Genomic DNA, 112,392 nt, shown 5'->3' with positions numbered 1-112,392 from the left:
CATTACGCCAGCCTGCTGGCGCAAGGCGCCACGGTGCGCCAACAATTGGAGCAGGCCCGGCACGATCCGGCCAGCAGTTCCAGCCTGCTGCCCGGCAGCGATCCCAGCGCCGTGGCCGCCGACTTGATGCAGCGCATCGCCGACCTGATCAAGGCCAAGGCCACCGTCGGTGCCGGCTGCAGCCTGACCCAGCGCATGCCCATCACCCCCGAGCAGGACCGCGCCGAGCCTTATCGCCAGGTAAAAGTCAGCCTGACGCTGGAGTGCGGCATAGAGCCGTTGATGCAGGTGTTGCACACCCTGGAATACAACCGTCCGTACCTGTTCGTCGAAAGCTTGAGCGTGCGCCGTGCCGCGGGCGCGCCGGCCACCGGTGGCGCCGGCAAGCTGGCCGTGCACCTGTTGCTGCGCGGCTACTTGCCCGCAGCCGTGAAGGAGGCTTCATGAGCCCGCGCACCTTGAGCTTGATCGCCGTGGCCGTGGGCCTTGCTGCGGTTTGCGCACTGATCGCGACGCTGGACGCCCGTCCAGACTGGCTGCCGACCCCCGCGCCAAAACCCCAGGCCGCCTCGCAAGGGCCGGCGTTGAAAGCCCCGAACGCAAGCCTGGAGAGCCTGGCGCTGACCTGGCAGCAACCGTTGTTCAGCCCCCAGCGCGCCGCCGACGTGGCGGCGGCAGGTGGCAAGGCCAGCGACCTGGCCGGCTTCACCCTGACCGGGGTAATGCTCAATGGCGACCTGCACGTGGCGCTGTTGCGCGACAGCAGCGGCCATACCGTGCGGGTCCATCAAGGCCAGGGTCTGGCCAATGGCTGGACCCTGCAACAGCTCGACCCCCTGGAGGCGCAGTTCGGCCTTCAGGGCCAAACCCGCAGCCTGCGTTTGCCGGCCCCGCGCCTGCCCCCACCCTCACGCGCGGCCATGCTCACGCTGCCGCCGGTACCCGCACAATGAACCGTTCCCTCCCAGGAGTCAGAAACATCGCTACCTTGCGCACCCCCTTGCTCTGCCTGGCCACCGCCGTCGCCCTTGGCGGTTGTGCCAGTACCCCCAACACGTTCGAGAACGACCCGGCCTTGATGCACGAAGCGCTCAACGGCACCGGCGATCAACGTCAACCCCTGGACCCCAGCGCCGATGCGCCGCCGCCCGCCCTCAACAGCACGGCCATGCCGGCCAAGCGCCAGATCATCAGCGGCAACCAGAAGTTCGTGCGCCCACCCGCCACGGGCAAAGCGGCCGGTGATGCGCCCGGCGGCGACATCGTGTTCAACTTCAACAACCAGCCGATCGAGGCGGTGATCAACAGCGTCATGGGCGACCTGCTGCACGAGAACTACAGCATCGCCCAGGGCGTGACGGGCGACGTGAGCTTCTCCACCTCAAAGCCTGTGAACAAGAAAGAGGCGCTGTCGATCCTGGAAACCCTGTTGTCCTGGACCAACAACGCCATGATCCGACAGGGCAACCGCTACGTGATCCTGCCCTCGGCCCAGGCGGTGGCAGGCAAGCTGGTGCCGGAAATGGCCGTGGCCCAGCCGTCCAACGGGTTGTCGGCGCGTTTGTTCCCGCTGCGCTACATCTCGGCCACCGAGATGCAAAAGCTGCTCAAGCCGTTTGCCCGTGACAACGCCTTTTTGCTGGTGGACCCGGCGCGCAACGTATTGAGCCTGGCCGGCACCCCAGAGGAACTGGCCAACTACCAGGACACCATCGACACCTTCGACGTCGACTGGCTCAAGGGGATGTCCATCGGTGTCTATGGTTTGCAACGCGCCTCGGTGGCCGAGCTGATGCCGCAGTTGCAGAAAATGTTCGGCCCCGACAGCGGCATGCCGTTGGCCGGCATGGTCAAGTTCATGCCCAACGAGCGCACCAATTCGGTGGTTGCCATCTCTTCCCAGCCTCAATACCTGCGCGAAGTGGGCGACTGGATTCACACCATCGACGAAGGCGGCGGCAATGAGCCGCAGATGTACGTGTACGACGTGCGCAACATGAAGGCCACGGACCTGGCCAAATACCTGCGCCAGATCTACGGCAACGGCCAGATCAAGGACGACAGCGCCGCCAAGGTGGCGCCGGGCTTGCGCACCACCACCCTGTCTTCGCTCAATGGCAGCAACGGTACCAACGGTACGGGCACCACCAGCCTGACGTCGGCCACCCAGGGCTTGAGCGGCGGCAATTCCATGAACAACAACACCGCACAAGGTACCGACGAAGACAGTGACGAGGAGCAGCAGGACGATACCGGCGACGCCACGGCAAGCGGTGCCACCCAGCAAAAAAGCCTGGACGACAGCACCCGCATCACTGCGCAAAAAAGCAGCAACCAATTGCTGATCCGCACCCGGCCTGCGCAGTGGAAAGAAATCGAATCGGCGATCAAGCGCCTCGACAACGCCCCGATGCAGGTGCAGATCGAAACACGCATCCTGGAAGTCAAACTCAGCGGCGAACTGGACTTGGGCGTGCAGTGGTACCTGGGCCGCCTGGCCGGTAACTCGTCGAGTACCACGGTGGCCAATACCAGCGGCAGCCAAGGCGCGCTGGGCGGCGGTGGGGCAGGGCTGGGCGCGACTGATTCGCTGTTTTACTCCTTTGTCAGCAGCAATTTGCAAGTGGCCCTGCACGCCCTGGAAACCAACGGTCGCACCCAGGTGCTGTCGGCGCCGTCGCTGGTGGTGATGAACAACCAGCAGGCGCAGATTCAGGTGGGCGACAACATCCCCATCAGCCAGACCACGGTCAACACCACCAACTCCGACACCACCCTGAGCAGCGTCGAATACGTGCAGACCGGGGTGATCCTCGACGTGGTGCCGCGCATCAACCCGGGCGGCCTCGTGTACATGGACATCCAGCAGCAAGTCAGCGACGCCGACGACAGCAGCACCACCACCACCAACAGCAACCCGCGCATTTCCACGCGCTCGGTGTCCACCCAGGTGGCGGTGCAAAGCGGCCAGACGGTGCTGCTGGGCGGGTTGATCAAGCAGGACAATGCCGAAACTTCGTCCAGCGTGCCGTATTTGGGCCGTATTCCCGGCCTGCGTTGGTTGTTCGGCAGCACCACCAAGTCCAAGGACCGCACCGAGCTGATCGTGCTGATTACCCCGCGGGTAGTCACCAGCAACAGCCAGGCACGGCAGGTGACCGACGATTACCGCCAGCAGATGCAGTTGATCAAGCCGGATCAGGCGTCGCGCTAAGGCTGGCGTGGCACTGCAGCTGGGCTTCGATGTGCTGTTGATAGCTGACCCAGCCCCTGCAGGCCTGGCTGAATACCTGGCGCATGGGGCTGCCGCTGGCCAGGGCGATCTGGTTCACCTGGTCGCGCAGTTCGGCCGGCAAACGAAACAGCACGTGTACCTGGTCGTGCTCATCGAACTCCAGTAGTTCGACCCGCCCATTGGCCCCGGCACGTTCGCCGAGTACTTGGCTCAAGAACCTCAGCTTGCGGTGCCCTTCCAGGTAACTGGCCAGGGCCTGGGTGGCTTCGCCATTGAGGCTGCGGCTATTGCGCCGGGCCTGGTGGTCGAGGGCAATGCGCAGCGCCGTGGGGATGCGCGTGAAAAACCGTTCCAACGGGCGCGATGCCGCCGTTGTGTCCTGGGTCATGGTGGTGTCTTGGCCTTATAACGAAGAGCGACCCGTGGCAAAACCCAGGGCAACCCCGAATGCTAGTCTGTAACTCGCCGAGGCGTCAATCTCAAGGGTTTCAGCGAGTCTGCAGGGGTTGGGCGGGTTCAGGCCGCGAGGCGTTGTTCCACCGCCCGCAAGGCCTCGCATCCAGTCTCCAGCAGCAGGAAGGCGCCCGTGGCAAAGTGCGCCAGTTCCGTTTCGTTCATCGTGCCGACAGGCTGTTTGGACAGGCACTTGAGCAGGTTGCAGACGGCACGAAAACGCAGGTTGGCGTAGCCAAGCAACTGCTCGGTCGGGGCATTGGCATCGAACTGCAGTTGGGGCGTGGCGGGGTGGGTTGGTAGCGGGGTCATGGCCGTTTCCTTGGTCGTGGACACCACCCGTCTCAAGCGGGTGGCCGCGCAGGGTGCGTGGCGGGGCGGACTATGGACTGCTGGATTTGCGGGCGCAATTGGGGGGAGGGCAGTTCAGAAAGGTCCTACGCATGTATCGGAAAAGGTCCCGATCGAGTTGATCGTCGGTTGTCGTATGACTTGTCTGAATACTGTTGACAGCGACACTGTGCAATGACTATAAAGTGCCATGTCGTACGATGACTCACCTCATCAGCGCATTTGCAACCATAAAAATAATACAAAGAGTGTCACCCTCGATCATGAAGCGCTCCCACTGGGTCATCACGGCCCCCTCCCGCTGTACAAACGACGCCTGCCACCTGGCCAGGATTTCGTGTGCCTGCACTCTAATAACAATCAAGGTGAAACGATGAAAATCAAAGGCATCCGCTGGTGGATGGTGGCCCTGGTCATGCTGGGGCTGATCGTCAACTACCTGGCTCGCAATACCTTGTCGGTGGCAGCGCCCACCATGATGGCTCAGATGAGCATCACCACCGAGCAGTATTCGCACATCGTAGTGGCCTGGCAGCTGTGTTACGCGTTCATGCAGCCGGTTGCCGGCTACATTCTGGACGCCATCGGCACCAAGATGGGCTTTGCGGTATTTGCCCTGGCCTGGTCGGCTGCTTGCGCGGCAGCGGCCATGGCCACCGGTTGGCAGAGCCTGGCCTTTTTGCGTGGCCTACTCGGCCTGACCGAAGCGGCCGGCCTGCCCGCCGGCGTCAAGGCCACCACCGAATGGTTCCCGGCCAAAGAGCGCTCGGTGGCCATTGGCTGGTTCAACATCGGTTCCTCTTTTGGTGCCTTGCTGGCGCCACCGCTGGTGGTATGGGCGATTTTGCACAGCGGCTGGGAACTGGCGTTCCTGATCGTCGGCGGCGCCGGGATCGTCTGGAGCTTCGCGTGGCTGGTGCTGTACAAACACCCGCGTGACCAGAAGCTGCTCAGTGACAGCGAGCGTGACTATATCCTGGCCGGCCAGGAAGACCACTTCAAGGATCCGGTGGCCCGCAAAGGCAACTGGAAAAAAGTCATCGGCAGCCGTAACTTCTACGCCATTGCCTCGGCGCGGATCCTCTCGGAGCCGGCCTGGCAGACCTTCAACGCCTGGATCCCGCTGTACCTGATGACCGAACGGCACATGAACATCAAGGAAATCGCCATGTTCGCCTGGCTGCCGTTCCTGGCCGCCGACGTGGGTTGCGTGTTGGGTGGCTACTTGAGCCCGCTGTTCCACAAGTACTGCAAGGTGTCGCTGTTCACCTCGCGTAAAATGGTCATGCTGTTCGGTTGCTCGTGCATGATCGGCCCGGCCTGCATCGGCTTGGTGGACAGCCCGTACATGGCCATCGCGCTGTTGTGCGTGGGTGGTTTCGCTCACCAAACCCTGTCGGGTGCGCTGTATTCCATTACCTCTGACTCGTTTGGCAAGAACGAGGTGGCCACTGCCACTGGCATGGGCGGTATGTTCGGTTTCCTCGGCGCAGCCGCCTTTACCGCTGTGTTTGGTGTGCTGGTGACCCAGGTCGGCTACAGCCCGCTGTTCGTGGTGTTGGCGATTTTTGACATCATCGCGGCGCTGATCGTGTGGACCGTGGCGCGTGAAGTTGGCAAGAAGCCCGAGGGTACTAATTATCAAGCGACCCGGACGGAGCAGGGCCCGATTTCGGCAACTTGATGGGTTAGCGTTTCTACAGAAAGGCACTTGCTGGGGAGCAAGTGCCTTTTTGGTTTTTAGGGTGTGCCCGCTCCAGCTTCTCCTGCCCCCCCCGTGCCTTTGATCCCGCCTTTGATCTGCTTTTGATCTGCTTTTGATCTGCTCTTGATCTGCTTGGCTTTTGATCTTGATTGTATGCCCCATTAAGCGCCCGGGCCGACTGGAGGCGTCGATCAAGCGGCCGGAGGCGTAGCCGCCGGAGACGGAGCCGGAGGAGCTTCTATTCCGGGCCGTCGTCCGCTTGAGCGATGCCGGAGGGAGGGGACCCGTAGCGCAGCGTAGGGCCCAAGCAGGGGCAAGCCTTTTTTGCTTACTTTTTGTGGCGTTTGACAAAAAGTGAGCCGGCGTAAGGCCGGAAAGGTGATTCGGCATCACCCTAACCAATGGATATGTTCACCGTTTTAAGAGCAAGCTTCAAAGATGCGTGAACATATCCATTATCAATGGCGCGATCACTTCACCTTTCCGCCCTTACGGCGTCTTACTTTTTGTCAAACGCCACAAAAAGTAAGCAAAAAAGGCTTGCCCCTGCTTGGGCCCTCCGCTGCGCTGCGGGTCCCCTCCTTCCGGCGTCGATCAAGGGGCAGACGGCACCGGCTATAGAAGCTTGCCGGCTGCCGTCTTCCTCGGCTACGCCTCGGGCCCTGCGGGCCGCCCCTTGATCGACGCCTCCAGTCGGCCCGGGCGCTTTACGGGGCATACCATCAAGATCAAAAGCAGATCAAGATCAAGATCAAGATCAAGATCAAGATCAAGATCAAGATCAAGATCAAGAGCAAGAGCAAGAGCAAGAGCAAGAGCAAGAGCAACGACACCCGCAATCGTCGATAGGTCGCCGTTCCTCGGGGAGAAGGCTGGGGGGTGGACTGCAGGCCAGTGTAAACTCCAGCTCTTACGCACCGCCCCAAGGCTTTGGCATGAGCATCAACTTCGACCTCAACGACCTCCAGGCCTTTCGCGCCGTGGTGGAGAAGGGCAGTTTTCGCAAGGCTGCCGAGGCCATCAGCATTTCGCAACCGGCCCTGAGCCGGCGCATCGAAAAACTCGAAAGTGCCCTGGGCGTGCGCCTGTTCGACCGCACCACCCGGCGGGTCAGCCTGACCATGGTGGGCCGCGCGTTCGCGCCCAGTGCCGAGCGCTTGCTCAACGACCTGGACCTGGCTTTGCTAGGCATCAGCGATGTGGCATCGACCCGGCTGGGGCATGTCACGGTGGCGTGCGTGCCGTCGGCTGCCTACTACTTCATGCCCAGCGTGGTGGCGCGTTATCACCGGTTGTACCCGCGCATTCGCATCAAGGTGCTCGATGCCAGTGCCCGTGACGTGCAAGAGGCGGTGGTGAGCGGTGAGGCCGACGTGGGCTTGAGCTTTCTGGGCAACCTGCAGGCGGAGCTGGAATTCGAGCTGTTGCTGCAAGAACACTACGTGGCCGCCTGCCGTCGCGACCACCCGTTGGCAGGGCGCGCCAGCGTGAGTTGGGAGCAGTACTACACCTTTGATCACATCAGCGTCGACAAAACCTCGGGCAACCGCGCGGTGCTCGACCTGGCGCTGCGCCACATCACCCCGGCGCAGCCGAGCATCTGCGAGACGCGGCACGTGACCACGATGCTCGGCTTGGTGGAGGCGGGGTTGGGGATTGCGGCGGTACCGTCGATGGCAATGCCTGGCGCCGGGCACCAGTTGCTCACCAGTGTGCCGTTGGTGGAGCCGCAAGTAGTGCGCAGCGTGGGCCTGATCAAGCGCCGAGGGCGTGCGCTGACGCCGGCGGCGCTGGAGTTGGAGCGCTTGATCGTGGAGATGAAGATGCCGTTGGCGGTGGGGTGAGTTGAGCTGCCTGGGGATTCAAAAATGGCCACCACCGGCCGCCTGCGCCTATTCGCAAGCAAGCTTGCTCCCACATTTTTGCAAAGTGCCCCAAGCCTGTGAGAGCGGCGCTGCCTGTTTTGAATGTACGGCACGTGCAAGCAATGTGGGAGCAAGCTTGCTTGCGATAGCGATTCGCGGATAAATCCGCTCCTACTTGGCCGGCACCGAATCCAACCCCGTCGCCTGCACATCCTTCTGCACCTGCGAGGAGGCCAAATACGCAAGCAACGCGCGCGCCTCATCCGGGTGCTCGGCCCCTACCGGGATCCCCGCGGCAAAGCGGGTGACCGATTGCACCGACTCCGGGATCTTGCCCACGTAGGTTGCGCCTTCGATCGGCAGGATTTCGCTGACCTGCTGCAAGCCCAACTGGTAATCACCATGGGCAATCACCCCGGCCACCGGCACGCGCGGCACCATGGTGGCTTTGGGTTTGAGTTGGTCTTCGATGCCTAGCTTCTTGAACATCTCGTTCTGCACGTACACGCCGCTGGCGCTGTCGGAGTAGGCCACCGACTTGGCCTTGAGCAAGGTGGCCTTGAATTCGTCCACGGTGCCGATTGCAGGTTTCGGATCGCCGGCTTTCACCACCAGGCCAATGCGCGAATCGGCCAGTTCCACTCGTGAGCCCGGCAGGATCTTGCCCTGTTTGATCAGGTCGTCCAGGGCGTAGCCGACCATGATGACCACATCAGCCTTTTCCCCTCGCGCCAGGCGGTTGGGGATGGCTTCGGCGGACTTGCCCATCGACGGCCCAAGGATGGTGTCCAGGGTGTCGCCGTGTTGCTGGGCGAACTGCGGCCCCAGCACTTTGTAGGCGGCGGTGAAGCCGCCCGAGGTCATCACTTTCAGCTCTTCGGCCAACGCCTGGGTACTGAAGGCGATGCCCGCCAACAGGGCGGTGGCGGTGCAGGTCTTGAACAATGCGTTCATGGTGTCTCTCTTTTTATTGTCGAAAACAGGGTCACATCGCCGGGCGCAGTTGCGGCGTACCACGGCGGTACAGGAACAGCGTGGCACCCAGGGCGCAGGCCGCGGCAAAGCTCATCCAGTAACCGGGGGCCGCCTTGTCGCCGCTCATGTGGATCAGCGCGGTGGAGATGGCCGGGGTAAAACCGCCGAACACGGCAGTGGCCAGGCTATAGGCCAGGGAGAAACCCGCCACGCGCACTTCCACCGGCATGATTTCGGTCAGTGCCGGGATCATCGCGCCGTTGTACAGGCCGTACATGAACGACAGCCACAGCAGCACGATCAGCATGTGCGCGAAGCTCGGCGCCTGGGCCAGGTACGACAGGGCAGGGTAGGAGGTGACGATGGCCAGCAAAGTCATGCCTACCAGCAAGGGTCGACGGCCAATGCGGTCGGAGATTGCGCCGCCGATGGGTAGCCAGATGAAGTTCGACACGCCCACCAGCAGGGTCACCAGCAGCGCGTCGGAGGTGCTCAGGTTCAGCACGCTCTTGCCGAAAGTGGGGGCGTACACGGTGATCAGGTAGAACGCGGTGGTGGTCATCGCCACCATCAGCATGCCGGCCAGCACGATGGTCCAGTTGTGCAGCAGGGTGTTGAACACCTCGCGCATGCTCGGGCGGTGGCGGCGTTGCTGGAACTCCTGGGTTTCTTCCAGCTTGCGGCGCAGCAGGAAAATGAACGGCACGATCATGCAGCCGATGGCGAACGGGACGCGCCAGCCCCAAGCGGCGATTTCGCTGGTGCTCAGGGTCTGGTTGAGGATAAAGCCCAAGCCTGCGGCCACCACGATGGCCACTTGTTGGCTGGCCGACTGCCAGCTGGTGAAGAAGCCTTTCTTGCCCGGTGGCGCCATCTCGGCCAGGTACACCGACACGCCGCCCAGTTCCGCACCGGCCGAAAAGCCTTGCAGCAGGCGACCGATCAGCACCAGCGCCGGTGCCAGCAAGCCAATGGTCTCGTAGCCGGGCACCAGCACGATCAGGATCGTGCCGCTGGCCATGATCGACAGGGTCACGATCAGGCCCTTGCGGCGGCCCACGTCGTCGATGTACGCACCCAGGATGACCGCGCCCAGCGGGCGCATCAGAAAGCCTGCGCCGAACACCGCGAAGGTCATCATCAGGGAGGCGAATTCGCTGCTGGCCGGGAAAAACACCGAAGCGATCTGGGTGGCATAGAAGCCGAAGAGGAAGAAGTCGAACTGTTCGAGGAAGTTGCCTGAAGTGACGCGAAACACCGCGCCTGCCTTGGAACGAGCGGACGCCTTAGCGCCCAGGTTAGAGGCCTGCATGTGATTATCTCCCAGCATTTTATAGCACGCGCTTGGGGCGCATGGATCTTGTATGCGGCGGATGGTCGCGGATGCGGACTGATTTGATAAGTGCATTTTTCACATCTATTAATGCGTAATAAGCATTAATAATGCCGGGCAGACCAATTGATGGCACAATGATATCTTTTACTTTCGGGCAGCCAGACGTTTTGCCCGCGCGCTTTTTTTCGGGCAGGCTTGCCCCTTGAACTGTCAGGGAAGTGTTTTAAATGAATGCGTTGTTGCAGGAAGCAGCCCACCAGGTGCGTGCCGCCGTGCGGGTGGCCACCGAAGGCCTGGTAGGCCGTGAGCAGTTGGCTGAACTGATCGTGCTGGCCGCCGTGGCCCAGGAGCACATCCTGATTGTCGGCCCGCCTGGCACCGCCAAGAGCGCGGTCGTGCGACGAGTGGCGCAGGCCATGGGCGGGCGCTATTTCGAATATTTGCTGGGGCGCTTTACCGAGCCCTCCGAACTGTTCGGTTCGGTAGACCTGCAAAAACTGCGCGAAGGCCGGGTCGAGACCGACACCACCGGCATGCTGCCAGAAGCCGACATCGTGTTCCTGGACGAAGTGTTTTTGGGCTCCACCGCCATTCTCAACACCTTGCTGGGCGTGCTCAACGAACGGCGCTTTCGCCGTGGCCATACCCAGGTCGACTGCCCGCTGCGGGTGTGTGTGGGCGCGGCCAATGGCCTGCCAGATGACGAAGGCCTGGCCGCCTTTGGCGATCGGTTCCTGCTGCACCTGTTTGTCGAGTCGGTACCCGACCATCAGTTGGAAGCGATGCTGGCCGGCGGCTGGCAGTCCGAGCGCCGGCCCATCGAGCAGTTGTTGAACCTCAGCCAACTCGACGTGCTGGCCCAGGCCATGCGTGAGGTTGACCTGCAAGCTGTGCGCCCGGCGCTGGCCAATGCCATCCGCCGACTGCGCGAGGCCGGCCTGACGCTGTCGGACCGGCGTATCGTCAAGTCGCAGCGCCTGATCGCCGCGGCCACGGTGCTCAATGGCCGACACACCGCCACCGAGGCCGACCTGTGGCCGCTGCTGTACGTGTTGCCCACCCAGCAAGCCCAGCAACATGGCCGCGAGGTATTGCGCGATCTGTTTGCATTGTCAGCCAACAGCCACTTGTTCAGTGCGGTGGAGGAGGCCACCTTGCAGCCACTGTCGCGCCTGGGCCGGCTGATCGAGGCGGCCACCGACTGCCTGGCCAAGGACGCTAGCTGCGTGGCCGCCGAGCGCGAAAGCCTGTTGCGCGAGATCGATGCCAACTTTGCCGGTGACAGCCTGCCGCAAGAACTGCAGGCGTTGCGCAGCCAATTGGCCGGCCACACGTCTTTCGCCCTGTGATGCCGGTGTTTGGCCAGGACTGGCAATGGCAGCGGCGTGGTGAACCGTTGGCGCCACGGGCGGCCGTGGCCTGGGGTGAGGTTGCCCGGCAGTTGCATGCACGCCTGCAGCAACTGCCCGCCGGGGCGCGCAAGCGCCTGCAGGCCACTGCCAGCCATGGGCTGTTGGTGGTGACCGGTGAAAGCGCCGACCTGCCCTGGGTCGACGGTATTCAATACGCCGCCCCCGCGCCCCAGGCGCCGGGCTTGTGGCTGCCGACACAATGGCAGCCCGATGCCTGCAGCGAGTTGCTGTTGCAGGCGCTGAGCGCGCGCTTCCCGCGCCAACCGCTGCTGCTGTGGCGCGAGCCGGCGCTGGTGATCCCGCTGGACCGGCAACTGCCGCTCAGCCTGGAGCACCACTTGCCGCGCATCCAGACCCTGTGGGGGGCCCATGCAGCTACCTGAAGCCCTGCAGCCGTGGCGCGAGTGGCTGAACTGGTTTGCCCCCGAACTGTGGCCCGGTTTCAGCGACCTGTTGGGGCGTATCGACCCGTTGCTGGGCCCCTTGCGCGGCGTGCAACTGGGTGGCACGCCAGAGCCTGAAGGCTTGTCCGACCTGCAGCGGCGTGGCCCCTATGAGCGCCTGCTGACCAGCGAGTGGCTGCTGGCCGACGAACTGCCCGACGAGTTTCTGCGCCGGGCTGCCACGGGCGAGCATCTGTTTCTGGCCCCCGAGCAGCGTGCACGGCGGGCTAACCGGCGGGTGGTGGTGCTGTTCGACGCCGGCCCCTTGCAGTGGGGCGCCCCGCGGCTGGTGCACCTGGCGTTGATGATTCTGTTGGCCCGCCGCGCCCGCGACGCCGGTGGCCAGTTGCACTGGGGCATCGTCCAGCAGCCCGGCGTGCTGGCCGAGTTGGACTCGGCGGCAGCGCTCAAGCGCCTGCTGCAAGCGCGCGGCGAAACCGCGGCGACTGCCGAGCACTGGCAGGCCTGGCAGGCGTGCTTGAGCGAGCAAACACCGGCGCCGGGTGAATGCTGGGCGGTCGGCCTGCGTCAGGGGCCCGAAGTGGCGGCGCCCACCTTCACCCACCGGGTGCAGGTGCAGCGCACGCTGGACGGCGAGGGCATCCAACTCGACTTGCACGGCGTGCGCCATCAGCGTCTGCGCTTGCCCATGCCCCACCAGGGTGCGGGCCAGCGCTTGCTCAATGGCGACTTCCAGACCCGAGCGGCGACGGCGAGCGCGCCGGGCAAAAGCTGGCGCGCGGGGCTCAGTTTTGCCCCGGTGATCTCGCCCAGTGGCAGCCACGTGGCGGTCATGCTGCTCGACGAGCCCGGCTCCCTGGTGTTTCGCGTGCCGGCCCCTGGGCAGAAGAAACCCTCGGTGGGCCGCAAGCAATTGTGGTACGCGGGCTTTGAGCCAGTGGCGGCAGACTTTGTCGGCAATGCCTTTGCCGCGGCGCTGTCGAACGCCAACCACCTGCATTTCTGGAAGATCCCGGCGCTGCGGGCGGTGCCAACGCCTGGCCGCGACACCCTGTTGATCCCCAGCGGCACCGCCACGCTATTGCCGTGCGTGTCGTTGGTGGGCAAGCAACTGCGCCTGTATTGCCTGGACACCTTGGGCCAACTGGTTTATTTCGGCAATAACGAGCGTTTTGAAACCTCCCTCACGCCCTTCGAAACTCACGTGCTTGGCATGGGGCGCGTGGGCCAGGAATCGCTGGCCTATGTGAAAAAAGAGGGCGAGCGCCTGTTCCTGACCACGCTGGACAGCCGCGCCCTGGGCAAGGAGCGTTTCCTGTTGGGGGCGGCCGATAACGCCAGCCACGTGCTGTTCGCAGGCTCACCCGGCCGGCGCCAGGCCTTTGTCGCCTGCGCGGTGTACCACCCCGGCAGCCAGGGCGGCGAATGGCGGGTGCACAACCGCGCCGACGATGCCCTGCATGCAGACATCATCCGTTTGACCGGCGGGCACGACGCCATTGGCTTGCTGCACCTGCTACCGGAGGATGCGACCAGCCTATTGTTGATGGGCGGTAACCAGCGCAGCGTCTGCTTGTACAGCGAACAGAACATCGAAGTGTTATTCACCAGCAGTTCGCCCATGGTGCGGCACAGCTTCTGCCCGCTGAGCGGGATGCTGGCCGTGTTGACCGCCGAGCGTGAACTGAAGGTGTATTCGGTGCGCCAACGGCAGATGCGCCTGCAAGTGATGTGTAACCAAGCCCAGAGCCAGGAGGCCACGCAATGAACCACGCCTTGGATACGGCGGTACGGCGCCCGGTGTTGCGTGGCCAGCAAGCCGTGGCCGGGTTGTGGTTGCCTGCCGAGCGTTTTGCCGAGCCCGAGCGCATCCGCCTGCTGCTGGAACATTGGCAGGCGGGTGCCAGCGCCTGGCGCTTCGAGCAAGGCGACCTGCTGCGCTGGCGCGAGCCGCAACGGTTGCACTGCGAGCAGTTGCTCGGCTGGCCGCTGGTGTTGAGCGGTGCCACCTTGTGTTCGGCGCCGCTGGCCGACACCGAGCGCGCAGGGCTGGCCGCTGCCGACCTGTGGCTGGTGCGTGATTCCCAGGTGGTGGCCTTGCACCTGGCCGACGCGCAGGTATTACACCCCGGCCAGTGGTTGAACATCGACGGCTACAGCCTGCTCGACACCTTCGACTGCAGCCCGGCATTGCCGGCCCCCCTGTTGCAACCGCTGGCGGTGCGCAGCGATATCCGCGAAATCCTCGGCGAGGCGGTGGGTGCGCCAGACCCTGCGCGCGAGGAGGTGATGCGGGCGATGGCGCAGCGCGCACAGCAGGGCCCGCCTGAAAAGCCAGGCACTGGCCGCGTCGGGTTGTCGGTCAAGGTGGTGTTCGGTTTGTTCGCGGCCTGGGCCGTGTTCGGCCTGTTGCCGCGCCTGTTGCAACCGGCGGCGCCGCTGGCCGAGGTGGCCGAGGTCAGCCATACCTCGCCTACCACTTCCACCAGCTGGCTGCTGTTCATTCTGGTGTTCGGCATTTTTGCCGGTATGGCGGCGATGATTGGCGGCAAGTCGTCGCCGGGCCCGTCGGGTCGCGCACCGGGAACCGCGCCTGCGCCGGTGAAACCAGCGGCTGCGGGGATCCCCGCACGCAAGCCCAAGGGGCGCTTTACCCCAGGTTTCGTCGACCGCTGGTTAACGCGCCTGGCCAGCGCCTCACGGCTCAACCGGCTGTTCGGCAAGCGCCAGGCCGACTACTTGCAGCGCATGCTGGAGATGTTCGAGGAGGGTGACCTGAATGAAGCGCTGCGCCACGCCATCCCGTTGGGTGACCAGCCGGGTGACAGCCTGCAGGCGTTCGGCACGCCGCAGCGGCGCACCGAGCTGGAACTGAGCCAGCAGCGCGGCGCCGGCCGCTCCATTGGCCTGGCCGACGATTTTCGCGACCACCTGCGCACCATGTACCGCAAGAGTTTCGAAAAGCTCGACCGCGAGGGGCGCGTGGATGAAGCGGTGTTCGTGCTGGCCGAACTGCTCAAGGTGCGCCAGGAGGCCCTGGATTACCTGGAGCGTCACCAGCGCTACGCGCAAAGTGCCGAACTGGCGCTGGCCTGGGACATGCCGCCGGCGGTGATCGTGCGCCACCTGTGCCTGGCCGATGATTGGCAACGGGCGCTGCTGGTGGCCCGGCGTGACAACGCCTTTGCCGCCGCGGTCACGGCCCTTGAGGCCAAGTGGCCGGAGCAGGCCGGGCGCTTGCGCCTTGAATGGGCACAAGCCCTGGCGGCCCAAGGGCAATGGTTGATGGCCGTGGACGTGGTCTGGAGCCTGCCGCAGGAACGCGCGCGCGCCGCCGACTGGCTGCGCAGCGCCGAAGCCGGTGGCGAGCGGCTGGCCGCCGAGGCCCTGGTCAAGCGCGCCCTGCTGTTGCCCGACACCTTGCAGGCGTACGAAGCCTACCTGCTGGCGTTGCGCGATGACCCGGCGCGCCAGGCCGAGCGCCTGGCCATCGGGCGCGCCCTGTTGGCCAACAAACAGTCTTCCCGCGCCTGTACCTGGCTGGCCGCTGCCTTGGCCGGGGCACTGGTGGCCGACCGCCAATTGCCTGCGGCCCAGGTGCAAAAGCTGATCAAACTGAGCAACGATTCGCTGCTGCAGGCCGACATGCCCAAACTCAATTTCAGCCCCATGGCCACCGTGGCGTTGCGCGCAGTGGCCCAGCCTTGCCAATGGCAGGCCCCGACCGCGGGTGCTCGGGCAATCATTGACGCCGTGGCGCTGGACGATGGCCGCAGCCTGGTGGCCCTGGGCGAGGCGGGCGCCCTGGTGCTCGATGCCCAGGGCCGCACGCTGGGCCAATTTGCGGTGCCTGCCCAGCACCTGGTGTTGGCTGAAAGCCGCCAGGTGGCCCTGGCGGTAATTCGTCGCGGCGAAGTCTGGCGGGTCAGCAAACTGGACCTGGCCAACCGCACCGTGCATGACCTGGGCGTAGTGGCCATGGACGATTTCGCCCGCCAGTTCGACGGCATCGGCTGGACCATTGGCAAGGCCGATCACGTGCGCGTGGTGGACGTGGACAATGGCTTGGGCACCCTTTGGCATGTGGACCAACTGCCGGGCAAGGTGCTGGGCGTATTTGCCGACGCCAGCAACGAACACCTGTTGCTGCAGGATACCCACGGTGGCCTGCAACGCTGGCGCTATCGCCTGCCGGACCGCCGCCTGCAAGCGCGCGACGAATTGACGTTGGCTGGGCGCGACGGCGCGACACTGGCCTTTGGCCTGGCGGGCGAGCCCATCGAGTATTGGCTCAACCACCCCGAGGCCGACCCGGTGATCATGCTCGAGCACGGCGGCCGTTGCGCTGGCTACAACCTGCCGGGCCTTGACCGCGAAGCCATCGACTGGCCGTCGATTTATTTGGGCCGCGACTGGCTGGTGGTGGTTTACTGGGCCGAAGGCGGTCATCAGCACCTGCGGTTTTTCAACCGTGCCGATGATCGCCATTACGCCACGCTCCACTGGCCGGGCCGCGAGCACGTTGGCGTACGCTGCGTGGCCGGGCAGTGGACGGTGTTCGATGGGCAGGGGCGGTTGTTCTGCTTGAATGTGGAAGATGCGTGGCCGCGTACCTTGAGCCTTTATTAACTGCTTATACCTGATGGGTCGCGGTGCTCTTTTCGCGGATGAATCCGCTCCTACAGACTGGGGGGCATGTTCTTTTCGCGGATGAATCCGCACCGTAGGAGCGGATTCATCCGCGAAAAGAGCACCACGAACGACCTGATGCACCGCGCTAAAACTTGAAGGATTGCCGTGTACAAACTCCCCACCACCGCCACCGCTCCCTTCTGCCCCTCCGCCGCAAGCGACACGGTGGCCATCCCGGCCAATGCTTCGCTGGGCCGCAAGCTGCTGTTGTTCATGGGCCCTGGCCTGATGATCTCGGTGGGCTACATGGACCCCGGCAACTGGGCCACGGCCATCGAGGCCGGCTCGCGGTTCGGTTATGCGCTGCTGTTCGTGGTGGTGCTGGCCAGCTTGTGCGGCATGGTGCTGCAAAACCTCTGCTCGCGGTTGGGCATCGTCACCGGGCGAGACCTGGCGCAGCTGTCCGCCGAGCGCTACAGCCCTCGGGTGGCCAAGGGGCAGTGGCTGTTGGCCGAACTGTCGATCACCGCCACCGACCTTGCCGAAGTGCTGGGCGCGGCGCTGGCGTTCCACCTGTTGCTGGGCGTCTCGATCACCACGGGGGTGGTGCTCACGGCCTTCGACACGGTGATCGTGCTGGCCTTGCAAGGCGCCAACTTCCGCCGCCTGGAGGCCATCGTGCTGGGCTTGATCGGCACCATCGGTGCCTGCTTCATTGTCGAGCTGGCGTTGATCAAACCGTTCTGGCCGGACGTGGCTGCCGGGCTCAAGCCGTCCTGGGACGTGCTCACCCAGCAAGAACCGCTTTACCTGGCCATCGGCATCCTGGGGGCGACAGTGATGCCGCATAACCTGTACCTGCATTCCTCGGTGGTACAGACCCGCGCCAACCAGGGCGGCGACAAGGCCAGCGCCATTCGCTTCGCGCGCTTTGACACCATCGCCTCGCTGAGCCTGGCGCTGTTCATCAACGCGGCGATCCTGGTGTTGGCTGCGGCGGCCTTTCACCGCAGCGGCCACACCGACGTGGTCGAGATCCAGGACGCCTACCACCTGCTCGACCCGCTGGTAGGCGGCACCTTGGCCAGCATCCTGTTCGGCGTGGCCCTGCTGGCTTCCGGGCAAAGCTCGACCTTCACCGGCACCATTGCCGGGCAGGTGGTGATGGAAGGTTTTTTGAAGGCCAAGATCCCGTGTTACCAACGCCGCCTGATCACCCGGGGCCTGGCGTTGATCCCGGCCTTCATTGGCGTGCTGTGGATTGGCGAGAGTGCGGTGGGCAAGTTGCTGGTATTGAGCCAGGTGGTGTTGAGCCTGCAACTACCATTCGCGCTGTGGCCGTTGATTCGCTTTACCAGCGACCGCAGCCTGATGGGCGAGCACGCCAACAGCCTTGGCACGCGCTGGCTGGCGTGGGGCCTGTTCGGCCTGATCTCGCTGGCCAACCTGATGCTGGTGTGGTTCTGGGTGAGTTGATCAGCCGCCGGTCATGTTCATGAAGCGCACCACTTGTACTTCATCATTGAGCTGGAAGTCATGGCGCCAAGGCTTGAGTTGCATGGCGTCGATAATGGCCTTCTCAAGCTTCTGCGGTTGGCCAGGGTAGCGGCGCATCACGCTTTTGAGGTCTGCCGAATGTTCGTTGCCCAGGCACAGCAGCAAGCGGCCCTCCACGGTCAGGCGCACGCGGTTGCAGGTGGCGCAGAAGTTGTGGCTGTGCGGCGAGATGAAACCGATGCGGCTGTCGGGGGCTTCGGCCAGCCGCCAGTAGCGCGACGGGCCTTGGGTGGAGTCGGTGGACGGCAGCAGGGTGAAGCGTTCGGCGATGCGCTCGCGTACCTGCTCGCTGGAGTAGAAGGCGTCTGCCCGGCTGTGCTCGGCGATCGCGCCCAGGGGCATTTCTTCGATGAAGGAGATGTCCAGGCCGCGGTCGATGGCAAAACTCACCAGGTCGTTGATCTCGTGATCGTTACGGCCTTTCATCACCACGCAGTTGAGCTTGGTGTGGGCAAAGCCTGCGGCGTTGGCCGCATCGATGCCCTTGATCACGCCGGCCAGGTCACCGGTGCGGGTCAGCTCGCGAAAACGCGTGGGGTCCAGGCTGTCCAGGCTGATGTTGAGGCGCTTGAGCCCGGCATCGAACAGGGGCTGGGCGAGTTTGCCCAACTGCGAGCCGTTGCTGGTCATGCACAATTCGTGCAGGCCAGGCAGGGCGGCGATGCGCTGGCACAGCCCGACGATGCCTTGGCGCACCAGCGGCTCACCACCGGTCAGGCGGATCTTGCGGGTGCCCAGGGCCACGAAGGCCTCGGCCACCTGGTAAATCTCTTCCAGGCTGAGGATTTGCTGGCGCGGCAGGAAGGTCATGTCCTCGGCCATGCAGTACACGCAGCGAAAATCACAGCGGTCGGTGACGGACAGGCGCAGGTAGTCGACCTTGCGGTCAAAGCCGTCGCGTAGCACCGGGCGCGCCATCAGTGTTCAACCACCGCCGCGGCGGTTTCAGCGGCAGGCTCGGCGGGCTTGGCCAGTGAAACGAAGTACGCCAGGCCCACGAACACCGCGCCGCCCACGGCGTTGCCAAGGAACACCGGGACCATGTTGTCGGCAAACTGGCCCCAGGTCAGGGCGCCGGCAAAAATGCCGGCCGGGATCACGAACATGTTCGCCACCACGTGCTGGAAGCCGATGGCCACGAAACCCATGATCGGGAACCACATGCCGATGATCTTGCCGGTGACTTCCTTGCTGGCGTAAGACAGCCACACCGCCAGGCACACCATCCAGTTGCAGCCGATGCCGGAAATGAACGCGTGGGTGAAGTCGGCGCTGGCCTTGGCGTTGGCAATGGCCAGGGTCTTGCTCAGGAAGGCGCCTTCGGTCATGCCCAGCACGTGGCCGAAGAAGTAGGCGACGAACAGCGCCCCGGCCAGGTTGGCAACGGTCACCAGCAGCCAGTTGCGCAGCACCGCGAAGGCCGAGATTTGCCCGCTGAACAGGGCCATGGGCAGGGTCATCATGTTGCCGGTCAACAGCTCGCCGCCGCCCAGGATCACCAGGATCAGCCCCAGGGGGAAGACCGCGGCGCCCAACAAGTTGCCCAGCGAGGCCCACGGCCCGGGGATCATGGTGCTGACGTGGATGTCCAGCAAAAAGCCCAAGGCGATAAAGGCACCGGCCAAAAAGCCCAGCACGAGAATGGCCGGCACGGCCATGCGGGATTTCTTGACGCCGGTTTCAACCGCCATGGCGGCGATTTGCTGGGGGGAGTTCAGGGACATTGCAAGGGCTCGGTCAGGTGGTGCGCACGGTGCTCTGCGTTGCAGCGGATGCCTGCGACGTTTTGCGGCATTGATTGCTGGCGAATCTACTGGGCACGCGTGGGAGCGTCTAATCGCTTGTTTCGATGGGGTGATTGAGCGCGTCGATGGATCGGCGGCATCTGGTTCGCGGATAAATCCGCTGCTACAAGGGATCGCGGGCTTGCGGGGTACGGATTTATCCGCGAAACAGCCGCCGCGCTTCTATCCCCAGAACCTGAACAACGCAGTAGACTGTGTCGACTATTCCAAGAAAACCGCGCCCATGGATCATGTCGATCTCTTGCATTCCCAGGCATTGCAGGCCAGTCGTTACGAGCTGTTGGTGCAGGCGGTGGTCGATTATGCCCTGTACATGCTCGACCTCGATGGCACGGTAATCACCTGGAACCCCGGTGCCGAAGGCATCAAGGGTTACCGTGCCGACGAGGTCATCGGCCAGTCTTTCTCGCTGTTTTTCGGTGATGAGGACCGAGCCCAGGGCAAGCCTGCGCAGTTGTTGCAAATCGCGTTGCGCGAAGGCCGTTGCCAGGACGAAGGCTGGCGCCGACGCAAGGACGGGACCCTGTTCTGGGCACTGGCGGTGCTCGACGTGGTGCATGACGAGCAGGGCAACGCCATCGGCTTTGCCAAGATCACCCGCGACATCACCTCGCGCCGTGAAGCCGACCAGCAGTTGGACCTGGTGCGCGCGCAGCTGTTCCAGGCGCAAAAACTCGAGGCCCTGGGCGAGCTGACCGGCGGCTTGGCCCACGACTTCAACAACCTGCTGACCATCATCATCGGTTCGGCCAACCTTGCGCTGAACAGTAAAAAGCCCGAGCGCGTTCAGGCGTTGCTGGCCAATATTCTTGAGGCTGGCGCCCGTGGCAGCCAGTTGACCCAGCAACTGCTGGGCTTTGCCCGGCGCAAGCAACTGCATGTGCAGCGCGTGGCGGTGGGCCCGCTGATCGAGTCGACCCAGGTATTGTTCAGCCAAACCTTGCCCAAGAACATCAGCCTGCAGTTCGACATCGCGGCCCACTTGCCGGACATCGAGATCGAGCCCAGCCAGCTGGAAATGGTACTGCTCAACTTTATCTTCAACGCCCGCGATGCCATCGACGGCGAAGGGCTGATCGTGGTCAAGGCCGATGTCCAGCATCTGCTGGGGAGTTGGGAGAACCTGAGCGGTGATTTCGTGTCCATCAGTGTGACGGACAATGGTTCGGGTATTGATACGCTCACCCAACAGCGTATCTTCGAGCCTTTCTTCACCACCAAACCCTACGGCAAGGGTACAGGCCTTGGGCTGGCACAGGCGTATGGTTTTGCCCGCCAGGTCAATGGCGGGGTACGGGTGCGCAGCGCGCCGGGGCAGGGCACCACCATGACCCTGTTTATTCCGGTGATGGCCGATACAGAGCCACCCCTGGCCGACAAAACGTAATAGAATTCTTTTCTCTTCAAGAGATTACTGACACAGGCAGGACGGAACGTGGAACAGCTAAAACGCCTTGAAAGCGGCATCGAAGGGCTCGACGCTCTGTTGAGGGGTGGGCTCGTGGCTGGTTCGTCCTACATTGTTCAGGGGCGACCGGGTTCGGGCAAAACCATCCTGGCCAACCAGTTGGGCTTCAACCATGTGCGTAACGGTGGCCGGGTGCTGGTGGCCACCTTGCTGGCCGAGTCCCATGAGCGGCTCTTCCAGTATCTGTCCACCCTGAGCTTTTTCGACGCCAGCAAGGTGGGTAACGAGATCCAGTTCGTCAGTGCCTTCGACACCCTGGAAGACGAAGGGCTGGACGAAGTGGTCAAGCTGCTGCGCCGCGAGATCAGCCGGCAGAAGGCCACGGTGCTGATCGTCGACGGCCTGCTCAACGCCCGTTCCAAGGCCGAGTCGCAGATCGACACCAAGAAATTCATCGCCGAACTGCAGGGCCACGCGGCCTTTGCCGGCTGCACCGTGCTGTTCTTGACCAGCTCGCGGTTGGACGATGGCAGCCCCGAGCACACCATGGTCGATGGCGTGATCGAACTGGGCGAAGAGGCCTTTGGCAGCCGCTCGGTGCGCCGCATCCAATTGCGCAAGACCCGGGGTAGCGCTGCGCTGTCGGGCTTGCACGAATGCGAGATCACTGACGATGGCCTGGTGGTGTACCCGCGCCTGGAAAGCCTGTACAGCCATCCCTCGCGACTGGACAACGCCGACCTGCGGCGCCTGACCAGCGGCGTGCCGGCCCTGGACTCGTTGATGGGCGGTGGCTTGCCGCGCTCCTCGGTCACCCTGGCCATGGGGCCTTCGGGCATCGGCAAGACCAGCCTGGGCATCCAATTCTTGGCGGCCTGCAGCGTCGATGAGCCGGGCTTGCATTTCGGCTTCTACGAATCGCCGCAGCGCCTCACCATCAAGGCCAAGGCGCTGGGCCATGACCTGCAGGCCTTGGTCGACAGCGGTGCCTTGCACCTGACCTGGCAGCCGACCACCGAAGGTTTGCTCGACGGCCTGGGCGCCCGATTGCTGCGCCAGGTCGACGAATGGAACATCAAGCGCGTGTTGATCGATAGCCTCGGTGGCATGGCCCGCTGCGCCGTCAGCACGGTGCGCCTGACCGAGTTCTATAGCGCCCTGATGGGCGAGCTGCGTGCCCGTGGCGTGACGGTTTTCGCCACTTGGGAAATCCGCGGTCTGTTCGGCCCGGAGATCAGTTCACCGGCGCCCGACCTCTCCAGCATGGTCGATAACATCCTGCTGTTGCGGTTTGTCGAATATGAGGCTGAACTAAAACGGCTGTTGTCCATACTTAAGGTAAGGGACAGCGTTTATGACCCGTCACTTTTGGAGCTGGTCATCGACGATCAGGGAATCGATTTGAAAAAGGCTTTCAAACATGCAGAGGCTGTGCTGTCCGGTAGCGCCTCGAACATCAGTAACCCCTGATGCCGGCCAGGTCTAGTTGATATGGCAACCATCCTGATCGTCGACGATGAGTACCTCATCGCCCAGATACTCGAGTTCGCGCTCGAGGACGAGGGCTATGGGGTAGTCACCGCATCCAATGGCAAAAAGGCCTTGGACGTGATCGATCGGGAGCGGCCAGACCTGATCATCACCGACTTCATGATGCCGACGATGGACGGGTTGGAGTTTGCCCGGGCTGTGCGCAAGCGCCCGGAACTGCAAAAGGTACCGATCCTGTTGATGAGCGGTGCCCAGGGCAGCGTCGGGCGCGCCTCGCCCGACCTGTTCGCGGCGGTGTTCGACAAGCCTTTCAAGCTTGAAGACATTACCTTGATGGTGAATCAATTGTTGGGGCGCCCACCAGGGATTGATCGGAGCTGATCAATGCCCGCAGCGTTTTGACGATCATCGCTACGTCCAAGGCTTGGAGTGTCAACGGCGGCAGCAGCCGAATCGTGCTGCCACGGGTGACGTTAATCAACAACCCGTGAGCTTGCGCTGCTTCGACCATCAGGTGACGACAGGGTTGATGCAGGTCGATACCGATCATCAGCCCATGGCCGCGTACGCTACGCACTGCCGGGTGATTGCCCAGCGCTTCGCGCAGCCCCGCCAGCAAGGCCTGGCCCTGGCGCGCGGCATTGGCCAGCAACCCTTGCTGTTCGATGATGTCCAGCACCGTGCACCCCACCCGGCACACCAGCGGGTTACCGCCAAAGGTGCTGCCATGGCTGCCGGGGCCAAACAGCTGGGCAGCGATCCCGGTGGCCAGGCAGGCGCCGATGGGCAGGCCATTGCCCAAGGCTTTGGCCAGGGTCATCACGTCGGGTACGATGCCTTCGTGCTGAAAGGCGAACCACCGGCCAGTGCGGCCCAGGCCGGTCTGGATCTCGTCCAGCATCAACAGCCATTGCTGGGTGTCGCAGTGTTCGCGCAAGGCCTTGAGGTAACCGGTGGGGGCGATTTGCACGCCGCTTTCGCCTTGCACCGGCTCCACCAGCACGGCGACGATGCGCTGGCCATGGGTTTGCGTCACCGCCTGCAAGGCGATCAGGTCACCGAACGGCACCTTGATGAAGCCCTCCACCAGCGGCTCGAAACCGGCCTGGCAACTGGGGCTGTCGCTGGCCGACAGGGTGGCGAAGGTGCGCCCGTGAAAGCTGTTCTCCATCACTACCACCAGCGGCTGGCGCACGCCCTTGCGGTTGGCGTACAGGCGCGCCAGCTTGAGCGCGGTTTCGTTGGCCTCGGCGCCGGAGTTGCAGAAGAACGCGCGCTGCATGTTCGCAAGCCCGGTCAGGCGCTCGGCCAGTTTATGTTGCCAGTCGATGATGTATAGGTTGGAGGTGTGCAACAGCAGGCCGGCCTGGTCGCGAATGGCTTCGACGATGCGCGGGTGCGAATGCCCGACATTGGTCACGGCGACCCCGGCCAGGGCATCCAGGTATTCGTTGCCGGCGGCGTCCCACAGGCGGGTGCCCAGGCCTTTGGTAAAGCTGATGGGCAGGGGCTGGTAGTTGTTCATCAGGGCATTCATGGCACACGGCTCCGTGTTCGCAGGGTGTGCAGCGAGTATCTTTTACCAGTAGGGCGTGATAAACCCGCTATTACTGATAACACTTTAAAGCCAGGGTTGATAATGGACGTGTTTCAAGCCATGCAGGTGTTCGTGCGAGTGGTGGAAACCGGCAGCATGACGGCCGCCGGGGAAGCGAGCGGGCTGTCCACCACCATGGTCGGCAACCACTTGCGGGCCCTGGAGCAGCGCCTTGGTGCGAGCCTGTTGCGTCGCACCACCCGCCGCCAAAGCCTGACCGAGTTCGGCCATGCCTATTACCAGCGTTGCCTGGATATCCTTGGCCAGGTCAGCGCCGCCGAGCAATTGGCCGAGCAGGTGCAGGCCGTGCCCCACGGCACCCTGCGCATCACTGCGCCACCGACCTTCGGTGCCGAAAGCCTGATGCCGGCCTTGGCCGATTACCTGGCGGCACACCCTGCGGTGAAGCTCGACGTGGTGCTGACTGATCGCGTGGTCGACCTGGTGGAGGAGGGCTTCGATGCCGCCATTCGCCTCGGCACCCTGGAAAACTCCAGCCTGATCGCCCGGCCTTTGGTCGACTACGGCCTGACCATCTGCGCTTCGCCCGGCTACCTCCAGCGTTGCGGCCAGCCTGCCACGCCCCAGGCGTTGGCCGATCACGACTGCCTGTCGTTCTCCTATCCGGCCGGCACCGAGTGGCGCTGGACGGAAAAACAATGGCGCCTGCGCGGTTCGGACGGTGAGGAGGTCACGGTCGACATCAGCGGCCGCATCGCCGTCAACAGCGCCCCGGCCCTCAAGCGCGCAGCCCTCAGCGGGCTGGGCATCGCCATGCTGCCCGATGCCCTGGTGCGCGAGGAACTGGCCGAAGGCAAGTTGCAGGCGCTGCTCACCGACCATCGCTTGCCGGTGCGCCCGATGCATCTGGTGTACGTACAAGAGCGCTACCGCTCGCCCAAGTTGCGCAGTTTTGTGGAGTATGTGGTGCGGGTGATGGGGTAGCGAAAAAGGGTGGTACGCCGTTCTTCCTAGATACTGCCGAACGCTGCTGTGGGGTCTGAAGGGGCCCTGTGTGCGCCTGTCACAACCTGTCCCGCGCCACCCCGCTGCGGATACGCACGATATCGGCCAGTACCGCCAGAGCGATCTCGGCCGGTGTCTTGCTGCCCAGGTTCAGGCCGATCGGCGCGTGCACCCGGGCCAGGTCCGTCTCGCTTAGCCTGCCGATGCGGCGCAGGCGTTCCAAGCGTTTGGTGGAGGTTTGCATCGAGCCCATCACGCCGATGTAGAAGGCTTCGGTGCGCACCGCTTCCATCATGGCCAAGTCGTCGATGCGCGGGTCGTGGGTCAGCGCCACCACGGCGGTGTCGCGGTGGCAGCCGCCGGCGGCGATGAACACCGAGGGCAGTTGCCGACGGATCTCGACGCCCTCCAGCACCACGCCGTCGAGCACCTCCTCGCGCGGGTCGCACAGGACCACTTCAAAGCCCAGGCCGACGCCCAATTGCGCGCAGGCGTGGGCGACGCTGGAGTAGCCGGCCAGCAGCAAGCGTTGCGCGGCACCGACCCGCAGCCGCACCCGATCGATCTCGCGTTCGATGCGCGGGCCTTGTTCGGTGTCGGCCTGCAGGCTGCGTGCGCCGGTGTGCAGGTCGACTTCGCGAATCAGCCGGCCGTGTCCTTGTAGCGCTGATTCCAGCGCACGCAGGTGCTCCAGCACTTGGCAATCGTTGCCCAAGTGCTCGACCAGTACGTCGAGCACGCCGCCGCAGGGCAGGCTGACCTGTGCCCGTGGCTCGTCACCCGCACCGTAGCGCACCACGCTGACTGCTTGGCGAAACTCACCCTCCTGGATACGTGCCAGAAAATCATCTTCCACGCAGCCGCCCGACAACGAGCCCAGCCATTGGCCTTGCCCGTTGACTACCAGCAACGAGCCCGGCGCACGGGGCGCCGAACCATAGGTGGCGAGCACCGTGCACAGCCACACCGGCTGGCCTGCGGACAACCAGGCCAGTGCGCGCTGCAGCACTTGCAGGTCCAGGTGCTGCATGTCAGTGGGCTCCGTGTTCGGCGGCCGGGGCCTGGGCTTCGAGCGCCTGCACGTCAGCCACCGTCAGCTCTGCGGTTTGCCCGCCGAAGCCTTGGCGCAGGTAATTGAGCAGGTCAGTCAGTTGCTCGGTGCCCAGTTTGTCGGCAAAGCCCGGCATGGGTTGCATGTGCTCGAACCCTGCGAACTTCTGTTCGCCGATACCGTCCTCGATCACCCGCACCAGGTTGCGCGGATCTTCCAGGCGCAAGGTGGTGTTGCCGCGCATCGCCACCGCAACGTGCGGTTTGCCTTCGCCTTCGGGGGCGTGGCAGCCGGCGCACACGTTCAGGTATTGCTGGCGGCCGCGCTGGGCGCTGGGGCCCAGGTCGGCCAGCGCGACCGTTGCAGGCGCCTTGGCCGCAGGTGGCTGGTCGCCCAGCAGGTAGGTGGCCATGGCCGAAAGGTCCGGGTCGTTCAGGCCCTGGGTGCTGTTGTGGAACACCGGGAACATCTCGTTGAACATCGTGCCTTGGGCGCTCATGCCGTGCTTGAGGAAGCTGCTCAGGTCTTGATGATCCCAGCCGCGGGCGGCCAGGTCATCGGCCAACAGGCTGGGCGCCAGGTAGCCATTGAGCAGCCCGCCGGTGAGGCGCTTGTCTTGCTGCATGGCGCCGGGCAGGCCGCGCGGGGTGTGGCATTCGCCACAGTGGCCAAGCACTTCGACCATGTATTGCCCGCGCGCCCAGGCCTCGCTTTTGCCCTGGGCGGGCGCAAGCTTCAGGTCATTGCCGTACAGCATGTTCCAGCCCATCAGGCCCAGGCGCACGTTGAACGGGAAGGCCAGGTGGGTCACGGGGGCAGGGCGGTTGATCGGCTCCACGGTTTTCAGGTACGCATGAATGGCGTCGGAGTCGGCGCGCGGCATCAGGTGGTACGAGGTGTAGGGCATGGCCGGGTACAGGTTGGCACCATCCCGACGCTTGCCCTCGGTGAGGGCGGCAAAGAATTCGTCGTCGCTGTACAGGCCGATGCCGTGTTCCTTGTCCGGGGTGATGTTGGTGCCATAGATGGTGCCGAATGGCGAGACGATCGGCAGCCCGCCGGCGAACGGCGCGCCACCGGGTACGGTGTGGCAGGCCATGCAGTCGGCGGCGCGAGCCAGGTATTGGCCGCGGGCCACCTGTTCATCGGCGTGCGCGGCCAACAGCGGGGTGCACAGGGTGAGCGCCAAGGCCAGGCGCGACAGTGTAGGTGTCATGCTTAGCCCTCCTTGACTAGGCCGAGATCGGTCAGCACGTTGCGCGTGGCGTTGTAGTAGCGCACGTAGCCGGTGCAGCGGCACACGTGTTGCCCCAGGCTGTCTTCGATCACCTGTTCCAACTGGCTTTTGACCACGGGCTGGCGTTGCAGCTTTTCCACCAGCACGGTGGCGGCGTTGACGAAGCCGGGCGCGCAGTAGCTGCACTGGAAAGCAAATTCATCGACGAAGCGTTGCTGGATCGGGCTCAGCGCAATGACCTTGCCGTCGGCATCGCGCGAGGCGTGGCCTTCGATGGTGCGCACGGTCTTGCCTTCGAAATAGTGCACGCCGGTGATGCAGGTGCGCACTTGCTCGCTGGTGCCGTCGGGGTTGTCGACGATCACCACGCAAGCGTGGCAGATGCCCTGGCCGCAGCCCAGGCGTGAGCCGGTGAGGTTTTCGTATTCGTGCAGGTAGTCGAGCATCGGCAGGTCATCAGGGACGTCCACGGGGCCGACGGGTTGACCGTTGAGGGTCAGGTTGAGCGCACGGTTAGCCATTGAGGGCCTCCTTGATACGAGCAGAAGTGATCGGCAGGTCGCGCACGCGCTTGCCAATGGCGTGGGCCACGGCGTTGCCGATGGCGCCGACCACAGGGATCATCACCACTTCGGCAATGCCCTTGGACGGGTCGCTGGGTGACAGCGGCGGCAGAATCTCCGCCGTCTGGTTCCACACCGCCACGTGCCGGGCCATGGGCAGGCGGTAGCGGTTGAAGTTCCAGTCACCTTCGCCCGGCCCCCCTTCGTACAGGGGCATTTCTTCCATCAGCGCATGGCCGATGCCCATGGCGATGCCGCCTTCGAGCTGGCCCTTGACCAGTTCGGGCACCAGCACGCGGCCGCACTCCACCCAGGAATGGTGGTTGAGTACCGAAACCTCGGCCGAGCCCTTGTTCACTTTTACTTCCACCAAGGTTGCGACCGGACTGTAGTAGGTCACCGCCGCGTTGTTCAGTTGGGTGGCCGGGTATTGCACGTTCTGCCGATCGAGCAGGTGGAAGCCTGCGCTGCTCATCTGCGCCTTCTTGATGCCGGGGGCGCCGTCACCGTATTTCACGGCCAGGCCGTCCAGCGGCAGGCGTTCGCGCACGCCGTCGATGCTGTATTCGGCCTCGGCCCAGCTCCAGCGATTGAAGCCGTGCACCGTGGCACCGGTGACCAGGCCGCGGGCGTGGGCGTGCTTGGCCAACTGGGCGAAGGGCAAAGGCTGCATGCCGTTGGCGGTGAGTTGGCCGTCGACCCAGTAGGCGTCTTCGCGGCGCACCACGTAAGGGTTGGCCTGGCCGCCAAACGGGCCTTGGCGCCAGATCTCCAGGGCCGCTGGCCACAAGCCGTGGTTGAACAGCACGCGGGCGGCTTCGCGGGTGGCGTGGCTGAAGTAGAACGCCGAGTTGGTGGCCGATGAGGCCGAGGCGATCTTGCCCACCCAGCGCGGGTTACGCAGGTTGGCGTCCTGTTCGGCCTGGCTCATGATGTAGGGGTTGCCACCGCTGGTGAGCTGAAGCTCGTCCCACTCGGTTTCACCGGTCTTGACCTCGGTGGCGGGCAGGCCGAGGAAGTCGGCCACCACCAAGGCCTGGGAGGTGGACATGCCGGTGCCGATCTCGATGCCGATGTGGCGCAAGGTGATGTGGCCTTCGGCGGTGTACTCGATGCTGGCCATGGGCGCTTCGCTGCCGGTACCGAAGTCTTTCTGGCAGATGGCAAAACCCACGCCGTACCAGTTGTCTGGGTCTGCCGCTTCACGCTGCTGCTTGAGCGCGTCGCGGTTTTTCCAGACCGGATGGCTGGCGGCCTTGTCGAGGATTTCGTGCAGGCGCAAAGCACCGGCCGGGATCGCGCCCTGGGTGTTTTTCATGCCCGAGCGCAGGGCGTTCTTGCGGCGCAGGTCGATGGCGTCGACCTTGAGGCGCCCGGCGATTTCGTCGACCATCATTTCGGTGGACGCCATGCTTTGCAGGGTGCCGTAGCCGCGCATGGAGCCGGCCTCGACGCCACGCGAGTGGTAGGCGGTCACTTGCAAATCGTTCTGCGGCATGTAGTAGATCGACTGCGCGGCAGTGGCGCCCACGGCAGCCACGGAGGGGCTGTAGTTGATGCGCCCACCGCCGTCGACGTTCATCTCGGCGCGAAAGATCTGGAAGCTGTGGTCGGTCTTGTCCACGGCCAATTGGTAGCGGATATCGAACGGGTGGCGCTTGATGCCGCTCTGGAATTGCTCGTAGCGGTCGTTGGCCAGGCGCACCGGCACACCTGCGCCATACAGCGCGGCCAGGGCTGCGTAGTAGACGAAGATGTTGTGGTCTTTGGAGCCGTAGCCCACGGTGTAGCCGGGGTGCATGTTCAGCTTGGCCAGGCCGAAGCGCGAGGGGGCGATCATCTTCGCCGTTTCCGTCGCCGCTTCCAGCGGGCATTGGGTAGCCACCACAAAATGCAGGGTCTTGCTGGCGGGGTCATACCAGCCGTTGCCGTTGTCCGGCTCCATGGCCGCCGGCTCAATGGACGGCGTCTTGTAGCGCTCGTCGAACACCAGCCAGTTGTCGGGCGGGGTCTGCAGTTGCTGCTGCATGCGCTGGGCGTAGAACAGGCCGCGCTCGGTCAGGTTGCCGTGCAGGTCGGGCTGGGAGTTCCACACCGGGCGGCGGTTCTTCAGCATCGGGAACAGGATCGAGTCCTTGAGGCTGGCGAATTCGTCTTCGTCGGCCGAGGTGGCGCCGCCCACGCGCACGTAGCGGAAGCTGCCGTAAGGGTCACGCTCGTAGAAGGGCACCTTGGCGCCGTAGCGGATGGCCTTGTCGTTGAACTTGAGTTGGTTCTTGGCCTGGCGGAAGCGCTCGAAGTCGTTCCAGATCAGGATCGCCACCGGGTGGCCGATGAACATCGGCACCTGGCCCACCGGCAGCAACGGGTCGGGAGCGTGGTCTTCGGGGAAGACGATGCCGTCCTTGTCCAGGTCCTGGGCGGTGACGATGCGATCGGGTTGCAGCTCGGGGCTCAGCCACGACAGGTCGTACCCCGCGTAGAGCCGGTCGGCCTTGGTGATCTTCAACAACATGGCGTGGCCCTGTTGCTGGGGCCAGCCGGCCATGTCCTTGGCGCGGATGTCGCGGGCGAATACTTTGCTGCCGCAGACCTTGGACAAGGCATCGTTACGCGAACGCGCCTTGCCGTTGTTGCCCAGCCACTGTTCGGAAGGCACGGTCACGCTGCTTTCCTTGAGTGCCGCCAGGGCCTGGCCGCTGAGGGGCGTGAGCGTCACGCTGACGCCCGCAATCAGCCCGCCTTGCAGGAAGGAGCGCCGGGAGAAATCACGGTTGGACATCAAACATCCTCTGGGCAGTACAGGGTCCGCCCATGTCGTTGTAGGTGTTGTTATTGAGGTCACGCAGATGCCCTTGCAGCGGGTGCGAAGGGCGGAACATTGGCAGTTAAAAGCTGACCTGAAAGTTAACTTTATCGGTTTCCCTGGCGTAAAGCAAAGCAAAGCGGCGGGCGGCGGCTGTGTTTCATGTGGCCATTACCGGTAGTATTCGTGTCCCGATCCGTGTTTTGTGCTTTACGCCATGGCCCTCGCCGCACCTCCCGATTTGTCCAACACCCGCATGCCGGTGCAACCCTTGGCCCGTACTTACGTGCGTGGGCATTTCGTGGAGCCGCACCAGCACGCCTGGGGCCAGGTGCTGTACGCGATGTCGGGGGTAATGTGGGTGCAAACCCCGCACGAAGCGCTGGTGGTGCCGCCGCAGCGGGCGGTGTGGTTGCCACCCGGCGTGGCCCACGGGATACGGGTGGTGTCGGACCTGGAAATGCGCAACATCTATGTGCCGCCGCACACCGCTGCCACGCTGGAAGGCACGGTGCAGGTGCTGGAAGTGGGGCGCTTGCTGCGCGAATTGATCCTGAACCTGGTGGAGCAGCGCGAGCAGAGCGACCGGCCGTACTACGATGCGTTGGCGCGCCTGGCGCTACTGGAGCTTGGCCGGGCGCGGCGTACCTTGATCAAGGTGCCGATGCCCGGCGGCTCGGACCGGCGCTTGATGAACCTGTGCCAGGCGGTGATGGATTCGCCGTCGCTGGACATCGCGTTCGAGCAGCATGCCGAGCACGTGGGCGCCAGCGTGCGGACCTTGTCGCGGTTGTTTCAGGCGGCGTTAGGGATGGGGTTCGCACAGTGGCGGCGGGATGTGCAACTGGCCACGGCGGTGGCGGAGTTGATCCAGGGGGTGCCGGTAAGCGTGATCGCACGGTCGCTGGGGTATACGCCCAGCAGCTTCAGTGACATGTTCCGGCGGGCGCTGGGGGTGGCGCCTTCGCAGTATGTTGCCCGGTGAGGGCGGGCCCACCCCAGCGCTCTCTCAGGGGAGAGGGCTGGGCCATGGGCTTGGGACGCCTCACGGGATCCGGGTAATTTCCACGCCACTTTGCAACAGCTGAAAACGGTCTTCACCCAAGTGGGTCACACGGTCGCCAATGGCCAGGCGATAGGTGGTCTTGGGTGCCGAAAGAGTGCTGTCATCCAAGCTCTGAACCGATTCCTGGAATTCGTGCACCGGGTAGATGCGGCCTTCGGCATCCCGTGCATGAAATTGTCCAACGAGTACTGCAGCCATTTGATTTACAACCTCTGGAAAAATCCGGTAGATAACTTCTGCCCCTGTAGACCACTGTTTTATAGGGGAAGTTTTACCGGATGTGAAAAAAAACCGGGCAAGCGGCGGGTAGCATAAAGCTTTGTGCAGCCGGCAGGGCGATAACGGATAAGCGGCAGACTGCGCCACCATCATCTATACCTACCCTTCCTTTTGTCAGCATGTGGGAGTTGCCATGAGCAAGGTCTATTCGGTTGCGGTGTTGGTCGGCAGCCTGCGCAAAGCCTCCATCAACCGCAAGGTCGCCTTGGCGCTGGCGGACCTGGCACCGGCCACGCTGTCGTTGAAGATCATCGAGATCGGCGATCTGCCGTTGTACAACGAAGACATCGACGTGAATCCACCCGCCAGTTATACAGCGTTTCGCCAGGCACTGGGGGGCTGTGATGCGGTGTTGTTCGTGACGCCGGAGTACAACCGCTCGGTGCCGGCACCGCTGAAGAACGCCATCGACGTGGGTTCGCGGCCTTACGGGCAGAGTTCCTGGGGCAATAAACCGGGGGCGGTGATCAGTGTGTCGCCGGGGGCGGTGGGTGGTTTTGGCGCCAACCATCATTTGCGCCAGTCCATGGTGTTCCTGAATGTGCCGATGATGCAGCAGCCCGAAGCCTACGTGGGCAATGCCGGGGCGTTGTTCGATGACGCGGGGCACTTGTCGGAGAAGAGCAAGCCGTTCCTGCAGAGCTTTATCGATGCGTTCGCCACCTGGGTCGAGCAACACAAGAAGTGAGCCTTGCCCTGTGCGAGCGCGGCTTGCCGGCGATGGCGTCCCTGAGGGCCCCATCGCCGGCAAGCCGCGCTCGCACAAAAGCCCCATCAGTGGCCTCGATCAGACTGCCTGCGGCATCTCGCCCGCCGCCAGGCGGCGGTTGATGTCTTCGATCACCTGCGGCAGCTCGTTGATGGTGTCGATCAGGTAGTGCGGGCGCGAGCTTTCAAACATCGCGTGGATGCGCGTGCGCTCGCTGGCCAGCGTCGCGGCCGGCAGCGCCTTGTAGCCCTCGTAGGTCAGCCCCAGCGCATTGCCCGAGCACACCAGCGCGACGGTCCACATGCCGGCGCGGCGGCCTTCCAGGATGCCCGGCACGGTGTCATCGACCTTCACGCAGGCGGCGACGTCGTCAATCCCCAGGGCAATCACGTTGGCCAGGGCCTGGGCAGGCCATGGGCGACCGTTGGGCACTTCGTCGGTGGCCACCACGTGGTCGGCGACGTAGCCGTTTTTTTCCGCAAGCTCCACCACCTTGGCCATGACCACGGCCGGGTAGCCGGAGCACGAACCGATCTTCAAACCGTGCTGGCGCAGTTGGGTGATGGTGTCCAGGGCGCCGGGGATCAGCGCCGAATGGGCGGCGATCTTCTCGATCTGCAGCGGCATGAAACGGTTGTAAATGGCGGTCACGTCATCGTCGGTGGGCGCGCGGCCGAATACTTTTTTGTAGCGCTCGCTGATGGCCGGGATGTCGCACAGGGTGCGGATGTGGTCCCACTTGCCCATGCCCATCGGGCCCCGTGCCTCTTCGATGGACACCTGCACGTCGAACTCGCCAAAGGCTTCGACAAAGATCTGGGTGGGGGCGAAGGAGCCGAAGTCGACCACGGTGCCGGCCCAGTCGAGGATCACGGCTTGGGTCTTGCTTGGGTTGTTGTAGTTCATGGGGTGCTCCTGAGCAAAATCGTGAAAAAAGGGAGTTAGATGTCCAGCACTTCCATCTCGCGCAGCACCTGCGCAATCGCATCCACCGCTGCCTGCATGCCGCTGCGGTCGACGCAGCCAATGCAGCCCACGCGGAAGGTTTCAACCTGGGTCAACTTGCCGGGGTAGAGGATGAAACCCTTGGCCTTGACCCGTTCGTAGAAGTCTTTGAACTGGTAGCGCGGGTCTTCGGGGGCGTGGAAGGTGACGATGATTGGCGCCTGGATGGCCGCCGGCAGAAAACTGCGCAGGCCGATGCTGGCCATGCCGTCGAGCAAGGTCTGGCAGTTGTCGGCGTAGCGCTGGTGCCGGGCCTGCAGGCCGCCTTCTTCAACATACTGCAGCAGCGCTTCGTGCAGCGCCGCCACCACGTGGGTGGGTGGGGTGAAGCGCCACTGGCCGGTCTTGGCCATGTAGGCGTGCTGGTCGTACAAGTCCATGGCCAGGGAGTGGCTGTTGCCTTCGGCTTTCGCCAGGGCCTGTTGGTGGGTGAACACGAAGCCCATGCCGGGCACGCCTTCCAGGCACTTGCCGGAGGCTGCGATCAAGGCGTCGAAGGGCACTTGTTGGGCGTCGATCGGCAGGGCGCCGAAGCTGCTCATGGCGTCGATGATCAGGCGCTTGCCGTGCTGCGCAATGACGTGGGCGATCTCGGGCAGCGGGTTGAGGATGCCGGTGCTGGTTTCGCAGTGGATCAGCGCCACGTGGGTGATGCTCGGGTCTTCGCGCAGCAGGCGGTCGACGTCGCCTGGGGTGGTGGGATCGTCTTCGGCGGTTTCGAAGGTGCTGAAGGCGCGGCCCAGCACTTTGCAGATTTTTGCCAGGCGCGTGCCGTAGGCGCCGTTGATCAGCACCAGCACCTTGCCGTCGCGCGGCACCAGGGTGCCGATGGCGGCTTCCACGGCGAATGTACCGCTGCCTTGCAGGGGCACGCAGTGGTGGCTGGCACTGGCGTTGAGGATGCCGAGCAGTTGCTCGCACACACTGGCGGTCAGTTGGTTGAAGCTGTCATCCCATGAGCCCCAGTCCAGCATCATGGCCTGGCGGGTACGGGCAGAAGTGGTCAGTGGTCCTGGCGTCAGCAGTATGGGCGCGGCGGTGCTCATGGTGGTTCCTCGCAAGCGGTGGGCTGAACTTACGGGGGCTAAGTTGCAATTTGGCAAAGCATCAATCAAATTGTTTGTTGTTATGCCAACTATAAGTCAGGCCGATCCATGAACCTTTTTCAGCTACGCGCCTTCGATGCAGTGGCCCGCGAGGGCAGTTTCACCCGGGCTGCCAGCCGGCTGTTCATCAGCCAGCCGGCGGTCACCGGGCACATCAAGGCCCTTGAAGAGCACTACCAGATTACCCTTTTGCGGCGCACTGCCCGGCGGGTGGAGCTGACGGAGGAAGGCATCAAGCTTGCGGCCATCACCCGCGCCATGTTTGGCCTGGCCGAAGAGGCCCAGGTGCTGCTGGAGGCCAACCGGCAACTGCTGACCGGGCGCCTGGAGGTGGCCGCCGACGGCCCGCACCGGGTGATGCCGATGCTGGCCAGCCTGCGGGCGCGCTACCCCGGCATCACGGTGAACCTGCGCCTGGGCAACGCCCAGGAGACCCTGGCAGCGCTGCTGTCCGAGCACGCCGACGTGGCGGTGATGACCGAGGTGGAGCCGCGCAAGGGCCTGCACCTGCAGACACTGACCGCCTCGCACATCTGCGCGCTGGTACCGGCCGGGCATGAGTGGGAAGGGCGCTCGATCCAGATCAAGCAACTGGACCAGCAGATCATGGTGTTGCGCGAGCCGAACTCGATCACCCGGCGCACCTTTGACTCGGCCTGTGCCCAGGCTGGGATTCACCCACGGGTGCTGCTGGAGCTGGACAGCCGCGAGGCTGTGACGGAGGCGGTGGCGGCGCAGTTGGGGATCGGCATCGTCTCCTCGGTGGAGGTCAGCCATGACCCACGGGTGATCGCGGTGCCGGTGAGTGGGGCGGGGTTGGTCAACCGGCACATGATCGGCTGCCTGGAACGGCGACGCGAGTTGCGTCTGATTCAGGCGTTCATGGCCTTGGCACCGGTTACGCCGGCTCCGCCATAATCTCCAGGAAGGTCGCCACTACCCGCCGGGTCTGCTGTTCGCGCAAACACACCAGGTTCTCGGTCAGGCGCCGTTGGCAATCGATAATCGGCAACACGCACACCCGCGCATCGGCGCCCACTTCGGCCGCCGACACCACGCCCACGCCAATCCCCACCACCACCGCTTCGCGCGCTGCCTCCCGGCCTTCCACCTGGATCGCCGGGCGGATGCGCAGGCCACGGGCGTGCATTTCCTCTTCCAGGGTTTGCCGGGTGACCGAGCCGGTCTCGCGCAGCACCAGTGGTGTGTCGTCAAGGTCGGCCAAGTGGATGCTGGTGCGCCCGGCCCACGGGTGGCTCTTGGAAACAAACGCCACCATCGAGGCATCGCGCAACGGCACGATCAGCAGGCGCTCGTCTTCGATGTCGCGGCCGATCAGGGCCAGGTCCGCCTGGTAGCTGAACAATCGCCCCAGCGAGTCGTCGGTGTTGCCGGTTTCGATCTTCACGGTAATGCCGGGGTAGCGCTGGCAAAACCTGGCGATCTGCGGCAACACGTGCACGGGGGCGTCCACCGCCAGGGTCAGGCTGCCGGTCTGCAGGGCCTGGGAATCCTGCAACAGCTCGAAGGCCTCGGCCTCGCTCACGAACAGGCGTTGGGTGATGGCCAGCAGGCGTTCACCCAGGTCGGTGAGGTGCACCGAGCGCTTGTTGCGGTTGAACAGCTGCACGCTGAAACGCTCTTCGAGCTTGCGCACTTGATCGGAAATCGCAGGTTGGGTCAGGAACAGTTTTTCGGCAGCGCGGGTGAAGCTGCCGGCCACGGCAACGGCGTGGAAGGCTTTGAGTTGGGCGTGGGAAACGGCCATGGCAATCCTTACAAGCTGAGCTTATGAGTGAAATACGATAAATCGATTTCACTTATGTGTCTGTAATTGTTTCTATCGCTTCCAGCTCGATTGTCGGACACAGATCTACGACGAGTCACGGGTTTAACCACCCGGCTGACCAGGTGCGGGCCCGCCCTGAAGTGCTTATCACAATAAAAATATTGGCGTTTTTACTTCGAACTCTGCCGGCACACTCAACCCCCGAGGTCAGACTCACATGACACAGCACATCGCATCCCTGAAGCGTTGGCGCACGCAGATTTTCGCGATCACCTGGTTGGCCTATGCCGCCTTCTACTTCACCCGCAAAGCGTTCTCCGTGGCCAAGCTGGGCATCAGCGACGACCCCACCTTCCACCTCGACAAAATGGCCATGGCCAACCTGGATGGTATCTACCTGGCGGCCTACGCCGTGGGGCAGTTCACCTGGGGCATGCTCGCCGACCGCTTTGGCCCACGGGTAGTGGTGCTGGGCGGCCTGGTGATATCGGCCCTGGCGGCCTTGGTGATGGGCACATACGCGACCTTTCCGATCTTCGCCACCTGCATGCTGATCCAGGGCATGGCCCAGTCCACCGGCTGGTCGGGGTTGTGCAAGAACATCGGCAGCTTTTTTCCCGCCGAGCAACGCGGCCGGGTACTGGGCTGGTGGAGTTCGTGCTACGCCTTCGGCGGCCTTGTGGCTTCACCCTTCGCCGGGTATTGGGCCTACACCGTGTTCGGCAACTGGGAGGCGGCGTTTGTCTCCTGCGCCGTCGTGGTCGGGCTGGTGGCCGTATTGTTCTTTATTTTCCAGCGCAACACGCCGCAAGACGTGGGCTTGCCGCCGGTGGAGCCGCAAGTGCAGGTCCAGGCCGCAGCCCATGTCACCAGTGTCTGGGCGCCGCTGCGCGAGGTGCTGCGCAACCGCACGGTACTGGTGCTGGGGCTGGCGTATTTCATGCTCAAGCCAGCACGTTATGCGATTTTGCTTTGGGGGCCGGTGATTGTCTTCGAGCAGATGCCGCAAGTGGGCAAGGTGGGTGCGGCCATTGTGCCGACGGCCTTTGAACTGGCCGGGTTGCTGGGCCCGATCATGATCGGCATGGCCTCCGACAAGCTGTTTGGTGCCCGGCGCATGCCGGCCTGTGTGATCAGTTTGCTGGCATTGACCGTGACCTTGGCCTTGTTCATGGGCGCCATGCACACCGGCAGCGTGATGGTGGTGGTGAGCTTGTTGTTTGTGATGGGCCTGACCCTGTACGGGCCGGACGCCATGATCAGCGGTGCGGCGGCGATCGACTTCGGCACCGCCAAGGCCGGGGCTACGGCAGCCGGCTTCGTCAACGGCTGCGGGTCGGTGGGGGCGGTCCTGGGTGGCCTGTTGCCGGGCTATTTCGATACGGTCACGGTGTTTATCGTGTTCGCCGGTTGCGCGCTGTTTTCCGCAGCCGTGCTGGTGCCGCACTGGAACAGCCGGCCCGTGAGCCTGAAGGTTGCCGATACGCCTGAGCCTGCGCTGAACATCAAACCCCTGCGCACCTGATATGCCCTTTCCCGGTCAGGTCTCGGCAGACTGACCGGGTTTTTTTGTCGATTGGCCGGTGGTGCGTATAAACTGGCGCGATGCGCTGATCGATACCGGCATCGGCGCCAAAGAAAGAGAGTCGACATGGGCGCACAGTGGAAAGTTAAACACAGAGAAGCAGCAGCCAACGCCAAAGGGCGGATTTTTGGCAAGCTGTCCAAGGAAATTTCGATCGCTGCTCGTTCCGGCACCGACCCGGACACCAACGCGCGGTTGCGCCTGGTGATCGAGCAGGCGAAAAAAGCCTCGATGACCCGCGAAACCCTGGAACGCGCCATCAAGAAAGGCGCCGGCATTGGCGGCGACGCCGTGCACTACAGCCTGGTCAAATACGAAGGCTTTGCCCCGCACCAAGTGCCGGTGATCGTCGAGTGCCTGACCGACAACGTCAACCGCACCGTATCGCAAATCCGCGTGCTGTTTCGCAAGGGCACCCTGGGCGCCGAAGGCTCGGTGTCGTGGGACTTCAACCACGTGGGCATGATCGAAGCGACCCCGGTCAACCCGGACGCCGATGCCGAAATGGCCGCCATCGAAGCCGGCGCGCAGGATTTCGACGAGGGCGAGGAGGAGGGCCAGACCCTGTTCATCACCGAAGTCACCGACCTTGACGCCGTGTGCAAGGCGCTGCCGGAGCAGGGCTTCACCGTGGTCGCGGCCAAGATCGGCTACACCTCGAAAAACCCAGTGTCGGGTTTGAGCGACGAGCACATGGCGGAAGTCGAAGCGTTCCTGGAAGCCATCGACGAGAACGATGACGTGCAGAACGTGTACGTGGGCCTGGCGGGCTAAACCCCTTAGGAGCGGCGAACCGCCGCTCCTACTCAGGCAGGCTGTACTCGTTCAGCTGGTCGTGGATATCTTCGAACCAAGGCCGATCCAGCATGTCCGGTTGCGTGCATTCGGCATGCAGCATGTCCAGATCCTCGACGTTACCGCCGATACCGCAGATATCCAGCAACTCCCCCAGCAATATCCCGAACGCATTCACCTCGATCCGCTCCATCAACTCCGCCGCTCGGCTGCGGTCACGCGGGTAGAAGCACGCCGCGCCAAAATCCCCCAGCAGGCATTCGCCGTCTTCGCGCCAGAGGATATTGTGCGCATACAAATCGCCATGAGCGATGCCGCGCGCGTGCAGGTGCGCGGCCACCGAGGCGATGCCGCGAGCGATGCGCAGCGCGGCCTGTGGGGTAGGTTGGGTGTGTGCGGCATACACATCGCGGCTGCAGGTATCCAGGCTCGGTAACCCGGCCAGGTTCTTGAAGGCCGGGTCGATCAGTTCCATCACCAGCCCCGTGGCGCCCTGCGGGTGATCGACGATACGCCCCAGCACCTTGATCAGGTTGGGGTGGTTGCCGGCCGCCAGGCACGCGTTCATCTCGTTGAGCGGCGTGCCGTCGCTGGTCATGTGGCCCTTGTACAGCTTCACCGCCACCGGCTGGGTGCCGCGCCACAGGCCCTGGCGGATGACGCCGGAAGCGCCTTCGCCCAGTTGCTGCGCCAACGTCAGCTCTGCCCAAGGGATCTCGACCACCTGGGTGTCGTCCTGTGGCGTGTCGAAGGCTTCGCCCATTGGGTTGCCGGCATAGGCCAACCAGGCCAGGCTTTCGAGCTGCAGCAGCCAGGCCGGCAGGTATTCCAGCTGGTTGGCGGACAGGCGCAGCAACTCCAGGTTGTGCAGCTTGGCCATGCTGCCGGGCAGTTGGCGCAGGCGGTTGCCAGACAGCATCAGCTTTTGCATCAGGAAATGTTCACCCAGGGCCTCAGGCAGTTGCTCGATGCAGTTGTCCGTCAGGATCAGCCAGCGCAACTTGGCCGGCAATGCCGCGGCCGGCACGCTGACGATGCGGTTGGCCTTGAAGCCGACCATGCTCAGCTGCGGGCATTGGCCGATGCACGCGGGCAGCTCGGTGAACTGATTGTCCGAACAAAACAGCACCTTCATGCGGGTCAGCCGGTGCAGGTCATCGGGCAGGCTGCTCAACGCGTTGCCGCTCAGGTTGAGTATCTCCAGGCTGTCGGCCAGGTCGAAGATTTCCTGCGGGAATTCGCTCAGGCCACAGCTCAGGTCCAAGCGGGTGGTGCCTGCCAAAAGGCCTGCTTTCAAGCGTGCGAGGGTGTCCATAAAGGTGTCATCGGCCAGTAAGAGATGACGCGCATGATACCGCGCCATGGCAACCTGCGGGACACCGGCCATACTCATCCTTCGCCCTCAATAACAACAATCCAGGGTTGCACATCGATGAATTATCAGCACGCCTACGCCCACTCCATCGCTGAACCGGCTGCATTCTGGGCCGAACAGGCCCGTCACGTGGCCTGGTTTCGCCCGCCCACGCAGACCTTGACCGAGCGCGGCGACGGCACCCACCAGTGGTTCGCCGACGGGCGCTTGAACACCAGCTACCTGGCCTTGGACCATCAGGTGGAACAAGGCCGTGGCGAGCAGATCGCGCTGGCTTACGACTCGCCCGTCACCGGTAGCCAGCAGCGCTTCACCTACCGCCAGTTGCTGGCCGAGGTGGCGCAACTGGCCGGCCTGCTGCGCAAGCTTGGGGTGCAGAAGGGCGATGGGGTGATCATCTACATGCCCATGGTGCCCCAGGCCGCCATGGCCATGCTGGCCTGCGCGCGCATTGGCGCGGTGCATTCGGTGGTGTTCGGCGGGTTTGCCGCCAATGAGTTGGCCGTGCGCATCGACGATGCACAGCCACGGTTGTTGCTGACCGCGTCCTGCGGGTTGGAGTTTGATCGGGTGATCGAATACAAGCCGCTGGTGGACCAGGCCGTGGCGTTGGCCAAGCACCAGCCCGATCACGTGCTGGTACTGCAACGGCCGCAAGCCGTCGCCCAGTTGCAACCGGGTCGCGACCTGGACTGGCAGCGCGAAGTCGTGCGCGCCGAGCCCGCAGGCCCGGTGGAACTGGCCAGTGGCGACCCTCTGTACATCATGTACACCTCCGGCACCACCGGCAAGCCCAAGGGTATCGTGCGTGAAAACGGCGGCCACGCGGTGGCGCTGACCTTCGCCATGACCCAGGTCTACGGGATGCAGCCGGGGGAGGTGTGGTGGGGCATCTCGGACGTCGGCTGGGTGGTCGGCCATTCGCTGATCGTCTACGGGCCGTTGCTGTGCGGTTGCACCAGCGTGCTGTACGAGGGCAAGCCGATCCGCACCCCGGATGCCGGCAGTTACTGGCGCATCATCGAGCAATACCAGGTGAACGCGTTGTTCTGCGCGCCCACCGCCATGCGCGCGATCCGCAAGCAAGACCCGGAAGGCCGCCTGCTGGCCCGCTACGATTTGAGCTCGCTGCGCCAAGTGTTCCTGGCCGGCGAAAAGCTCGACAGCAGCACCCATCAATGGCTGGAGGAACAGACCGGCAAACCGGTGCACGACCATTGGTGGCAGACCGAAACCGGTTGGCCGGTGACCGCCCCTTGCGCAGGCTTGGAGGGCAGCGGCTCGCGCGCAGGCTCCAGCAACCGCGCGGTGCCGGGCTACGACGTGCGCGTGATGGGCGAGCAGGGCCAGGCCCTGGGCGCCAACGAGCAAGGCAGCATCGTGATCGCGCTGCCACTGCCGCCCGGCTGCAGCCAGACCCTGTGGCGTGACCACCCACGCTACCTGCAGGCCTACCTCAGCACCTTCCCAGGCTTTTACCACACCGGTGACGGCGGCTACCTGGACGAGGAGGGTTTTGTCTACATCATGGGCCGCACCGACGACGTCATTAACGTGGCCGGCCATCGCCTGTCCACCGGCGAAATGGAAGACCTGGTGGCCCTGCACCCGGCCGTGGCCGAATGCGCGGTGATCGGTGTGCACGACGCCATCAAGGGCCAGGTGCCGTTGGCGCTGGTGGTGCTCAAGGACGGTGACGGCATCGAGGAGCGGCAGTTGCAGCAGGAACTGAGCGCAACGGTGCGCGAACGGATCGGCGCCCTGGCGTGCTTTCGCCAGGTGCGGGTGGTCAAGCGATTGCCCAAGACCCGTTCGGGGAAGATCTTGCGCGGGGTGTTGCGCAAGATTGCCGATGACGAGGTGTTTGCGCCGCCTTCGACGTTGGATGATGTGGCGATAGTGGGCGAGATCAGCCAGGTACTGCGGGCAAGATAGGCCCCACCTCGATCAACTGCCCCAACCGACTGCGCGTGCGCGCCAAATCAATCGCCTTGCCCGCCAGGCTCTCGGCCAGCGGCCGCTCGCTGATCAGTTGCAAGCACTTGTCCTGGTCATACAGCACGTCGATCAAATTGATAAACCGCTGCTGCACGGCAATCGAGCAGTCATCCAGCAGCGGCAGTTTGTCGATGATCCAGGTGTCGAACTGACGGTTCAGTTCCAGATAGTCCATCACCGCGGTCGGTTGTTCGCAGATGTCGTCGAAGTCAAAGCGCACGCTGCGCTCATGGCTCATGCGCGCGCGCAACTGGCGCTTGCCCACGGCCAGCGGGAAGTGCGGCAGGTCGGCGGGGGGCAGTTGCAGGGCTTGGCGCTGCGCCGGGGTGCCGGGCCAGACGTAGTGGCCACGGGCGAATTGCTGGCCCGCGCCGGAGCTTGGGTCGGCGCGGTAGTCCTGGGCGCCGCCGACTTCCATCACGTGCATCTGGCTGCTGATCAACTTGATCACCGGCAAAAAGCGCTCGTGGTACAGCGGGTTGGGCAACAGGCCCTCGGGCGGGTAGTTGGAGGTCACCAGCAGGAAGATGCCGCGCTCGAACAGGGCCTTGAACAGCCGCGTGATCAGCATGGCGTCGCCGATGTCGTGCACATGGAACTCGTCAAAGCACAGCACCCGGCAATCGGCGAGCAGCTCGTCCAAGGTCAGGGCCAGGGCGTCGGGCTGTTCGCGGTGGCGGAACATGCCTTCGTGCAGTTTGGCGAAGAAGTCATGAAAGTGCAGGCGGCGCTTTTCGCTCAGGGGCATGGCCTGGAAAAAACCGTCCAGCAGCCAGCTTTTGCCTCGGCCCACGGCGCCATGCAGGTACAGGCTGTGGGGCGCTTTGACGGTGTCGGGTTGCAACAGCGGCTCGACCTTCTCGGCCATGCGCGCGATCACCTGTTGCTGGCCATCGCTCAGGGTGTAGCCCTGCTGCCCGGCCTTGTGCTGGAAGTAGTCGGTGATGTGCTGCCCGCGGCCGATGGGCAGGGCAGGGGTGCCGAAGCGTGATTTGAACCAGGATTTTTTTGGCGGTATGGCGGCCAAGGGGCGTTCCTCTCGTTGCGCGAAGCCCACGGTGGAGCCATCCGCCTAATTTAACCAATCGGGAAAACCGCAGCCAGCCATCTCGCAAAAGCATGGGCGATTGTCGGACTGCGCGTCGGGTTTTTTACACAAACCTGGCGCCGCAGTGGCGGGCTGCTAACCTCATTGGCATGGATCCAAGCTTGGCAAGGGAGTGAAGGCGTGAAGGGACGATCAATCGCGGCGCTGCTGAGCCTGACGCTCGGTGACGCGGCACTGGCGGCACAGTTGCAGGTGGAGGTGCGCGTAAGCGTGCAGCGCGGCTGCCTGCTGGTGTCCCATGTGCGCGATGGCGGCGTAGAAAGCCTCGGCACCCTGGACTTTGGCAGCGCCGCGCGGCTGGACGACCCGCAGGGCCCGCTTTCGGCCCAACTGTCGGGCCAACGCCTGGCGCGGCTGGAATGCAACCCCGACACCGCCTACCAGTTGCAAGTCGACGGCGGCCAGCATGGCGGCGTGGGCGAGGTGCGTTACCTGGGCGGGCCGCGCGCGGGTACCCCGGCCATCCCCTATACCCTGTACCGCGACCCGGCCCGGCGCGTGCCGCTCCCGGTGAACCAAGTGCTCAGCGGCGTGGTGCCCAGCACCGGCTCGGTCGAGTTACCCCTGTATGGCCGTATCCAGCACCTGGCCCAGGTGCCGGAGGCGGGCGAGTATTCGGACTTGGTGAAGGTGACCTTGAGCTGGTAGGCAAAGGACGGCGATATGCGAACAATCACCACGCTGAGCGTGATCTTGGGCAACACGCTGCTGTTAAGCAGCCCGGCCCAGGCACTGATGACCGGCCAGTTCGAGGCGCGGCTGGTGCTCACGGCCAGCTGCCAGGTCAGCTCGGCGGGCGGTGGCAGCGCGGGCTCCCTGGGCACGCTGGACTTTGGCCAACAAGGCCCTACCTGGACGGCGCCCGTCGACGCACGTCTCACCGGCACTGCCGACAGTGTGTTGCAAGTGGCGTGCAACCCCTCGGTCACCGGCTTCAGCGTGACCATCGACGGCGGCACCCACGGCGATGGCACCACCCGGCGCCTGAGCAACGGGCGCCAGACTATCCCCTATCAATTGTCGTTCGATGTGGCCGGCAACCAGCATTACCCCATCGGCCAGCAACGCACCTTCGCCGTGAGCAGCGGCGGGCAGGTCCCGATTCCGATCTACGGCGCGGTGGTGCCCAACCCCGACGCGCTGCCGGTCGGCGTGTACAGCGACATCCTCACGGTGACTTTGGACTGGTAACACAGCAAGGAGTGAATCATGCACGCAAGGTTTGTTCGTACCGTACTTTCATTGCCAGCCCTCGCGCTGCTGGCGTCCCTGACCACCAGCGCCCAGGCTGCGACCACGGTGACCGGGCAGATCACTTCCACGTTGGTTTTGACCAGCAGTTGCCTGGTCAACGGCGTGGCGGGCAGTTCGGCGCTCAATTTCGGTGCCTTGAACTTCGGCACGGCCACCAGCCTGTTTACCGAAGCCGACGCCCAGGTGCTGGGCAGCGGCGGCGCCTTGTCGATCCAGTGCTCCTCGGGCACCACGCCCACGGTCAAGGTGCGCGCCGGCGCCCATGACGGGCAGTCCTCCGGTGGCACCCGGGCCCTGGCCGATGGCCTGGGCAATTTCGTGCCCTATGACCTGTACACCGATTCGGACCATAGCCAGCTCCTGGCAATCGACGGGGTGATCACCCTGCTCGCCAGTTCCGGCGCCGCGCAAACCGTGAACATCTACGGCAAGGCCGTGGGCAAGGCGGGGCTGCCGGCGGGCACATACACCGACACGGTGGCGGTCGAGCTGACGTTCTAGGGCGTTTGAACAGTGCGTGGGTGGCGCGCTGGCGTGCTGCTGGGGCTGATCGTGGCAGGGCCGGCAACGGTTCACGCCGCGCCCAGCGCAACCCTGGCAGTGAGTGCCACGGTGGTCGCCGGTTGCCTGGTGGTGGGCGGCGTGAGCAATTACGGCACCCTGGCGTTCGGCACCTATTCAGCCTTGTCCACCAGCGTTGCGACCACCTCGCTGGCCAATGGCGTGACCCTGCAGTGCACGCCGGGGGTCACCCTGAACATGAAAGTCGATGGCGGCCAGAACAGCAGCAGTGGGCGCAACCTGAAGTCGGGCAGCTCGCTGGTGGCCTATCAACTGTACCGCGATGCCGCCTTGAGCCAGGCGTTGGCCGTCAGTACCAGCGTGGCAGTCAGTTACACCGATGCCAACAACATCAGCCTGCCGATTTATGGACGGGTGGCGCTGCCGGGTACGGCGCCGGCAGGTTCCTACAGCGATGTTTTGCAAGTCGAGTTGTCCTGGTAGGTGTCTGCCAGGGTTTTTCAGCATAAGGAGTGTGTGTATGAAGTTGCCTTCGCGGGCCTTTGGGGCGTGGCTGGTGTGCCTGGGGGTGCTGCATGCCATGCCTGCCCTGGCCGCCAGTTCGGTGTTGATCTGGCCGATCGACCCGGTGCTTGAGGCCGACCAGCAGGCTAGCGCGTTGTGGCTTGAAAACCGCGGCACGGAAACGGCCAACCTGCAGATCCGCGTGTTTGCCTGGAACCAGAGCAACTACGACGACCAGTACCAGAACCAGCGGGACGTGATCGGCAGCCCACCCTTGGCCAAGATCGCTCCCGGGCAAAAGCAACTGGTACGCCTGACCCGTACCAAAAGCATGCCGCCAGGGCAGGAGCAGGCCTACCGCATCATCATCGATGAAATTCCCGGCGCCCAACCCCCGGGCCCCACCGACGGCAAGACCGCGGCGGCGATTCGCTTCCAGATGCGCTATTCAGTGCCGCTGTTCGCCTACGGCGATGGCCTGTGGAGCAAGCCGGACACCACGCGCCCGCGCGACCCGAAAAGCGCCGGCGTGCCGCAATTGACCTGGCGCAAGGTGACCGAGGGCGGCCGCAACTTCGTCGAGATCCGCAACCAGGGCCCGGTGCACGCGCGCCTGACCGACATGACGCTGCAACAGGGCGGGCAGGCCAAGCCGCTGGTCGAGGGCCTGGCAGGCTACGTGCTGCCCGGCGCGAGCATGCGCTGGCCCGTGGCTGATGGCGCCGTGGCCACGGCTTTGCAAGGCCACGTCAACGGTATTGATACACCGCAGGTGATTAGCCAAGCGCACTAGCCATTACGTTGAAACGCCATGGTCGGCAACGGTGGGGAGAAGTCCATAGATGGACGTAAAGAGGCGTGGGTGAAGAGGTTCTGCTGTGCCTGGCTGCTGTTTGCCAGCGCAGCCGCGAGCCAGGCCAATGACCTGCCGCCACCCCCCACTAGCCTTGAGGCGGTGGGCGACGCACAGCTGTATCTGGAACTGGTGGTCAACCAAATGAGCACGGGGCGGGTGGTGGCGGTGGCGCAGCGCGCGGGGCAGTTCTACCTGCCCTTGGCGGACCTGCGCGCGGCCGGCATCGCCCTCAAGGACCAGGCCGGGCCCGAGGTGGCGCTGCAAAGCGTCAACGGCCTGCACACCGAGTACGACAGCCAGCGCCAACGCCTGTTGCTGGATGTGCCGCCTGCCTGGCTGCCCAACCAACGCATCGGCAGTGACCGCCAGTACCCGTCATCACAGGCCATGAGCAGCTTCGGCGCGCTGTTCAACTACGACCTGTACCTGAACGACACCGATGACAGCGGCACCTACCTTGCGGCCTGGAACGAGTTTCGGCTGTTCGACAGCTGGGGTACGTTCTCCAGTACCGGGCAGTACCGCCAAACCCTGTCCAATGGCCAGAGCACGGCAAGCCAGGACACTTTCGTTCGCTACGACAGCACGTGGCGCTACTCGGACGACGCGCGAATGCTGACGTACGAGGCGGGGGACGTGATCACCCGCTCGCTGCCCTGGTCCAGTTCGGTGCGCCTGGGCGGCCTGCAATTGTCCCGCGACTTTGCTGTGCGCCCGGACCTGGTGACCTATCCGCTGCCGCAATTTGCCGGCGAGGCGGCGATCCCCTCGTCAGTGGACCTGTTTATCAACGGCTACAAGTCCAGCAGCACTGACCTGCAACCGGGCCCTTATACCCTCACCAATGTGCCCTACATCAATGGCGCCGGTGAAGCGGTGGTGGTGACCACCGATGCGTTGGGCCGACAGGTGTCCACCTCATTGCCGTTCTACGTCACCAGCACCTTGCTGCAAAAAGGCCTGGCGGACTATTCGGTGTCGGCCGGCAGCATCCGCCGCGACTACGGCCTGAGCAATTTTTCCTATGGCAGCGGGGCCACCTCGGCCAGCCTGCGCTATGGCCTGAGCGACACCGTGACGCTGGAAAGCCACGCCGAAGCCACCGATGCCTTGGCCTTGGGTGGGGTGGGGGCCAACTTGCAGGTGGGCAATTACGGGGTGATCAACGCCGCCGTCAGCCAGAGCCATTTCGACGACCTGGCCGGGCAGCAGTTCAGCCTGGGCTACCAGTACAGCAACCCCCGCATGGGGTTCAGCTATCAACGCTTGCAACGGCGCAACGACTACGCCGACCTGTCCATCGTCGACACCCCCTATTACCGCATGAGCCGCAGCAGCGAACAGGTCACCCTGAGCCTCAACCTGGACCGCTACGGCAGCCTGGGCGTGGGCTATTTCGACGTGCGCGCGGGTGATGATACGCGCACCCGGCTGCTTAACCTGAGCTGGAGCAAGTCACTGTGGAAAGGCAGCAGCCTGTACTTGTCGGCCAACCGCGAAATCGCCGGTGATGGCTGGGCCACCCAGGCCCAGGTGGTGGTGCCGTTCGACCTCAGTGGCACGCTCAGTGTCAGCAGTGAACGCAGCAGCAGCGGCCAGACCCAGCAGCGGGTCAATTACAGCCAGGCCGTGCCCAGCCAGGGCGGCGTGGGCTACAACCTCGGTTATTCCTGGGGCGACAGCGACAGCTATCGCCAGGCCGATCTGACCTGGCGCCTGCAATCGGTGCAACTGCAGGCCGGCGTGTATGGCACCCAAGACGCCCAAACCCGCTGGGCCGATGCCAGTGGCTCGGTGGTGTGGATGGACGGTGGGCTGTTCACCGCCAACCGCATCGACGACGCCTTCGTGGTGGTGAGCACCGACGGCTACGCCAATATCCCAGTGCGCTACGAGAACCAGTGGGTGGGTAACACCGACGGCGGCGGGCACTTGCTGGTGCCGTGGAGCAGTGCCTACTACCGCGGCAAATATGAAATCGACCCGCTGGACTTGCCCGCCAACGTCCAGAGCCCGAACGTGGAGCAACGGGTGGCGGTGCGCCGCGGCAGTGGCTACCTGCTGGAATTTCCGCTGACCCGGGTGGTGGCGGCCAGCCTCCAGTTGGTCGATGCCCGGCAGCAGGACCTGGCCTTGGGCAGCCAGGTGCTGCACGAGCAAAGCGGCGCCCAGGCGGTGGTGGGGTGGGACGGGCTGGTGTACCTGGACAACCTGTCGGCCCACAACAGCCTGGTGGTCACCCTGGGCGAAGGGCGGCAATGCCGGGTGCAGTTCGACGTGGACGTGCAGCAAACCCAGGTGCCGTTGCTGGGGCCGTTGGTGTGCCAATGAGGAGGGGTGGATGAACGCGTGCAAGCTTGCCGCAGGGGTAGTGTTCAGCCAATTGCTGTGCGCGCCGGTGTATGCCCTGTGCAGTGTCGTGAGTACCAGCCCGGCCGCGTTTGGTTCGGTCAGTTCGATACTGGTCCGGACAACGTCGCAGTCCAGTTCCACGCTGAATGCGGGGCTCAGTTGCACGGGCTCGTTGTTGACCTTGTTGAGCACCAACGATCACTTCTACCTGACGGTGACCTCGACCACGGGTGGACTGGTGGGGCCGACCGGTGACGTCATTGGTTATACCCTGTACGCCAATAACAGCAGCAGTTACCCGGTGGCGCGCTCCGTCCAATACGACTTTGCCCGCAATGGCATCATTGATGCGCTGGGCCTGCTGGGTGGCACCACGCCTAGAACCGTGCCGCTTTACCTGGGGACCCTGATCGGCAGTAACGTGGCCGCGGGCGTGTATACCGAGACGTTGTCGCTGGCCTGGAGTTGGAACTATTGCTCAGGTATCGGGGCGCTGGGTATTTGCCTGGGCCGTGACATCGGCAGCGGCAACCAGACCTTGACCGTCAACCTCACCGTGACCAATGACTGCGCCATCACCAAGACCGACATCGCCTTTGGCAGCGCACCGGTGGTGTCGGCATTCAGCGCGGTCAGCCAGACCCTCAACCTGGCCTGCACCAAGGGCAGCAGCTACACCGTGGGCCTGGACGACGGCAAGCAGCCGGTGAGCGTGGGCGGGCGGCGGCGGATGATTTTTGGCAGCAACTACCTGGCCTACGATATTTTCAAGGGCACCAGCGCCGCCGTGCGCTGGGGCAGCACCGGCACGGCGCGGCGCTCCAGCAGCGATGCCGAGGTCAACCCTGGCCTGGGCACGGGTACCGGCAGCCAGATCTTCAGTTATTACGCGAAGGTGTACACCGACCAGACCACCCCGCCGGCGGGCATTTATGCGGATAGCGTCATTCTGGACGTGGCGTTCTAGGCTCTGTACGAAATGTATCCCAGCTCGGCCATGCTGCGTTGAAAACAGGCTTGGAATGCTCATTGACAACCAGTCAAGTCGAGCGCGACCCCGGTCCTTTCCTCGCCTGTTTTCGCCTTGCCTGGCCTTCGTTGGAACACATTTCGTACAGAGCCTAGGGCCTAGAGGCCTTGCAGGCTGTGTTGGGCAATGTCTGCCGGGGCCACCATCGCGTAGTTGTAGCCCGGGCCCGACCAATAGTCGGCCTGCAGGTCACCGTCGCGCCGCGAACCTTGGGGCAGCAACAGGTTGTTGGGGCCCGGTGGGCGCACATAGAAACTGATGCGCCGGCCTTGGGCGTCCTCGTACAGCACCATCGCCGCCGGCCCCTGGTCGGTGGTCAGCAGGCGCCCGCTGACCGGCGTAAAGCCTGCGCCCTGCAAGTTCGGCAGGCGCCGCGCATCGGTGAAATAGCGGTCCAGCCAGTGCTGCATGTCATCGTTCTGGCCAACCTTGAAGTCAGCCGGCAGGATGCCGTCCACCGCAAAGGCACGGTAGGCCTGCAGGGCATCGGTCATGGGTGCGATGGCGCTGTGCTGGGTCATCTCGCGTGCTTGCCAGCCACTCAAGCCTCCCACGCCGATCGCCAGCAGCAACGCGGCGGCGCTGGCCAGGTGGCGGCGCGAGCGCTGGCGCAACTGGCGGCGCAGGGTGTGCAGGTCCAATGCCGGGTTGTCTTCCAACGGCTGGCTGGCGCCCAGGGTGGCGCGCAGGTACTGGGCGTCCTGCTTCCAGGCGTGCACCTTGGCCGCGTCCTGCGGGTGGCTGGCCAGCCAGGCTTCCAGGCGCAGGCGGTCCTGGGTGTCGAGTTGGTGGTCGACGTAGGCGTGCAGATCGGCGTCGCGGGGGGGCAGTGTGATCATTTCAGTATCCGCAGGGCAGGGCGGGCGATTTCGCCATCGCTGAGTAGACGCAGGGCCTGGCGCGCCCGGGACAGGCGCGACATGACGGTGCCGATGGGCACCTTGAGTATGTCGGCCACCTCCTGGTAGCTCAAGCCTTCCACCGAGACCCAGAACAGCAGGGCGCGCTGTTCCGGGTTCAGCCGATCGAAGGCGGCCAGCGTGGATTGCGCCACCACGCTACGCTCTACGGAAGGCTGGGCGTCATCGCCGCCGGTGAAGAATTCGAGCATGCGCGCGTAACGACGCGAGCGGCGGTGCTGGTCGATGAACTGCCGGTACAGGATGGCGAACAGCCAGGCCCGCAGGTCGCCGTCGTCACGCTTGCCGGCCATGCTGTTGAGGGCTTTTTCCAGGCTAGCCTGGACCAGGTCGTCGGCGCTGGCCGACTCGCGGGTGAGCGACAACGCAAAGCGCCGCAAACGCGGGAGCAGGTGGCGCAGTTGGTCGTCGAAGTCGGTCATGGTGGCCTGCATTGGGAGCGTTGAATAAGCAAGACGACTGGGTGGGGAGTTTATTCCAGAAATAACTTAAAAAAACCGGGAATAAACCCGCGCGGGGTTCGTCCCATAGCACCTTCACCTGCGGCCATCGGCCCCGGAGCTGCACATGGTAGATCAAACACCGCCGCCGTTGAGCGGCATCAGCATCGCGCTGCGCCTGGCCGGTATCGCCGCAGTCGTGGCGGTCATCGGCGGGGCATTCGCCTACGTCAACGGCAAGCTCGACCCCCAGCGCCTGACGCCCAACGCCCTGGTCAACGTGTTGGAAAAGAACAACGGCGAGCACCCCGGTTACCGCCGCAACCACTCCAAGGGCATCTGCGTGATCGGCTATTTCGACAGCACCGAGCAGGCCCGCGCCTATTCCAGCGCCGCAGTGTTCAGTGCCGCGCGCACGCCGGTGGTGGGCCGTTTCGCATTGCCCACCGGCAACCCTTATTCACCCGACACCGCCGCGCCGATCCGCAGCATGGCCTTGCGCTTTACCCAAGCGGACGGCCAGCAGTGGCGCACGGGCATGAACGCCATGCCGTTGTTCCCGGTGGGTACCCCGCAGGCGTTCTACGCCATGCTGCAAGCCGGTTCGCCGGACCCTGCCACCGGCAAGCCCAACCCCGAGGCCATGCCCAAGTTTTTCGCCAGCCACCCGGAAACCGCGCCGTTTTTGGCCTGGGTCAAAACCGCCAAGCCGTCGGCCAGCTTTGCCACCGAAACCTATAACAGCATCAACGCCTTTTATCTGGTGGACAGCGCCGGGCATCGCCAGGCAGTGCGCTGGAGCATGGTGCCGCAAGATGCAGAGCCGTCCGGGGTCCCCTCGGGCAGCGATTTCTTGCAGCCCGATCTTGAGCAGCGCCTGAGCAATGGCGCGCTGCGCTGGAAGCTGATGATCACCCTGGCCAACCCTGGCGACCCCACGGACGATGCCAGCAAGGCCTGGCCAGCGGGCCGCCGGGTACTGGATGCCGGCACCCTGGTGTTGCAGAGCACCCAGCCACAGTTGAGTGGCGAGTGCCGCGACATCAACTACGACCCGCTGGTATTGCCCAGTGGCATCGAAGGCTCGGACGACCCGTTGTTGGCCGCCCGATCCGCTGCCTACGCCAGTTCTTACCTGCGCCGTACCAGCGAGGTCAAACAGCTGAAAACCGCGAACGCCACCCAGGAGTCACGCCCATGAATGCTTATTTTGCGCCCCTGGCGCGGTGGATTCACTGGTTGATGGCCGTGTTGCTGCTGGCCATGCTGTTTATCGGCGCGGGTATGGTGGCGTCGGTGTCGGAACGCCACGAATGGCTGATCCATATCCACAAACCCCTGGGCATCGCCTTGTTGGCCTTGGTGATCGTGCGCCTGATCATCCGCTTCAGTACCCGTCAGCCACCGTTGCCGGTGGACTTGCCGGCGGTGCAAAAGCTGGCAGCCAAGGCATCGCATTGGTTGCTGTATGCGCTGATGGTGCTGATGCCGTTGCTCGGCTGGGCGATGATATCGGCGGCAGGTGACCCGGTGATGTTGACCAGCTCACTGCAATTGCCACCGATCATGCCGGCCAATCCGCTGCTGTTTGCCTTTTTGCGCAAGGCTCACGGGTACTTGGCCTACCTGCTGTTCTTGACGGTGCTGGTGCACTTGGCGGCGGCGTTGTTCCATGGGTTCATTCGGCGTGACGGGGTGCTGGAAAGCATGACGGGGCGGGGTAAAGCCCGGTAATTTTTGGCGTCTGGTTCGCGGATGAATTCGCTGCTACAGGATCGAATTCATCCGCGAACAGCTCAGCGCAAATCCTTGACCATGTTCGCCAGCACGCTCAACACGTCCTTGCCCAACTGCTTGGAGCGCTCACCCGACCAGCCGGTGATGGCATTGGGCGCATCATCATGGTCCTTGAAGGGCATTTCCAAGGTCAGCGACAGGCAATCGTACTTGTCGCCCACGGCGTTGGCGGCCAAGGTCATGTTGGCCTGGCCCGGGGCACTTTTCGGGTAGCCATGGCGGGTCTGGAAGTCTGCCGTCTGCTGGCACAGCAGGTCGCGAAACTGCTGCTCTAGCCCGGCGATGCGCGACGTGTAGCTGGGGTTGCCTTCGCAGGCGGCGGTGAACACGTGGGGGATTTCCTCGTCGCCGTGGGCATCCAGAAACAGGTCCACGCCGTATTTGGCCATTTGCTGCTGCACGAAGAACACTTCGGGGGTGTGCTCGGCGCTGGAGTCTTGCCAGGCCCGGTTCAGGTCCTTGCCCATGGCGTTGGTGCGCAGGTGGCCATGGAACGCGCCATCGGGGTTCATGTTGGGCACCAGGTACAGGTCGGCCTCGGCCAGCAAGCCGTTCAACTCGGCGTCATCGGCCTGTTGCAAGCGCTCGACGACCCCTTCCATGAACCACTCGGCCATGTGCTCGCCAGGGTGCTGCTGGGCGATGATCCACAGCTTGCGCTTGCCTTCGGCGCCGTCACCGCGGCGCAGCAAGGGCAGGTCGCGGCCCTCGATGCTTTTGCCCACGGCGATCAGTTCAAGGCCGGCCTTGCCCACCGCCTGGGCGATCAACCACTCGTGGCGTTCACGGCTGTAGGGTTCGAAGTAAGCGAACCAGACCTGACCCTCGGTGGGCACCAGCTCAAAGCTCAGGGCCTTGCCATCGTAGTGGCTGGGTACGCGGAACCAGGTTTTCTGGTCATAGGAGGCGGCAGCGTTGTAGCCGCTCCAGGCACTGTTGTAGGCCGACTGCCCGGCGTTTTCCAGGCTGAAGCGGTGGGGCTGGCCCAACTGCAAGCCATCGGCCTTGAAGTGAAACCACTGGAAGTGCGCGCTTTTGCTGTCCGGGCGCATGGCCAGGCGCACGTTGCTCGGGTCGCTGGCGTCGATCACCTGGATATTGCCGCTGTCGAAGTCGGCGCTGAGGGTGAGGCTGGGCTGGGCGACGGTCATGGAAGTACACCTGTAGAGATTCTTATGGTGCCTACTCTACACGTATAGACAGCCGCTTGATCAGAACCCGCCCACACCGGCGATGATCAGGCCCAAGGTGACCAGGCCTGCCAGCCAACCGGCCAGCACCGTATGCCGGCGCGGCTGGCGGTACCAGGCGCTGGCGCCCAGCCTGCGCGCCGGTGCCTGCAGGGTGCGCCAACGCAGTTCGGTGGCGCGGAAGGCGGCCAGGTGCTCGGGCGCGGCGTCCAGCCAACGGCGGAAATCGATGCGGTCACTGGCGGTGGTCAGTGGGCTTTGCAGCTTCACGTACCATTGGTTGGCCTGGGCGTTACCGGCAGACCCGCCCAAGGCCAGGCGCATGCTTTTTTCGACGCTGGCCAATGGCTGGTCGAGGCGTTCGGCGATCGCGGCGTAGGGCAGGTCGTCCAGGCGGCTCAGCAGAAAAACCTGCTGCACCCGGCGCGGGAGCTTTTTAAGGGCGAGGAAGTCGGCATCCGTATTCAAGGGCGAATGCGCAAACAGGTTGTGCAGAGGCGAGAGTACTGTCATCCATCATTCCTCCCTGCCGCAGACGCCAAAAATAGGGGGGCGTCGTCCCTGACGCTGCGGCAGCTTAGTGTTCATGAGATTGATTCTCAAGCGCTAACTTACTTTTTACAACGTATTGCCGGTTTCAGCGTTAAAAATGCCACTCGATGGACTTCCGCTGGCCGATAGTCCTTTGCTATCATGGCGCCATCGAATTTAGCGTCATCCATCTTCATTAGCCTGAAGATTAAAAAAAAGACCCGGCAAAAAGCCGGGTCAAAAACCGTGATTAGCCTGATGAGGAGATAATCTGAAGGTCCGACCTAAGGTCCTTCAGGTTACCCAACAGATCTCGCGATCTGTTGGGCTCAATAATAATCGTTATCATTTGCAGGTCAAGTGATTTCTCGTTCAGCCATTCAATTATTTTTGCCCGCTCAGTCCAGGGGCAGTTCGGTCGTGCGTTTCACTTCGCTCATGGCGATATTGGAATGGGCTTCCTGAACATGGGGCTTCTGCAACAGATGGTCCCTTAGAAAGCGCTCGTAGCTGGCGATGTCCTGCGCCACCACCTTCAGCATGTAATCCATCCCGCCGGCCATGGTGTAGCACTCCAGCACCTCGGGGTAGCCGGTGATCGCCTCTTCGAACTCCGCCAGAAAACGCCGCCCGTGGCCGCTCAGCTTGACGTTGACGAACACGGTCATGTTCAGGCCCAGCTTTTTGGGGTTGAGCAGGGCGACCTTGCGCTCGATCACGCCGTCTTCCTGCAAGCGATGAATGCGTCGCCAGCACGGCGATTGCGACAGCTCGACGCGCTCGGCGATTTCGGCGGCCGACAGGTCGGCGTCGTGCTGCAACAGCCGCAAAATCCTTCGATCGAGTGGGCTCAGCTTATTCTGCATGATCAGTTCCGTTTTCTTATTTTTAAGGAATCGTTCATGCACACTATGGCCGCAAACGCTGCAATTTAGAAAGAAAAAGCCCGCCTGCGGCAGGCATATTTTTATCAGCGACTGATGAGTCGATTGGCCTTATAAAAATAACAGGAGTGCCGCATGTCCTTAGCCGACGTTCGCCTGGACGATAAGTACCGCCTCGCCACGGGCAACCTCTACCTCACCGGAACCCAGGCCCTGACGCGCCTGCCGATGTTGCAAAAGCAGCGCGACGAAGCGCGCGGGTTGAACACGGCCGGGTTTATTTCCGGCTACCGTGGTTCGCCCTTGGGCAACCTGGACAAAAGCCTGTGGGACGCCAAGGGTTACCTGCAGGAAAACGCTATCCACTTCCAGCCCGGCATCAACGAAGAGTTGGGTGCGACGGCGGTGTGGGGCAGCCAGCAGGTCAACCTGTTTCCCGAAGGCAAGTACGACGGCGTGTTTGCCCTGTGGTACGGCAAGGGCCCGGGCGTAGACCGCTGCGGTGACGTGTTCAAGCACGGCAACTCGGCCGGCGTCGCGCCGTTGGGCGGCGTGCTGTTGCTGGCCGGAGATGACCACGGCTGCAAGTCCTCGACCATCGCCCACCAGAGCGAACACGCGTTCATCGCCTCGATGATCCCGGTGCTCAACCCGTGCAATGTCCAGGAAATCCTCGACTACGGCATCATCGGCTGGGAGTTGTCGCGCTACAGCGGGTGCTGGGTGGCGATGAAGACCATCGCTGAAAACGTCGATTCCTCGGCGGTGGTGGAGGTCGATCCTTTGCGGGTACAGACCTGCATACCGGAAGACTTCGAGCTGCCCGAAGGGGGCCTGCACATTCGCTGGCCCGACCCGCCCCTGGCCCAGGAGGCGCGCCTCAACACTTACAAGATCTACGCCGCCCGTGCCTTCGCCCGGGCCAACCACCTGAACAAGGTGATGCTCGATTCCACGCAGCCGCGCCTGGGCATCATCACCACCGGCAAGTCCTACCTGGACGTACGCCAGGCCCTGGAAGAGCTGGGCCTGGACGAGGCGCTGTGCGACCAGGTGGGCATCCGCCTGCTCAAAGTCGGCATGAGCTGGCCGCTGGAGCCGGTGTCGGTGCACGATTTTGCCCAGGGCCTGGACGAGATCCTGGTGGTGGAAGAAAAACGCAGCGTGATCGAGGACCAGCTCACCGGCCAGCTCTACAACTGGCCGGTGGACAAGCGCCCGCGGGTGGTGGGCGAGTTCGACGAAGAAGGCCGCTCGCTGCTGCCCAACCTCAGCGAACTGACCCCGGCGATGATCGCCCGGGTGATCGCCAAGCGCCTGGCACCGATCTACAACAGCCCGCAGATCGAGGCGCGGCTGCGCTTCTTGCTGGAAAAGGAACAGGCCCTGCAAGCCCCGCTGCACAACGCCCAGCGCACCCCACACTTCTGCTCCGGCTGCCCGCACAACACCTCGACCAAAGTGCCCGAAGGCAGCCGAGCGCTGGCCGGCATCGGTTGCCACTACATGACAATCTGGATGGACCGGGAAACCGACACTTTCACCCAGATGGGCGGCGAGGGCGCGACCTGGATCGGCCAGGCGCCGTTCACCCACACCGGCCACGTGTTCCAGAACCTGGGCGATGGCACCTACTTTCACTCAGGCCACCTGGCCCTGCGCGCGGCGGTCGCCTCCAAGGTCAACATCACCTACAAGATTCTCTACAACGATGCCGTGGCCATGACCGGCGGGCAGCCTATCGATGGCATCCTGCGGGTTGACCAACTCAGCCGCCAGGTGTTCGACGAAGGCGTGCAGCGCATCGCCCTGGTCAGCGACGAGCCGGACAAATACCCGAGCCGTGCAGGCTTTGCGCCCATCACCACCTTCCACCACCGCCGTGACCTGGACGCAGTGATGCGCGAGTTGCGCGAGTTCAAGGGCACCTCGGTGATCATCTACGACCAGACCTGCGCCACGGAAAAGCGTCGCCGGCGCAAACGCGGCACCCTGCCGGAGCTGAACAAGCGCGCGATGATCAACCCGGTGGTGTGCGAGGGCTGTGGCGACTGCGGTACGAAATCCGGTTGTTTGTCAGTGCTGCCACTGGAAACCGCCCAGGGCCGCAAGCGCGAGATCGACCAGAACGCCTGCAACAAGGATTTCAGCTGCGTCGAAGGCTTCTGCCCAAGCTTTGTCACCGTGCACGGCGGCAGCCTGCGCAAACCGACCCTGCCCAGCCAGACCCAGGCCTTTGCCGTATTGCCGGAGCCGCAGCTGCCGTCCCTGGCCAAACCGTTCAATATCCTGCTGTCGGGGGTGGGCGGTACCGGCGTGACCACCGTCGGCGCCATGCTGGGCCTGGCGGCCAACCTTGAGGGCAAGGGCTGCAGCGTGCTCGACCAGGCGGGCCTGGCACAAAAATTCGGCCCGGTGGTGGCGCACATCCGCATCGCCGCCACCCAGCAAGACCTGTACGCCGTGCGCATCGCCGCCGGTGACGCCGACCTGCTGCTGGGGTGCGACCTGTTGGTGGCCAGCGGCCCGGATGCCTTGGCCAAGTTGAGCCTGAGCAAGTCGTCGGCGGTGATCAACAGCCAGCAAACCCCCACTGCCGAATTCACCCGCAACCCCGATGCGCAATTCCCGGCCGAAGCGATGATGCAGGCGATCACCGATGCCGTGGGCGTCGACAAGACCTACTTCGTCGAAGCCACGCGCCTGGCGGTCAGCCTGTTGGGCGACAGTATCGCCTGCAACCTGTTCATGCTCGGCTACGCCTACCAGCGCGGGCTGATCCCGGTCACGGCGGCCGCCATCGAAAAGGCGATCGAACTGAACGCGGTGCAGGTCAAGCTCAACCAGCAAGCCTTCCTCTGGGGCCGGCGTGCAGCGCACGACCTGAACGCGGTTGAGCAGGTGCTTAACCCGGTGGCCAACAAGCCGGTCACCACCTTGGAACTGAGCCTGGAGCAACGCCTGCAGGCCAACGCCGCAACCCTGCGTGCCTACCAGAACGCCGGTTACGCCGAGCAGTACCTGGCCACCGTGCAACGGGTACGCGAAGCCGAAGCGCGGCTGCTACCTGGCCAGCCCCAGGCCTTGACCGAAGCGGTGGCGCAGTACTACTTCAAGTTGCTGGCCTACAAGGACGAATACGAAGTGGCACGGTTGTACAGCAATGGCGATTTTACCCGCCAGTTGCAGGCGCAGTTCGAAGGTGACTACCGGCTGGAGTTCCACTTGGCGCCGTCGTGGCTGGCCAAGAAAGACCCTAACAGCGGCCAGCTGCGCAAACGCAGTTTTGGCCCGTGGATGCTTAAGGCATTTGGCGTGCTCCAGCACTTCAAGTGCCTGCGCGGCACGGCGCTCGATCCGTTCGGGCGCAGCGTGGAGCGCCAGCAGGAGCGAGGTTTGATTGCGGCTTACCTGGCCGATATCGAGCTGATTTTGGCGCATCTGAGCCCGGCGACGCGCCATTCGGCGTTGTGCCTGTTGCGCTTGCCGGAAGGTGTTCGGGGGTATGGGCATGTGAAGGAAATGGCCATGGCCAAGGCGGAAAAAGAAGCCGTGATACTGCGCAAGGATGTGCGTGAAGGGCAGGGTAGTATCGTGAAGTTGTACCAAGCGGCCTGACCGGCACCTCTCCTGTAGGAGCGGATTGATCCGCGAAAAGAACGCCGCGATGCACCTGATGCACCGCGGCGTTTTTTTCGCGGTTGGGCGCGGGGTTTATTCCATTTCGACCAACACACTCCCCTCACTCACCATCTCACCCTCTTGGCAGGTCACGCCCTTCACCACCCCGGCCGCTGGTGCGCGAATGCTGTGCTCCATCTTCATCGCTTCCAGTACGACCAGCGCCGTTCCGGCTTCGACGCTTTGCCCCGCCTGCACCATCACCCGCACAATGCTGCCGTTCATGGGAGCGGTCAAACCGCCCTGGGTGGTGTGGCTGGCGTCGGCTTGGGCGATCGGATCGAACAGGCTGACGCCATGCACCTCGCCCTCCCAGCGTACGTACACCGTTTCACCCTGGCGTATGCCCTGGCCGTCGGTGGCGGCGAGGGCGTGCACCACCTGATGCTGATCGCGGCTGCGCAGGTGCAACACGGTTTCAGCGGGCAACCCCAGGCGCAGGCCGTTGCCCGACGTCCACAGGCCTTGATCGGGCTGGGTGCGCACCCATGCCTGTGCTGCCTGTTGCCAGAAGGCTTCGGGCAGCGGGGTCGGTGGCGGTAGCAGTTCGGCCTGGTGGCGCGGGATGAACCCGGTGTCCAGTTCGGCCTTGGCAAAGGCCGGGTGGCCGATGATGCGGCGCAAGAACGCCAGGTTGGTACGCACGCCGCCCACGGCAAACTCATCGAGCATGCTCAGCAAACGCAGCCGCGCCTGTTCGCGATCCTCGCCCCAGGCGATCAGTTTGCCCAGCATCGGGTCGTAGAACGGCGACACGCTGTCACCTTCGGCCACGCCGCTGTCCACACGCTTGCCGGGGCCGGGATTGCTCTCGCGGTACAGTGCCAAGGTACCGGTGGCCGGCAAGAATTCGTTGTCTGGATCTTCGGCATACAGCCGCACTTCGATGGCATGGCCGTTCAGCGGCACCTGTGCCTGGGTCAGCGGCAGCGGCTCGCCTTGGGCCACGCGGATTTGCCAGGCCACCAGGTCCAGGCCAGTGATGGCCTCGGTCACCGGGTGCTCCACTTGCAGGCGGGTGTTCATCTCCATGAAGAAGAACTCACCGCGCGCGTCCAGCAAAAACTCCACGGTGCCGGCGCCCACGTAGCCGATGGCTTGCGCCGCGCGCACGGCGGACTCGCCCATTGCCTGGCGCAATGCCGGCGTCAGGCCGGGGGCCGGGGCTTCTTCCACGACTTTTTGATGGCGGCGCTGGATCGAACAATCGCGCTCGTTGAGGTACAGGCAGTGCCCGTGCTGGTCGGCAAACACCTGGATCTCGACGTGGCGCGGTTGCAGCACGTACTTCTCCACCAACATGCGCGAATCGCCGAACGAGGATTGCGCCTCGCGTTGTGCCGAGGCCAGGGCCTCGGCCAGTTCGCTTTCGCGCTCCACCACTTTCATGCCCTTGCCGCCGCCGCCCGCAGTGGCCTTGAGCAGCACGGGGTAGCCGATGCGTTCGGCGGCGGCGCGGAAGGTGTCTGCGTCTTGCGCCTCGCCGTGGTAGCCCGGCACCAAGGGCACGCCGGCGGTTTCCATCAGGGCCTTGGCGGCGGACTTGCTGCCCATGGCGTCGATGGCCGATGCGGGTGGGCCGAGAAAGATCAGCCCGGCCTGCTCGATGGCACGGGCAAAGCCTGCGTTCTCCGACAAAAAGCCGTAGCCGGGGTGGATCGCCTGGGCGCCGCTGCTTAGGGCTGCGGCAATGATTTTGTCGATGTTCAGGTAGCTTTCCGAGGCTTTGCTGCCGCCCAGGTCCACGCGTATGTCGGCCTCGCGGCTGTGCCGTGCGTCACGGTCGATGGTGCTGTGCACGGCCACGGTGGTCATGCCCATGGCCTTGGCCGTGCGCATCACCCGGCAGGCGATTTCGCCGCGGTTGGCCACCAGTACGCGGGTCAGGGTAGGGCGGTTCATGGTTGCGGCTCCTGATTGTTTTGCCACTGGGGCGCGCGTTTTTCCAAGAAGGCGTTCAGGCCCTCCTGGCCCTCGGGGCTGACGCGGATGCGGGCGATGGCGCCTTCGCAGTAGCGGCGGATCGATGGCGACAGCTCACCGTGGCCGACCTCGCGCAGCAACTCCTTGCTCACGCGCATGGCCTGCGGGCTGTTGAGCAGCAGGGTGTCGATCCAGCCTTGCAGGTGTTCTTCCAGCTCGGCCGCCGGATACGCCTCGGCCAGCAAGCCAAGCTCGCGTGCCCGTTCACCGCTGAAGCGTTCGCCCGTCAGTGCATAGCGGCGGGTGGCACGCTCACCGATGGCCTGCACCACGAACGGGCTGATCACCGCCGGGGCCAGGCCGATGCGCACTTCCGACAGGCTGAACTGCGCGTCCAGGGTGCCGATGGCCATGTCGCAGCAACTGACCAGGCCCAGCGCGCCACCAAAGGCGGCGCCTTGCACCACGGCCAGGGTCGGCACCTTGAGCTTGGCCAGGTTGTACATCAGCTCGGCCAGTTCGTGGGCATCGTCCAGGTTGGTCTGGTAGTCCAGCCGCGCGCTGGCCTGCATCCAGGCCAGGTCGGCGCCGGCGCTGAAGTGCTTGCCGCGCCCGCGCAGCAGCACGAAGCGCAGGCTGCCGTCGGCAGCCAGTTGGGCGATGGCCAGGTTCAGTTCGCGAATCATCTGCGCGTTGAAGGCGTTGTTTTTTTCTTCGCGGTTGAGCCACAAGGTGGCAAAACCACGCGGGTCTTTATGCAGTTGCAGGGTCGCAAAGTCGCTCATGGCTCACATCCGGAAAATGCCGAAGCGGCTGGCTTCGATCGGTGCATTGAGGGCGGCGGATAGCGCCAGGGCCAGTACGTCGCGGGTTTGCGCCGGGTCGATGACGCCGTCGTCCCACAGCCGTGCGCTGGAATAAAAAGCGTGGGCCTGGCGCTCGTACTGCTCAAGGATCGGCTGTTTGAGCGCGCTTTCCTGTTCGCTGCTGAAAGGCTGGCCTGCGCGTTCGCTTTGTTCGCGCTTGACCTGCACCAGTACGCCGGCGGCCTGCTCGGCGCCCATCACGCCGATGCGCGCGTTGGGCCACATCCACAGCAGGCGCGGGTCGTAGGCACGGCCGCACATGCCATAGTTGCCGGCACCAAAGCTGCCGCCGATGATCACCGTGAACTTCGGCACCTTGGCGCAGGCTACCGCCGTGACCAGCTTGGCGCCGTGCTTGGCGATGCCGCCGGCCTCGTATTTTTGCCCGACCATGAAGCCGGTGATGTTTTGCAAAAACAGCAGGGGGATGCCACGTTGGCAGGCCAGTTCGATAAAGTGCGCGCCTTTTTGCGCCGCCTCCGCGAACAAGATGCCGTTGTTGGCCAGGATCGCGATGGGCATGCCCTGCAGGTGGGCAAAGCCGCAGACCAGGGTGGTGCCGAACAACGCCTTGAACTCATCGAACACCGAGCCGTCCACCAGCCGTGCGATCACTTCGCGCACGTCAAAGGGCTGCTTGGCATCGGCCGGGATCACCCCGTAAAGCTCCTCGCTGCTGTACAGCGGTGCGGTTGGCTCACGCCGGTGTACCTCGCCCAGCTTGCGCCAGTTGAGGTTGGCGATGCAGCGCCGGGCAATGGCCAGCGCGTGCTCGTCGTTGTCGGCGTAATGGTCGGCCACCCCCGAAACCTTGCAATGCACGTCGGCACCGCCCAGGTCTTCGGCACTGACCACCTCGCCGGTGGCGGCCTTGACCAGCGGCGGGCCGGCCAAAAAGATGGTCGCCTGCTGGCGCACCATGATGGTTTCATCGGACATGGCTGGCACATAGGCGCCGCCTGCCGTGCACGAGCCCATCACTACGGCGATCTGCGGGATGCCTTGGGCGCTCATGTTGGCCTGGTTGAAAAAGATCCGCCCGAAGTGCTCGCGGTCGGGGAATACCTCATCCTGGCGCGGCAGGTTGGCACCGCCCGAGTCCACCAGGTACAGGCACGGCAAGCGGTTTTCCTGGGCGATGGCTTGGGCGCGCAGGTGTTTTTTCACGGTGAGCGGGTAATAGGAGCCGCCTTTGACCGTCGCGTCGTTGGCGATGATCATGCACTCCACGCCTTCGACACGGCCGATGCCGGCGATCAGGCCTGCGGCCGGTACGTCCTCGCCGTACACTTCATAGGCCGCCAACTGGCCGATTTCCAGGAACGCCGAGCCTGGGTCGAGCAAGCGGTTGATGCGTTCGCGGGGCAGCAGTTTGCCCCGCGAGGTATGCCGTTCCTGGGCCTTGGCGCCGCCGCCCTGATGCACCTGTGCGAGCAATTCGCGCAGGCGGGCCACGTGTTCGAGCATGGCTGCGCTGTTGGTTGAAAATTCCGCCGAGCGCGGATTGAGTTGGGTATGCAGGGTCGCCATTGCGCCTCTTCCTTCTCAGCGGGTTTCGTTGAACAGCTCGCGACCGATCAGCATCCGGCGGATTTCGCTGGTGCCGGCGCCGATCTCGTACAGCTTGGCGTCACGCAGCAAGCGCCCGGCCGGGAACTCGTTGATGTAGCCATTGCCGCCCAGGATCTGGATGGCGTCCAAGGCCATTTGCGTAGCACGCTCGGCGCTGTAGAGGATCACCCCGGCGGCGTCCTTGCGCGTGGTTTCACCGCGCTCGCAGGCTTGCGCCACCGCGTACAGGTAGGCGCGGCTGGCGTTGAGCTGGGTGTACATGTCGGCGACCTTGCCCTGGATCAGTTGGAACTCGCCGATGCTCTGGCCGAACTGCTTGCGGTCGTGGATGTAGGGCACCACCACGTCCATGCAGGCCTGCATGATCCCGGTAGGGCCGCCGCTGAGCACCACGCGCTCGTAGTCCAGGCCGCTCATCAACACTTTCACGCCACCGTTGAGCATGCCCAGGATGTTTTCCTCGGGCACCTCGACGTCATCGAAAAACAGCTCGCCGGTGTTGGAGCCGCGCATGCCCAGCTTGTCGAACTTGCTGCCACGGCTGAAGCCCTTCCAGTCGCGCTCCACGATAAACGCGGTGATGCCATGGGCGCCTTTCTCAAGGTCGGTCTTGGCGTAGATTACGTAGGTGTGGGCGTCGGGGCCGTTGGTGATCCAGGTCTTGCTGCCATTGAGCACGTAGTGGCTGCCGCGCTTGTCGGCGCGCAGTTTCATCGACACCACGTCGGAGCCGGCGTTGGGCTCGCTCATGGCCAGGGCGCCGATGTGCTCGCCGCTGATCAGCCGGGGCAGGTACTTGAGTTTTTGCGCGTGGGTGCCGTTGCGGTTGATCTGGTTCACGCACAGGTTGGAGTGGGCGCCGTAGCTCAAGGCCACCGAGGCCGAGCCCCGGCTGATTTCTTCCATGGCCACCACGTGGGCAAGGTAGCCCAGGCCCGCGCCGCCGTACTCTTCCGGCACCGTCACGCCCAACAGGCCCATGTCGCCGAACTTGCGCCACATGTCCACGGGGAACAGGTTGTCCTTGTCGATCTGTGCGGCCCGGGGTGCCAGCTCGGCGGTGACGAAGGCCTGCACCTGGTCGCGAAGCATGTCGATGGTTTCGCCCAGGGCGAAGTTCAGGCTGGGGTAAATCATGGAGGTACCTTTCACTGATTATTCTTGTGGGTGTGTGAATGCAACCAGGTTTGTAATTAACCTTTACGTTAACGTAAACCTCGCCGGATCGTCTGTCAACGTTGGGCGGGATCTGTGGGAGCGGATTTATCCGCGAAAAAAGCGCTGGGGTGTTACACGCAGGCGGCGGTGTAGTGTTCGCGGATAAATCCGCGCCTACGGGCGTGTGTGGGGGGGGCGCAGAAAGGGGGAATGCCAGACAGCACTGAGGGGAGCCTAGGCTCCCCTCAAGGGTTGTATCTGTATGCTCTTTTTTTATTATTGAGGGGCGGCCTATTGTTGTTTTTGGCAGCCGTGGCCCTTTACCGCTGTTTTGTGCGACCCCCATGCGGGGTCAAGAGCAAACGTATGTTTTTGAGCGCTGATCTGCTGTCGCCGTTGCCGGCCCACCGGTTCTGTCGCTGCCTCAGGGCAGTTTTGTTGTTCTGCAAACCGTTGCGGGGCGAACCCCTGAAAAGCACATCCTCTCCAAAAAAATCTGTTCGCTACGCCTCTGTCGCGTTTGTTCTTGTTATGTCAGAGCCGTGTCATCTTGTTTTTATTGGGTACTGCGTGTTTTTTTGTTCTTGTTATGCAAGAGATATAGCAGGTCCCGTGCCAACTTTTAAAAACCCAATGAAACCGGGCCTTCGGGGAATTTGTGCGACCCTGCCCTGTGGCAAAGTGTCGCGACTTGTTTCCATGTTACCCACGTTTGTGGGGGAGCGGTAGCACTCCCCGAGCTATGGTTATTCGATAAAGATATTTAAATTTCCGTTCTTATGCCTATAGAGTCGAATCATCAACCCCTCGTACTCAATAGACAGAGTCGGAGCCCAGCATGCCTGCCGTATCGTTTGCCCCATCGCCCGCCCAAACGTTCGAAATCCGCCCGCTGCAAGGCCTGGTGGGTGCCGAGATCATTGGCCTGGACCTGACCCGTGCGCTCAGTGACGAGGATTTTGCCCGGGTACACCGTGCGCACCTGGACCATCACGTGGTGGTGTTCCGTGACCAGCGCATCACCCCGCAACAGCAAATCGAGTTCAGCCGCCGGTTTGGCGTGCTGCAGATTCACGTGCTCAAGCAGTTCCTGTTGGCCGGGCACCCGGAAATCCTCATCGTGTCCAACATTGTCGAAAACGGCCAGCCGGTCGGGCTGGGCGATGCCGGCAAGTACTGGCACTCGGACCTGTCGTATAAAGAGCTGCCCAGCCTGGGCTCGATGCTGCACGCCCAGGAGCTGCCAAGCGAAGGCGGTGACACCCTGTTCGCCGACATGCACCGCGCCTACGACACGCTGCCGGCGCATTTGCGCAGCGCCATCGAAGGCCGCAGCGCGGTGCATTCCTACACCGCGCGCTACAGCGAGGGCAAGAACGCCGCCAGCTGGCGCCCGACCTTGACCGCCGAGCAACTGGCCCAGGTGGTGACGGTGACCCACCCGGTGGTGCGCACCCACCCGGAAAACGGCCGCAAGGCGCTGTTTGTCAGCGAAGGCTTCACCACCCATATCGTCGACCTGCCCGCGGACGAAAGCCGCGACCTGTTGGCTCAGCTTTACGCCCACAGCGTTCAACCGGACAACGTGTACCGCCACCAGTGGCAACCCCACGACATGGTGTTCTGGGACAACCGCTCGCTGATCCACCTGGCTGCCGGCACCCCCGAGCACCTGCGCCGCAAGCTGTTTCGCACCACCATCCAGGGCGATGCGCCGTTTTGATCCAGGAGTCGTCATGAACGCTGCACTGCAAAGCCACACGGCTAGCACCGCTGTAACCCCCGACGTTCTGTTGCAGGTCAAGAACGTCAGCCTGGAGTACCGCACCCCGGAACGCGTGGTGCGGGCCACCCACCAAGTCAGCTTTGAAGTCGACCGCAGCGACCGCTTCGTGCTGCTCGGCCCCTCGGGCTGCGGCAAGTCCACGTTGCTCAAGGCCGTGGCCGGGTTCATCAAGCCCAGCGAGGGTGAAATCCACTTGGGCGGCGTGCAGATTGACGAGCCTGGGCCGGACCGCATCGTGGTGTTCCAGGAGTTCGACCAACTGCCTGCCTGGAAAACCGTGCTGGAAAACGTCATGTTCCCGCTGCTGGCATCGCGCACCCTCCAGCGCCGCGAAGCCGAGGAACGTGCCCGCCACTATCTGGAAAAGGTTGGCCTGAGTGCCTTTGCCCAGGCCTACCCGCACACCCTGTCGGGCGGCATGAAAGCCCGCGTGGCCATTGCCCGTGCGCTGGCCATGCAGCCGAAGATTTTGCTGATGGACGAGCCGTTCGCCGCGCTGGACGCCTTGACCCGGCGCAAGATGCAGGAAGAGTTGCTGGCGTTGTGGGACGAGGTGCGGTTCACCTTGCTGTTTGTCACCCACTCCATCGAGGAAGCCTTGGTGGTGGGTAACCGCATTCTGTTGCTGTCGCCGCACCCTGGGCGGGTGCGCGCCGAAATCAACAGCCACCAGTACGGCCTGCAAAGCCTGGGCGGTATCGAGTTTCAGGCCAGTGCCCAGCGCATCCATCGCTTGCTGTTCGATGAACACGACGACAGCGAGCCCGAGCGCGAACTGAACTTCGACGACATCCGCATCGCCTACTGATTCGAGAGCACCGCCATGAGCCTTTCCCCACCGCTTCGCCAAGAGTACGAAGTGGCCCTGGAGCCGTTTACCCAGGCCGCGCTGACCCGTGACATCCCCGTGCTGCAACGTGTGTGGCAGCAAAGCTGGGTGCGCAAGACGGTGATCCTGGTCGCGTTGATGATCCTTTGGGAGATCGCCGCGCGCTTACAGGGCAACGACCTACTGCTGCCGAGCTTCTTGCAAACCGCCCAGGCCTTCTACGAGGGCATCGCCAGCGGCGAGTTGCTGGCCAAGGTGTGGATTTCCCTGACCGTGCTGGTCAAGGGCTACGTGATCGGCATCGTGTTGGCGTTCGGCCTGACTACCTTGGCGGTCTCTACCCAACTGGGCCGCGACCTGCTCAGCACCCTGACCGCCATGTTCAACCCGCTGCCGGCCATTGCGCTGTTGCCGTTGTCGCTGCTGTGGTTCGGCCTGGGTGAGGGCAGCCTGGTGTTCGTGCTGGTGCACTCGGTGCTGTGGGCCCTGGCGCTGAACACCTATTCGGGGTTTATGGCGGTGTCCGACACCCAGCGCATGGCCGGGCGCAACTATGGCCTGCGCGGGCTGCGTTTTGTCTGGTACATCCTGATCCCGGCCGCGCTGCCGTCGATTCTGGCGGGCCTGAAGATCGGCTGGGCCTTTGCCTGGCGCACCCTGATCGCCGCTGAACTGGTGTTCGGCGCCTCGTCCGGCAAGGGTGGCCTGGGGTGGTACATCTACCAGAACCGTAACGAGCTCTACACCGACAAGGTGTTCGCCGGCCTTGCGGCGGTGATCATCATCGGTCTTTTGGTCGAGAACCTGCTGTTCAACACCTTCGAGCGTTTGACCATCAAGCGCTGGGGCATGCAGCGCTGAACCCCATTACATACCTATACATCTGCGAGCATTCTTCATGGCCAAGCGTCCTGCGTTATCCCGTTTATCCATCGCCCTGGGCTTGATTGGCGCCGTGCTCGGCACCAGCGCCCACGCCGAAGGCAAGATCAGCATCGCCCAGCAGTTTGGCATCGGTTACCTGATCCTCGACGTGGTGCGCGATCAACAGCTGATCGAGAAACACGGCAAGGAGCAGGGGCTCGACATCAAGGTCGACTGGAACAGCATCTCCGGCGCCACTGCCATGAACGAAGCGCTGCTGGCCGGCGCCCTCGATGTAGTGTCGGCCGGGGTGCCGCCGATGCTGACCATCTGGGACCGCACCAAGGGCAAGCAGAACGTCAAGGCCATCGCCTCCTTGGGCTCGATGCCCAATTACCTGTTGACCAACAACCCCAACGTCAAGACCCTGAAAGACTTCAGCGACAAGGACCGCATCGCCGTGCCGGCCGCAGGCGTGGGCTTCCAGTCGCGTACCCTGCAGATCGAAACCGCCAAGCAGTTCGGCAATGCCGACTTCAAGCGCTTCGACACTATTTCCGTCAGCGTGCCGCACCCGGACGCCACCTCGGCGCTGCTGGCCGGCGGCTCGGAGATCAATGCGCACTTCTCAAGCCCGCCGTTCCAATACCAGGAACTGGAAAACCCCAAGGTGCATAAAGTGTTGAGTTCGTACGATGCCTTGGGCGGCCAGGCGACGTTCAACGTGCTGTACACCACGCAAAAATTCCACGACCAAAACCCCAAGACCTACAAGGCGTTCTATGACGCGTTGGCCGAGGCTGAGAAAATCATCAAGGCCGACAAGACCGAGGCAGCCAAGACCTACATTCGCGTCGAGCAGTCCAAGCTGCCGTTGGACCTGGTCGAGAAGATCGTGAAAGACCCGGAGATCGACTTCACCATCGTGCCGCAGCGTACCTATATCTATGCCGAGAAGTTACAGGAGCTGGGCGTGTTGAAGAACAAGGCCGATAGCTGGAAGGATTATTTCTTTGAGGAGGCACATGGCGGTGCCGGGAGCTGATACCGCGCCGTCTGGTTCGCGGATGAATCCGCTCCTACCCAGCCCCTGTAGGAGCGGATTCATCCGCGAAAATAACGCCTCGGTGAATCTGTCACACCTGCAAAATCACCCCTTCCAACCGCCCCCCAACGCCACCATCAACCCCACGCTCGCCTGCAACCTGCGTGTCTGCACATCCTGCAACCTGCGCTGCGCATCCAGCGCCGCCGTCTGCGCCGTCACCACGTCCAGGTAATTCACCGCGCCGGCCTGATAGCTGTTCATCGCCAACGTCTGCGTTTGCGTGGCCGCATCCACCGCCGCCTGCTGATCTGCCGCCTCCAGCTTCAAGTCCCGTAGCTGCGACAGGTTGTCTTCTACCTCGCGCACGGCTTTCAACACACTCCCCCGGTAATGCGCGCTGGCCTCGGCGAATTCGGCCTTGGCCTGGCGCTCGGCGCCGCGCAGTTTGCCGCCGTCGAAAATCGGCAGGTTGACCACCGGCCCAATCGCCCAGAAGCGATTGGCCGCGGCCAGCAGGTTGCCGACGCCCATGTCTTGCCCGCCAAAGTAGCCGCTCAGGCTGAAGTCGGGGTAGAACGCGGCCTTGGCCACGCCGATGTTGGCGTTGGCGGCGAACACCCGGCGTTCGGCGGCGGCGACGTCGGGGCGACGTTGCAGCAGGGTGCTGGGCAGCTCGCCTGGGATGCCGGGCAGGGTCGGGGCTTTGGCGATGGCAGGCAATGTGAAGGTGGTGGCCGGCTCACCGACGAGTTCGCCGATGGCGTGTTCGGTCAGGTTGCGCTGGCTGATCACCTCGTCCAGTTGTGCCTGGGCCTGGGCCAGTTCGCTTTGCGCGCGGGTCATGTCCAGCTCGCTGGCGATCTTGCCCTCGTAGCGGTCGCGGGTCAGTTGCAGGGCCTGGGTGTAATCGTCCAGCGAGGCCTTGAGGATGCCTTGTTGCGCGTCCAGCCCGGCCAGTTGCAGGTACAGGTTGCTCAACTGGCGTTGCAGGTTTTGCCGGGCCACTTCCAGGTCGTCGGCCGAGGCCTGGGCCTGGGCGTCACCGGCGGCGACCTGGTTGCGCACCTTGCCCCAGAAGTCCAAGTCCCAGTTCAGGGTAAATGCCGAGGTGTTGGTGTTGTACACGTTGGGCTGGTCGCTGCCGCGCAGCGGTTTGTTTTCGGACTGGCGCTGGCGCACGCTGGAGCCGCTGGCGCCGATTTGCGGGAACAGGCCGCCGTGCAACTGGCTGGCGTAGGCCTGGGCCGCATCAAAATGCGCCAAGGCCGCTGCGAGGTCCGGGTTGGCTGCGATCAACTTGCCTTGCAGGGCGTCCAGTTGTGGGTCCTGGTACAGCGCCCACCATTTGGCCGGTACGTTGTCGGCCGGTTTGGCTGCTTGCCACGGGCCGCTGTAATGCGGCGGCAGGGGGGTAGCCGGGGTTTTGTAGGTGGGCGCCATGGAGCAGCCCTGCAACACCAGCATCACCGCACAGGCCAGGCCATTAAGCTTTAGGCGCATGGGTGCCTCCTGCGTCGGCCAGTTGCACCGGGTCGTTTTCACGCAGGGCGTCGGGCGGGTTGTCGATCACGCTGTCGGTGGGGGCCAGGCCCTGATCGATGAACAGCGTGGCGCCCAGGTCCATGCCAATGTGCACGTCGCGCAGGTGCACGTGTTTCTGTGCATCCACCACGGCCACTTGGGTGCCCTGGGCGCGGAAGATCAGGGCACTGGCCGGGATGCTCACGCCGTGGCTGCCGGCTGGGATTTTGAAGGTGACTTCGGCGTAGTCGCCGGACAGCAGCGCACCGTCCGGGTTGTTGGCGATGAACTGCGCCAGCAAAGTGCCGGACTTCATGTCTACGGCATTGGAGTTGCCCACCAGTTGCGCATCGAACGTTTGCCCCGGGTGTTCCGGCACCGTGAGCGACACGTGCATGCCGGGTTGCACGGCGCTGGCGTAGTTTTGCGGCACCGGCACGTACAGGCGCAGGCGGTGGGTGTCGGCGATGTCGAACAGGTCGGGGCCGGCATCGTTGTCGGCCTTGATCAGTACACCGACGTCGGTGTTACGCGCCGTGACCGTACCGGCGAATGGTGCACGCAGGGTCTTGTAGTTGGACAGGTCATTGAGCCGCGCGTAATCGGCTTGGGCAGCGGCCACGTTGGCCTTGGCGGCGTCGGCGTTGGCGCGTTTCTCGTCCACTTCCTGCTGCGAAACCGAATGGGTGGCCAGCAGGTGTTGCCAGCGCTCGGCGCTGGTTTGTGCCAGGCGCGCGTCGGCTTGTTGCTGCAGCAGGTGGGCACGGGCCTGGGCCAGTTGCTGGTCCAGGTCCGGGCTGTCGATCACCGCCAATACCTGGCCGGCTTTGACTTGGGTGCCAATGTCGCTGGTCCAGCTTTTCAGGTAGCCGCTGACCCGTGCATGGATCGAAGCCTGGCTCCAGGCCTCCAGGTGGGCGGGCAGGCGCAGGGTGTCGCCGGTGGTGCTGTGGATCGGCTGGAATACGCTGACGATCGGCACCGACTGGCTCTCGGTCCAGGCGGCGACCGCGCTTTCGTGGCGGGTGCGTGCGGCAAGGCCGGTGGCCACCAGCACGGCGGCCAGGGTCAGGCCACCGATGCCCAGCATCGTCAGGCGCTTGCCCGAAGGCTTGGGCGGGGTAGGCAGGTGGTCAGACATGGGTGGTTTCTCCAACTGAAACGGTATGGGTGCGGCGTCCGTGGACCAGGCTGAATACCACTGGAACGAAAAGCAGGGTGGCGGTGGTGGCCAGGATCAGCCCGCCAATCACGGCACGACCCAGCGGGGCGTTTTGTTCTTGCGAGATGGCCAGCGGCAGCATGCCGATGATCATCGCCAGGGCGGTCATGCACACCGGCCGGAAGCGCGTGTAACCGGCCTCCATCGCCGCGCGCAGGGCGTCGCCGTGTTCGGCCAGGCGCTCGCGGCAGAAGCTCACCACCAAAATCGAGTTGGCGGTGGCCACGCCCATGCACAGGATGGCCCCGGTCAAGGCCGGCACCGACAACGAGGTGCCCGACAAAAACAGCATCCAGACAATGCCCGCGAGCGCGGCCGGCAAGGCCGTGATGATCACGAACGGGTCGACCCAGGACTGGAAGTTGACCACGATCAGCAGGTAGATCAGCACCACCGCGCCCAGCAGGCCGAACGACAGGCCGCTGAAGGCTTCGTGCAGCGCTTCGATCTGGCCGTGCAAGCTGATCACCGCGCCTTTTGGCCGCAGGTGCGCGGCACCGTCGATGGCTTTCTGGATGTCGCTGGCCACGCCGCCCAGGTCACGGCCTTGCACGTTGGCGTAGATGTCCAGGGTGGGCTGGATGTTGTAGTGGCTCACCACGGCCGGGGTCTGGATGCGGTGGATGTCGGCCAGGCCGCCGAGGATCTGCGACTGCCCGTTGGCACCGGTCACCGGCAGCGCTTCAAGCGCAGGCAGGCTGTCCAGGCGGTATTGCGGGGTGGCGGCGACGATGGAGTAACTCACGCCGTTGGCCGGGTTCAGCCAATAGGTCGGCGCCACCTGGGAGCTGCCTGCCAATGAGGCGACCATGCTGTTGGTGACGTCGCGTTCGGTGATGCCCAGGCCGTTGGCGCGTTCGCGGTTCACGTCCACCTTCAGCGTTGGGTAGCCGTTGGACTGCTGAATGCGCAGGTCGGCGATGCCGGCAATGGACTTCATGCGCCGTTGCAGTTCCAGTGCGTAGGCGTGGTTGGCGGCGTTGTTGGGCCCGGAGATTTTCACGTCCAGCGGGGCTGGGGAGCCAAAGTTGAGGATCTCGCTGCTGATGTCTGCCGGCAGGAAGGCGAAGTGGCTGCCGGGGAAGCTTTGCGGCAGCACTTCACGCAGGCGCTTGACGTAGTCGGCGGTGGGCGCGTGCTGTTCTTTCAGGCTGATGGTGATGTCGCCATCCTGCGGGCCGGTGGTGCCGCTGGCGCTGTAGGCCATGTCGATACCACTGAGGGGGATGCCGATGTTGTCGATCACGGTGTCCAGTTCATTGCCTGGGATCACCTCGCGGATGCGCGACTCGATACGGTCGAACGCCGCGGCGCTTTCCTCGATGCGGGTGCCCACCGGCAGGCTGACGTGCAGGGAAATGGCCCCGGCGTCGGTGGCCGGGAAAAAGTCTTCGCCAAGGCTGGGCAGCAGCGCGAAGGACGCCAGCACGCAGGCCAGAAAGCCGATCAGGAAGCGCTTGCGGTGCTCCAGGGCCAGGCCCAGCACGCCGTGATAAGTGTCGCGCACGCTGGAGAAGCGCTTTTCAAAGCCCAGCTGGAAATTCAGCAGGCCGCGCACGAGCACCCCATGCTTGGTGGTGTGCTGGTCGCCTTCGTGGTGATTGATGAATTCATCTTCCGGGTGGCGTCCTTCGCCGCCTTCCACGACGTGGGGCTTGAGCAAGAACATCGCCAGCGTCGGCACCAGGGTACGCGACAGCAAAAAGGAGCTGGCCATGGCGAAGATCACGGCCAACGCCATCGGCCGGAACAGGTAGCCGGCGATGCCTTGCAGCATGAACATCGGCACGAACACGATGCAGATGCACAGCAGCGAGACAAAGGCGGGGCCGACGATTTGCGCGGCACCGTCCAAAATCGCCTGCTTCACCTGCTTGCCTTGTTCCAGGTGCCAGTTGATGTTCTCGATGGTGACCGTCGCATCGTCCACCAGGATACCCACGGCCAGCGCCAGCCCTCCCAGGGTCATCACGTTGAGCGTCTGCCCGCTGACCGCCAGCAGCGCGATGGCCGACAGCACGGCCAGCGGAATGGAGGCGGCGATGATGATGGTCGAGCGCCAGCTGCCCAAAAACAGCAGGATCATCGCGCTGGTCAGCAGCGCGGCGATGATGCCTTCACGGGCCACGCTGCCCACCGACTGCTTCACGAACACCGAGGCATCGCCCAGCATCGTGGTTTTCAGTGCCGGTGGCAGGGTTTCGTTGATGCGCGGGAACATGGCGCGGATGTCGTCGATGATCGACAGGGTCGAGATGTTGCCGTTTTTCAGTGCCGGCATCAGCACAGCGCGGCGGCCGTCCACCCGCACGATGTTGGTTTGCGGCGGCGAGCCGTCACGCACGTGGGCCACCTGGCCCATGGTGATCACCGCGCCGTCCACCGTCTTGATCGGCAGGTTGTTAAGCTCCTCGATGGCCCGCGGGCTGTTGTTCAGCAGCACGGTGTATTCATCGCTGCCAAGTTTGGCCGTACCCACCGGCACGATCTGGTTCTGCGCGGCCATGGCGTTGCTCACGTCCTGGGCCGACAGGCCTTTGGCGGCGAGCGCCTGCGGGTCCAGGTCCAGGGTAATCTGGCGCTGCTTGCCGCCCATGGGGGTGGGCATGGCAAGGCCGGCCACCGAGGACAGCGGCAGGCGAATGGCGTTTTGCACCAGGTCGCGGATGCGCGCTTCAGACAGCGTGGGGCTGGAGAACGCCATTTGCAGGATCGGCACCGTGGAGGCGCTGTAGTTGAGGATCAGCGGCGGGGTGATGCCCGGTGGCATCTGCTTGAGCACGGTTTGCGACACCGCCGTGACCTGGGCGTTGGCGGTGCGGATGTCCACGCCCGGCTGGAAAAAGATCTTCACGATGCCCATGCCCGGCAGCGACTGCGACTCGATGTGTTCGATGTCGTTGACCGTGGTACTGAGCGAGCGCTCGTAGGTGTAGATCACTCGGCCGGCCATTTCATCCGGCGACAGCCCGGTGTACTGCCACACCACGGCGACCACGGGAATGCCGATGTCGGGAAACACGTCGGTGGGGGTCCGCACCGCGGCCAAGGGGCCGACGATGCAGATAAATATCGCCAACACGATGAACGTGTACGGCTTGAGCAATGCAGTCTTTACCAGCCCGAGCATGCCGATGATCTCCAAGGTTTTCGTATGCTCGGCAGTCTCCGTGCAGGCGCCTAACACGGGCCTTTCGTGGAAGTGAAAGATGTTTTAAGGCTGGGCTGAAATTGGTTTCATGCGGATTCACTGGAGGCGCAAGAGGGCTGTGCGCAAGCTTGTCGGCAACACGGAACGCCTGCCCCTGGCTGGCACACTCAACGCTTGCGAGGTTATGCCCATGTCACCGAAAACCCTGATGATCATTCCCATGTTGGGTTTGGTTGGTTTGCTCTCTGCCTGTGCCGGCCCCATGCCCAAGGCTGATCCGCACCAAGCGTGGATCGGGCTGCAGGAAGAAACCCAGAACGACATGTTGGCCGAACGGCTGGATGGCAAGAAGATCGATGATGGCCGCTATTTCGAGGTCAAGCCTGGCGCGCATCGCTTGCAGGTCATGCTCTTTGAAGAGCGTACCAACGATGACGACCAGACCTGCCAGGCCGAAGTGGACTACAGCAAATTCAAGGCGGGCGAGCATTACCGGTTGGTGCAGTCGAGCCTGGGTGAAGACCTGCATGCCAGTCTTGAGGACTCCCACGGCAAGACCGTGGCCCAAACCGACAACTTCGACTGCATGCCGGGGTAAGGTGGGTGCGGTGCCCAAGGCCCAGCCGGTGAACGGCGTGGGCCTTTTTTGTTTGCCCGCCAAACGCGCGGCGCGGTGTCGGTAGGAGCGGATTTATCCACGAAAAGAACGCCGCGTTGTGTCAGGCGCAGCGTGTTGGAGCCTTCGCGGATCAATCCGCGACAGGGCGCGGGCTGGTGCGACGCCGTTCAATCGGTACGCATGTGCACCGTTTCGCGCAGGCTGTAGCCAAACCCGCGCAGGGTTTGCAGGGCATTGGGCGCGTCGAGGCGGGCGAGTTTGCGCCGCAGGTTGCAAATGTGCCGCTCGATCAGGGCGCTGCGCGAGTCGTCGGCCTCGCCCCACAGTTGCGCCTCGATCATGTCGCGGCTCACCGCCCCAGGGCGGCGGGCGAGGATGGCCAGCAAGCGCTGTTCGCTGACCGTCAACGGTTGGTAGCGCAGGCCGCGGCCGATCAGCAGGCGCGTGGTGGAGAACCACAGGCCGTTGTCGGCGGTTTTCTGGCTGGCGCCGTGTTCGCGGCCCAGGGCCTGCATGCGCGCCAGCAGTTCGACGAACGCCACCGGGCGCGACAGGCACAGCGCAGCCCCGGCGTGCAGGGCTTCGATGCGCTGTTTCTTGTCATCCACCTCGAGCAACACCAGCACCCGGGCATCGCCGCGGTGCGTGAAGCAATGCGCCACGACCTCGGGCTGCCAAGTGGGCAAGTCCAACAAAATAAAGTGGTAGTCACTGTCGGTGAGCGCCCAGCCGGCCTCGTCGAGGTCGGCAGCGATCACGCGGTAGCCACTGTCGGTCAGCGCGCGCTGCAGGGCAGCGTCGGCGTTCTGCGCGATATAGAGCAGGTTCATGGCGTCACACCAAGGCTTTGCTTTGACGGCAGTGGAGGATCAGGTTGGCGCCACCTTGCGGGCTGTCGCCCACTTGCAGGGTGTAGCCGTGCAGGTTGACGATTGCCGCGACGATCGACAGGCCCAGGCCGAAGCCACTTTGGGTGCTGTTTTCGTCGCACCGATAAAAACGCTGGAAGATCGCCTCGCGTTCTTTGGGCGCGATACCGGGGCCGGTGTCGAGCACCTCGATGCGCGGGCTGCCTTGTTCGCTGCTGGCGCGCAGGGTCACGGTGCCGCCGGGCGGGGTGAACTTGATCGAGTTGCTCAGCAGGTTGCCGATGGCTTCGAACAACAGCGCACGGTCACCATTGAGGCTGGGCAGCTGCGGCGGGATATCCAGGCGCAGGGTCAGCTCGCCTTCCTCGGCCAAGGGCAGATAGAAGTCGTGCAGCTCTTGCAGCAGCGGCAGCGGGTCCATCTGCACGAAGCCGGAGCGGCGTTGGTGGTCTTCGATTTCCGAGATGCGCAACAAACCACGAAAGCGTGCCATCAGGGTGTCGGTCTCGGCGATCACCTCATCCAGTTGCAGGGCCTGGGTGGAGTCTTCGGGAGCCTGCTGCTGAATGCGATACAGTTGCGCGCGCAGGCGGGTCAGTGGCGTGCGCAGGTCGTGGGCGATGTTGTCGCACACCCCCTTGACCTCCATCATCAACCGCTCGATGCGCTCAAGCATGGTGTTGACGATCATCGCCAGCATGTCCAGCTCGTCGCGGCGGTTGGACAGCGGCAGGCGCCGGCGCAGGTCACCGGCGACGATGGCGTCGGCGCTGGCCTGGATGTCGCGGATACGCCGCAACGGCCGCCGGCGCAGCAGATGCCAGCCGGCCACGCCCGGAATGATGGTCAGCGAGATGCCCCACAGCAGCGCATGCAAAATGATGCGGTTGACCGCGAACAGCGAACCGTTGTCGCGCACCAGCACCAGCCAGCGGCCGTCCTGGGTGGTCATGGCCACGGCGTCGCAGCTGTCGGGCGGAATGTTGGGGTTGTCGGTGTCGACGCAGTCGTCCATTTCATGGATGCGCCCGTCCAGCGACAGGCCGGTGGGGATCTGCTTGAGTTCACCGCCAGTGGGGTTGAGCTTGTCGTCAAACAGGCCATAGGCGTCGAACGCGCGGTTGTCGAACGCTTCGCTGGCGGCCAGCGCCTCGTCCAGGGCTTGGCCCTTGAAGCGCGAGAACAGGTGCTGGCGCTGCATCAACGAGTGACGCGCCAGGCTGTTCAGGTAATCGGACACTTCGTAGTAGAGCACCCCCATCAGGATGCTGCTCCACGCCACGAACAGGAAACTATAAAGCGCCAGCAGCCGGCTGCTGGAAGAACGCCAACCTTTAGAGGGGTTCAGCGATGACATAACCCGAGCCTCGCACAGTCTTGATCAAGGCGGTGGAACCCGGTGGATCGATCTTTTTGCGCAGGCGACCGATGTGCACGTCGATCAGGTTGGTGCCCGGGTCGAAGTGGTAGCCCCAGACTTCCTCGAAAATCATCATGCGGGTGAGGATCTGGCCGGCGTTGCGCATCAGGAATTCGAGCAGCTTGTATTCGGTGGGCAGCAGGTTCAGCGGCTGCTCGCCACGGCGCGCTTCGCGGCTGATCAGGTCCAGCTCCAGGTCGGCGACCTTGAGCGTGGTGTCGACGTCGGCCACGGTGCTTTTGCGGCGCAGCAGTACTTCGACCCGGGCGGCCATCTCGTCGGAGGCAAACGGCTTGGTCAGGTAGTCGTCGCCGCCGGCGCGCAGGCCGCGCACGCGTTCATCGACGTCCGACAGCGCGCTGATCATCAGGATCGGCGTGGACACACCGATGGTGCGCAGCGTGGTGACGATGGCCAGGCCGTCCAGCTCCGGGAGCATGCGGTCCAGGGTGATGACGTCGTACGCACCGCTGACGGCCTTGACCAGGCCCTCGCGGCCGTTGTCGACCCAATCCACTTCCAGGCCGTGGCTGCTGAGTTCGGCCACAATTTCCTTGGCGGTTACGGCATCGTCTTCGATGGTCAAAACGCGAGTCATGGTGTCTTACCTGAGGATTCAGACTTTGGAGGTGACATTGTGCCAATAAAAGTCTGTCGGCTTGCTGAAGATTATTTCATCTTTGCAGAATGTTACTGAATACCCCTCAAGGCCACGGTTTACAAGGGTCTTGCCACTCCCGGCAGTACTGTGTCGGATGGGTATCTTCAGTGTTACACGATATTTCTAAAGCTCCCGGCGCTCAAGTCGATGACTCATGCACCTACCTTTGTCCAAGGAGTTTGCACCATGACCAGCATTAGCAGCAGCATGAACATCAATATCGCCACCACCGCGACCAAGACCACGGCGGCCACCACCGACGCCACGTCGACCGACGGTACCACCACCGACGGTACCACCACCGACGACAGCACCAGCGCAGCCTCGGCTACTTCCGGCACCACGTCCACCACCAGCACCAAGGCCGGCGGCGCGGCAGGCGGCGGTTCGTCCAGCGACAGCAGCACCAGCAGCTCTTCCGACACGGTCAAGGAGCTGCAAAAGCAGATCGCCGAGTTGCAAAAGCAGTTGCAGGCCCAGCAGCAGGCGCTGCAAAAGGCTCAGTCGAGCAAGACCGACTCACAAACCAAGTCCACCGAGGTGGCGGCTGCCCAGTCCCAGGTCGCCAGCACCAGCGCGGCCTTGGCCACAGCCTCTGCTGCGCTGAGCCAGGCCTTGGAAGATGAAGGCTCGAGCACCTCCGGTTCGCTGGTCAGCACCACGGCCTGATTAACCAGAGGAGTGCGCTTTGGCCAGTATTCAGCAGCAATGGGCTTATGGGCTAGGCTTACCAGAGCTTATAAACCGGAGTTTACTGATGCTGGCCCCCGTCAAACCCGCCAATGAAGCTGAACGCCTGGGTACGCTGCGTTCGTTGAATATCCTCGACACCCCGCCAGAGGAGCGTTTCGACCGCCTCACGCGCCTGGCCCGGCGCTTGTTCGGGGTGCCGATCGCATTGGTCAGCCTGGTGGACGCGAACCGGCAATGGTTCAAGTCCTGCGCGGGGCTGGACGCCAGCGAAACCTCGCGGGACATCTCGTTTTGCGGCCACGCCATTCACAGTGACCAGATTTTGATGATCCCCGATGCGGAAAGCGACGAGCGCTTTCATGACAACCCCTTGGTCACCGGGGCGCCGCACATCCGTTTTTATGCCGGTTGCCCCTTGCGCGTGGGTAACGGCGCCAAGATCGGCACACTGTGCCTGATCGACGTCAAGCCACGCATGCTCGATGCCGAAGAGCGCGAACTGCTGCGCGACCTGGCCAGCATGGCCGAGCAAGAGATCGAGGCGCTGCAACTGGCGACCATCGACGAGTTGACCCAAGTGTCCAACCGCCGCGGTTTCGAGGCCCTGGCCGAACATGCCTTGAGCATCTGCAAGCGCATGAATACCCAGGCTTCATTGCTATTTTTTGACCTCAATGATTTCAAGACCATCAACGACACCTGGGGCCACGCCGAGGGCGACCGGGCGTTGAGCACCTTTGCGCAGGTGCTGCACACGGTATTGCGGGAAATGGATTTGGTCGGGCGCCTGGGCGGCGACGAGTTCGTGGCCCTGCTGATGGGCGCCAATGCGGCAGACGGGGATGTGATCACCGAGCGCCTGACGCAGGCGCTGGCGTTGAAGAACAAAGAAGCCGGGCGCGGCTACGACATCAAGTTCAGCGTGGGCCGGATCGAATACGACCCGGCGCGCCATGACTCGATCAAGCGCCTGTTGGCCGACGCGGACGGAGCGATGTACGCCCACAAGCAGTCACTGAAAAAGCGTCACTGATGGGGCGGCCCGCAGGGCGCGGGCCGCGAGCTGATCAGTCGGTAGACGAATGCTTGTCGGCCTTGTAGCGCATGGCCACGGCTGGCGGCGGGTTGCTCTTGCCGGTTTCTACCCAGTTGCGCAAGCGGGTCGCGTCGGCAAAGTGGGTGTATTTGCCGAAGGCATCCAGGATGACCATGGCCACCGGGCGGTCGCCCATGCGGGTGACCAGCACCAGGCAGTGGCCCGCCTGGTTGGTGAAGCCGGTCTTGGTGATCTTGATGTCCCAGTTGTTCTTGTTGATCAGGTGGTCGGTGTTATGAAAGCCCAGCGTGTAGTTGGGCTTGTGGAAGCTCACGGTCTTTTCCTTGGTGGTGGAAAGCTCGCTCAGCATCGGGTAATTGCGCGCGGCGATCAGCAGCTTGCTCAGGTCGCGGGCGGTGGACACGTTGCTGGTGGAAAGGCCGGTGGGTTCTACATAATGGGTGTGGTTCATGCCCAGGGCGCGGGCCTTGGCGTTCATGGCATTGATGAACGCGTTGTAGCCGCCTGGGTAATGGTGGGCCAGGGAGGCGGCGGCGCGGTTTTCCGAGGACATCAGGGCGATCAGCAGCATGTCATGGCGGTTCAGGGTGCTGCCCAGCTTGACCCGGGAGAACACGCCTTTCATCTCTTTGGTCTGGCTGATGTCGACGGTGATTTCTTCGCTCATGGACTGCTTGGCGTCCAATACCACCATGGCGGTCATCAGTTTGGACACCGAGGCAATCGGCAACACCACGTCGGGGCGGCTCTCGTACAAAACCTTGTTGGTTTGCAGGTCGATGAGCAAGGCGCTGCCCGATGCCAGGTGCGGTGAACTCTCTCGCTCCTGGGTGGCTGGTGCCTTGGCCAGGGCGGTGGTGGTGACGGCGGCAGTACCCGTGAAAGCAAGCAGCAGGCTTAGAATCGAAAGAGAGGTTTTCACGTGGAGCGCTCACTGGAAAAGTAGATATGCCGTGTACGACGGATCGTTCTGTAAAAAACGTTGCATTTTAGGAGTATGGCCGAGGACTGTCGATTGGGTGACGGCGTTAAACCCCTGTTATGAAAAAATAAATATCTAAAATTCATTGGCCAGCCTCGACTAAATCGTAGTCAGGTGCTTGGCACACGATCATGTTCACCAACGACTCGGGAGTCGCGCAATGCTTAAGGGTTTCATCGCTAAGGATTACAGGGTGCTGTTGATGTGGAGCGGGGTGATCGCAGTGGTCTTGCTGCTGTGTGCCTTTATCCAGAAACCCCTGGATGGGCTGGCCTGGATTCAGGCCGTGGCGGTGGTGGTGGCGTTGATGCTGGCGGTTGCCGTGCCGGCCATCCAACGCAAGCAGGAAGCCGCTGCGGCGCGTGGCCTGTGGCGCGAACAGCAGGTGGGCTACGCCCGGCGCCTGCAGTATTTCACCCTGGAGTTGCAGGAGCTGCTGGCCAACGTGGGCAACAACCTGGTGCACCTGCGTGCCGCCGACCGTCATCGGGTGCAGCACATCGTGCAGGACTTTTTGCACCGCCTGTTCGAGGCGCACAAAAGCGACACCAGTGACGACCGTATCGTGATCGCCCATGAGTTGCGCCAATTGGGGTACGCGCTGAACGACGAGCTGGAAAGCGGGCGTTCGGACCGCAGCGTGCTGCAGGCCTTGGAGAAGCGTTTGCAAAAACTCACCCAGCGCACCCAGGCCAATGCCGCCATGGCCGAAAAGGCTTGACCGAGCGCCCATAAAAAACCCCGCACATGAGTGCGGGGCAAGGGGTGTGCGAGAGCAACGCACGGACAAAGCCTGGGTTGACACTCAGCGGCCGGAAGGTGGGCTGAGGGTCTGAAACATGGCCTGCGCCTGAGGCAGGGACATCAGCGGGCCGCTGATGGGTTCGCCGTCCTTGACCACGTACCAGCAAGCCAGCAGACCGAGATTGCGCAGCTTCTCGGGTACGGCACTGCCGATGACGGACATGATGTTCACGGTAGGCATGGTGACTTCCTCCAAACGATGGGCCAACGATACGGGCCTGTGCGTTTTGCGGGAAATCACCCTGTTCGATAGTGATCATTGATACAACACATCGGCACCTGGCAACGCGCACGCGTTGCCAGGTACCCTGGGCCTTACCAGCCCGGACGGCCGTAGTAGTAATGCGGCGGGCCGTAGTAGCGTGGCGGTGGTGGCGGCGCATACACCGGGTACGGCTGCTGCACGTATACCGGCTGTTGCACGTACACCGGCTGGGGCTGCACGTACACGGGTGGAGGCGGCGCGGCGTAGACCGGCTGTTCAACCACCACCTGGCGCGGGGCCAAGGCCGAGGTCACCACGGCGCCGACCACGGCACCGCCTATGACTGCACCCAACACACCTGGGCCACCGCCGCCGTGGGCGGACGCTTGGCCAGCGACGGCGAGTGCGCCGACAAGCAAGGCAATCTTGGGAATCTGACGAATCATGACTTGTTCCTCGTATTACGATTCCAGTGCCGGGGCCGACGATTGGCCCAAGGACTGTCGCACTACTATGACAGCGATTTTGTGAAAATCTGCGACGGCAATCGGTAAATTTTGTGTAAGGTCTGAAAGATGTAATCCTTACAAACCAGTCACATGCCTGCGCAGGAGCTCTGAAATGCCCATTTTTCCGAACAGGGAAACCGTTCTCTGCATGTCCTTGGCCGGTCGCCCGGGCACCTTCGGTGTGCGCTTCCATAACCATTTGTACGAGCAGATGGGCCTGAACTATTACTACAAGGCCATGACCACCCAGGACCTGCCGGCCGCCATTGCTGGCCTCCGCGCCCTGGGTGTACGTGGCTGTGGCGTGTCCATGCCTTACAAGGAAGCCTGCATCGCGCTGGTCGACGAAATGGACGCCTCGGCGGCGGCCATCCAGTCGATCAATACCCTGGTCAATACAGACGGCCGATTGAAGGCCTACAACACAGATTATTTAGCGATTGCCCAACTGATCGAACACCATCAGCTGGATCCGAACAGCTCACTGGCCTTGCGGGGCAGTGGCGGCATGGCCAAGGCCGTGGCATCGGCCTTTCGCGATGCCGGCTTCAAGCGCGCTACCCTGATCGCCCGCAACGAGGCCACCGGCCGGGCGTTGGCCGAGCAGTTGGGCTATGCGTGGCAGGCGGACATGGGGGACTTGCGCGCGGACATACTGGTCAATGTTACCCCGATTGGCATGAGCGGGGGGGCTGCGGCCGACGAACTGGCGTTCGAGCGCGCGGCCATCGAGGCGGCCACCACGCTGTTCGACGTGGTCGCCTTGCCGGCCCAGACGCCCATGGTGGTGCTGGGGCAAAGCCTGGGCAAGCAGGTGATCACGGGCCTGGAGGTGATCGCTATCCAAGCCTTGGAGCAGTTTGTGCTGTACACCGGCGTGCGCCCCACCGATGAGCAACTGCGCCTGGCCACCGAGTTCGCCCGCAGCTGATTATTCCAGGCGCGACAGCCGCTCTTCCAGGGCGGCAATGCGCGCTTCCAGCTCCTCGATGCGCTCCAGCGATACGCCGGTGCTGCTGGCGCGTTCGCCGGGGCCGTCCTTGCGGGCGGCCAGGATGGCCTCGATGTCGGCCGGGTCGCCCATGGCGTGGGTGTAGCGGTCTTCACGCTGGCCGGCCTGGCGCGGCAGGTGCAGGGCGAAGCCGCGGGCAATCAGCCGTTCAAGCTGGTGCACCACCTGGTCTGCGTCTTCGAAGTCGTGCATGCGCCCGCTGCGGGTCAGCAGTTCGTTGACGGTTTGCGGGCCGCGCAAAAACATCAGGCCCATCAAAATCAACTGCGCGGGCACCAGTTCCAGCGCCTTGTCCAGCCGGTGTTCCCAGCGGTCGGCGCGGCTGCCCATTACCAGGCGGGCCATCTGCCGGCCTTCCAGGGCGCGCAGGCTCTGGCCGACCTGGCCTTGGGTGAGGTTGGTGACCGGCTCGCGGCTGGTCTTCTGGTTGCAGGCCAGCACCAGCGCGTTGAGCGTCAGGGGGTAGGTTTCGGGGTTGCTGGCCTGCTTTTCGATCAGCGAGCCCAGAAGACGAATTTCCACAGGGTTGAGCTCTACGGCTGTGGTTGGAGTATCGTGTTCGGCGGACATGGCGCGATCCCTTGGCATCAGTCAGTGAGGTGCGCCAGTATGCAATAAAAGTCCGGCACGCTGTGCCCACTATCATCAACAAGGAACTGTCATGAGTATTTCCCTTTACGCTGCCTCCGTACCTGTCTTCAAGCAAATGCTCAAGGCGTTGAGCGATGTGCTCAACAAGGCCGAAGCCCACGCCAGCGCCAAGAACATCGACGCCAATGCCCTGCTGCAGGCGCGCCTGTACCCGGACATGTTCGCCCTGGTGCGCCAGGTGCAGATCGCCGTGGATTTCGCCAAGGGCGTTTCCGCGCGCCTGGCCGGTGTAGAGGTGCCGTCCTATCCGGACACCGAGCAGTCGTTCGCCGACCTGCAGGCGCTGCTGGCCAAGGCCCTGGGCTTTATCGACAGCCTGACACCTGCGCAGATCGACGGCCAGGAAGGGCGTGAAATCGTGCTGCGCCCAGGCACGCCGAAAGAGTCGCGCCTGGATGCGCAAAAGTACCTGCTGCATTACGGCCTGCCGCAGTTCTTCTTCCACGTGACCACCTCCTACGACATCCTGCGTCATAACGGGGTTGAAGTGGGCAAGCGTGATTACATGGGTTCCTACTGATCCGCGTCGTCTGCTTCGCGGATAAGCCCGCACCTACGTGATCAGCGGGTGTGGGAGCGACCCTGGTCGCGAATATCAGTGGCCGGGTGATCGATCGCCTGGCCAGTGAACAGCTCGCGCCGCGCCCCTTCGGTGATGGCCAGGATGCCCGGGTGGCTAACCTTGCGCTCCACCGAAATGGCGTAGAACGACTCGGCCACGGCGTCGGTCTGGCCGATCAGGTGCACGTTGTACTGCTTGCACACCTCCTCGGCGATCACGCTGGGGGCAATGAACACGCCGCTGCCCGATTGGCCGAAGGCCTGCATCAGCGCGCTGTCGTCGAACTCGCCGACAATGCGCGGGTGGATCTGCAAGTCGCCGAACCAGCGCAGCAAGCGGCTGCGTACCACGGTCTCTGGGCCTGGGATCAGCAGCGGGGCGCCCTGCAGGCACTGCGGGAAATCGCTGCCATGCTGTTGGATCAGGGCACGGGTCGCGAAAAAGCTGATGCCGCATTCCCCCAACTTCTGGCTGTAGCCCTTGATGTCCAGGTGGGGCGGCATGGGGCTGTCGGAAATCACCAGGTCCAGGCGCTGGATGGCCAGGTCTGCCAGCAGCCGCTCCAGCTTGTCTTCACGGCAGGTAATGCGCACCGGCGTGGGTAACTCCATGCTTGGCGCAACCAGCCGGTAAACGATGGATTTGGGCACCACGTCGGCCACCCCCACGCGCAGGGCGATCTGCTGGGTGTCGGGCTGGGCGCGCAACATGGCTTCCAGTTCGTCGCCCAGCTGGAACATCTGTTCGGCGTAGGGCAGGGCCTGGCGGCCCATTTCGGTCAGTTCCAACTGGCGCCCGGCGCGGCGAAACAACTCGGTGCCGAAGGTCTGCTCCAGCAGTGTGATCTGCCCGCTGATGGTTTGCGGGGTCAGGTTCAGCTGTTCGCTGGCGCGCACGATGCTGCCGGTGCGGGCCACCACCCAGAAGTAGTGCAGTTGGCGATAGTTGAGCATGGCTTGGCTCGATTCGTAAAAACCGAAGTATAAGCGCAAAAAATACGAATTTTACGGATGTGTTTCACAACGTAAGCTGCACGCTATCTATTGATCAGCGTGAGCAGCCGTTATGGAATACCTGTTGGAACTCGTGGCAAGCCCCACGGCCTGGATCGCCCTGGCCACTTTGGTGGTGATGGAAATTGTGTTGGGCATCGACAACTTGATCTTTATCTCGATCCTCACCAACAAGCTGCCCAAGCAATACCAAGCCAAGGCCCGGCGCATCGGCATCAGCATGGCGCTGGTGCTGCGCCTGGGCTTGCTGAGTACCGTGGCCTACATCGTGCAACTCACGGAGCCTGTGGTTGACCTGTTTGGCCAGGCGTTCTCCTGGAAGGACATGATCCTGATCGCTGGCGGCCTGTTCCTGTTGTGGAAAGCCACCAAGGAAATCCACCACAGCGTCGACCCCCAGGCCCAGCACGAGGCCTCGGTGGGCGGCAAGGTGGCCAGCGGTTTCGCTGGCGCGATCTGTCAGATCCTGATGCTGGACCTGGTGTTTTCCATCGACAGCATCATCACCGCCGTGGGCATGACCGAGCACTTGCCGATCATGATCATCGCCGTGATCGCTGCCGTGCTGGTGATGCTGCTGGCTGCCGAACCCCTGGCCAAGTTCATCAACGACAACCCGACCGTGGTCATGCTGGCCCTGGGTTTCTTGATCATGATCGGCATGACCCTGATCGCCGAAGGCTTTGGCGCCCACGTACCCAAAGGCTACGTGTATGCGGCCATGACGTTCTCGGCGCTGATCGAGGGGTTGAACATGCTGTCGCGGCGGGCGAAGTTGCGTAAGGAGGCAGCTGGCGAGGCTTGATGCAGCCATAGCCGTAGCCGCTGCCGCAGTTTGCGGCAACGGCTATCAGCGCTAGTGAATGGCGTAAGCGCTCACAACCCTTCGAAAAACTGCTCGACCCGCCGGGCATCCAAATCGGCCAGTGTCGGTGGATTCCACCGGGGCTTTCTGTCTTTGTCGATGACCATGGCCCGTACGCCTTCGATCAGGTCGCCATGTTCGAACCATTGGCGGTCCAGGTGCAGTTCCATCGCAAAGCAGTCGTCCAGGCTCAGGTAGCGGCCACGGCGCAGCATCTCCAGGGTGACCGACATGGCCAGCGGCGAGCGGGTTTGCATCAGGCTGGCGGTGCTGTCGGCCCATTGGTGGCTGTTGGCGACGGTGACCTGATGCAGTTGTTCGACCATGCTCTGCACGTCAGGCAGGCCGAAGAAGTGGTCGATCACCGGGCGCAGCGCGTCCAGTGGTGGGTTGGGCAGGGTTTGCACACCCAACTTGGCCAGTGCGCCCTGCAAATCCTTGAGCGGGTATTCGGTCCATTCCAGCTTGTTCAGGCGCTCTTCCAGGGCGGCGATTTTCGAGCTGCTCAAATACCAGTCGGCCAGCCCGCAGTACAGTGCATCGGCGGCTTCGATCTGCACGCCGGTCACGCCCAGGTAGGTGCCCAGCTCGCCCGGTATGCGCGAAAGGAAGTAGCTGGCGCCAACGTCTGGGAAGTAACCGATGGCCACTTCCGGCATCGCCAGGCGGCTGCGCTCGGTGACGATGCGCAGGTCGGCGGCTTGCGCCAGGCCCATGCCGCCACCCAAGGTGTAGCCGTCCATCAGCGCCAATACCGGTTTACGGTAGGCGTGCAGGCATTGGTCCAGTGCGTACTCCTCGGTAAAGAACTGTTCGTGCAGTGCGTGCCCTGCCTTGTGGCTTTCGTACAACGCGCGGATGTCACCGCCGGCGCAGAAGGCCTTGTCGCCGCTGCCGCGCAGCACCACCGCGCGGATGTGCGGGTCGCTGGCCCAGGTGTCAAGGTAGCTCTGTAACGCGCGCACCATGTCCAGGGTCAAGGCGTTCAGCCCTGCGGGGCGGTTGAGGGTCAGGTAGCCAATGTGGTTGCGGACTTCACCCAGTACCTTGTCGTCCAGGGTAGCCAGGGTGCTGCGAAAGGGTTGGAATAGCTGTGCGGTCATGCATAACTTCCTGTTGTTGTACTTGGATCCCGATTGAAAAGAATAGACCGCAATCTTAAAAAAAGATTCGCGATGTTCACGGCCGCTCGGGGTCGTGTCCCAACGCCTGGATGAACAGCGAAAACAGTTCGGGTTGCGAAGCGATGTCCAGCTTGGCGTACAGGTGGCGGCGGTGCACCTTGACGGTTTCCGGGGAGATGGCCAAGCGCTCGGCCATGGCCTTGGAGGAGAAGCCGCGCAATATCAGCCGGGCGATTTCCAGCTCCCGGTCCGACAGCACGCCGGCGCCGAACTGGCTCATGGCGTCGCGGATGTGGCTGGACAACTCGCGTGGCTCGCTGGGCGCCTCTTGCACGCGCCAATGCTGGGCCATCAGTGGCAGCACCCACTGCGCCAGGGTGGTCAGCAGGCCCACCTGGACCGCATCGAACGGTTGGTGCATGCCCAGCGACAGCGACAGGCTACCGTGCTCAAGCGCCAGGATGAACTGCACCTCGTCTTCCAATACGTTCTGGTGGAAGTAATTCAGGAAATACTCGCTTTGCCGGAAGTGGTCCGGCGCCACCTCTTCCAGGCGATACAGGCCAGTTTTCAGGCCTTCGCGGCAGGCCTGGAAGAAGGGGTCCAGCAGGTACAGGCCGTCCAGGTAACTGACCATCGCGGCGGGGCCCCCATGGGGCAGAAAGTCGTATTCCTCCAAGGCCCGGGGAGCGGCGGCGTCGGGGTAATGGATGGCCAGGGCGTTGTCGAACGGCACCAGCGAATGCAGCAGCAAGATCAGTTGCTTCCAGAAGCGCGGCGCGCCCTGTTGCTCGATGACCCGGCCCAGGGCTGCATGCAGGCCCACCTCTTTGAACAGCTGTTCCATCACCTTCCCCCCGTTTGATGCCTCTGTTTGAAGGTTTTGCGGCGCCCCGTCAAGGGGGGTACGCCAATAGGGGAATAGCCCCCGCCTAAGGGCGCGGGCTAGGGTAGCCCCCAGTCGAGTGCGCCCCAGAGCGTACCGCGAGCACATCTTTCGTTTCTGCCCACTTTCACAACAATCAAGAGGCTGACGACATGAGCGATTCAAAGGCGCAGGCGACTGCGCTCACACCGACCCTCAAAATACCTGACGTGGTGGCGATCACGGTGTCGGCCGTGACGCCGGCCAGCTCTGTGTTCGTGATCGCCCCGTTTGCCATCCAGCAGGCGGGCACCGGCATGATCATGGCGTTCGTGATCGCCGCGTTGCTGGCGCTGATGTTTGCCTTTTGCTACGCGGAACTGGGCCGCGCCCACCACAGCGCCGGCGGTGAGTATGTGTACGCCAAGCGAGTGTTCGGCGGCATGGCCGGCTACGCCACCTTTATCACCGTGATGAGCATGATGCTGTTCGTGCCGCCAGTGCTGGCCACGGGCGCTTCCACCTACCTGAACGCCGCGCTGGGCACGCATTTCGACGCCCAGGTCGTGGCCCTGGTGATCGTGGTCGCAAGCTTTGGCATCGGCATGCTCAATATCAAGCTCAATGCCTGGGTGACCGGCATCTGCCTGTTCCTGGAGGTGGGCGCGCTGCTGGTGATCGTCGCCCTGGGCTACGGCCATGCCGAACAGCCCATGAGTGTGTTGTTGCACCCGCAAGTGGCGGTCAACGGGGTGATGCAGGCGGCGCCCTGGGCCCTGGTGATCGGCGCGGTGGGCGTCGGGCTATTTTCCTATAATGGGTTTGGCGGCGCGGTGTTGCTGGCCGAGGACATGCATGACAGCCGCGGTGTCGCCCGCGCGGTGCTCTGGTCGCTGGCCCTGGTGGTGGTCATTGAGTTGGTGCCCCTGGGTGCGCTGTTGATTGGCGCGCCGTCGCTGAGCGCCATGGTCAGCAGCCCCGACCCGATCGGTTACCTGCTGACCAGCCATGGCAACGAGACCCTGTCGCGGCTGGTCAGTGCCGGGATCTTTTTGTCGGTGTTCAATGCGCTGGTGGCCATCGTCATCCAGATTGGCCGGGTGATGTTCAGCAGCGGCCGCGATGCCCTGTGGGCCTCAAGCTTGAACCGCGCCTTCACCCGCCTGCACCCGCGCTGGGAATCGCCGTGGCTGGCCACGCTGTTCATGGCAGTGCCCTGCGCCGGGCTGTGCCTGAGTGCGGACCTGGCGGGCCTGACCTCCTTTACGGTGTTGTTGATCGTGCTGGTGTACTTGATCGTGGCGGTGTGCGCGCTGTTGAGCCGGGTGCTGCGCCGCGATCGCGAACACCCTTACCGCATGCCGTTCTGGCCCTTGCCAGCGCTGTTGGCCACACTGGGTGCAGGCTACCTGATGCTGACCCTGCTCGCCGAAGCCTCGACGCGCGATGTGATGGTGTTGGTCGGCTTGCTGGCGGTGTCGGTCATTCTTTATTGCACCACGGGCCGTTTGAGCCCGGCCTTCCAGAAACTCTAAGACAGGAGCCAACATGCGCGCACGTCAACTCGGTATCACCCTGGGCCTGGGCACCCCCGGCCCGTTCAACGCCATCACCGATGTGCCTGGCATTCGCGTCGGCCACAGTACCTTGCGCACGGTGGTCGACGGCAAGCAGGTACGCACCGGCGTGACCGTGGTGCAGCCGCGGGCAGGGGCGGCGCGCCTGCAACCGTGTTTTGCCGGCGTGCATGTGCTCAACGGCAACGGCGACGCCACCGGCCTTGAATGGATTCGCGAGGCGGGGCTGCTGAGCACACCGCTGGCCATCACCAACACCCACAGCGTGGGCGTGGTGCGCGATGCACTGATTGCCCAGGAGCGCGACAGCCTGAAGGACCCGGCGGTGTACTGGTGCATGCCGGTGGTAATGGAAACCTACGACGGCCTGCTCAATGACATCTGGGGCCAGCACGTGGGGCCGGCCCAGGTGCAACAGGCCGTGGCCGCCGCCGAATCCGGCCCTGTGGCCGAGGGGGCGGTGGGCGGCGGTACCGGCATGATTTGCCACGAGTTCAAGGGCGGCATCGGCACCGCCTCGCGCCAGTTGCCAGCGGCAGAAGGTGGCTGGACCGTGGGCGCGCTGGTGCAGGCCAATCATGGCAAGCGTCAGGAACTGCGGGTGGACGGCTACCCGGTGGGCCGCGTGCTCGTCGACGTGCCATCGCCGTTCGCCGAACATGGCACCCCTGGCATGGGCTCGATCGTGGTGATCATCGCCACCGACGCACCGCTGTTGCCGCACCAATGCCAACGCCTGGCGCAACGCGCATCCATCGGCATCGCCCGCACCGGTGGCGGCACCGAGGACTCCAGCGGCGACATCTTCCTGGCCTTCGCCACCGGCAACCACAACCTGCCGCCGGCCGACTACGGGCGCAAGGACGTACCCTTCAGTACGCCTTTGGCAATGGTTAACAATGACCTCATCTCCGGCTTGTTCAGCGCGGCGGCGGAGGCGGTGGAGGAGGCCATCGTCAACGCGATGCTGGCAGGCGAGAACATGCAGGCCGATAACGGCGCGCAGGTGGTGGGGTTGCAGGGGGAGGTGTTGTTGGAGGCGTTGGGGAAGGTGGGCTGGGGTCGTTGAGCGGGTACGCGTTGTTGCTGCCCTCACCCTGATGGCAGCAGGCAACTCGATCAAAACTGAGTAGCAAAAATCAGCTGCGTATACACGTTGCGATCATTGTTCCCCAACTGTGTCCCAGCGTTGTCCGCGCTTTTGTTGGGTTGATACAGCCCCACCAGCGGCACCACGGTAAGGTGCGCGTTCACCGTCCATTCGGCATACAGATCCAGCTCGCGCCCGTCCAGGTTGCCCAGGCTGCGGTCGACGGTATCGAAGTCAAAAAGCAGCGCGCCCAGGTTCAGGTTGTCCAGGGGCTTGGCCTTGAACGCCAGGTGCTGGATGCGCGTGTTGGTGTTGAAGGGGCCGGCGTAGTTACCGGCCACCTCGCCCTGAAACCAGGTGCCAAAGCCGCGGCTCAGGCCGTAGAACAACGGGTCGTAGCCGGCTGAAAAGCGGCTGTAGCGGTACGTTACGCTGGGGCTCCAGGGCACCTGGCTGAAGGTCCAGCCGGCTTCCAGGTACCAGGCGTCTTGGTCGCCGGCGGTGCGTTTGTCTTGCCAGGCGTATTCGCCAGACAGCGCCAGGTCCGGGATGCCGGCGTTGCCGGTGGCGCGCAGGCTATAGGTTTTCAGGCCGTCGCGTTCTTGTTGCAAGGGGCTGGCGTACTGTTGGTCGATGTCGCGGATGTTGACGTAGGTCAGGCCCACGGTGCCGGCGTTGGCGACGTGCTCCAGGGTGCCGACGAACAGTTCGGGGCTGGCCTGGGCGCGGTTGTCGGATTTGAGGTACATCAGGTCGCTGCGCCAGCCTTGCTTGCCGCCCAGGCGCAACACGGCAGTCTTGTCGAAGCTTTTGCGCGCAGCCAGGTAATAGGCGCCGCCACGGTTGTATTCGCCATCAGCCAGGCCGTTGCCCAGGTTCAGCGCGTCACCGTTGATGATGAAACCATCACCCACCACCACGTTCTGGCGGCCGAACGACAGGTCGATGCCGTCCTCGCCCAGGGTGCCACTCAACAGCGACCCCGAACGCCAGCCGGCATAGGCGTCCTCGATTTTAGTGGTGCGTTCGGAGCCGTCGGTAAAACCGGCCGCGTCGCCGTCGCCAAAGGTGCCGGAGCTGAGCAGGGCAAAGGCGCCGTAGGCGGTGCCGTGGTTGCCCAGCCGGGTGTCGCCGCTCAAACCATACTTGATGTAGCCCTCTTGCCAGTTGGATGAGCCTTCGCCCAAACGGCCCGATTGGGCGTAGTTCTGTTGGCTGTGCATCGCCGCGAACACCGCTTGCAGGTCGGTATTGAGGTGCGTGTCATCGTCGGCATACAGCGAGTAAGCGTTGGCGGGTGGGGTGGCACTCAAGGCGAGTGCGATGCCGACGAGGCGCGGCAGGGCGGAAGTCTTCACGGGCGGGCTCCTTGGTTATCGTGGGGTCGATACTAAAGAGTTCGCGGTTGCTGGCCTTTCGCCTGGGTGCCAGAGATTTGGATGTGCCTGCCAGAGTTATCGGGCACCCCAATGGGGGGAGCAAGCTTGCTTGCGATAGGCGCACCGCGGTGTGCCTGAAACACCGCGGCGATCTTTTCGCGGATCAATCCGCTCCTACAAGAGGGGGGCTTGGGGCTAGGCGTTGCGTTTGACCACCAAGGTAAGGATGTCGTAGCTGGCCACCACCTCGCCCAATTGGTTGGTGACTTCCACGTCCCAGGCCACTACCCCTTGCGGGATGCCTTGCGGGCTGAGTTTGCCCTGGTCGATCTTGCGCTTGCAGGTCAGGCGCGCCTGGATGGTGTCGCCGATGCCCACAGGGTTGATGAAGCGCAGGGTGTCCAGGCCATAATTGGCCAGCACCGGGCCTGGGGCTGGGCTGACGAACAGCCCGGCCGCGGCCGAGAGCACGAAGTAGCCGTGGGCGATGCGTTTGCCAAACTGCGATTGCCTGGCGGCAATGTCGTCGAAGTGCATGTAGAAATGGTCGCCCGACAGGCAGCCAAAATTCACCAGGTCGGCCTCGGTGACGGTGCGCCGGTGGGTCAGCAGCGACTCACCGATGCGCAGGTCTTCGAAGTGTCGACGGAAGGGGTGCACGTCGCTTTCATACACCTGGGCGCCCCGTACGTATTCGCCGGTCACCGCTGCCAGCATAGTGGGGGAGCCCTGGATGGCGGCGCGTTGCAGGTAGTGCTTCACGGCGCGCAAACCACCGAGTTCTTCGCCACCGCCGGCACGGCCCGGGCCGCCGTGCTTGAGTTGCGGCAGCGGCGAGCCATGGCCGGTGGATTCCACGGCGGCTTCGCGGTCCAGGATCAGCAAGCGCCCGTGCCAGGCAGCCGCTACCGGAATGGCCTTGGCGGCGACCCGGGGGTCTTTGGTGGCCAGGGTCGCGACCAGGCTGCCCTTGCCGCGCGCTGCCAATGCCAGGGCTTCGTCCAGGTCGTCGTAGGCCATCAGGGTGCTGACCGGGCCGAACGCCTCGATGTCGTGGGCACCGCCTTCGGCGTGCGGGTCGCGTGCCTGCAGCAGGGTCGGGGCAAAGAAGGCGCCCTCGGCCACGCCCTCGCCACGCGGGGTGAAACCATCGCGGGCACCGAACAGTTGATCGCAGCTTTGCAGCAGCCGTTGCAGGCGCTCGCCCACGTCGCGTTGCTGGTCGTGGGAGGCCAGGGCGCCCATGCGCACGCCCTCCACCGACGGGTCGCCGACCACGACTTTGGCCAGGCGCTCGCGAATTTTCGAGGCCACTGCGTCGAGGTGCTGGCGCGGCACGATGGCACGGCGGATGGCGGTGCATTTCTGCCCGGCCTTGGTGGTCATCTCGCGCACCACCTCTTTTACGTACAGGTCGAACTCTTCATCGTCCGGGGTCACGTCGGGGCCCAGAATCGCACAGTTCAACGAGTCGGCCTCGGCGGTGAACGGCACTGAGTGACGGATCAGATTGGCGTTCACCCGCAGCGTCGCGGCGGTGTCGGCGGAGCCGGTGAAGGTCACCACGTCCTGGCCTTGCAGGCGGTCGAGCAGGTCGCCGGTGTGGCCGATGATCAGCTGCAGGCTGCCGGCAGGCAGGATGCCGGATTCATCGATCAGGCGTACCACCGCTTCGGTCAGGTAGCTGGTGGCCGTGGCCGGCTTGACGATGCACGGCATGCCGGCCAGGAAACTGGGGGCGAACTTTTCCAACATGCCCCAGATCGGGAAATTGAAGGCGTTGATGTGCACGGCCACGCCGCCACGGGGCACCAGGATGTGGCTGCCGGCGAACTTGCCTTGCTTGCCCAGGGGGATGGCCGGGCCTTCGTGCACCACGTTGCCGGAAGGCAGTTCGCGGCTGCCGAAACCTGCGTAGCTAAACAGCGTGGCGTTGCCGCCCTCGATGTCGATCCAGCTGTCGGCGCGGGTGGCGCCGCTGTGGTGGGACAGGGCGTAGAGTTGTTCCTTGCGCTCGGCCAGGTACAGCGCCAGGGCCTTGAGCCGTTGCGCGCGTTGCTGGAAGTCCAGGGCCAGCAGGCCGCTGACCCCTTGGCCGCGACCGTGGGCCAGGGCTTCGGCAAAATCCAGTGGCTCTTGGTGGGTGCGCGCCAGGGGCTGGCCGTTGAGCGCGCTGCGCAGGGTTTGTGCAGCGTGCTGGCCGATCCAGCGGCCAGCGATGAAGCTTTGCAGTGTGGGGGTCATGTTGCCTCTCCGAAGCGCACCCTGTAGGCGCGGATTTATCCGCGAAGATCTCACCGCGGTAAGCCTGACACCACGCGGTGGTCTTTTCGCGGATAAATCCGCTCCTACGGGGGTGCGGTGTTTGAATGGGGTTCAGATCTGGTCGAAATCCAGCACGACCTTGTCGCTGACGGGGTAGGCCTGGCACGAGAGCACGTAGCCGGCCGCCACTTCGTAGTCTTCCAGGGCGTGGTTGCTGTCCATCTCGACCTCGCCTTCGATCACCTTGCATTTGCAGGTGGAACACACCCCTGCCTTGCACGAATACGGCAGTTCGGCGCCGATGGCGTTGCCGGCGTCCAGCACGCTTGTGGTGTTGCGTGGCAGGTCGAAGGCCAGGGCGCGGCCGTCGCTGATCACGGTGATCTGGCTGACCGCCGAATCGATCTGCCGCGCCGCTTCGCGCGCCTGGCGGCGTTCACCGTTGCTGGCCACGCCGAACAGTTCAAAATGGATGCGCGAAGCGTCCATGCCCTTGGCCTTGAGGCTGTCGCGCACGGTTTCGGTCATGCCTTGCGGGCCACAAATAAACGCCGCATCAAGGGTGTTCACGTCCAGCCAGCGGCTGAACAGTTGTTCGCATTTCGCCGCGTCGATGCGACCGTTGTACAGGTCAATATCCTGCTGCTCGCGGCTGAACACGAAGATCAGATTAAGGCGCTGCAGGTAACGGTTCTTCAGGTCTTCAAGCTGTTCGCGAAACAGTGCGCCAGAACTTGACCGGTTGCCGTAGAGCAGCGTCACGCGGCTGCGCGGTTCGGTTTCAAGGGTGGTCTTGACGATGGACAGGATCGGCGTGATACCGCTGCCGGCCGCCACCGCCAGGTAGTGGCCGGCACGAGCCGGGTCCAGGGCCACGCTGAATTGCCCGGCCGGCGGCATCACTTCCAGCACCTGGCCGGCCTTGAGCTGTTGGTTGGCAAACGCTGAGAAGCGCCCGCCCTGCACGCGCTTGATCGCCACACGCAGTTCGGCATCGTTGACGCCGCTGCAGATGGAATACGAGCGGCGTACTTCTTCGCCGTCCAACTGGGTGCGCATCACCAGGTGCTGGCCCTGGGCATAGCGAAATTGCTCGGCAAGCTCGGCGGGTACGTCGAAGGCAATGGACACCGCATCGCGGGTTTCGCTGCGTACTTGCTTGATGGTCAGGCTATGAAACTGGCTCATTATTGTTCTCCAGCACCCATCAGATGCACTTGAAATAATCGAACGGTTCGCGGCAGTCACGGCAGCGGTACAACGCCTTGCAGGCGGTGGAGCCGAATTGGCTCAGCAGCTCGGTGTGCGTGCTGCCACACTGCGGGCAGCAAATCTGGACGGCCTCGCCCAGCAGGCTGCGCTTGCTGGTGCTGTGCTCGGGCGGCGCGATGCCGTATTCGCGCAACCGTTGGCGGCCGCTGTCGGTGATCCAGTCGGTAGTCCAGGCCGGTGTCAGGTTGCGTTGCAGGTGCGGGGCGTCGAAGCCTGCGTGCTCCAGGGCCTGGCGGATGTCGCTTTCGATTACCTCGGTAGCCGGGCAGCCGGAGTAGGTGGGGGTGACCACCACGTGCAGGTGGCCGGCCTGCCAGTCCACGCCGCGCACGATGCCCAGTTCCACCACGCTGACCACGGGCACCTCGGGGTCCATCACCTGTTGCAGCACCGCCCAGGCCTGGCTCAGGTCGTGGGCGCTGCCGGCACGGGCGCCGCGGTCACTGCCAATCAGCTCACCAGGTTGCATGGGGGTAGGCCCGCGGCAGGTATTGCATTTCGGCCAGCAACATCCCCAGGTGCTCACTGTGCAACCCCTGACGGCTGCTGAGGTAGAAATAGCTGGCAGGTGCCGGCACGGGCAGGGTGGCGCGGGCGAATACCTGCGCCACCCGGCTGCGCCAGGCGGCCGCGATGTTGGCTTGCTCGCCCGTCACGCCACTGGCGTGCAGGCGTTGTTCAAGGTCGTCGGCCTGGATCAGGTCGTGGGTAAAGCGCCACACCAGGGGGGTGGCTGCCAGCATGCGCGCATGGCTTTGCTCGGTGCCGTCGCCCAGGCGCTCGACCCATTCGCTGGAGCGGCGCAGGTGGTAGGTCACCTCTTTGAGGCCCTTGGCGGCGATGCCGGCGATGCGTTCGTCGCTGGACTGGCTCAAGCCCGATAGCACCTCAAAGTGCCAGGCGTCGTAGAGGAACTGCTTGAGCATGGTCACGGCAAAATCGCCGTTGGGCTGTTCCACCAACAGCAGGTTGCGAAACTCCCGCTCGTTGCGCAGGAAAGCCAGGGCATCGGCGTCGCGGCCGTCGGCCAGCAGCTCGGCGGCGTATTCCAGCCAGTTACGCGCCTGGCCGATCAGGTCCAGGCCAACGTTGGCCAGCGCCAGTTCTTCTTCCAGGGCCGGCGCGTGGCCGATCCACTGGCTCAGGCGTTGGCCCTGGATCAGCGCGCTGTCGCCCAGGCGCAGCACATATTCGATCAGATCGTTGTGCATGGTCGACCTCACATGTGCCCGACTTCGGCCGGCAATTGGTAGAAGCTGGCGTGGCGGTAGACCTTGTCGTGCGCGGGGTCGAACAGCGGGTCCTTGTCATCGGGGGAGGAGGCGGTGATCAGCGCCGACGGCACCACCCACAGGCTTACGCCCTCGCTGCGCCGGGTGTACAGCTCGCGGGCGTTCTCGATGGCCATGGTGCTGTCGGCGGCGTGCACACTGCCTACGTGCTTGTGGTTGAGGCCGTGCTTGCTGCGTACGAAAACTTCAAAAAGGGTCCAGTCGGACATGGCGGTTGCTCCGGTTCAGGCGGCGTTTTTATTGGATTTTTTACGGGCGTGGGCCACGGCGGCCTGACGTACCCAGGCGCCGTCTTCCCAGGCCTGCTTGCGGGTGGCCACGCGTTCCACGTTGCACGGCCCATTACCCTTGAGCACTTCGTAGAACTCGTCCCACTGGATGGCGCCGAAGTCGTAGTGCCCCGTTTCGGCATTCCATTCAAGGTCTGGGTCGGGTGCGGTGCAGCCCAGCAATTGCAGTTGTGGGATGGTTTGGTCGACGAAGCGCTGGCGCAGTTCGTCGTTGCTCTGGCGCTTGATCTTCCAGGCCATGGATTGGGCGCTGTTGGGCGAGTGCTCGTCGCTGGGGCCGAACATCATCAGCGACGGCCACCACAGGCGGTTGATGGCGTCCTGCACCATGTCCTTCTGGGCCTGGGTACCGTGGCGCATCATGGTCAGCAGGATTTCGTAGCCCTGGCGCTGGTGGAAGCTCTCTTCCTTGCAGATGCGCACCATGGCCCGCGAATACGGCCCGTAGGAGGTGCGCTGCAGCACCACCTGGTTGACGATGGCCGCGCCATCCACCAGCCAGCCCACCGCGCCCATGTCGGCCCAGCTCAAGGTGGGGTAGTTGAAGATGCTCGAATACTTGGCCTTGCCGGCGTGCATCTTGGCGATCTCGGCATCGCGGTCGGCGCCCAGGGTTTCCATGGCGCTGTACAGGTACAGGCCATGGCCGGCCTCGTCCTGGATCTTGGCCATCAGTTGCAGCTTGCGCTTGAGGCTTGGAGCACGGGTCACCCAGTTGCCCTCCGGCAGCATGCCGACGATCTCGGAGTGGGCGTGCTGGGAGATCTGCCGGATCAGCGTCTGGCGGTAGGCCTCGGGCATCCAGTTCTTGGCTTCGATCTTGATTTCGGCGTCGATCTTTTCCTGGAAGGCACGTTCCTGGTCGCTCATCTCGTCCAGAGTCTTGATACGTTTAACGCCGGTTTCAACCAATTGGGCGTACATGTTGATTCTCCAGCCGTTTGGGGCACGTGGGCATGGTGTTATTTATAAGTGATACACAAATAAATATCAAACATAAAAAATAGTGTCGTAATTGATTTTCGTATCGAATGCTTTCCCGGGGTGAGCGCCGCTTTCAGGCCGGGTTGCGCTTGTCGATCACATGGCAGGCCTTGCCCTCGGACCGCTTGATCGAGAACAGGGGCTGCAACACGATGCGCGTGCTGATGCCGATATAAGTCTTGATGTGCCGGCTTAGTTCGGCACACACCGCCTTCTGCTGCGCCTCGTTCAAGCCCTGGTGCTCGGCGCGCAGTTCCACGTGCACGTCGACGCTGTCCAGGTTGCCATTGCGATACAGGTGCATCTCATAGCATTCGGACAACTGCGACACCTTCAGCACCTGTTCCTCCACCTGGGTGGGGAATACGTTGACGCCGCGGATGATCAGCATGTCGTCGCTGCGCCCGGTGATTTTGTCGATGCGCCGCATGGGGCGCGCGGTGCCGGGCAGCAGGCGGGTCAGGTCGCGGGTGCGGTAGCGGATCATCGGCAGCGCCTCCTTGCTCAGGGAGGTAAACACCAGCTCGCCCATTTGCCCGTCAGGCAGTACCGCGCCGGTGACCGGGTCGACGATCTCGGGGTAGAAGTGGTCCTCCCAGATCGTCGGGCCATCCTTGGTTTCGGCACATTCCATGGCCACGCCCGGGCCCATGATTTCTGACAGGCCGTAGATGTCCAGGGCGGTGATCCCCAGGCGGGTTTCGATGGCCTTGCGCAGTTCAGCGGTCCACGGCTCGGCACCGAAGATGCCCAGGCGCAGCGCCAGGCTGTGCGGGTCGATGCCTTGGCGCTCGATCTCATCGGCCAGGTTGAGCATGTAGGAGGGCGTGACCATGATGATGTCCGGTTGGAAATCACGGATCAGTTGCACCTGCTTTTCGGTTTGCCCGCCGGACATCGGGATCACCGTGCAGCCCAGGCGCTCGGCGCCGTAGTGGGCGCCCAGGCCACCGGTAAACAAGCCGTAGCCATAGGATATGTGCACTTTGTCGCCCTTGCGCCCGCCGGCGGCACGGATGGAACGTGCCACCACGTTGGCCCAGGTGTCGATGTCGTTCTGGGTATAACCCACCACGGTCGGTTTGCCGGTGGTGCCGCTGGAGGCGTGCAGGCGCACCACGTCGTGCATCGGCACGGCGAACATGCCGTAGGGGTAGTTCTCGCGCAGGTCAGCCTTGGTGGTGAAGGGCAGGCGGGCCAAATCGTCCAGCGACGTGATGTCGTCGGGGTGCACGTCGTGCTCGGCGAAGCGCTGGCGGTACAGCGGTACGTTGGCATAGGCGTGGTTCAGGCTCCAGCGCAGGCGCTGCAGTTGGTGCTGGCGCAGCTCGTCGAGGCTGGCGGTTTCCATGGGGTCTAGCACGGCGCTGTTTGACAGTTGCATATTCATGATTTCACTCGAATTATTTTTGTTTCAGCGCGCAGGGGGGGGCGGGCTTGAGTGCATGAGGCCAAGGATAAACCCGAGGGCCTTGGCCAGTGCGATTCTCTGGTTTACAGGCGCTCGATCACCATCGCGATGCCTTGGCCCACGCCGATGCACATGGTGCACAGCGCGTAGCGGCCTTGGCGCTGTTCCAGTTCGCAAAGGGCGGTGGTCACCAGGCGTGCGCCGCTCATGCCAAGGGGGTGGCCCAGGGCGATGGCACCGCCATTGGGGTTCACGCGCGGGTCGTCGTCGGCCAGGCCAAGCTCGCGCAACACTGCCAGGCCCTGGGCGGCAAAGGCTTCGTTGAGTTCGATCACGTCCATGTCGGCCAGGCTCAGGTTGGCCAGTTCCAGTACCTTGCGCGTGGCCGGTACCGGGCCGATGCCCATGATCCTGGGCTCTACCCCGGCGGTGGCCATGGCCACCACCTTGCCGCGGGCCTTCAAGCCGTGACGCCGGGCCTGTTCGGCGCTTGCCAGCAGCAGGGCGCAGGCGCCGTCGTTAACGCCCGAGGCATTGCCGGCGGTCACGCTGCCGTTTTTACGGAACGGCGTGCCGAGCTTTTGCAATTGCTCAAGGGTGGTGTCGCCACGTGGGTGCTCATCATGCTCCACGACCTGTGCCGGGCCCTTGCGCTGGGCGATGTGGACCGCGACGATTTCCCGCGCCAGGCGGCCATTGGTGCAGGCCGCAGCGGCCTTGTGCTGGCTGCGCAGGGCAAAGGCGTCCTGGTCGGCGCGGGAGATGTTGAACTGCTCGGCAACGTTTTCGGCGGTCTCGGGCATTGAGTCGATGCCGTATTGCTGTTGCATCAGCGGGTTGACGAAGCGCCAGCCAATGGTGGTGTCGAACAGTTCGGCCTGGCGCGAAAACGCCGTCTCGGCCTTGCCCATGACCAGCGGCGCGCGGGACATCGACTCCACGCCGCCCACCAGCATCAGACCGGCTTCACCGCAGCGGATCGCCCGCGCGGCGCTACCGATGGCGTCCAGCCCCGAACCGCACAGGCGGTTGACCGTGGTGCCTGGCACGCTGACCGGCAGGCCGGCCAGCAACGCCGACATGCGCGCGACGTTGCGGTTGTCTTCGCCAGCCTGGTTGGCGCAACCGTAGACCACGTCGTCGACCTGGCTCCAGTCCACCTGTGGGTGGCGCTTGAGCAGTTCGCGCAACGGCACAGCGCCCAGGTCGTCGGCGCGCACGCTGCTGAGGGCGCCGCCATAGCGGCCGATGGGGGTGCGCACGGCATCGATGATCAGGGCGTCATTCATGGGAAGTCTCCGGGGCAAGCAAGGTGTTGGCGGTGAGTGAGCGGCGCAATTGCAGGGAGGGGCGGTAGCGCTCCTCGCCATAGGCTGCTTGCAGGTGTTGCAGCACCGTGACGACGCTGCCGGTGCCGATGGCGTGCGCCCAGGCCAGCGGGCCCAGGGGGTAGTTGACCCCGGCGCACATGGCCAGGTCGATGTCGGCGGCGCTGGCCACGCCTTGTAACTGGGCGTCGGCGGCTTCGTTGGCGAGCATGGCCACGGTACGCAGCACGCACAGGCCCGGGGTGTCGCTCAGGGCGCTGGCGCTGATGCCCGCACGGGCGAGCACGGCCACGGCCTGGTCGATGGCGGCTTGGGCGGTGCCTTGCGCCCAACTGATGCCCAGGCGTGTGGCGCTGCGGTAGTCCAGGGCCAGGTCCAGCAAGATCAGGTTGGCCAAGCCGTCTTCGCGAGCGCGTTGGCTGGCCAGGCGGCCGTCGCTCAGGGCCAGCACCGCCTCACCCACGCGCAGCAGGCCGTTGCCAGCGCGGACGGTCAGGTCGATGCAGCTGGCGCCCAGGCGTTCGAGCAGCGGCGCCAGAACGCCCAGGTCACCCTCGACCACTGCGCAGTCGATCAGCGCATCGCTGTTCAAGGTTTGCACCGCAGGGCGTTGGGCGCCTTCGCGATAATCATAAAAACCGCGCCCGCTTTTGCGCCCCAGATGGCCGGCGTCCACCAACTCTTTCTGGATCAGCGAGGGCTGGAAGCGCATGTCGTGGTAATAGGCGTCGAACACCGAGCAGGTCACCGCGTAATTGACGTCGTGGCCGATCAGGTCGGTCAGCTCGAAGGCGCCCATGCGAAAGCCGCCCGCCTCACGTAGCAGGGCGTCGAGGGTGGCGCAGTCGGCGGCGCCTTCCTGCAGCAGGCGCAGGCTTTCAGCATAGAACGGCCGGGCCACGCGGTTGACGATGAAGCCTGGGGTGGAGCGCGCCAGCACCGGTTTTTTGCCCCAGGCCTTGGCGGTGGCGTGTAGGGTGCGCGCCAGTGCCGGGTCGCTGGCCAGGCCGCTGATCACTTCCACCAGGGCCATGACCGGTGCCGGGTTGAAAAAGTGCAGGCCCAGCAAGCGTTCGGGGTGCTGGAGTTCGGCGGCCAGGGTAGTGATGGACAGCGACGAGGTGTTGCTGGCCAGGATGCAGTCGGCGCGGCACAGGCATTCAAGTTCGGCAAACAATGCGCGCTTGACCGCCAGGTTCTCGACAATGGCTTCGATCACCAGGCTTGCGCCCGCCAAGTCCTGCAGGCCGTTGGCCGCACTCAGGTTGGCAAGGCAGGCTTGGTGGGCGGCTGCGTCGAGTTTGCCGGCGGCCACCCGCTTGGCCAATTGCGTGTCGATACCGGCGATGGCTGCGCGTGCAGCGCCTTGGCGGTTGTCATGCAACACCACCGGGTGCCCGGCGCGTGCGGCGACCTGGGCGATGCCGGCGCCCATGGCGCCGGCGCCGATCACCGCGACGATAGCGCTACGATCCAGTGCGCTCATGTTCAGCGGCCCTTGAAGGAGGGGGTGCGTTTGGCCATGAAGGCGCTGACGCCTTCGCGGTAGTCTTCGCTGCGCCCGGCCAGGCGTTGCAGGTCCTTTTCCAGTTCAAGCTGCTCCTCGAAACTGTTGTTGAAGCTGGCGTTCAGGCTGCGCTTGATCAGTGCCAGGCCATAGGTCGGCTGGGTGGCCAGGTGGCGGGCCAGTTTCAATGCCTCGTCGCGCAAATCGACGTCGTCGACGCAGCGGTAGATCAGCCCCCATTCCACGGCTTGCTCGGCGCTCAAACGCTCGCCCAGCAGCGCCAGTGCCTTGGCCCTGGCCATGCCCACCAATCGCGGCAGGCTCCAGGTGCCGCCGGAATCAGGCACCAGGCCGATCTTGCAGAATGCCTGGATAAAGCTGGCCGAGCGGGCGGCCAGCACCAGGTCGCACGCCAGCGGGATATTCGCCCCGGCGCCGGCGGCCACGCCGTTGACCGCGCAGATGACCGGCATCGGCAGGTCGCGCAAGGCGCGAATCAGCGGGTTGTAGAACTGCTCGATCGACTCGCCCAAATCCGGCGCTTCACTGCCCGGCGCCACGTTGCGGTCGGCCAGGTCTTGGCCTGCGCAAAAGCCGCGACCTTCACCGGTGAGCAGCAAAACGCGCACCTCGGCGTCCTGGCGCACGTGCTTGAGCGCCTCGCGCACCTCGCCATGCATCTTGGCGTTGAAGCTGTTGAGTTGCTCGGGGCGGTTCAGGCTGAGGGTGGCAACGCCGGCCTCGATGGTAAACAGGATGTGCTCGAACGTCATGGTGTCGGTCGCTCTGGGGTAGGGGATTCAGTGGCCGGTGAAGCTGGCGCGGCGTTTTTCCTGGAAGGCGCGGATGCCTTCTTCACGGTCCTGGGTGCCGGCCAGCAGGGTGAAGACATGGCGCTCGAAACGCAGGCCGCTGGCCAGGTCCGTGTCCATGGCCTTGAGCAGCGCTTCCTTGGCCAGGCGCACGGCCAGCGGCGCTTTGGCGGCGATGGCGTGGGCGATCTGCAGGGCGCGTTCCACGGTCAGTTCCGGCTGGGTGACCTCACTCACCAGGCCCGCTTGCTGGGCCTGGCGCGCGCTGATCGGCTCGCCGGTGAGCACCATCTGCATGGCCATCGACTTGCCCACCGCGCGCAGCAGCCGTTGGGTGCCACCGGCGCCGGGCATGATCCCCAGGTTGATTTCAGGTTGGCCGAACAGGGCATCGCTGCCGGCGATCAGGATGTCGGCGTGCATCGCCAACTCGCAGCCGCCGCCCAGGGCATAGCCGTTGATGGCGGCCACCAGTGGTTTCTTGAAGGCGGTGATGCGCTGCCAAGAAGCTTGGCGCGGGTCATCTAGCATGCCCACCAGGTCGCGCTGGGCCATTTCGGCGATGTCGGCACCGGCGGCGAATGCACGAGCGCTGCCGGTGATCACCACGGCGCCGATGCCGGGGTCGGTTTCGGCCTCGGCCAGGGCGTCGGCCAGTTCACCCAGCAACTGGGTGTTCAAGGCGTTGAGCGCTTGCGGGCGCTGCAGGCTGATCAGGCGCACCTGATCCAGCGTTTGCACGGCAAGGGTGTGCGGCATGACGGCACTCCTCATTTTGTTGTTGTTGGCGGTTGGGCCGTTTTGCCCGAGTATACGCACAATGCGATACAGAACAAGCTTTGTAAAAGTAAAAAATGGTGTCTATAATTTTTGTGTGACCTGTTATTAAAGCTTTTTATTCGAGTATTTACGGGGATATAAGGCCTTTTATGTCTGCCATTTATGTGATACAAGATAAATACAAAAATAAATTTATTTCCGCTGGAGGGTGCAATGACCTGCTACAGCCTTGAGGGCCTCACCCCGGTGGTACACCCCACTGCCTATGTGCACCCCACCGCCGTGCTGATCGGCGACGTCATCATTGGCCCCCACTGTTATGTCGGCCCGCTGGCCAGCCTGCGCGGCGATTTCGGCCGCATCGTGCTGCACGAGGGTGCCAACCTGCAGGACACCTGCGTGATGCATGGCTTTCCCGACAGCGACACGGTGGTCGAGCGTAACGGCCACATCGGCCACGGCGCGGTGCTGCACGGTTGCCGCATTGGCGCCGATGCGCTGGTGGGCATGAACGCGGTGGTGATGGACAACGCGCACATTGCGCCGCGCAGTTTTGTTTCGGCGGCGGCCTTCGTCAAAGCCGGCTTTCGCTGCCAGGAGCAGTCACTGGTGATGGGCTCGCCGGCCACCGTCAAGCGTAGCCTGCGTGATGAGGAAGTGGCCTGGAAGCAGGCTGGCACGCGGCAATACCAGGCACTGGCACAGCGCTGCCTGGCCAGCCTGGTCGAGTGCCTGCCGTTGCGCGAAGTGGAGGCCGACCGGCCTCGCTTGAGCGACGACGGCTTCAGGCCCAAGCCCGTCAGCTGCTAAGCCGTCGGTGTGTGCGGTATATTCCCTTTTTTTTGCGTACGGAAACTCCATGTCGTCGCTTGCGCCCTTGAACCATCTGATCACCCGCTTCCAGCAGCAAACGCCGATCCGCGCCAGTTCCCTGATCATCACCCTGTACGGCGATGCCATCGAGCCCCACGGCGGCACGGTGTGGCTGGGCAGCCTGATCCAGTTGCTCGAACCCATGGGCATCAACGAACGGCTGATCCGTACCTCGATCTTCCGCCTGACCAAGGAAAACTGGCTGACCGCTGAAAAGGTCGGCCGGCGTAGCGATTACAGCCTGACCGGCACCGGCCGGCGGCGTTTCGACAAGGCCTTCAAGCGTGTCTACAGCAGCACGCTGCCGGCCTGGGACGGCTCCTGGTGCCTGGTGCTGGGCACCCAGTTGAGCGCGGAAAAACGCAAGCTGGTGCGTGAAGAATTAGAGTGGCAAGGCTTCGGCGTGGTCACCCCGGCGCTGTTGGCTTGCCCGCGTTACGAGCGCGCCGACCTCAATGCCACCCTGGCCGAGTTGGGCGTGCTGGAGGATACCCTCGTGTTCGAGACCACCGCCCAAGATGCGCTGGCCTCCAAGGCCTTGCGCACGCAAGTCAAGGAAAGCTGGAGCCTGGACGAGCTGGCCGTGCACTACAGCGAGTTCATCCAGCTGTTCCGCCCGCTCTGGCAGGCCCTGCGCGAGCAGGAGCAACTGCAACCGCAAGACTGCTTCCTGGCGCGTATCTTGCTGATTCATGAGTATCGCAAGTTGCTGCTGCGCGACCCGCAACTGCCCGACGAATTGTTGCCGAGCGACTGGGAGGGCCGCGCCGCACGCCAGTTGTGCCGCAATATCTACCGGTTGATCTACGCCAGGGCCGAGCAGTGGTTGAGCGCTACCATGGAAACCGCCGACGGGCCGTTGCCTGAAGTGGGGGAGGGCTTTTACCGGCGTTTCGGCGGGCTCGACTGAGCCGCCAGCCAAGTGCTCGGCGCAAGGCGTAGACAATAACAATACATGCGCATGTGAGGCAGGTCATGAATACGGCACAGGTACCGGGCAGCCAGGGCTTCGAACATTGGCTGCACAGCATCAACCAAATCTGCGGGGCTTTCGAGGCCCAGCCGTTGGCCGATGATTTCGCGGGGGGCATTCGTGGGTTCGAGCGCGGTGCACTGAAAATGAGCTTCGTGGACGCCAGCCATGCCCGCTTATATCGCACGCAACGCTTGGCCAGCGCCGCCGATGGCCGCAAGTATTTCGCCGTGTTCCAGTTGGAAGGCCAGGCACAAATGGCCCAGGGCGAAGCGCGCGCGCGGTTGGCGAAAGGCGATATCACCTTGATCGACGCGTCCCGGCCTTGTGATTTTACGTACGGGCAAAACTCCCGGCAGCTTTCACTGATCCTGCCCCATGCGGTGCTCAACCAGGCGGCGCGCTTTGGCTCCGTGCAGTGCGGCCAGACCATCGGCGCGCAGTTACCGATCGCGCGGTTATCCCATGGCCTGATCCTGGAGGCGGCGCAGCAGGGTCCATTGAGCCAGGTAGAAAGCGAGGCGGTCCTGGACGCCGTTGTCAGCCTGTTACGCCCAGCCCTGACCCATCAGCAAGAGGCGAGCGACCCGCACGAGCGCTTGTTCCGCAGAAGCCTGGCGTTCATCGAAGAACACCTTCGCAGCGATGCGCTATGCCCCGACCTGCTGGCGCGCGAAGTGGGCGTCTCGGTGCGCGGCCTTTACCGCATGTTTTCGAAAAAGGGCCTGGTAGTGGCGCAGTACATCAAGCACCAGCGCTTGGAGCGCTGCGCCGAAACCCTGCGCCAGCCAGGTTGCGAGCACAAGCTTTCGGCGCTGGGCTACGATTGGGGATTCTCTGATTCGAGCTATTTTTCCACGGCGTTCAAACATCGGTTTGGCATTAGCCCGGGTGAGTACCGCAAACGCTTCAGCGCCTGACAGGCGCATTACACATGTAGCGCAAGCCAGGCTGCAATGGCGCTTAACCTGTGCCTTCACTCAACACAGGTAGTTACCATGACAGTACAACAGCCCCTCCAGGTTTCCTTCGATAGTCTGGTCGATAAAATCACCCAATGGGTCGATGAGTTTCCCGACATCCATAGTGTCGCCACCGACGTGGCCCGGGAAATCCTGGCCTTGCACACTGATCTGGACACCGATCCAAACAAGATTTATTGGCATCGTTTCGATTCAGGCCAGGGCAGTACAAAGACCTATAACGGTTGGATGCACGACGGTTACCCGATCGAGTCAATGACGTTGGTGGAGTTAGTCATCAAGCGTTTCAAGGCCAAGGAGCAGATGGGGATCGATGATCTGAACCTGTGGTCCGGCTTTTACACCGACGACTCAACGCATACCCTGTTTGATGAGAGCAATGAAGTGCGCCTGTTGGCCGCCGACGTGCAGGCGTACCTCTGGGAACATGAATTTGCCAAGACCTACCAGAAGGTCATCGATGACTTCTGGCTTACTCAGGGCGAGTTCTACAGTGCGCTGTGCAAGATGGCCATGCTCGATGCCGCGGTACGTCAGTTCAGGGAGGGAGCGTTCCTGGCCGAAGATTTCCTGCTGGTCTACAGCGTGGTGATTGCCGACCTCAACCATCCGTTTACCCCCAGCCAGTTGCTGAACCTGAGCGGCCGTTCAGCGCAACCCGATAGCCTGCGTACGTTTCAAATCGGCGACTACGCTGCCATCAGCATCATGCGCATGGTGGCCGATACGGGGCGGCAGATTCTTTACTGCCCCCGCCATGTCAAGACTTTCCAGGTTTTTGACAATGAGCAGCAGATGTATGCCTGGGTGCAGGCCAAGGCGGGGAATCCGAAATTGGCCGACCGTTTCATCAGCCAGTTCTTGCGCCATGAGCGGCAGGCATCGGCTGACTGGGCGAAAATGCGCCTTGCCCTGTCAGAGATAGCCGAAAAGCCCTGGCATGCCGGACAAACCTTGTTGTGCCACACCTACACCCCCCTCGACGGCATCAGCATGGAATTTACCCGCAAGTGGGCCAAGGCCGAGCAGCAAGCGGACGCGGCGTACTTGTTGACGACCAACGCGCAACTGGATCGCCAGTTGTGGATCGGGTACATGAATGCCTTCATGGGGGTGTTCGGCGCGTTGGCGCCCCTAAGCTGGCCCGTAGCGTTGAGCATGGTCGGGGCTGGCCTGCTCAATGTGGGGCTTAACTCCTACGAAGCGGTCAAGGGCAAGACAACCGAGTCACGCAAGGCCGCCATCCGCAGCGCTCTGATCAATGCCTTGAATACCTTGCTGAACGTGCCGTTACTGCGCAGCAGTGGTGAACTGGCCGAACTGTCGGAGGTGGAAGGCGAGGACATCGAAGTGTTCGAAGAGGAAACCAACGTCATCAACGCCGATGTCGAACTGGAGCCGACGGTGGAAGTACCCGTTGCGGAGGAGTTGGATAACACGCCGGTGCCCGTCGCGAAGTTGTCTGTCGAACAGGTCAACCTCAAACTTGAACCCTACCGGTCAGACATTCGTTTGCGCGCCGATAACATCCAGGGCACGAAGGGCCGTTTTCGCAAGATCTGGTTGTTGGAAGGCGACGGCTATTACATCGTGATCAATAGGCGTACCTATCAGGTGCGGGTCATCGACAACTTCCAGCACGTGGTCATCGTCGATCCGTTGAACCCTTACAGTTTCTATGGCGCACTGCCAGTGGAACTCGATGCGGCGGGCGAGTGGCAATTGCTGCCTGCGCAGCGCCTCAAGGGCGGCGGCGGCCTGACTCCGCATCCGCTGTTGCTGAACATGACGCGTGCCAGCGTGCAGATGCCCATGGACGATGTGATCGGCATGATCGGGCGCTACGCGGTGCCCACGCCGCGCGGCAACATGCTGGCGGTGTTCGATGCCGACCAGGCGTGCTGGCGCCTGGACCACCTGGGGGCATCGGACCTGGCCTGGAAGAGCGCAGCCGGCCCGTGGGTAACCGGTAATAATGCAGTTTACGCCGCGACCAAGGCGTACTTGCCAAGGCCGCTGACGATCAAGAAAATAGTCTTGCCTTCGCTACCGCCGGTACCGATCACGACCACCCCGGTGCCCAAGCTTATGCACTATATCTGGATAGGCGAGGAGCCCATCGGTGCAGAGTTGTTGGACAATATCGTGGCCAATGCGAGAAAGATGCCCACCTACACCACGATGCTGCACATGGATGTCCAGAGCGTGGAACAGATAGAACGGGTGACCACTTCGTTGAAGTCGCGGGTGCCAGGCTTGCAAGTGTCGCTGCTCAAGGATGACCCGTTCTTCGATGTGTTCAAGGCCTCGGACAATGCCGAGCAATACCGCCTCAGTTGCGAGAGCCTGGGGCGTAATTATTCATCGGCCTCCAATATCCTGCGGTTCCCGCTGGTGGACCACTATGGTGGTCTGTTCATGGAGCTTGACGACAGTATTGTATCCGTCAGCCAGAGCGACCTGCCGGCGCAGGCCAACGACATTCTGCTCAACGATGCGGTGCAACTCGACGACCTGCAGTTTGCCGGCTACACCGCCAGCCACTTCGCCAGTCATGCCAACAACCCGGTGCTCAAGGCCATTTCCAAGGAAATGAGCAGGAATTTCCGCTTGAACCAGGGCTTTTATGAAAAAGCCCGACCGGTGTTGGTCAAGGATGCCGACGGCGTGGCCACCGCCCAATCCCTGGCGGCGGTCAACGCTTATGAAAAAGAGGTGTTCGCCTTGACCGGCCCCTCGTTGTTCAACGTCATGCTCAAGAGTGAACGTCCCGACTATTACGACCTGATGCTGCGCAAGTCGCTCAAGGAGCAAGTCGGCGTGATATCCAACGCATACGACGAGCAACTGGACAAGCTGGTGGAACATTACTTCCCATTCGCGGAAAAACTGCAGATCGAAATTGGCAATGCCCACAGCTGGCTGCACACCCGCTGACGCGGGTTTACTTCAACAGCTTGGCGAAGTGCTGGATGGCCAAGGCATAGCCATGGGTGCCGAAGCCGGCGATCACCCCGACCGCCACCAGTGACACGTAGGAGTGGTGGCGGAAGGCTTCACGCTTGTGCACGTTGGAGATGTGCACTTCCAGGACCGGGATCTCGGCGGCGATCAGGGCGTCATGGATCGCCACCGAGGTGTGGGTCCAGGCGCCCGGGTTGATGACGATGCCGGACACGCGGCCGCGCGCCTGGTGAATCCAGTCGATCATCACGCCTTCATGGTTGGTCTGGTGGCACTCAACGGTAAAGCCCAGCTCGGTGCCTACGCGCTCGCACATGGCTTGCACATCGGCCAGGGTTTCGTGGCCATACACGGTGGGCTCGCGTTTGCCGAGCATGTTCAGGTTCGGGCCGTTGAGGACCAGCAGGGTGTGCGACATTTACAGGTTCCTTGTTGGAGTAGGGCAAACGCCCAGAATAAAGCTAAATCGCGCTTATGACGATGCCTGTGCATTGAGCAGGTGCTCGTGCATTTGACGGGTCAGGGTTTCGACGCGCTCGGTCAGTTGCCGGGTGTTTTCGGTGAGCTCAGTGTTCTGCTTGAGCAGTTCCATTAATACCGCAGTGTTTTGCGCGGCGCGTTCCTGGCGCTCGGTGTTATCGCGAGCCAAGTCTTCGCGGTGCATCGCGTCGGCTTCTGATTCGGCCTTGTCGCGGGCTGCCTGGCGGGTCTGTGCCAGCAGGATCAGTGGCGCAGCGTAGGCCGACTGCAGGCTGAACGCCAGGTTAAGCAGGATGAAGGGGTAGATGTCGAAGTGGGTCAGGCCGGTGATGTTGGCGATTACCCACAGCACCACGATCAAGGTCTGTGCACCCAGGAAGGTCGGTGTGCCGAAAAACCTGGCGAATGACTCAGCTTTGAGGGCGAAGCCATCGTTGCCGAAAGTGGTGCTCAGGTGTTCGTGGCCGCGGTGAAAGCGCAGGTGGTCAACGACCGACTTTTTTGAATTGGGTGGGGTAGACATAGGCACTCCAGAGGATCGCGGGCTCGATGGCATCAGTGTGTCAGCGTTTATCGGCAGCCACCATGAAAGTGTAACAATGCATTACGCCTGTACACGGGATACCCAATCATGCAGATTGCATGGTGCTGATTTA

Annotated in this window: 100 protein-coding genes (1 of these 100 cut by a window edge); 47 read left to right on the top strand and 53 right to left on the bottom strand. The window is 63.5% G+C overall.

Translation table 11 applies throughout. From position 1 onward, the window contains the following. The 3 genes in view from gspM to gspD are tightly spaced (each overlapping or abutting the next) and all read left to right on the top strand, a layout consistent with a single transcriptional unit that may run on beyond the window. Positions 1 to 447, top strand: the 3' portion of a protein-coding gene (gene gspM, locus L9B60_RS02625) for a type II secretion system protein GspM (RefSeq protein WP_249675921.1). It extends 156 nt beyond the left edge of the window; the window shows 447 of its 603 coding nt (coding positions 157–603); its start codon lies off the left edge, out of view; its stop codon occupies positions 445 to 447. Continuing rightward, positions 444 to 953 carry a DUF2531 family protein gene (locus tag L9B60_RS02620; protein ID WP_249675919.1) on the top strand — a complete coding sequence of 170 codons (510 nt, stop codon included), beginning with the start codon at positions 444 to 446 and terminating at the stop codon, positions 951 to 953. Before gspM ends, L9B60_RS02620 begins: the two co-directional genes overlap by 4 nt. Further along, the gene (gspD, locus tag L9B60_RS02615; RefSeq protein WP_249675916.1) at positions 950 to 3,214 is read left to right on the top strand and encodes a type II secretion system secretin GspD; all 2,265 of its coding nucleotides are present in this window, start codon (positions 950 to 952) and stop codon (positions 3,212 to 3,214) included. Before L9B60_RS02620 ends, gspD begins: the two co-directional genes overlap by 4 nt. Here the strand turns inward: gspD and L9B60_RS02610 are convergent. Together L9B60_RS02610 and L9B60_RS02605 are read right to left on the bottom strand one after the other, a co-directional pair. Continuing rightward, positions 3,189 to 3,623 carry a hypothetical protein gene (locus L9B60_RS02610; protein WP_249675913.1) on the bottom strand — a complete coding sequence of 145 codons (435 nt, stop codon included), beginning with the start codon at positions 3,621 to 3,623 and terminating at the stop codon, positions 3,189 to 3,191. The two genes, gspD and L9B60_RS02610, sit on opposite strands and share 26 nt — an antisense overlap. A gap of 128 nt (positions 3,624 to 3,751) precedes the next feature. Further along, positions 3,752 to 4,000 (bottom strand): hypothetical protein, encoded by a 249-nt coding sequence (locus L9B60_RS02605; protein ID WP_249675910.1) that lies wholly within the window; start codon positions 3,998 to 4,000, stop codon positions 3,752 to 3,754. 412 nt (positions 4,001 to 4,412) lie between these two features. On the opposite strand from L9B60_RS02605, the gene L9B60_RS02600 reads away from it, so the two are divergent. Next, positions 4,413 to 5,723, top strand: a complete 1,311-nt coding sequence (locus tag L9B60_RS02600) for an MFS transporter (RefSeq protein ID WP_249675905.1) — start codon at positions 4,413 to 4,415, stop codon at positions 5,721 to 5,723. A gap of 956 nt (positions 5,724 to 6,679) precedes the next feature. After that, positions 6,680 to 7,588, top strand: a complete 909-nt coding sequence (locus L9B60_RS02595) for a LysR family transcriptional regulator (RefSeq protein ID WP_249675902.1) — start codon at positions 6,680 to 6,682, stop codon at positions 7,586 to 7,588. A gap of 192 nt (positions 7,589 to 7,780) precedes the next feature. Here L9B60_RS02595 and L9B60_RS02590 read toward each other — a convergent pair whose 3' ends face one another. Further along, positions 7,781 to 8,563 carry a substrate-binding domain-containing protein gene (locus tag L9B60_RS02590; protein WP_249675900.1) on the bottom strand — a complete coding sequence of 261 codons (783 nt, stop codon included), beginning with the start codon at positions 8,561 to 8,563 and terminating at the stop codon, positions 7,781 to 7,783. 31 nt (positions 8,564 to 8,594) lie between these two features. Then, entirely contained in the window at positions 8,595 to 9,896 is a 1,302-nt protein-coding gene (locus tag L9B60_RS02585; protein ID WP_249675898.1) for an MFS transporter, read from the bottom strand. A 251-nt stretch (positions 9,897 to 10,147) separates the two neighbouring features. Here L9B60_RS02585 and L9B60_RS02580 point away from each other — a divergent pair, with 251 nt between their 5' ends. From L9B60_RS02580 to L9B60_RS02560, 5 genes are all read left to right on the top strand, one after another. After that, complete coding sequence (locus L9B60_RS02580) at positions 10,148 to 11,269, top strand: AAA family ATPase (protein WP_249675896.1); 1,122 nt, start codon at positions 10,148 to 10,150, stop codon at positions 11,267 to 11,269. Next, positions 11,269 to 11,715, top strand: coding sequence for a bpX5 domain-containing protein (locus L9B60_RS02575; RefSeq protein ID WP_249679645.1), 447 nt, complete (start codon positions 11,269 to 11,271; stop codon positions 11,713 to 11,715). The genes L9B60_RS02580 and L9B60_RS02575 overlap by 1 nt, the downstream gene beginning before the upstream one ends. Next, positions 11,702 to 13,504: a hypothetical protein gene (locus L9B60_RS02570; protein WP_249675893.1), complete on the top strand. Its 1,803-nt coding sequence runs from the start codon at positions 11,702 to 11,704 to the stop codon at positions 13,502 to 13,504. The genes L9B60_RS02575 and L9B60_RS02570 overlap by 14 nt, the downstream gene beginning before the upstream one ends. After that, entirely contained in the window at positions 13,501 to 16,365 is a 2,865-nt protein-coding gene (locus L9B60_RS02565) for a bpX6 domain-containing protein (RefSeq protein WP_249675891.1), read from the top strand. The genes L9B60_RS02570 and L9B60_RS02565 overlap by 4 nt, the downstream gene beginning before the upstream one ends. Positions 16,366 to 16,533: 168 nt before the next feature. Then, positions 16,534 to 17,844, top strand: a complete 1,311-nt coding sequence (locus L9B60_RS02560; RefSeq protein WP_283780554.1) for an Nramp family divalent metal transporter — start codon at positions 16,534 to 16,536, stop codon at positions 17,842 to 17,844. Here L9B60_RS02560 and moaA read toward each other — a convergent pair whose 3' ends face one another. Both moaA and L9B60_RS02550 read right to left on the bottom strand, forming a co-directional pair. Then, positions 17,845 to 18,843, bottom strand: coding sequence for a GTP 3',8-cyclase MoaA (gene moaA / locus L9B60_RS02555; RefSeq protein WP_249675888.1), 999 nt, complete (start codon positions 18,841 to 18,843; stop codon positions 17,845 to 17,847). Beyond that, entirely contained in the window at positions 18,843 to 19,649 is an 807-nt protein-coding gene (locus L9B60_RS02550; RefSeq protein ID WP_249675886.1) for a formate/nitrite transporter family protein, read from the bottom strand. The genes moaA and L9B60_RS02550 overlap by 1 nt, the downstream gene beginning before the upstream one ends. 304 nt (positions 19,650 to 19,953) lie before the next feature. On the opposite strand from L9B60_RS02550, the gene L9B60_RS02545 reads away from it, so the two are divergent. Genes L9B60_RS02545 through L9B60_RS02535 form a run of 3 tightly spaced genes read left to right on the top strand, consistent with a single transcriptional unit; the run spans position 19,954 to position 23,010 of the window. Continuing rightward, on the top strand, positions 19,954 to 21,117 hold the full coding sequence (locus L9B60_RS02545; RefSeq protein WP_249675883.1) for a two-component system sensor histidine kinase NtrB: 1,164 nt from the start codon (positions 19,954 to 19,956) through the stop codon (positions 21,115 to 21,117). A gap of 48 nt (positions 21,118 to 21,165) precedes the next feature. After that, on the top strand, positions 21,166 to 22,608 hold the full coding sequence (locus L9B60_RS02540) for an ATPase domain-containing protein (RefSeq protein WP_249675882.1): 1,443 nt from the start codon (positions 21,166 to 21,168) through the stop codon (positions 22,606 to 22,608). Between the two features lie 21 nt (positions 22,609 to 22,629). Next, positions 22,630 to 23,010 (top strand): response regulator, encoded by a 381-nt coding sequence (locus L9B60_RS02535; protein WP_249675879.1) that lies wholly within the window; start codon positions 22,630 to 22,632, stop codon positions 23,008 to 23,010. Here L9B60_RS02535 and L9B60_RS02530 read toward each other — a convergent pair. Next, positions 22,955 to 24,166, bottom strand: coding sequence for an aspartate aminotransferase family protein (locus L9B60_RS02530; protein ID WP_249675877.1), 1,212 nt, complete (start codon positions 24,164 to 24,166; stop codon positions 22,955 to 22,957). The genes L9B60_RS02535 and L9B60_RS02530 overlap by 56 nt on opposite strands. A gap of 102 nt (positions 24,167 to 24,268) precedes the next feature. Here L9B60_RS02530 and L9B60_RS02525 point away from each other — a divergent pair, with 102 nt between their 5' ends. Then, positions 24,269 to 25,171 carry a LysR family transcriptional regulator gene (locus L9B60_RS02525; protein WP_249675874.1) on the top strand — a complete coding sequence of 301 codons (903 nt, stop codon included), beginning with the start codon at positions 24,269 to 24,271 and terminating at the stop codon, positions 25,169 to 25,171. Positions 25,172 to 25,250: 79 nt separating this feature from the next. Here the strand turns inward: L9B60_RS02525 and L9B60_RS02520 are convergent, their stop codons facing one another. Genes L9B60_RS02520 through L9B60_RS02505 form a run of 4 tightly spaced genes read right to left on the bottom strand, consistent with a single transcriptional unit; the run spans position 25,251 to position 30,825 of the window. Then, positions 25,251 to 26,222 carry an XdhC family protein gene (locus L9B60_RS02520; RefSeq protein WP_249675873.1) on the bottom strand — a complete coding sequence of 324 codons (972 nt, stop codon included), beginning with the start codon at positions 26,220 to 26,222 and terminating at the stop codon, positions 25,251 to 25,253. Between the two features lies 1 nt (position 26,223). After that, on the bottom strand, positions 26,224 to 27,459 hold the full coding sequence (locus L9B60_RS02515) for a cytochrome c (protein ID WP_249675872.1): 1,236 nt from the start codon (positions 27,457 to 27,459) through the stop codon (positions 26,224 to 26,226). Between the two features lie 2 nt (positions 27,460 to 27,461). Next, complete coding sequence (locus L9B60_RS02510; RefSeq protein WP_249675870.1) at positions 27,462 to 28,001, bottom strand: (2Fe-2S)-binding protein; 540 nt, start codon at positions 27,999 to 28,001, stop codon at positions 27,462 to 27,464. Next, the gene (locus L9B60_RS02505) at positions 27,994 to 30,825 is read right to left on the bottom strand and encodes a xanthine dehydrogenase family protein molybdopterin-binding subunit (RefSeq protein ID WP_249675868.1); all 2,832 of its coding nucleotides are present in this window, start codon (positions 30,823 to 30,825) and stop codon (positions 27,994 to 27,996) included. Before L9B60_RS02505 ends, L9B60_RS02510 begins: the two co-directional genes overlap by 8 nt. A gap of 241 nt (positions 30,826 to 31,066) precedes the next feature. On the opposite strand from L9B60_RS02505, the gene L9B60_RS02500 reads away from it, so the two are divergent. After that, positions 31,067 to 31,834, top strand: a complete 768-nt coding sequence (locus tag L9B60_RS02500) for an AraC family transcriptional regulator (RefSeq protein WP_249675867.1) — start codon at positions 31,067 to 31,069, stop codon at positions 31,832 to 31,834. Positions 31,835 to 31,894: 60 nt separating this feature from the next. On the opposite strand, the gene L9B60_RS02495 is transcribed toward L9B60_RS02500, so the two are convergent. After that, positions 31,895 to 32,113: a hypothetical protein gene (locus L9B60_RS02495; protein ID WP_249679643.1), complete on the bottom strand. Its 219-nt coding sequence runs from the start codon at positions 32,111 to 32,113 to the stop codon at positions 31,895 to 31,897. Positions 32,114 to 32,327: 214 nt separating this feature from the next. Here L9B60_RS02495 and L9B60_RS02490 point away from each other — a divergent pair, with 214 nt between their 5' ends. Next, on the top strand, positions 32,328 to 32,882 hold the full coding sequence (locus tag L9B60_RS02490) for an NADPH-dependent FMN reductase (protein ID WP_249675865.1): 555 nt from the start codon (positions 32,328 to 32,330) through the stop codon (positions 32,880 to 32,882). Positions 32,883 to 32,981: 99 nt separating this feature from the next. Here the strand turns inward: L9B60_RS02490 and phnX are convergent, their stop codons facing one another. Continuing rightward, on the bottom strand, positions 32,982 to 33,809 hold the full coding sequence (phnX, locus tag L9B60_RS02485) for a phosphonoacetaldehyde hydrolase (RefSeq protein ID WP_249675863.1): 828 nt from the start codon (positions 33,807 to 33,809) through the stop codon (positions 32,982 to 32,984). A 35-nt stretch (positions 33,810 to 33,844) separates the two neighbouring features. Beyond that, complete coding sequence (locus L9B60_RS02480) at positions 33,845 to 34,954, bottom strand: 2-aminoethylphosphonate--pyruvate transaminase (RefSeq protein ID WP_249675862.1); 1,110 nt, start codon at positions 34,952 to 34,954, stop codon at positions 33,845 to 33,847. 108 nt (positions 34,955 to 35,062) lie between these two features. Here L9B60_RS02480 and L9B60_RS02475 point away from each other — a divergent pair, with 108 nt between their 5' ends. After that, positions 35,063 to 35,932, top strand: coding sequence for a LysR substrate-binding domain-containing protein (locus L9B60_RS02475; RefSeq protein WP_249675861.1), 870 nt, complete (start codon positions 35,063 to 35,065; stop codon positions 35,930 to 35,932). Here the strand turns inward: L9B60_RS02475 and L9B60_RS02470 are convergent. Then, on the bottom strand, positions 35,913 to 36,782 hold the full coding sequence (locus L9B60_RS02470) for a LysR substrate-binding domain-containing protein (protein WP_249675858.1): 870 nt from the start codon (positions 36,780 to 36,782) through the stop codon (positions 35,913 to 35,915). The genes L9B60_RS02475 and L9B60_RS02470 overlap by 20 nt on opposite strands. A gap of 238 nt (positions 36,783 to 37,020) precedes the next feature. On the opposite strand from L9B60_RS02470, the gene L9B60_RS02465 reads away from it, so the two are divergent. Further along, positions 37,021 to 38,328 carry an MFS transporter gene (locus L9B60_RS02465; RefSeq protein ID WP_249675856.1) on the top strand — a complete coding sequence of 436 codons (1,308 nt, stop codon included), beginning with the start codon at positions 37,021 to 37,023 and terminating at the stop codon, positions 38,326 to 38,328. 126 nt (positions 38,329 to 38,454) lie between these two features. Further along, positions 38,455 to 39,162, top strand: a complete 708-nt coding sequence (locus L9B60_RS02460) for a YebC/PmpR family DNA-binding transcriptional regulator (protein ID WP_249675854.1) — start codon at positions 38,455 to 38,457, stop codon at positions 39,160 to 39,162. Positions 39,163 to 39,190: 28 nt separating this feature from the next. Here the strand turns inward: L9B60_RS02460 and L9B60_RS02455 are convergent, their stop codons facing one another. Continuing rightward, complete coding sequence (locus L9B60_RS02455; protein ID WP_249675853.1) at positions 39,191 to 40,498, bottom strand: protein kinase; 1,308 nt, start codon at positions 40,496 to 40,498, stop codon at positions 39,191 to 39,193. A 117-nt stretch (positions 40,499 to 40,615) separates the two neighbouring features. Between L9B60_RS02455 and L9B60_RS02450 the strand changes: the two genes are divergently transcribed. Further along, a complete protein-coding gene (locus L9B60_RS02450) occupies positions 40,616 to 42,493 on the top strand; it encodes a propionyl-CoA synthetase (RefSeq protein WP_249675850.1) in 1,878 nt (625 codons plus the stop codon). Here the strand turns inward: L9B60_RS02450 and zapE are convergent. After that, positions 42,468 to 43,583, bottom strand: coding sequence for a cell division protein ZapE (gene zapE / locus L9B60_RS02445; protein WP_249675849.1), 1,116 nt, complete (start codon positions 43,581 to 43,583; stop codon positions 42,468 to 42,470). The genes L9B60_RS02450 and zapE overlap by 26 nt on opposite strands. A 201-nt stretch (positions 43,584 to 43,784) precedes the next feature. Between zapE and L9B60_RS02440 the strand changes: the two genes are divergently transcribed. From L9B60_RS02440 to L9B60_RS02410, 7 genes are read left to right on the top strand one after another with little or no spacing between them, the layout of a single operon-like run. After that, positions 43,785 to 44,312 (top strand): Csu type fimbrial protein, encoded by a 528-nt coding sequence (locus L9B60_RS02440; protein ID WP_249675847.1) that lies wholly within the window; start codon positions 43,785 to 43,787, stop codon positions 44,310 to 44,312. A 15-nt stretch (positions 44,313 to 44,327) separates the two neighbouring features. Next, positions 44,328 to 44,855, top strand: a complete 528-nt coding sequence (locus L9B60_RS02435; RefSeq protein ID WP_249675845.1) for a Csu type fimbrial protein — start codon at positions 44,328 to 44,330, stop codon at positions 44,853 to 44,855. 18 nt (positions 44,856 to 44,873) lie between these two features. Next, a complete protein-coding gene (locus L9B60_RS02430) occupies positions 44,874 to 45,419 on the top strand; it encodes a Csu type fimbrial protein (protein ID WP_249675843.1) in 546 nt (181 codons plus the stop codon). 33 nt (positions 45,420 to 45,452) lie between these two features. After that, positions 45,453 to 45,923: a Csu type fimbrial protein gene (locus L9B60_RS02425; protein ID WP_438866120.1), complete on the top strand. Its 471-nt coding sequence runs from the start codon at positions 45,453 to 45,455 to the stop codon at positions 45,921 to 45,923. 37 nt (positions 45,924 to 45,960) lie between these two features. Further along, positions 45,961 to 46,737 (top strand): fimbrial biogenesis chaperone, encoded by a 777-nt coding sequence (locus L9B60_RS02420; protein WP_438866054.1) that lies wholly within the window; start codon positions 45,961 to 45,963, stop codon positions 46,735 to 46,737. 18 nt (positions 46,738 to 46,755) lie between these two features. Continuing rightward, a complete protein-coding gene (locus tag L9B60_RS02415; protein WP_438866053.1) occupies positions 46,756 to 49,131 on the top strand; it encodes a fimbria/pilus outer membrane usher protein in 2,376 nt (791 codons plus the stop codon). A gap of 10 nt (positions 49,132 to 49,141) precedes the next feature. Then, positions 49,142 to 50,119 carry a Csu type fimbrial protein gene (locus L9B60_RS02410; protein WP_249675838.1) on the top strand — a complete coding sequence of 326 codons (978 nt, stop codon included), beginning with the start codon at positions 49,142 to 49,144 and terminating at the stop codon, positions 50,117 to 50,119. A 161-nt stretch (positions 50,120 to 50,280) separates the two neighbouring features. On the opposite strand, the gene L9B60_RS02405 is transcribed toward L9B60_RS02410, so the two are convergent. Both L9B60_RS02405 and L9B60_RS02400 read right to left on the bottom strand, forming a co-directional pair. Continuing rightward, positions 50,281 to 51,021, bottom strand: coding sequence for an anti-sigma factor family protein (locus tag L9B60_RS02405; RefSeq protein ID WP_249675835.1), 741 nt, complete (start codon positions 51,019 to 51,021; stop codon positions 50,281 to 50,283). Further along, the gene (locus L9B60_RS02400; RefSeq protein WP_249675833.1) at positions 51,018 to 51,524 is read right to left on the bottom strand and encodes a sigma-70 family RNA polymerase sigma factor; all 507 of its coding nucleotides are present in this window, start codon (positions 51,522 to 51,524) and stop codon (positions 51,018 to 51,020) included. The genes L9B60_RS02405 and L9B60_RS02400 overlap by 4 nt, the downstream gene beginning before the upstream one ends. 145 nt (positions 51,525 to 51,669) lie before the next feature. Between L9B60_RS02400 and L9B60_RS02395 the strand changes: the two genes are divergently transcribed. Together L9B60_RS02395 and L9B60_RS02390 are read left to right on the top strand one after the other, a co-directional pair. Continuing rightward, the gene (locus L9B60_RS02395; protein ID WP_249675830.1) at positions 51,670 to 52,743 is read left to right on the top strand and encodes a catalase family peroxidase; all 1,074 of its coding nucleotides are present in this window, start codon (positions 51,670 to 51,672) and stop codon (positions 52,741 to 52,743) included. After that, complete coding sequence (locus L9B60_RS02390) at positions 52,740 to 53,276, top strand: cytochrome b (RefSeq protein ID WP_249675828.1); 537 nt, start codon at positions 52,740 to 52,742, stop codon at positions 53,274 to 53,276. The genes L9B60_RS02395 and L9B60_RS02390 overlap by 4 nt, the downstream gene beginning before the upstream one ends. Before the next feature lie 62 nt (positions 53,277 to 53,338). On the opposite strand, the gene L9B60_RS02385 is transcribed toward L9B60_RS02390, so the two are convergent. The 3 genes from L9B60_RS02385 to L9B60_RS02375 all read right to left on the bottom strand — a co-directional run bounded on the left by L9B60_RS02385 (position 53,339) and on the right by L9B60_RS02375 (position 55,926). Next, complete coding sequence (locus L9B60_RS02385) at positions 53,339 to 54,490, bottom strand: M14 family metallopeptidase (RefSeq protein ID WP_249675825.1); 1,152 nt, start codon at positions 54,488 to 54,490, stop codon at positions 53,339 to 53,341. Between the two features lie 60 nt (positions 54,491 to 54,550). Beyond that, entirely contained in the window at positions 54,551 to 55,042 is a 492-nt protein-coding gene (locus tag L9B60_RS02380; protein ID WP_249675822.1) for a DUF4880 domain-containing protein, read from the bottom strand. 416 nt (positions 55,043 to 55,458) lie between these two features. Next, complete coding sequence (locus L9B60_RS02375; RefSeq protein ID WP_249675820.1) at positions 55,459 to 55,926, bottom strand: Lrp/AsnC family transcriptional regulator; 468 nt, start codon at positions 55,924 to 55,926, stop codon at positions 55,459 to 55,461. A gap of 153 nt (positions 55,927 to 56,079) precedes the next feature. Between L9B60_RS02375 and L9B60_RS02370 the strand changes: the two genes are divergently transcribed. Then, positions 56,080 to 59,562 (top strand): indolepyruvate ferredoxin oxidoreductase family protein, encoded by a 3,483-nt coding sequence (locus L9B60_RS02370; RefSeq protein WP_249675817.1) that lies wholly within the window; start codon positions 56,080 to 56,082, stop codon positions 59,560 to 59,562. A gap of 96 nt (positions 59,563 to 59,658) precedes the next feature. Here the strand turns inward: L9B60_RS02370 and L9B60_RS02365 are convergent, their stop codons facing one another. From L9B60_RS02365 to L9B60_RS02350, 4 genes are read right to left on the bottom strand one after another with little or no spacing between them, the layout of a single operon-like run. Then, positions 59,659 to 61,527, bottom strand: a complete 1,869-nt coding sequence (locus tag L9B60_RS02365) for an acetyl/propionyl/methylcrotonyl-CoA carboxylase subunit alpha (protein WP_249675816.1) — start codon at positions 61,525 to 61,527, stop codon at positions 59,659 to 59,661. Next, positions 61,524 to 62,333, bottom strand: a complete 810-nt coding sequence (locus L9B60_RS02360; RefSeq protein WP_249675815.1) for a gamma-carboxygeranoyl-CoA hydratase — start codon at positions 62,331 to 62,333, stop codon at positions 61,524 to 61,526. Before L9B60_RS02360 ends, L9B60_RS02365 begins: the two co-directional genes overlap by 4 nt. Positions 62,334 to 62,336: 3 nt before the next feature. After that, positions 62,337 to 63,944 carry a carboxyl transferase domain-containing protein gene (locus tag L9B60_RS02355; protein ID WP_249675813.1) on the bottom strand — a complete coding sequence of 536 codons (1,608 nt, stop codon included), beginning with the start codon at positions 63,942 to 63,944 and terminating at the stop codon, positions 62,337 to 62,339. A gap of 15 nt (positions 63,945 to 63,959) precedes the next feature. Next, the gene (locus tag L9B60_RS02350) at positions 63,960 to 65,123 is read right to left on the bottom strand and encodes an isovaleryl-CoA dehydrogenase (RefSeq protein WP_249675811.1); all 1,164 of its coding nucleotides are present in this window, start codon (positions 65,121 to 65,123) and stop codon (positions 63,960 to 63,962) included. An 859-nt stretch (positions 65,124 to 65,982) separates the two neighbouring features. Between L9B60_RS02350 and L9B60_RS02345 the strand changes: the two genes are divergently transcribed. From L9B60_RS02345 to L9B60_RS02330, 4 genes are read left to right on the top strand one after another with little or no spacing between them, the layout of a single operon-like run. Next, positions 65,983 to 66,867 carry a TauD/TfdA dioxygenase family protein gene (locus tag L9B60_RS02345; protein ID WP_249675810.1) on the top strand — a complete coding sequence of 295 codons (885 nt, stop codon included), beginning with the start codon at positions 65,983 to 65,985 and terminating at the stop codon, positions 66,865 to 66,867. Between the two features lie 13 nt (positions 66,868 to 66,880). Next, positions 66,881 to 67,738 carry an ABC transporter ATP-binding protein gene (locus L9B60_RS02340; protein ID WP_249675809.1) on the top strand — a complete coding sequence of 286 codons (858 nt, stop codon included), beginning with the start codon at positions 66,881 to 66,883 and terminating at the stop codon, positions 67,736 to 67,738. 15 nt (positions 67,739 to 67,753) lie between these two features. Continuing rightward, on the top strand, positions 67,754 to 68,620 hold the full coding sequence (locus tag L9B60_RS02335; protein WP_249675808.1) for an ABC transporter permease: 867 nt from the start codon (positions 67,754 to 67,756) through the stop codon (positions 68,618 to 68,620). A 37-nt stretch (positions 68,621 to 68,657) separates the two neighbouring features. Next, complete coding sequence (locus tag L9B60_RS02330) at positions 68,658 to 69,668, top strand: ABC transporter substrate-binding protein (protein ID WP_249675806.1); 1,011 nt, start codon at positions 68,658 to 68,660, stop codon at positions 69,666 to 69,668. Positions 69,669 to 69,773: 105 nt separating this feature from the next. Here the strand turns inward: L9B60_RS02330 and L9B60_RS02325 are convergent, their stop codons facing one another. Genes L9B60_RS02325 through L9B60_RS02315 form a run of 3 tightly spaced genes read right to left on the bottom strand, consistent with a single transcriptional unit; the run spans position 69,774 to position 75,544 of the window. Further along, positions 69,774 to 71,171: an efflux transporter outer membrane subunit gene (locus tag L9B60_RS02325; RefSeq protein ID WP_249675805.1), complete on the bottom strand. Its 1,398-nt coding sequence runs from the start codon at positions 71,169 to 71,171 to the stop codon at positions 69,774 to 69,776. Continuing rightward, positions 71,155 to 72,333 (bottom strand): efflux RND transporter periplasmic adaptor subunit, encoded by a 1,179-nt coding sequence (locus tag L9B60_RS02320; RefSeq protein WP_249675804.1) that lies wholly within the window; start codon positions 72,331 to 72,333, stop codon positions 71,155 to 71,157. The genes L9B60_RS02325 and L9B60_RS02320 overlap by 17 nt, the downstream gene beginning before the upstream one ends. After that, on the bottom strand, positions 72,326 to 75,544 hold the full coding sequence (locus L9B60_RS02315; protein ID WP_249675803.1) for an efflux RND transporter permease subunit: 3,219 nt from the start codon (positions 75,542 to 75,544) through the stop codon (positions 72,326 to 72,328). The genes L9B60_RS02320 and L9B60_RS02315 overlap by 8 nt, the downstream gene beginning before the upstream one ends. A 211-nt stretch (positions 75,545 to 75,755) precedes the next feature. On the opposite strand from L9B60_RS02315, the gene L9B60_RS02310 reads away from it, so the two are divergent. After that, positions 75,756 to 76,163 carry a PA0061/PA0062 family lipoprotein gene (locus tag L9B60_RS02310; protein WP_249675801.1) on the top strand — a complete coding sequence of 136 codons (408 nt, stop codon included), beginning with the start codon at positions 75,756 to 75,758 and terminating at the stop codon, positions 76,161 to 76,163. A gap of 188 nt (positions 76,164 to 76,351) precedes the next feature. Here the strand turns inward: L9B60_RS02310 and L9B60_RS02305 are convergent, their stop codons facing one another. Genes L9B60_RS02305 through L9B60_RS02295 form a run of 3 tightly spaced genes read right to left on the bottom strand, consistent with a single transcriptional unit; the run spans position 76,352 to position 79,071 of the window. Continuing rightward, a complete protein-coding gene (locus tag L9B60_RS02305) occupies positions 76,352 to 77,014 on the bottom strand; it encodes a response regulator transcription factor (protein ID WP_249675798.1) in 663 nt (220 codons plus the stop codon). A gap of 4 nt (positions 77,015 to 77,018) precedes the next feature. Continuing rightward, positions 77,019 to 78,410: a sensor histidine kinase gene (locus L9B60_RS02300; protein ID WP_249675796.1), complete on the bottom strand. Its 1,392-nt coding sequence runs from the start codon at positions 78,408 to 78,410 to the stop codon at positions 77,019 to 77,021. Then, positions 78,388 to 79,071, bottom strand: coding sequence for a response regulator transcription factor (locus L9B60_RS02295; RefSeq protein ID WP_249675792.1), 684 nt, complete (start codon positions 79,069 to 79,071; stop codon positions 78,388 to 78,390). Before L9B60_RS02295 ends, L9B60_RS02300 begins: the two co-directional genes overlap by 23 nt. A gap of 249 nt (positions 79,072 to 79,320) precedes the next feature. Here L9B60_RS02295 and L9B60_RS02290 point away from each other — a divergent pair, with 249 nt between their 5' ends. Both L9B60_RS02290 and L9B60_RS02285 read left to right on the top strand, forming a co-directional pair. Then, complete coding sequence (locus L9B60_RS02290; protein ID WP_249675790.1) at positions 79,321 to 79,803, top strand: hypothetical protein; 483 nt, start codon at positions 79,321 to 79,323, stop codon at positions 79,801 to 79,803. An 88-nt stretch (positions 79,804 to 79,891) separates the two neighbouring features. Continuing rightward, the gene (locus tag L9B60_RS02285) at positions 79,892 to 80,860 is read left to right on the top strand and encodes a sensor domain-containing diguanylate cyclase (protein ID WP_249675788.1); all 969 of its coding nucleotides are present in this window, start codon (positions 79,892 to 79,894) and stop codon (positions 80,858 to 80,860) included. A gap of 34 nt (positions 80,861 to 80,894) precedes the next feature. On the opposite strand, the gene pbpG is transcribed toward L9B60_RS02285, so the two are convergent. Continuing rightward, positions 80,895 to 81,806 (bottom strand): D-alanyl-D-alanine endopeptidase, encoded by a 912-nt coding sequence (gene pbpG, locus L9B60_RS02280; RefSeq protein ID WP_249675786.1) that lies wholly within the window; start codon positions 81,804 to 81,806, stop codon positions 80,895 to 80,897. 220 nt (positions 81,807 to 82,026) lie between these two features. Between pbpG and L9B60_RS02275 the strand changes: the two genes are divergently transcribed. Then, on the top strand, positions 82,027 to 82,587 hold the full coding sequence (locus L9B60_RS02275; RefSeq protein ID WP_249675784.1) for a hypothetical protein: 561 nt from the start codon (positions 82,027 to 82,029) through the stop codon (positions 82,585 to 82,587). A gap of 84 nt (positions 82,588 to 82,671) precedes the next feature. On the opposite strand, the gene L9B60_RS02270 is transcribed toward L9B60_RS02275, so the two are convergent. Continuing rightward, on the bottom strand, positions 82,672 to 82,851 hold the full coding sequence (locus L9B60_RS02270) for a hypothetical protein (protein WP_249675783.1): 180 nt from the start codon (positions 82,849 to 82,851) through the stop codon (positions 82,672 to 82,674). A gap of 134 nt (positions 82,852 to 82,985) precedes the next feature. Then, positions 82,986 to 83,321: a hypothetical protein gene (locus L9B60_RS02265; protein WP_249675781.1), complete on the bottom strand. Its 336-nt coding sequence runs from the start codon at positions 83,319 to 83,321 to the stop codon at positions 82,986 to 82,988. Positions 83,322 to 83,496: 175 nt separating this feature from the next. Here L9B60_RS02265 and L9B60_RS02260 point away from each other — a divergent pair, with 175 nt between their 5' ends. Beyond that, a complete protein-coding gene (locus L9B60_RS02260) occupies positions 83,497 to 84,315 on the top strand; it encodes a shikimate 5-dehydrogenase (RefSeq protein WP_249675779.1) in 819 nt (272 codons plus the stop codon). On the opposite strand, the gene L9B60_RS02255 is transcribed toward L9B60_RS02260, so the two are convergent. Next, positions 84,316 to 84,966 (bottom strand): YceH family protein, encoded by a 651-nt coding sequence (locus tag L9B60_RS02255; protein WP_249675777.1) that lies wholly within the window; start codon positions 84,964 to 84,966, stop codon positions 84,316 to 84,318. Between the two features lie 91 nt (positions 84,967 to 85,057). Between L9B60_RS02255 and L9B60_RS02250 the strand changes: the two genes are divergently transcribed. Continuing rightward, positions 85,058 to 85,567, top strand: coding sequence for a DUF1993 domain-containing protein (locus L9B60_RS02250; protein WP_249675774.1), 510 nt, complete (start codon positions 85,058 to 85,060; stop codon positions 85,565 to 85,567). 41 nt (positions 85,568 to 85,608) lie between these two features. Here the strand turns inward: L9B60_RS02250 and nhaR are convergent, their stop codons facing one another. After that, the gene (gene nhaR / locus L9B60_RS02245) at positions 85,609 to 86,562 is read right to left on the bottom strand and encodes a transcriptional activator NhaR (protein WP_249675772.1); all 954 of its coding nucleotides are present in this window, start codon (positions 86,560 to 86,562) and stop codon (positions 85,609 to 85,611) included. Between the two features lie 112 nt (positions 86,563 to 86,674). Here nhaR and L9B60_RS02240 point away from each other — a divergent pair, with 112 nt between their 5' ends. Then, on the top strand, positions 86,675 to 87,427 hold the full coding sequence (locus L9B60_RS02240; RefSeq protein ID WP_249675769.1) for a TerC family protein: 753 nt from the start codon (positions 86,675 to 86,677) through the stop codon (positions 87,425 to 87,427). A 71-nt stretch (positions 87,428 to 87,498) separates the two neighbouring features. Here the strand turns inward: L9B60_RS02240 and L9B60_RS02235 are convergent, their stop codons facing one another. Both L9B60_RS02235 and L9B60_RS02230 read right to left on the bottom strand, forming a co-directional pair. Next, entirely contained in the window at positions 87,499 to 88,590 is a 1,092-nt protein-coding gene (locus L9B60_RS02235) for an enoyl-CoA hydratase/isomerase family protein (RefSeq protein WP_249675766.1), read from the bottom strand. Between the two features lie 76 nt (positions 88,591 to 88,666). Beyond that, positions 88,667 to 89,458, bottom strand: coding sequence for a helix-turn-helix transcriptional regulator (locus L9B60_RS02230; RefSeq protein WP_249675764.1), 792 nt, complete (start codon positions 89,456 to 89,458; stop codon positions 88,667 to 88,669). Positions 89,459 to 89,649: 191 nt separating this feature from the next. Between L9B60_RS02230 and L9B60_RS02225 the strand changes: the two genes are divergently transcribed. Both L9B60_RS02225 and L9B60_RS02220 read left to right on the top strand, forming a co-directional pair. Next, a complete protein-coding gene (locus tag L9B60_RS02225) occupies positions 89,650 to 91,011 on the top strand; it encodes an APC family permease (RefSeq protein ID WP_249675761.1) in 1,362 nt (453 codons plus the stop codon). A 13-nt stretch (positions 91,012 to 91,024) separates the two neighbouring features. Beyond that, positions 91,025 to 92,122, top strand: a complete 1,098-nt coding sequence (locus tag L9B60_RS02220; protein ID WP_249675758.1) for a DmpA family aminopeptidase — start codon at positions 91,025 to 91,027, stop codon at positions 92,120 to 92,122. A gap of 50 nt (positions 92,123 to 92,172) precedes the next feature. Here the strand turns inward: L9B60_RS02220 and L9B60_RS02215 are convergent, their stop codons facing one another. The 12 genes from L9B60_RS02215 to paaF all read right to left on the bottom strand — a co-directional run bounded on the left by L9B60_RS02215 (position 92,173) and on the right by paaF (position 105,442). After that, a complete protein-coding gene (locus tag L9B60_RS02215; RefSeq protein ID WP_249675756.1) occupies positions 92,173 to 93,501 on the bottom strand; it encodes an alginate export family protein in 1,329 nt (442 codons plus the stop codon). A 216-nt stretch (positions 93,502 to 93,717) separates the two neighbouring features. Beyond that, positions 93,718 to 95,766 carry a phenylacetic acid degradation bifunctional protein PaaZ gene (gene paaZ / locus L9B60_RS02210; protein ID WP_249675754.1) on the bottom strand — a complete coding sequence of 683 codons (2,049 nt, stop codon included), beginning with the start codon at positions 95,764 to 95,766 and terminating at the stop codon, positions 93,718 to 93,720. A gap of 132 nt (positions 95,767 to 95,898) precedes the next feature. Further along, the gene (paaE, locus tag L9B60_RS02205) at positions 95,899 to 96,975 is read right to left on the bottom strand and encodes a 1,2-phenylacetyl-CoA epoxidase subunit PaaE (RefSeq protein WP_249675751.1); all 1,077 of its coding nucleotides are present in this window, start codon (positions 96,973 to 96,975) and stop codon (positions 95,899 to 95,901) included. A 19-nt stretch (positions 96,976 to 96,994) separates the two neighbouring features. Further along, entirely contained in the window at positions 96,995 to 97,528 is a 534-nt protein-coding gene (gene paaD / locus L9B60_RS02200) for a 1,2-phenylacetyl-CoA epoxidase subunit PaaD (RefSeq protein WP_249675748.1), read from the bottom strand. Next, positions 97,515 to 98,270, bottom strand: a complete 756-nt coding sequence (gene paaC / locus L9B60_RS02195) for a 1,2-phenylacetyl-CoA epoxidase subunit PaaC (RefSeq protein WP_249675746.1) — start codon at positions 98,268 to 98,270, stop codon at positions 97,515 to 97,517. Before paaC ends, paaD begins: the two co-directional genes overlap by 14 nt. Before the next feature lie 8 nt (positions 98,271 to 98,278). After that, on the bottom strand, positions 98,279 to 98,560 hold the full coding sequence (paaB, locus tag L9B60_RS02190; RefSeq protein WP_249675744.1) for a 1,2-phenylacetyl-CoA epoxidase subunit PaaB: 282 nt from the start codon (positions 98,558 to 98,560) through the stop codon (positions 98,279 to 98,281). Positions 98,561 to 98,575: 15 nt separating this feature from the next. After that, positions 98,576 to 99,565, bottom strand: coding sequence for a 1,2-phenylacetyl-CoA epoxidase subunit PaaA (gene paaA / locus L9B60_RS02185; protein ID WP_249675743.1), 990 nt, complete (start codon positions 99,563 to 99,565; stop codon positions 98,576 to 98,578). 133 nt (positions 99,566 to 99,698) lie between these two features. Then, complete coding sequence (paaK, locus tag L9B60_RS02180) at positions 99,699 to 101,015, bottom strand: phenylacetate--CoA ligase PaaK (protein ID WP_249675741.1); 1,317 nt, start codon at positions 101,013 to 101,015, stop codon at positions 99,699 to 99,701. Between the two features lie 104 nt (positions 101,016 to 101,119). Further along, on the bottom strand, positions 101,120 to 102,325 hold the full coding sequence (pcaF, locus tag L9B60_RS02175) for a 3-oxoadipyl-CoA thiolase (RefSeq protein ID WP_249675739.1): 1,206 nt from the start codon (positions 102,323 to 102,325) through the stop codon (positions 101,120 to 101,122). Beyond that, positions 102,318 to 103,850 (bottom strand): 3-hydroxyacyl-CoA dehydrogenase PaaH, encoded by a 1,533-nt coding sequence (paaH, locus tag L9B60_RS02170; protein ID WP_249675737.1) that lies wholly within the window; start codon positions 103,848 to 103,850, stop codon positions 102,318 to 102,320. Before paaH ends, pcaF begins: the two co-directional genes overlap by 8 nt. 2 nt (positions 103,851 to 103,852) lie before the next feature. Next, entirely contained in the window at positions 103,853 to 104,644 is a 792-nt protein-coding gene (gene paaG / locus L9B60_RS02165) for a 2-(1,2-epoxy-1,2-dihydrophenyl)acetyl-CoA isomerase PaaG (protein ID WP_249675735.1), read from the bottom strand. Positions 104,645 to 104,671: 27 nt separating this feature from the next. After that, positions 104,672 to 105,442, bottom strand: a complete 771-nt coding sequence (paaF, locus tag L9B60_RS02160; protein ID WP_249675733.1) for a 2,3-dehydroadipyl-CoA hydratase PaaF — start codon at positions 105,440 to 105,442, stop codon at positions 104,672 to 104,674. Between the two features lie 234 nt (positions 105,443 to 105,676). Between paaF and paaY the strand changes: the two genes are divergently transcribed. The 4 genes from paaY (at position 105,677) to L9B60_RS02140 (ending at position 111,229) form a co-directional block, all read left to right on the top strand. Then, a complete protein-coding gene (paaY, locus tag L9B60_RS02155) occupies positions 105,677 to 106,273 on the top strand; it encodes a phenylacetic acid degradation protein PaaY (protein ID WP_249675731.1) in 597 nt (198 codons plus the stop codon). A gap of 49 nt (positions 106,274 to 106,322) precedes the next feature. Beyond that, positions 106,323 to 107,246 (top strand): phenylacetic acid degradation operon negative regulatory protein PaaX, encoded by a 924-nt coding sequence (paaX, locus tag L9B60_RS02150; protein WP_249675728.1) that lies wholly within the window; start codon positions 106,323 to 106,325, stop codon positions 107,244 to 107,246. Positions 107,247 to 107,311: 65 nt separating this feature from the next. Then, positions 107,312 to 108,229 (top strand): transcriptional regulator FeaR, encoded by a 918-nt coding sequence (gene feaR / locus L9B60_RS02145; RefSeq protein ID WP_249675726.1) that lies wholly within the window; start codon positions 107,312 to 107,314, stop codon positions 108,227 to 108,229. 78 nt (positions 108,230 to 108,307) lie between these two features. Next, positions 108,308 to 111,229 carry a dermonecrotic toxin domain-containing protein gene (locus L9B60_RS02140; RefSeq protein ID WP_249675722.1) on the top strand — a complete coding sequence of 974 codons (2,922 nt, stop codon included), beginning with the start codon at positions 108,308 to 108,310 and terminating at the stop codon, positions 111,227 to 111,229. A 7-nt stretch (positions 111,230 to 111,236) separates the two neighbouring features. On the opposite strand, the gene aroQ is transcribed toward L9B60_RS02140, so the two are convergent. Next, entirely contained in the window at positions 111,237 to 111,674 is a 438-nt protein-coding gene (gene aroQ, locus L9B60_RS02135) for a type II 3-dehydroquinate dehydratase (RefSeq protein ID WP_249675719.1), read from the bottom strand. A 54-nt stretch (positions 111,675 to 111,728) separates the two neighbouring features. Beyond that, the gene (locus L9B60_RS02130; protein ID WP_249675716.1) at positions 111,729 to 112,259 is read right to left on the bottom strand and encodes a DUF1003 domain-containing protein; all 531 of its coding nucleotides are present in this window, start codon (positions 112,257 to 112,259) and stop codon (positions 111,729 to 111,731) included. Positions 112,260 to 112,392 lie beyond the last annotated feature (133 nt).

The organism is Pseudomonas abieticivorans (assembly GCF_023509015.1).
GTDB lineage: Bacteria > Pseudomonadota > Gammaproteobacteria > Pseudomonadales > Pseudomonadaceae > Aquipseudomonas > Aquipseudomonas abieticivorans.
The sequence above is the reverse complement of the archived record's forward strand: the minus strand, read 5'-3'. Positions and strand labels throughout refer to the sequence as shown.

Coding starts and splice junctions, on each gene's coding strand:
- L9B60_RS02620 (WP_249675919.1), top strand. CDS start 444: ATGAGCCCGCGCACCTTGAGCTTGATCGCCGTGGCCGTGGGCCTTGCT.
- gspD (WP_249675916.1), top strand. CDS start 950: ATGAACCGTTCCCTCCCAGGAGTCAGAAACATCGCTACCTTGCGCACC.
- L9B60_RS02610 (WP_249675913.1), bottom strand. CDS start 3,623: ATGACCCAGGACACAACGGCGGCATCGCGCCCGTTGGAACGGTTTTTC.
- L9B60_RS02605 (WP_249675910.1), bottom strand. CDS start 4,000: ATGACCCCGCTACCAACCCACCCCGCCACGCCCCAACTGCAGTTCGAT.
- L9B60_RS02600 (WP_249675905.1), top strand. CDS start 4,413: ATGAAAATCAAAGGCATCCGCTGGTGGATGGTGGCCCTGGTCATGCTG.
- L9B60_RS02595 (WP_249675902.1), top strand. CDS start 6,680: ATGAGCATCAACTTCGACCTCAACGACCTCCAGGCCTTTCGCGCCGTG.
- L9B60_RS02590 (WP_249675900.1), bottom strand. CDS start 8,563: ATGAACGCATTGTTCAAGACCTGCACCGCCACCGCCCTGTTGGCGGGC.
- L9B60_RS02585 (WP_249675898.1), bottom strand. CDS start 9,896: ATGCAGGCCTCTAACCTGGGCGCTAAGGCGTCCGCTCGTTCCAAGGCA.
- L9B60_RS02580 (WP_249675896.1), top strand. CDS start 10,148: ATGAATGCGTTGTTGCAGGAAGCAGCCCACCAGGTGCGTGCCGCCGTG.
- L9B60_RS02575 (WP_249679645.1), top strand. CDS start 11,269: ATGCCGGTGTTTGGCCAGGACTGGCAATGGCAGCGGCGTGGTGAACCG.
- L9B60_RS02570 (WP_249675893.1), top strand. CDS start 11,702: ATGCAGCTACCTGAAGCCCTGCAGCCGTGGCGCGAGTGGCTGAACTGG.
- L9B60_RS02565 (WP_249675891.1), top strand. CDS start 13,501: ATGAACCACGCCTTGGATACGGCGGTACGGCGCCCGGTGTTGCGTGGC.
- moaA (WP_249675888.1), bottom strand. CDS start 18,843: ATGGCGCGCCCGGTGCTACGCGACGGCTTTGACCGCAAGGTCGACTAC.
- L9B60_RS02550 (WP_249675886.1), bottom strand. CDS start 19,649: ATGTCCCTGAACTCCCCCCAGCAAATCGCCGCCATGGCGGTTGAAACC.
- L9B60_RS02545 (WP_249675883.1), top strand. CDS start 19,954: ATGGATCATGTCGATCTCTTGCATTCCCAGGCATTGCAGGCCAGTCGT.
- L9B60_RS02535 (WP_249675879.1), top strand. CDS start 22,630: ATGGCAACCATCCTGATCGTCGACGATGAGTACCTCATCGCCCAGATA.
- L9B60_RS02530 (WP_249675877.1), bottom strand. CDS start 24,166: ATGAATGCCCTGATGAACAACTACCAGCCCCTGCCCATCAGCTTTACC.
- L9B60_RS02525 (WP_249675874.1), top strand. CDS start 24,269: ATGGACGTGTTTCAAGCCATGCAGGTGTTCGTGCGAGTGGTGGAAACC.
- L9B60_RS02520 (WP_249675873.1), bottom strand. CDS start 26,222: ATGCAGCACCTGGACCTGCAAGTGCTGCAGCGCGCACTGGCCTGGTTG.
- L9B60_RS02515 (WP_249675872.1), bottom strand. CDS start 27,459: ATGACACCTACACTGTCGCGCCTGGCCTTGGCGCTCACCCTGTGCACC.
- L9B60_RS02510 (WP_249675870.1), bottom strand. CDS start 28,001: ATGGCTAACCGTGCGCTCAACCTGACCCTCAACGGTCAACCCGTCGGC.
- L9B60_RS02505 (WP_249675868.1), bottom strand. CDS start 30,825: ATGTCCAACCGTGATTTCTCCCGGCGCTCCTTCCTGCAAGGCGGGCTG.
- L9B60_RS02500 (WP_249675867.1), top strand. CDS start 31,067: ATGGCCCTCGCCGCACCTCCCGATTTGTCCAACACCCGCATGCCGGTG.
- L9B60_RS02495 (WP_249679643.1), bottom strand. CDS start 32,113: ATGGCTGCAGTACTCGTTGGACAATTTCATGCACGGGATGCCGAAGGC.
- L9B60_RS02490 (WP_249675865.1), top strand. CDS start 32,328: ATGAGCAAGGTCTATTCGGTTGCGGTGTTGGTCGGCAGCCTGCGCAAA.
- phnX (WP_249675863.1), bottom strand. CDS start 33,809: ATGAACTACAACAACCCAAGCAAGACCCAAGCCGTGATCCTCGACTGG.
- L9B60_RS02480 (WP_249675862.1), bottom strand. CDS start 34,954: ATGAGCACCGCCGCGCCCATACTGCTGACGCCAGGACCACTGACCACT.
- L9B60_RS02475 (WP_249675861.1), top strand. CDS start 35,063: ATGAACCTTTTTCAGCTACGCGCCTTCGATGCAGTGGCCCGCGAGGGC.
- L9B60_RS02470 (WP_249675858.1), bottom strand. CDS start 36,782: ATGGCCGTTTCCCACGCCCAACTCAAAGCCTTCCACGCCGTTGCCGTG.
- L9B60_RS02465 (WP_249675856.1), top strand. CDS start 37,021: ATGACACAGCACATCGCATCCCTGAAGCGTTGGCGCACGCAGATTTTC.
- L9B60_RS02460 (WP_249675854.1), top strand. CDS start 38,455: ATGGGCGCACAGTGGAAAGTTAAACACAGAGAAGCAGCAGCCAACGCC.
- L9B60_RS02455 (WP_249675853.1), bottom strand. CDS start 40,498: ATGGACACCCTCGCACGCTTGAAAGCAGGCCTTTTGGCAGGCACCACC.
- L9B60_RS02450 (WP_249675850.1), top strand. CDS start 40,616: ATGAATTATCAGCACGCCTACGCCCACTCCATCGCTGAACCGGCTGCA.
- L9B60_RS02435 (WP_249675845.1), top strand. CDS start 44,328: ATGCGAACAATCACCACGCTGAGCGTGATCTTGGGCAACACGCTGCTG.
- L9B60_RS02430 (WP_249675843.1), top strand. CDS start 44,874: ATGCACGCAAGGTTTGTTCGTACCGTACTTTCATTGCCAGCCCTCGCG.
- L9B60_RS02420 (WP_438866054.1), top strand. CDS start 45,961: ATGAAGTTGCCTTCGCGGGCCTTTGGGGCGTGGCTGGTGTGCCTGGGG.
- L9B60_RS02415 (WP_438866053.1), top strand. CDS start 46,756: ATGGTCGGCAACGGTGGGGAGAAGTCCATAGATGGACGTAAAGAGGCG.
- L9B60_RS02410 (WP_249675838.1), top strand. CDS start 49,142: ATGAACGCGTGCAAGCTTGCCGCAGGGGTAGTGTTCAGCCAATTGCTG.
- L9B60_RS02405 (WP_249675835.1), bottom strand. CDS start 51,021: ATGATCACACTGCCCCCCCGCGACGCCGATCTGCACGCCTACGTCGAC.
- L9B60_RS02400 (WP_249675833.1), bottom strand. CDS start 51,524: ATGACCGACTTCGACGACCAACTGCGCCACCTGCTCCCGCGTTTGCGG.
- L9B60_RS02395 (WP_249675830.1), top strand. CDS start 51,670: ATGGTAGATCAAACACCGCCGCCGTTGAGCGGCATCAGCATCGCGCTG.
- L9B60_RS02390 (WP_249675828.1), top strand. CDS start 52,740: ATGAATGCTTATTTTGCGCCCCTGGCGCGGTGGATTCACTGGTTGATG.
- L9B60_RS02385 (WP_249675825.1), bottom strand. CDS start 54,490: ATGACCGTCGCCCAGCCCAGCCTCACCCTCAGCGCCGACTTCGACAGC.
- L9B60_RS02380 (WP_249675822.1), bottom strand. CDS start 55,042: ATGACAGTACTCTCGCCTCTGCACAACCTGTTTGCGCATTCGCCCTTG.
- L9B60_RS02375 (WP_249675820.1), bottom strand. CDS start 55,926: ATGCAGAATAAGCTGAGCCCACTCGATCGAAGGATTTTGCGGCTGTTG.
- L9B60_RS02370 (WP_249675817.1), top strand. CDS start 56,080: ATGTCCTTAGCCGACGTTCGCCTGGACGATAAGTACCGCCTCGCCACG.
- L9B60_RS02365 (WP_249675816.1), bottom strand. CDS start 61,527: ATGAACCGCCCTACCCTGACCCGCGTACTGGTGGCCAACCGCGGCGAA.
- L9B60_RS02360 (WP_249675815.1), bottom strand. CDS start 62,333: ATGAGCGACTTTGCGACCCTGCAACTGCATAAAGACCCGCGTGGTTTT.
- L9B60_RS02355 (WP_249675813.1), bottom strand. CDS start 63,944: ATGGCGACCCTGCATACCCAACTCAATCCGCGCTCGGCGGAATTTTCA.
- L9B60_RS02350 (WP_249675811.1), bottom strand. CDS start 65,123: ATGATTTACCCCAGCCTGAACTTCGCCCTGGGCGAAACCATCGACATG.
- L9B60_RS02345 (WP_249675810.1), top strand. CDS start 65,983: ATGCCTGCCGTATCGTTTGCCCCATCGCCCGCCCAAACGTTCGAAATC.
- L9B60_RS02340 (WP_249675809.1), top strand. CDS start 66,881: ATGAACGCTGCACTGCAAAGCCACACGGCTAGCACCGCTGTAACCCCC.
- L9B60_RS02335 (WP_249675808.1), top strand. CDS start 67,754: ATGAGCCTTTCCCCACCGCTTCGCCAAGAGTACGAAGTGGCCCTGGAG.
- L9B60_RS02330 (WP_249675806.1), top strand. CDS start 68,658: ATGGCCAAGCGTCCTGCGTTATCCCGTTTATCCATCGCCCTGGGCTTG.
- L9B60_RS02325 (WP_249675805.1), bottom strand. CDS start 71,171: ATGCGCCTAAAGCTTAATGGCCTGGCCTGTGCGGTGATGCTGGTGTTG.
- L9B60_RS02320 (WP_249675804.1), bottom strand. CDS start 72,333: ATGTCTGACCACCTGCCTACCCCGCCCAAGCCTTCGGGCAAGCGCCTG.
- L9B60_RS02315 (WP_249675803.1), bottom strand. CDS start 75,544: ATGCTCGGGCTGGTAAAGACTGCATTGCTCAAGCCGTACACGTTCATC.
- L9B60_RS02310 (WP_249675801.1), top strand. CDS start 75,756: ATGTCACCGAAAACCCTGATGATCATTCCCATGTTGGGTTTGGTTGGT.
- L9B60_RS02305 (WP_249675798.1), bottom strand. CDS start 77,014: ATGAACCTGCTCTATATCGCGCAGAACGCCGACGCTGCCCTGCAGCGC.
- L9B60_RS02300 (WP_249675796.1), bottom strand. CDS start 78,410: ATGTCATCGCTGAACCCCTCTAAAGGTTGGCGTTCTTCCAGCAGCCGG.
- L9B60_RS02295 (WP_249675792.1), bottom strand. CDS start 79,071: ATGACTCGCGTTTTGACCATCGAAGACGATGCCGTAACCGCCAAGGAA.
- L9B60_RS02290 (WP_249675790.1), top strand. CDS start 79,321: ATGACCAGCATTAGCAGCAGCATGAACATCAATATCGCCACCACCGCG.
- L9B60_RS02285 (WP_249675788.1), top strand. CDS start 79,892: ATGCTGGCCCCCGTCAAACCCGCCAATGAAGCTGAACGCCTGGGTACG.
- L9B60_RS02275 (WP_249675784.1), top strand. CDS start 82,027: ATGCTTAAGGGTTTCATCGCTAAGGATTACAGGGTGCTGTTGATGTGG.
- L9B60_RS02270 (WP_249675783.1), bottom strand. CDS start 82,851: ATGCCTACCGTGAACATCATGTCCGTCATCGGCAGTGCCGTACCCGAG.
- L9B60_RS02265 (WP_249675781.1), bottom strand. CDS start 83,321: ATGATTCGTCAGATTCCCAAGATTGCCTTGCTTGTCGGCGCACTCGCC.
- L9B60_RS02260 (WP_249675779.1), top strand. CDS start 83,497: ATGCCCATTTTTCCGAACAGGGAAACCGTTCTCTGCATGTCCTTGGCC.
- L9B60_RS02255 (WP_249675777.1), bottom strand. CDS start 84,966: ATGTCCGCCGAACACGATACTCCAACCACAGCCGTAGAGCTCAACCCT.
- L9B60_RS02250 (WP_249675774.1), top strand. CDS start 85,058: ATGAGTATTTCCCTTTACGCTGCCTCCGTACCTGTCTTCAAGCAAATG.
- nhaR (WP_249675772.1), bottom strand. CDS start 86,562: ATGCTCAACTATCGCCAACTGCACTACTTCTGGGTGGTGGCCCGCACC.
- L9B60_RS02240 (WP_249675769.1), top strand. CDS start 86,675: ATGGAATACCTGTTGGAACTCGTGGCAAGCCCCACGGCCTGGATCGCC.
- L9B60_RS02235 (WP_249675766.1), bottom strand. CDS start 88,590: ATGACCGCACAGCTATTCCAACCCTTTCGCAGCACCCTGGCTACCCTG.
- L9B60_RS02230 (WP_249675764.1), bottom strand. CDS start 89,458: ATGGAACAGCTGTTCAAAGAGGTGGGCCTGCATGCAGCCCTGGGCCGG.
- L9B60_RS02225 (WP_249675761.1), top strand. CDS start 89,650: ATGAGCGATTCAAAGGCGCAGGCGACTGCGCTCACACCGACCCTCAAA.
- L9B60_RS02220 (WP_249675758.1), top strand. CDS start 91,025: ATGCGCGCACGTCAACTCGGTATCACCCTGGGCCTGGGCACCCCCGGC.
- paaZ (WP_249675754.1), bottom strand. CDS start 95,766: ATGACCCCCACACTGCAAAGCTTCATCGCTGGCCGCTGGATCGGCCAG.
- paaE (WP_249675751.1), bottom strand. CDS start 96,975: ATGAGCCAGTTTCATAGCCTGACCATCAAGCAAGTACGCAGCGAAACC.
- paaD (WP_249675748.1), bottom strand. CDS start 97,528: ATGCAACCTGGTGAGCTGATTGGCAGTGACCGCGGCGCCCGTGCCGGC.
- paaC (WP_249675746.1), bottom strand. CDS start 98,270: ATGCACAACGATCTGATCGAATATGTGCTGCGCCTGGGCGACAGCGCG.
- paaB (WP_249675744.1), bottom strand. CDS start 98,560: ATGTCCGACTGGACCCTTTTTGAAGTTTTCGTACGCAGCAAGCACGGC.
- paaA (WP_249675743.1), bottom strand. CDS start 99,565: ATGTACGCCCAATTGGTTGAAACCGGCGTTAAACGTATCAAGACTCTG.
- paaK (WP_249675741.1), bottom strand. CDS start 101,015: ATGAATATGCAACTGTCAAACAGCGCCGTGCTAGACCCCATGGAAACC.
- pcaF (WP_249675739.1), bottom strand. CDS start 102,325: ATGAATGACGCCCTGATCATCGATGCCGTGCGCACCCCCATCGGCCGC.
- paaH (WP_249675737.1), bottom strand. CDS start 103,850: ATGAGCGCACTGGATCGTAGCGCTATCGTCGCGGTGATCGGCGCCGGC.
- paaG (WP_249675735.1), bottom strand. CDS start 104,644: ATGACGTTCGAGCACATCCTGTTTACCATCGAGGCCGGCGTTGCCACC.
- paaF (WP_249675733.1), bottom strand. CDS start 105,442: ATGCCGCACACCCTTGCCGTGCAAACGCTGGATCAGGTGCGCCTGATC.
- paaY (WP_249675731.1), top strand. CDS start 105,677: ATGACCTGCTACAGCCTTGAGGGCCTCACCCCGGTGGTACACCCCACT.
- paaX (WP_249675728.1), top strand. CDS start 106,323: ATGTCGTCGCTTGCGCCCTTGAACCATCTGATCACCCGCTTCCAGCAG.
- feaR (WP_249675726.1), top strand. CDS start 107,312: ATGAATACGGCACAGGTACCGGGCAGCCAGGGCTTCGAACATTGGCTG.
- L9B60_RS02140 (WP_249675722.1), top strand. CDS start 108,308: ATGACAGTACAACAGCCCCTCCAGGTTTCCTTCGATAGTCTGGTCGAT.
- aroQ (WP_249675719.1), bottom strand. CDS start 111,674: ATGTCGCACACCCTGCTGGTCCTCAACGGCCCGAACCTGAACATGCTC.
- L9B60_RS02130 (WP_249675716.1), bottom strand. CDS start 112,259: ATGTCTACCCCACCCAATTCAAAAAAGTCGGTCGTTGACCACCTGCGC.